Origin of the sequence: Aliivibrio fischeri, assembly GCF_009727955.1 — a bacterium.
In the GTDB taxonomy this organism is placed as follows: Bacteria; Pseudomonadota; Gammaproteobacteria; order Enterobacterales; family Vibrionaceae; genus Aliivibrio; species Aliivibrio fischeri_A.
Genome location: NZ_WOBR01000014.1, coordinates 1 through 115,343, shown reverse-complemented (window position 1 = coordinate 115,343; position 115,343 = coordinate 1). Strand labels below are relative to the sequence as shown.

Genomic DNA, 115,343 nt, shown 5'->3' with positions numbered 1-115,343 from the left:
ATTTTGCGTGTGTTCAACAGCGTGCTGACTAACAGCGATAATAAAATCACCATCATTAAGTGAAGAAAATAGTCTAGGGAGTTGAGACAGTTCATTGCCGGGATGGATAGTGATAAGAGGATGAGAAATAGCTGGATGCCCTGATTGATTCAAGGCATCACATAAAGCTTGGCTCTCTTGCTCAGGGCGAGTCACCAAAATCGTCATAGTTACGCTTCTGCGTATAGGCGTTCTAAAATTTCTTTCGCGCCATCGTTTAAAAGTTGATCGGCAAGTTGAGTGCCTAAAGCTTCTGCGTCAGAAACCGGTCCAGACACTTCACCACGGATCATCACTGAGCCATCAGGTTCGCCAACAAGAGCGCGTAACCAAATTTGGTCACCATCAATTAATGAGTAACTACCGATTGGTACTTGGCAACCACCTTCTAAGCGGTTATTCATTGCACGCTCACACAGAACTCGGTTTGCCGTTTCTGGGTGATTTAGAGGTTCAAGTAAAGCACGAAGACGATCGTCATCTAAGCGAGCTTCAATACCAACAGCACCTTGACCTACTGCAGGTAATGATTGCTCAGGTTCGATTGCACTTTTGATTCGGTCTTCTAGACCTAAACGGATTAAGCCAGCACAAGCAAGAATGATCGCATCGTAGTTACCATCATCCAGTTTTTGTAGACGAGTTCCCACATTACCGCGTAATTCTTTGATAATAAGATCAGGACGAGCTTCTTTAAGTTGGCATTGACGACGTAGGCTACAAGTACCAACAACGGCGCCTTGAGGTAACTCATCAATATTGTTGTAAGTGTTCGATACAAATGCGTCACGTGGGTCTTCACGCTCACAAATCGTAACAAGACCTAGACCTTCAGGAAATTCAACTGGCACGTCTTTCATTGAGTGAACAGCAAGGTCTGCGCGGCCTTCTAGCATCGCAACTTCAAGTTCTTTAACGAATAAGCCTTTTCCGCCAACTTTTGCTAATGGCGTATCAAGAATAATGTCGCCTTTCGTTACCATAGTAACCAATTCAACTTCCAAACCAGGGTGAGCGGCTTGCAGTGCATCTTTAACAAAGTGGGCTTGCCATAGAGCCAAAGGGCTTTTACGAGTGGCGATACGAACAGGTAATTGCTGTGACATAGTAGTATCCGATCAAAATAATTACCTTATCCTACCATTACTTGAGGGTGAGGTGAAAATACAGGATGACAACAGTGTGATTATGGGTTAAAAACATCAGCGCAAAAGGTAAGGGTATTACTTTTTGTAGTGATGCGCTAAACTTTACGTCTAAAGTTAAAAGTGTTATCTTGATCACGTTTTATAGTCGGTATTGAACGAATGCTGTTCAATATTCACCATCATCTTAGATGACAAAGATTAGCTAGGCTTTCTATTTGCAAACCTATATTGAAACATTAATTGCTCGACAGCAACGCCTCACGGAACAACGTGTAGAGCGAGCTTTAGCACTAATGAAACCACTTGGGCAAGAGATCTTCCATCAATTGCCATTGCTATTGCATTTCAATCATTCGGAGCTTCCGGGTTTTGTTGAAGGTGCTCCTAGTGGTATTAAACAATTTCAGGCGAATAAAAAGCAGCGTGAGTGGATGGCTCAACTTACGCTTCGTTATCCTCTATCTACCTCAAATCAAGGCAATATTCTTGGTTTGTATTCTATGGGTAGTACTTCTTCTATTGGCCAAACTGTTGCCAGTGATCTCGATATTTGGGTTTGTATTCCTGAAAATCTTCCTGCCGAGAAAAAAGCGCTTCTACAAAAGAAATGTGATGCACTCACTGAGTGGGCATTGCAGTTTTATATTGAAGCTAACTTCTTCTTAATGGAACAGAATCGTTTTAGAGATGCGTATTCTGAAGAGATGACCGGTGATAACTGCGGTTCTTCACAGCACCTTCTCTTGCTTGATGAGTTTTATCGTACCGCCGTATGCCTTGGTGGACAGCAATTGCTATGGCAAATCATCCCTCCAGAAATGGAAGAAAGTTATGATGATTATGTCGATCAATTGTGTGAGCAAGGGATTATTCAGCGTGACCAATGGATTGATTTTGGTCGTCTTAATCATATTCCTGCAGAAGAGTATTTTGGCTCAAGTTTATGGCAACTATATAAAAGTATCGATTCACCGTTTAAATCGGTGCTAAAAGCGATCTTATTAGAAGCGTATTCTTGGGAGTACCCACATACACAACTATTAAGCATTGATAGTAAACGCCGATTCTTTGCTGATGATCCCGATCTTTATGGGATGGATGCGTACTACCTGATGCTTGAGAAAGTGACTCGTTATCTTGAACGAACCAATGATATGTCTCGTTTAGAGTTGGTTCGTCGTAGTTTCTATTTGAAAACACATGAGAAGCTTTCAAGAAGACAAGGTCAAGGCTCAGTTGAATGGCGTCGTAAGGCGTTAAGTGAGTTAACGACACAATGGGGATGGAGCTCTGAATACATTACAGAGTTAGACTCTCGTCGTACTTGGAAAGTAGAACAGGTGAAGAAATCACACCACGATCTGCTTGAAGCCTTGATGCAAAGTTACCGAAACCTGATCCGTTTTGCGCGTAATAATGACATAACGTCGTCGATCAGCCCTGAAGATATCAGTATTCTTGCTCGTAAACTTTATGCGGCATTTGAAGAACTTCCAGGTAAGGTGACGTTACTTAATCCTCAGATCTCACCAGATTTACACGAAGCAGATTTAAGTTTTGTAGAAGTACCAGAAAACAGCGTTAATAAAGCAGGTTGGTACGTTTATAAAAAACCATTAATTGCCAAAGAATTAATGGGAGCCAAGTTCTTAGAGCATAACCGATACTTAAGTAAGTTAGTCGCATGGGCGTTCTTTAATGGCTTACTAACGGAATCAACACGTTTGGATGCCGTGGTTCGTGATGCGGATTTGAATATCGATAAGTTCTATCAAATGGTGAGTGATTTAAGAAATACATTCTCAGTGTATTTGCCACAACCAACCAAAGAAGAACTGGGTAGCCCTTGTGAAGTTCGACAGCTTTCTATTTTTATTAATTTAGAAAATGACCCAACAGAAAGATTGAAAATGAAACCTGAGCGTATGAATCAGGCAGATGCGGATATCTTCAGTTGTGGTAGTGAGCAAAACAACTTAATTGGTAGTGTTGATTTAGTGTATCGAAATTCATGGCATGAAGTGAGAACACTAAACTTTAGTGGTGAAACCGCCATTCTTGATGCGCTAAAAACCGTATTGTGCAAAATGCACCAAGACGCTGCTCGTCCAGAGTCTGTGGATGTGTTCTGTTACAGTAAACAGATGCGTGGCATCATTCGTAATAATATTTATCAACTGCTGGCTGAGTGTATTGAGCTTCGTTTAAAGCCGGTTGAAAATAACGAAAAACGTCGCCGTTTCAAAGGCATCAAAATCGGTTCAACCATGTATGGATTGTTCTTTGAGCGTCGTGGTGTATCGATCCAAAAACTGGAAGATTCTGTTCAGTTTTATTCAAGCATCTCTACGAATAAGGCGATTGGTTCAACCACCATACCTTTGGGTGATAACAGCGGTGTGGTTATCCCTGATGCGGTGGACTCATTTGCGAGTGAAGGTTTGATTCAATTCTTCTTCGATGATTCGCAAAATGATGACGATGGTTTCAATATTTATGTTTTAGATGAAGAGAATAAGATTGAAATTTATCACCAATGTTATGGCAGCAAAGATGATATGGTGAACAGCATTAATCACTATTACACTTCAAGTCGTAATAATGAAGACTTGTCTAATCCAGATAAAGTGAACTTTAACTTACCTCAGTTTTATGAGGTTGTGTATGGTGATACACAAGAGGCGTCGATTCATTCATATCGTAGTGGACAGCAACACGCGAAAGTAAAACAAGTCATCTAAAAAGCAAAAAGAGACCCGAGATTTGGGTCTCACTTCATTTCAGTATATACTCCGTCTACATGTATAAATAACCAGTGTGATGTGATGGACGTTTCTTTTCTTCTTGATGGTCTTAATGACAAACAGCGCGAAGCCGTAGCCGCTCCGTTAGAAAACATGCTTGTACTTGCGGGTGCCGGTAGTGGTAAAACTCGAGTACTTGTTCATCGTATCGCATGGTTAATGCAAATTGAGCAAGCGTCTCCTTTCTCTATCATGTCAGTGACATTTACCAACAAAGCAGCAGCTGAAATGCGTGGTCGTATTGAAGAGCTAATGCATGGTAGTGCTGGTGGTATGTGGAACGGTACTTTCCACGGTATTTGTCATCGTATTCTTCGTGCTCATTACCTTGATGCAAAATTACCAGAAGGTTTCCAAATTATTGATTCTGATGATCAACAACGTTTATTAAAACGACTGATCAAAGCGCAGAATTTAGATGATAAAAACTGGCCCGCTCGTCAAGCTGCTTGGTTTATTAATGGTAAAAAAGACGAAGGTTTACGTCCTCACCAAATTAATTCTTTCAACGATCCAATTACTCAAACGTGGTTGAAAGTTTACAGTGCTTACCAAGAGGCTTGTGATCGTGCAGGTTTAGTGGATTTTGCTGAAATCTTACTGCGTGCACATGAATTGCTTCGTGATCACAAACATATCAGAGAGCACTACCAAGCGCGTTTTAAGCATATTTTGGTGGACGAATTCCAAGATACCAACAACATCCAATACGCTTGGCTACGTATGATGGCTGGGTCAGATTGTGATGTGATGATCGTAGGTGATGATGACCAATCCATCTATGGTTGGCGTGGTGCTCAGATTGAAAATATTCAAAAATTCTTAGATGAATTTGTTGGTGCCAAAACCATTCGTCTAGAACAAAACTACCGTTCAACTGCCAATATTCTAAATGCAGCCAACGAATTGATCAGTAACAACACTGAGCGTATGGGCAAGAAATTATGGACTGAAGGTGTGGAAGGCGACTTAATATCCATTTATTCGGCGTATAACGAATTAGATGAAGCACGCTTTGCTGTCGGTAAGATTAAAGAGTGGCGTGATAATGGTGGAGCACTTGAAGACTCCGCATTTTTATATCGTAATAACGCCCAATCTCGTGTACTTGAAGAAGCGTTAATTCAAGCTGGCCTACCGTACCGAATTTATGGTGGTATGCGATTCTTCGAACGACAAGAGATCAAAGATGCCTTGTCTTATTTACGTTTAATGAATAACCGTAATGATGATGCTGCGTTTGAGCGTGTTGTTAATACACCGACTCGTGGTTTAGGTGATAAAACGTTAGAGACTGTGCGTTTTGCTGCTCGTGAACGTGGAGCAACCATGTGGCAGGCAAGTATTGCCTTAATTGAAGAACAAGTATTACCAGGACGTGCAGCAGGCGCATTAAGTCGTTTTATCGAATTAATTAACGCATTAGAAGATGATACTCGTGATTGTCGTCTACATGAACAAACAGACCAAGTGATCAAAAGCTCAGGGTTGTTTGCTATGTATGAACAAGAGAAAGGCGAAAAATCAAAAGCGCGTATTGAGAACTTGGAAGAGCTGGTAACGGCAACTCGACAGTTTGAAAAACCTGAAGAAGCAGAAGAGATGACGGATTTGACTGCTTTCTTAACTCATGCTGCATTGGAAGCGGGTGAAGGTCAGGCTGATGAGTTTGAAGATGCGGTTCAATTAATGACTTTGCACAGTGCCAAAGGGTTAGAGTTCCCACTTGTGTTTATGGTTGGTGTTGAAGAAGGCATGTTCCCAAGCCAAATGTCAGCAGAAGAAGCGGGACGTTTAGAAGAAGAACGTCGTCTTTGTTATGTTGGTATGACTCGTGCGATGGAAAAACTGTACATCACTTATGCAGAGATGCGTCGTTTGTATGGCCAAGATAAATACCATAAACCATCACGTTTTATTAAAGAGATCCCAACTGAATGCGTAGAAGAAGTACGTATGAAGGCGAAAGTCAGTCGCACAGGATCATATGGCAGTTATGGTCAAAGTGCGTCGTCAGACAGCCGTTTTGGTCAAAAAGCGGTGAATAATAACTTCAATGAAACGGGTTATGCGTTAGGTCAGCGAGTGAAACATCCAAAGTTTGGTGAAGGAACTATTATTAACTTTGAAGGTGCAGGGCCACAAGGTCGTGTACAAGTTGCTTTTAATGGTGAAGGGATCAAATGGTTGGTGACTCAGTACGCTAAGTTAGAATCAATCTAGGTTGGCCTTTAATTAATAAAATAAAAAAAGAGAGCAAATATGCTCTCTTTTTTTATCTATTATTTAGCCACATCTGAATTCATCGTAAAAGGACTTAAAAATTGTAATTCATTACAATTGTGACATTTAAATTTCTTTGTATTACGTTGAGTGATGTATCTTTCAACAAAACTTCGTTTAGATGGTAATAGCGGTAATTCCGCTTTACAGTTTTTACACCTAGCCATATATTGAACCTATTTACAATGTTATCAATAGTTTATGATATTTTTATTAAACCAGTGTCACATATTGAGAAATAAATTTCACGGATATATTGCTAATTAAGTATAAAAAAGTGCAATAAGTAGGCGTAGATCTAAATATAAAAATTAGGTATACATTTTAATGTTACAAAATTATACCTAGCTCTTTAGTGTTATTTATTCTTTTTGTTTCTAGCCATGAAAGCATCTGTGGTAAAGATAAGTAAAGCAGCCCAAATAAAACCAAAAGTAATTGCTTTATCAGCACTAAATTCTTCACCATATAATCCGACCGCTAACAAGAACATTAAGCTTGGACCTATGTATTGAAAAAAACCTAGTGTAGACAGTTTTAGTCGAGTCGCTGCTCCAGTAAAACAGAGTAATGGGACTGTCGTAATGATACCTGCAGCGACCAGTAACAGATTTAAATTTAGCGCATTTTCACTTAAATCTGATGTAGCTGAGTTGGCAATAAACAACAGATAAATGAGAGTGAGTGGTAACATCACTAAGGTTTCTATGAATAATCCAGTTTGCGCATCCATTGCGACTTTTTTACGGAGTAACCCATAAAAGCCAAAACTACAAGCAAGCGCAATGGCGACAACTGGAATTGAACCAAAGGTAATTAATTGGATCAGAACACCAGCACTAGCAAATAGAACGGCTATCCATTGAAGTCGTCTTAAGCGCTCCCCAAGAAAAATCATTCCGAGAACAACATTTAGCAATGGATTAATGTAATAACCTAAACTTGCATCCAGCATATGTCCGGCATTTACTGCCCAGATAAATATCAGCCAATTAGCACCAATTAATACACTGGTTGTAATTAGATAAGTCATCTTTTTCTTATCTTTTAGTGTATTGATAACCGTTGTCCAGCCTTTGGAAAAAGAGAGTAATGCCGCCAAAAAGAAGAAAGACCAAATAACACGATGACTTAAAATCTCTAAAGGAGAGACTTCACTGATGGTTTTAAAGTAAATAGGTGCAATACCCCATATGGTGTAAGCACCAAGAGCAAATAAGACACCCTGGCGAGTGCGTTGTTGTTCGAGAGTCGTTGTTGGCATGTGTGAGTTCTTAACAGTGCGAGTAAAATAGAAAAAGAGAATGTCTGGAGTGACACTCTAAAGATATTGTTATTTTCGCTAGTATATATGACGTTAGAAAAAGATGCTTTTTTAATCGTGTATTGAAGATAATACAGTGTCGAATATGCCGTGTTTTTTCCTATTGCTCTTTTACTCACCGATAAGCATGGGTAGAATGAGCCTCCCATATTATTGATGAGTTTTTTATGTCCAGCATGATCGCAGAACAACCAATGGAAGAGGTGTCGCCAAGTTACACGGTTTTAAAAGACGTGTTTGGCTACCAAGAATTCCGTGTTGGACAAGAAGAAGTCATCAATGCTGTCTTTGAAGGTAAGGATAGCCTTGTCATCATGCCTACTGGTGGTGGTAAGTCGCTTTGTTATCAGATCCCAGCTTTGGTTTTTGAAGGGCTAACACTGGTGATTTCACCGTTAATATCCTTAATGAAAGACCAAGTTGATCAACTTAAAGCGAATGGGGTAAAAGCCGAGTGCTTAAACTCAACCATTGAACGTGAAGAGCAAATAGCGATTTGGAATCGAGTGAATGCTGGTCAGGTGAAAATGCTTTATGTGTCGCCTGAGCGCGTGATGATGCGTGACTTTATGGATCGTTTAGAATCCCTAAACTTGTGTATGATCGCTGTTGATGAAGCGCATTGTATTTCGCAGTGGGGTCACGATTTCCGTCCTGAATACGCATCATTAGGACAGATTAAACAGCGTTTTCCTAGTGTTCCGATCATGGCTCTCACCGCGACTGCTGATGAAGCCACTCGTAAAGATATTCTACATCGTCTTTCTTTGCCTGAGCCGCATCAATACTTAGGCAGTTTTGATCGTCCAAATATTCGTTATACGGTATTAGAAAAGCACAAACCCGTAAGCCAGATTGTTCGCTATCTTGCGACGCAAAAAAATCAATGTGGCGTGATTTATTGCGGTAGTCGTAAGAAAGTTGAAATGTTGACAGAGAAGCTCTGCAACAATCATATTCGTGCGGCGTCTTATCACGCTGGTTTAGATTTGGATGAGCGTAATTACGTTCAGGAAGCCTTTCAGCGAGATGATATTCAAATCGTGGTAGCTACTGTTGCTTTTGGTATGGGGATCAATAAATCCAACGTGCGTTTTGTTGCTCACTTTGATATTCCAAAGAACATTGAATCCTATTATCAAGAGACTGGACGAGCGGGGCGTGATGGTCTCCCAGCTGAAGCGGTCATGCTTTATGATCCTGCCGATATTGTCTGGCTAAGAAAACTGGTGGAAGAGAAACCAGAAGGCCCTCAAAAGCTTGTAGAAAGCCATAAATTAAATGCGATGACAGCATTTGCTGAAGCGCAAACCTGCCGTCGCCAAGTGCTACTTAACTACTTTGGTGAATACAGCGCAAAACCCTGTGGTAATTGTGATGTTTGTTTGGATCCACCAAAGCAATTTGATGGGACAGAAGCTGCACAAAAAGCACTTTCTTGTGTTTATCGAGTTAATCAAGGCTTTGGCGTTGGTTATGTGGTAGAGGTGTTGCGAGGGCTTAAAATTGCCCGTATTCGTGAGCATGGACATGATAAGTTATCGACCTATGGTATCGGTAAAGAGCACAGTCATGAATATTGGGTGAGTATTATTCGACAATTAATTCATAAAGGATTGTTGGTACAAAATATCACTCGAAACTCTACATTGCAGTTAACAGAAGAAGCTCGCCCAATCTTAAAAGGGCAAGAACCGTTAGAACTAGCAGTACCGCGATTGGATATTGCAGCAAAAACGGCAAAATCAGAGAAATTGAATAATCGTAATTACGATAAACAGCTGTTTGCTAAATTACGTAAGCTGCGTAAATCCATTGCAGATCGAGATGACTTACCACCATATGTGGTATTCAGTGATGCAACCTTAATGGATATGGCTGATATTTTACCTACCTCTTATGGAGAGATGTTAGCGGTAAATGGTGTCGGGCAGAAGAAGCTTGAAAAATATGCTGATCCATTCTTAGATTTAATTGAAATGCACTTAACAGGACAAGGATAAGTCATGAGTTTATTTTCAGTCATTGAGTTTGATAAAGAGGTAGGGCGCATTATTTTTGCCATTCCTGAATTTGATTTTGATACCTTCAATGACGTGGGAAAACAGTTGGTTTCAGCAATGGATGCAAAGGTGATAGAGCAGCAAGTGGATGCGGATTTGCATTCATGGCTCATTGATTTTGAAGGGACGCATTTGATGCTAAGAGCAGAGCACTACTCAAATTCAGTATGGTTAGAAAGCTTATCTTCAGGAGAGGCTATTGATGAACTGAACTTTATCGTTAGTTTGTTTTAATTTGCTTAATACTTGATAAGAAAACGGCTGTATTTTTCACAGCCGTTTTTTTGGGATTAAGCTATGTGGCTTTCTTTTTCAATTTTCTCTTTATGATGCTTTTGTTCACCAATCAGTGCGTAAGTTAGGCAAACAATAGAGATCACACAAGAAGCAACTAAAATCATAAAACCACCATCCCAACCAAAGTGGTCAACGGTATAACCAAGCAGTGCGTTCGCTGCAACGGCTCCGCCAAGGTAACCAAATAACCCGGTTAATCCTGCCGCTGTACCTGCTGCTTTTTTAGGCGCTAATTCCAGCGCATATAAACCAATTAACATTACTGGACCATAGATTAAGAACCCAATAGCAACCAATGCGATCATATCAACGGTAGGGTTTCCTGCTGGGTTAAACCAGTAAACCAATACTGCAATAGTCACTAACGCCATAAATAGAATCCCTGCAGGAGCTCGTTTCCCTTTGAATAACTTATCAGAAATCCAACCACATAGAAGGGTGCCAGGAATACCAGCCCACTCATATAGGAAATATGCCCACGAAGATTTATCAACGGTAAACTCTTTGGCTTCTTTTAAGTAAACTGGTGCCCAATCTAAAACACCATAACGGATCAGGTAAACAAAGGCGTTAGCTATTGCAATTGACCACAACAATTTATTTGAAAAAACGTATTTAAAGAAGATTTCTTTTGCCGTCATTTCTGTTTCATACGCCGAATCATAGTCATCTGGGTAGTCGTTTTTAAATTCTTCAATTGGTGGAAGACCACATGATTGAGGTGTATCTCTTACTGTTAACCAAACAAAAAAAGCAACAAGAAGAGCAAAGAAGGCAGGGACGTAGAATGCAGTTCGCCAATCATCATTAAATGCCCATAAACCAAGAAGGAACAGTGGGCCAATTAACCCACCTCCGACGTTGTGTGCAACGTTCCATACCGAAACTATTTCACCACGCTCTTTTCTTGACCACCAGTGCACCATGGTTCTACCACAGGCAGGCCATCCCATCCCTTGAAACCAACCATTTAAAAACAATAAGATAAACATGGCGGTAATGCTGCCTGTTGCCCAAGGCATAAAGCCAAAACAAAACATAACGAGGGCAGACATGACCAAACCAGCACTGAGAAAATATCGAGGATTGGAACGGTCAGAAACACTCCCCATTAAAAATTTAGATAAACCATAAGCGATGGATACCGCCGCAAGAGCAACCCCTAAATCGCCTCGACTGTATCCTTGTTCTATAAGGTAAGGCATTGCTAAACTGAAGTTTTTTCGAACAAGATAGTATCCCGCATAACCAAAGAAAATGCCGAGAAAAAGTTGCCATCGCAACCGCTTATAAGTGCTACTGATCTCTCCTGTTGGGAGTTGTGCGATATGTGCTTTAGGTTTAAAAACACCAAACATAGCCGACCTCTTATTTTATTATTAATTTTCATTATCGAACCTGTTTTTAGGTTCGTTCGAAATTTTGGCTATTATTATAATGATTGGTTTAGAAAACTGTGTCAGATGGTCGATTTGTATAAATAAAGAAGAGATGTTTTGAAGTTTGTGAGTGCGCTTAGACTATCCCCTGATTTGGTTAACGCCTTGCTCATTTTGGTTGTTTTTAAATCTTGTGATCAAAATCGGTTAATGTATAATCACCGCCCTAAAAATTGGCTAGAGTCATTACGTAAATAAACGATGATTTTAGCTTTGTGTTTAATTTGGGTTCCCTCGCCCCCAATGACAAAAAGGTACTTATATGAGTACATTTACGCCCGCGCAACAGCACAACGCTTTATCTTTCCTTGTTGTATTCCATCTTGTAATTATCGCATCAAGCAACTATTTGGTTCAGTTACCCTTTACTATTTTTGGGTTTCATACCACTTGGGGTGCGTTTACCTTTCCATTCATTTTTCTAGCCACAGATTTAACGGTTCGTATTTTTGGTGCCAAAATGGCAAGAAGTATTATCTTCTTTGTTATGTTGCCAGCATTAGCGGTATCGTATTTTTTATCGGTGGTATTTTTTGAAGGTCAGTACCAAGGTTTTGCCCAACTTGGCGAGTTTAATTTATTCGTTGCGCGTATTGCAGTAGCAAGCTTTATGGCTTATTTACTGGGTCAAATATTAGATGTACATGTATTTAATCGTCTACGTCAACTAAAGCAGTGGTGGGTAGCACCAACATGCTCAACATTGTTTGGTAACGCATTAGATACACTGGCTTTCTTTAGCATTGCTTTCTACCAAAGCCCTGATGCCTTTATGGCAGAGCATTGGACAGAAATTGCATTGGTTGATTATGGTTTCAAACTGGTGATCAGTTTAGGCTTGTTTGTACCAATGTATGGTGTGTTATTGAATTATCTAACTCGTAAGTTAACTTCTGAAGGTCATCAATTAGCGACGCAACCTTCACAGGTGTAAGTGAAAATGATCCAAAGAAGAAAAGGCTAACATTATGTTAGCCTTTTTTATTAGCTATATTATTGAAATAAAAGGGAACTTAAAATTAGTTGAGATCTTTTCTCATTTAACTGTTGCATTCCAAATGAGAATGGTTATTATTAACTTGTCTTCAGGGAATACGCACACGGAGTTATCCGCACTATTTCAAGAAGGCACGACATTGCTCACATTGCTTCCAGTGTAAATCAGCTACATGAGCAGTGGTGGACGTATAAACGTATTACCATTGTTCTCTTTTTGCTGAGCGGCGCTTCATTTAAGAAGACGCCGCTTTTTTTTGTCCGTTTTTTGAACTGACAGCGAGAAATTTTATAAAAAATTCGATCAGGTTTGGTGAAAAATTTAGCAATAAAAAAGCGTGTTTAATATTATTGTCCACAAAGCATGATCAAGAAAGGATCTCTTTGTGGATCGTTTTTGTTGATCTAAGTTTTTGATTTTTTGGTTTTTAATTTCTTTTTTCTTGATTGATAAATCAGTTATTAATTAAGCAAAAAATAATTACAAACAGAGTTATCCACAGAAGTGGAGGTGGTCTGAATAACTCTTTTTTTATGTGAATTAATGAGTAAAGCAACGAAGGACAGTATTTTGTTGTTATTGAGTCATGGTATAGAATGAAATTCACTGATCATCAACCCTCTGGATATTACAGACTATGGCAAGAATTCCTGATAATCCGTTTATTTTAGTAGACGGCTCTTCTTATCTTTTCCGCGCATATCATGCAGCACCTAACTTCACTAATGGTGATGGCCAACCAACAGGTGCGGTATATGGCGTAATTAACATGCTTCGTAGTCTGTTAAAGCAATTTGAAACCGATCGTATTGCGGTTATCTTCGATGCAAAGGGTAAAACGTTCCGTAATGATATGTACCCAGAGTACAAAGCAAATCGCCCACCAATGCCTGATGATCTGCGTTGCCAGATTGAGCCATTACACAAGCTAATTAAAGCGATGGGCTTACCTTTAGTTTCTATTCCCGGTGTAGAAGCGGATGATGTAATCGGTACGTTAGCTTCTCAAGCATCAAAAGCTGGGATCCCTGTTCTTATCAGTACTGGTGATAAGGATATGGCACAGTTGGTTGATGAAAATGTCACTCTTATTAATACTATGACTAATGTGATCATGGATCCTGAAGGCGTGGTTGAGAAGTTTGGTATTGGCCCTGATCTGATTATTGATTACCTAGCATTAATGGGTGATAAGGTGGATAACATTCCAGGCGTTCCTGGTGTTGGCGATAAAACCGCTAAAGCGTTATTGCAAGGTATTGGCGGCTTAGATGCTTTGTATGAACATCTTGATGATATTGCTCCTCTTGGTTTCCGTGGCTCTAAAACCATGGCTAAAAAACTAATTGATAATAAAGAAGGTGCTTACCTTTCTTATGAATTAGCAACGATTAAGCTAGATGTTGAACTCGATAAAACACCAGAAGAGTTTGTTAAACAAGAACCAAACGTCGATGAATTGATCCAAATGTTTGGCCAAATGAACTTTAAACGTTGGTTAACTGAAATGTTAGATGGAAGTGACGGTAAGATCGTTTCACATGAAACATCGTCTAACAAAGTATCCACATCAAGTAAACAAGATGATACAGAAGAAGAACTGATTGTAGCGGCTCAAGTAGATCGTTCAAAATACGAAACGATTTTAACTAAAGAAGCGTTTAGCGTATGGCTAGATAAACTAAACAATGCTGATGTTGCTGCTTTTGATACTGAAACTGATAGCTTAGATTACATGGTTGCTAATCTTATTGGTTTATCATTTGCTGTAGAAGAAGGTGAAGCGGCTTATGTTCCTGTTGCACATGATTACCTTGATGCTCCGGAACAATTAGATCGCGATTGGGTACTTGAGCAATTAAAGCCGTATTTGGAAGATGACAATAAATCAAAAGTTGGTCAAAACTTAAAGTACGATGCGAGCGTTTTAGCGCGTTATGATATCGAAATGAAAGGCATTAAGTTCGATACAATGCTTGAGTCTTATGTGTATAACAGCGTTGCTGGTAAGCACAATATGGACAGTTTGGCATTGCGTTATCTCCAACATAACACCATTTCATTTGAAGAAATCGCAGGTAAAGGTAAAAAACAATTAACCTTTAACCAAATCGCTTTAGAGCAAGCTGCACCTTATGCCGCTGAAGATGCGGATATCACATTGCGTCTACACCATGTATTGAACGCGAAATTAGAATCCGATGAGAAACTAAAATCAGTATTTACGGATATTGAATTACCATTGGTATCTGTCCTTTCTCGTATGGAGAGAAAAGGCGTTTATATTGATGATATGTTGCTTTCGGCACAATCACTTGAAATTGGTCAGCGTTTAGATGAGTTAGAAAAAGCAGCATTTGACGTTGCTGGTGAAGAGTTCAATATGAATTCACCAAAACAACTTCAAACTATTCTATTTGAGAAAATGGAACTGCCAGTAATTAAGAAGACACCTTCTGGAGCAGCATCGACAAATGAAGAAGTGCTGCAAGAGTTGGCGCTTGACTATCCATTGCCTAAATTGATTTTAGAGTATCGTGGCTTAGCGAAACTAAAATCAACCTATACAGATAAACTTCCTAAGATGATTAATCCATCTACAGGCCGTGTACATACCTCTTATCATCAAGCGGTAACAGCGACAGGTCGATTATCATCAACCGATCCAAACTTACAGAATATTCCAATTCGTAATGAAGAAGGCCGCCGTATTCGCCAAGCGTTTGTTGCTCCTCATGGTTGGAAAATTCTAGCAGTCGATTACTCTCAAATTGAATTGCGTATCATGGCTCATTTGTCTCAAGATAAAGCGCTATTGGCGGCTTTCTCTGCAGGTAAAGATATCCACGCAGCAACAGCAGCAGAAGTGAAGGGCGTATCTATTGAAGAAGTGACTTCAGAAGATCGTCGTCGTGCTAAAGCGATTAACTTTGGTTTAATCTATGGTATGAGTGCGTTTGGTCTTGCTAAGCAAATAGGGATCCCTCGCGGTGAAGCGCAAGATTACATGAATGTGTATTTTGAACGTTACCCAGGAGTGATGCAGTACATGGAAGAGACGCGTTTATTAGCGACTGAACAAGGTTATGTTGAGACGTTATATGGTCGTCGTCTGCATTTACCAGAAATCAATGCTCGAAATGGTATGCGTCGTAAAGCCGCAGAGCGTGCTGCGATTAATGCCCCGATGCAAGGAACTGCTGCCGATATTATTAAGAAAGCGATGATCTTGGTTGATGAATGGGTTGAAACTGAAGGAAAAGATCGTGTGAATCTTTTAATGCAAGTACACGATGAATTGGTTTTTGAAGTAAAAGAAGACGCATTAGATGAAGTGACGACTAAAGTAAGAGAACTAATGGAGCAAGCTGCTCAACTTGATGTTCCACTGGTTGCTGAAGCCGGTTTTGGTAATAACTGGGATGAAGCGCACTAATCTTGTGTCACAGTAATTTGAATCAATGTGTTTATCCGTTAGTTACGTTACTGATTAAATTGTAATTCAGTTACAACTGAAATTAAAACTATGAGCCAGCGCACGCGTTGGCTTTTTTTTACCTAAAATAAAGTGAAGTTTGTCAGGTATTTGTTGTGTTTTTTGATACGAAACTGAAAAAAAATTACAAATAAAGGTTTTCAAAACTGTTCGTTTGTTGTACATTTATCTGCGTAGGGTACAGAGGTAAAGATGTTCTATCTTTCAGACCTTTTGTTTCACGTTATTGAATTTGGCTAAATTCAGCCGCCTCAGTCAACCTTTTTGACTGGGGCGTTTTTTCTTTCTGGCCTTCCAAAAAATCTTATCTGTGTTTTTTCTTTCTTGTAAGTTTCCCACAATATGTAATTTTTATTACACGTTATCGAATTGATAATTTATTTCATTAATTATCTTAACTCTTTGATTTTAATTTTATTATTTTGTTTTGATTTAATCTGAGTGTATTTTTTTGAGTGGTTTTTAATCTTATTGATTTAATTAAAAATAGATAGATGTTGATGGGTTGGATATGTAGCGGATTTGTAGCATGATGCGCGGAAGAAAAATAATAACAACCTCTTTATCTCTCCCATTTCCCCACCTTACTTAAGGTGGGGTTTTTATTTGCCTTTTGCAAACTCATTGTAAACTGAGTAGCTGAGGGGCAATGATGCTAAATAGGGTTATTCAGCATCCAGATCTTCGATGAATTCATCATCTAGCTCAAAAGCAGGTGCAAACCACTCATCTAATTTAGCGCGCAGTTTATCAACACCAATGCCTTTTAAAGATGAAAACGCATCAACTTCAACTTCGCCACCAAAATCAACCGCCGCTTCACGAACTTTAAGAACTTGTGCTTTACGAGCACCGCTTTTCAGCTTGTCTGCTTTAGTTAATAGGATTTGCACTGGGATATTTTGGTCTACAGCCCAGAAAACAAGTTGTTGGTCGATGTCTTTTAGTGGATGACGAATATCCATTAACACAACCAAACCTTGTAAACATTGGCGTTTTTGTAGGTATTCACCTAGCGATTTTTGCCATTTCTTTTTCATCTCAAGTGGTACTTGAGCGAAGCCATATCCCGGTAAATCAACGATATGACAGTTTTCTTCAACTTTAAATAAGTTAATAAGCTGAGTACGACCAGGTGTTTTAGAAGTCTTTGCTAGGCTTTTCTGGTTAGTTAAGCGATTTAATGCGCTTGATTTACCCGCATTAGAACGGCCAGCGAAGGCAACTTCGATACCTTCATCTTCAGGTAGATGGCGAATATCTGGTGCACTCGTAATGAAATGCGTCTTTTGGTAGTGAATAGTTTTGCTCACTGGTTAACTCCGTCTCGACTAAAACCAAGCTGTAGATAATGATCCAAGTTGGATTATTGTAGTCAGCTGATTACTTTTTTGTGAAAATGTGTAAAATAACCGCATCAAGTTAGTCATTATTAACTTTTTAGTGACAAACTTAGAATGAAAACGGTAAAGGCCGCTCATTGTATCATGCTGTAGCCAATTTAGAGCGGTACTGGAAGCTTAATATCCAACACAATGTAAATAAATCTTGTTAAAAAGAGTAACTCATTGTGCAGGAACGATAATAATAAATGGAATGTCATGAAAAAATTAGCGCTGATATTAACTCTCCTAGCTAGTTGCTCAACATGGGCTCAAGGAGATATCGAAGCTGGGAAGCAAAAATCTGCAACATGTGCCGCTTGTCATGGTCAAGAAGGTAATAGTACTCTGACTCAATACCCGAATATTGCGGGCCAGCACGCCGGCTATCTTGAGAAGCAACTTAAAGAATTTAAGTTAGGAATGGAAACTCAAGGTAAGCAAGGTCGTCTAGAGCCAGTTATGAGTGGTATGGCGATGCCATTAACAGAGCAAGATATTATGGATTTATCAGCCTATTTTGCTTCGTTACCAATGGCTGACAATACAACACCAGAAGAGGTGGTTCCAGAAGGTAAAGCTTTGTATTTAGCTGGTGATATGGAACGTGGTATTACTGCGTGTGTTGCATGTCATGGTCCTCGTGGTAATGGCACATCGCTATCTGGTTTCCCTAAAATTTCCGGCCAACATGCTGATTATGTGAAAGCACAACTGGAGAAATTCCGTTCAGCAGATCGAGCAAACGATATGAATGCAATGATGCGTGATATTGCGAAAAAACTCACTGATGAAGACATTGATACGTTATCGAAATATGTGGGTGGACTGCATTAATTTAATGTAATTTGCATCATCGTTACGTCTAAATTTAAAGAAGCAGCTCTCGTAGCTGTTTTTTTTATTAAAAAATCGGTTAAAACGATTATCTTTGCACCAGTATCGGGTATACTTCCCGCCCTAGAATTTTCAGGTAGTGGAGTGGGTTCACATGCAATCTTGCCCTTTGTGTCAACATTCTAAGGCTGATGATTTCCATCAAGATAAGCGTCGTCGATACTATCGGTGTCAGCAATGTCATCTTGTTTATGTGGATGAATCTGACCGTTTAGATGCAGAGAACGAAAAAGCTCACTATGACCTCCATGAAAATAATCTTGACGATGAAGGGTATAGAACCTTCTTATCACGATTTGCAGAGCCTTTGTTGTCACGTGTTGGTGAGACACCTCAACAAGGACTAGACTTTGGGTGTGGTCCTGGACCTTTACTTGCTCATATGATGAGAGAGGCCGGTCACCATGTCGAACTCTATGATATTTATTACGCCCCAGATAAGAGCGTGCTGAATAAGCAGTATGACTTCGTCAGTTGTACAGAAGCTGTTGAGCATTTTTATCAACCTCAAAACGAACTGGAATTGTTATTGAGCTTGGTAAAACCTGGAGGTTGGTTAGGTATCATGACGAAACTAGCCAGGGACGAAAGCGCGTTTGCCACTTGGCATTACAAAAATGATTTAACCCATGTCAGCTTTTTTAGCATTGAAACCTTTGAGTTTATTGCCAAGCAATATCAACTTGAACTGGAGTTTGTTGGAAAAGATGTCATTTTACTGAGGAAAACCCAGTAATGAGCCGTATTAAAAAAGCCCGTAAGCCGGGAATGTCGAGTCAACCAGTTGTTGTTACTCGTAACCGTACAGACCGTGATGTTGAAAGCCGTGAACTTAAGCGTAAAAGAAAACGTAAAGGTTTAAAAGCTGGTGCGCGTAATGCAGAAAGCAACGCAGAGCAAGCTCGTCGTAATGCACAGAAAAAAGATCCACGTATTGGTAGTAAAAAACCAATTCAATTAGTTGTTGAAGCAAAACAAAAAACAACTAAGCAAGAGCGCCGTCTAACTAACGAGCAAGAACTAGCAATGTTAGAGAATGATGCGCAATTAATGGTTCTTTTAGATCGTCTAGACAGTGGTGAGAATCTAGGTACTGGTCTACAGAAATACGTAGATGAAAAACTAGCTCGCATTGAACACCTAATGGGTCGTTTAGGTCTATTAGATGACGAAGAGCCAGAAGAAGTTGAAGAATTCCCTGAATTCGCAGAGCGAAAAGCAAAAAGCGATGATGATCTTCTAGCGGAATTTGATGACTTCAATATGGATGATTTTAAATAATTATGTCTACAGTAACCCTGTTAGCACTGCTTGGTGGTGCAATTATTCTTGCGTTAGCCGGTTATGCTGGCAGCTTACTGATGAAGTTAAAAAAGCAAAAAGAACTGCAAGAACAACATAGAAAATTGGCGATACAGAAACGTAACGCCAATATTTTTGAGAATGTGGTATTACTTTGCCAAGCCGGTCTTCAAGACCGATGTGATTTCTCAGAGCTATCTATTCGTTTGTACTGCATCATGGATTATCTACAAGAAGATGATCGTATTGATGTAGAAAAAGAATACCCAGCATTATCTGAGTTATACCATGTTGTTAAAGACATGGCGCGTGGCGATGAAAGACAAGAACTCGCGAAAAAAGATCGAATGAAAGATAACTTGGTTCGAACTAAAGCGGAAGCTCGCCTACAAGATGCGATTAAAGAAGAGATTCAACAATTACATGATCGCGTTAAACCACTGAATCAAAATATTGATATTAAAATGATCTGATCGACACTTCTATTTACTACTGCATTGAAGTCATCGGCTTTATGAAGCAGATGTTTTATGATGCAGGGTAATCGTGTCAGTGCAGATATAAAGAGATGGAAGTAAGTCATGTCAAATCAACAAATAGTATGGGACCAAGAGATCATTGAGAAGTATAACTACTCAGGTCCGCGTTACACCTCTTACCCAACAGCTTTAGAGTTCCACGAAGCGTATACTCCTGCTGAATTTGATATGGCATGTACTCAGTATCCTGAGCGTCCACTTTCTCTTTATATTCACATCCCGTTTTGTCATAAACTGTGTTACTTCTGTGGTTGTAATAAGGTAATTACTCGTCATCACCATAAAGCGGATATTTACCTTGATTCACTAGAACTTGAAATTCGCCAACGTGCGGCACTATTTACGGATCGTAAAGTAACGCAATTGCACTTTGGTGGCGGTACACCAACGTTTCTAACTAAAGTTCAATTCACTCGTTTAATGACCTTATTGCGTGGTGAATTCCAGTTTGAAGATGGCGCTGAAATCAGTATTGAAGTTGACCCTCGTGAAATCGAATTGGATATGCTGGATCACTTACGTGATGAAGGGTTCAATCGTTTAAGCATTGGTGTTCAAGATTTCAATAAAGAAGTACAGCAGTTGGTTAACCGTGACCAAGATGAAGACTTCATTATTCAGATGGTACAACGTGCTAAAGATCTTGGTTTCCGTTCAACGAACTTGGATTTAATCTACGGCTTACCAAAGCAATCTGCTGATTCACTAGCTAATACGATCAAACGTGTACTAGAGATGGAACCGGGTCGCCTATCTGTATTTAACTATGCGCACATGCCAACTCTGTTTGCTGCTCAACGTAAAATTAAAGATGCCGATCTACCTGCGCCAGCTGAAAAGCTAGTAATGCTTCAAGAGACGATTGAAACATTAACAGGTGCTGGTTATCAATTCATCGGTATGGATCACTTTGCTTTACCTGATGATGAATTGGCTGTGGCGCAGCGTGAAGGAGTTCTTCACCGTAATTTCCAAGGTTATACCACTCAAGGCGAGTGTGACTTATTAGGTATGGGTGTATCAGCGATTTCAATGATTGGTGATAGCTACGCTCAGAATAAGAAAGATTTAAAGGAATACTACGCACAAGTTGATGAGCAACGTCATGCTTTATGGCGTGGTGTGGCTTTAGATAATGATGATTTAATTCGTCGTGAAGTGATTAAACAGCTTATCTGTAACTTCACTTTAGATACGAAAGCGATTGAAGCTGAATTTAATTTAGACTTTGATAAGTACTTTGCTGAAGACATTAAATTACTGCAAACTTTCATTAATGATGAGTTAGTGACGATGCATGAAGGTCGTATTGATGTTGAGCTTCGTGGCCGTCTTCTGATCCGCAATATCTGTATGTGTTTTGATAAATACTTACGTGACCGTGCTCGTCAGCAGCAGTTTTCGAGAGTTATCTAAGTGTAGGGACGAAAAGCGAGTGTGGACTTCGTCCTTAAGGGGCGAGTAAGAGCATTGCGACTTGTTTAAAAATTTAGAACCGTAGGTGTGGAATGCATCTGCGGTTTTTTTGTTTTTAAGAGCAAGGTTTCAGAGCGCTTCGCTTGCAGGTTTCAGGTATTGCTACTTTCTGCTTTTTTTCTGTAATTACAACGATCACCCCTGAACCCTTTAAGGGAGCTTGCGACCGATCTGAATCCTGCTCTTAAGGCTTCACATTACGACTGATCGGATTCTGCAGCGAGATCAGCGTCTCTGTCGACTGCACTTCTTCAATCGCCTGAAGTTTATCAATTAACACATATTGTAGTTCTTCAATGCTTTTACACATCAGCTTTACGAAAATGTTGTAAGCACCGGTAGTGTAATAGGCTTCAACCACTTCTTCCAAGGCATCGAGTTTCGCTAAGGCTGAATGATAATCACGTGCAGCGTATAGATTAATACCAATAAAGCAGCATACATCATAGCCCAAGGTTTTCGGGTTCACGACCACCTCTGTACCTTCAATAATTTTAGCTGCTTTCATTTTCTCAATACGAACATGAATGGTTGCAGGGCTTACATCAAAGCGTTTTGCAAGTTCAGCATAAGGGGTTCGAGCATCATTCATTAACGCTTGTAAAATATCTCGGTCGAGATCATCGATTTTGCTGGTTTGGTTCATGATGCATCCTTACATAGTGGTCAATCTTTAAATTACCTTAAGATAAGAGATTCGGCGAGCACTTTATCTAGTCGTTTTTATTAATATCCATTACCATAGGCACTGATTGTTCCTAATTATTAAGCTTGTTGGAGTGCCCTGTGCAAATAGCGTTATTGTCTGAAGATCCAAATCGTCAACCTGAGTTAGAGGCCATTGCCGCTCGCTGGGGATTAGAGCACGATGAAGATAATGTATTTGCGTTAGTGTTAACTGAGCAACAGCTAGAATTACGTAAGCGTGATGAACCAAAGCTCGGTGCTATTTTTGTTGATCTAGTATCGGGAGCAGTGGCTCATCGTCGTAAATTTGGTGGTGGCAAAGGACAATCTATTGCGAAAGCGGTTGGCTTAAATAAAGGAGCGACTCCTCTTGTTTTAGATGGAACTGCGGGTTTAGGTCGAGATGCGTTTGTATTAGCTTCTCTTGGCTGTAAAGTTCAAATGGTTGAGCGTCATCCAGTTGTTGCCGCATTACTTGATGATGGTTTAGATCGAGCAAAACAAGATGCTGAGATAGGCGTGTGGGTTGCTGAGCGCATGTCGTTATTACACGCTTCAAGTCATGATGCATTAGAGCAGCTGATGGCTCAAGATGACTTTGTGCAGCCGGATGTTGTGTATTTAGATCCTATGTATCCACACCCAGTGAATAAAAAGAAAAGTGCATTAGTGAAAAAAGAAATGCGTGTCTTCCAATCTTTAGTTGGTGCAGATAATGATGCCGATGCATTATTAGCACCGGCATTATTGATGGCGACAAAACGAGTAGTCGTTAAGCGTCCTGATTATGCAGAATGGTTAGATAACCAAAAACCATCAATGGCGATTGAAACGAAAAAGAACCGTTTCGATGTCTATGTTAATGCAGCGATGGCTTAATCTTTAAATGGAACTACTAATACATCAATCGGGCAGGTATTAATAACTTGTCTGGTTGATGATAGTAATTTACTCCAGAAGTCTTGGTGGTGCCCACAGACCACTAAGTTCACATCAAGATTCTCAATGGCTTCAGTCAACTCATTGCTTAAATCACCACTACTTACCAATGTTTTGTGGATAGGATAATCCGCAAATTCCACCAGATGTTTCATGGCTTCTTTTGAGGCTTCCATTGCTTGGTGTTGTGTTTCTGCTAGGTTGATATCAATCAGACCGGTATAAAGCTCTGCATAGCTAACATCAATATGAATAAAAGAAACTTTAGCATCTAACGCTTTTGCAAGACCAACGGCTTTACTTACTAATGCCTTGCTCTCTTCTGTTAAATCAACAGCAACAAGAATGTGTTGGTAACTCATGATATATCTCCTTTAAATTCAAAATTGAATTATTTGATAACTATAGATTAGCACCAGAATTGTTCTTTTTTTGTCGTTTAGATCTCGTTCTGATTGATAGTTATTGATTAATCAAAGAACGAGGGATATATGATATAATTGTTAAAATTTCAGATGAAAATAGCTCATAAAGGAATCTAAAAATGTTAGCTCAAACTATGGTTGATCACCTAAATGCACAAATTAATCTAGAATTTTTCTCATCTAATCTATACTTACAGATGAGTGCTTGGTGTGAAGATAAAGGTTTTGATGGCGCGGCTGAGTTTTTCCGAGCTCATGCAGCGGAAGAAATGGAGCATATGCAACGTTTGTTTACTTATGTTAGCGAAACCGGTGCAATGCCAATTTTAGGTGCAATTGAAGCGCCACAATCGGAATTCTCTGGCCTTGGTGATGTATTCCGTACAACATTAGAGCATGAGCAAATGATCACTCAAGAGATCAATAAATTAGCTCATGTAGCTTTTACTTCTCAAGACTACTCAACGTTTAACTTCCTTCAGTGGTATGTTGCTGAGCAACATGAAGAAGAGAAATTATTCAAAGGAATTTTAGATAAAATTGACCTAGTAGGTGAAGATGGTAAAGCGCTGTTCTTTATTGATAAAGACCTCGCTGTTTTAGCTAAATCTGGATCTTCATCTATCATGGATAGTACTGCTGGGTAAGCTATACACCAGAAAGTCGTATGCCAACTATGATAAAAAGTAGATGAGGCAGTAAATATAGGTTGTTGCTTATCTAGCACTTTAGACAAGAATGTCGGAGGTGAGTATGATCAGTGGCGACCTAATTTTATTGGCGTTATTTACAGTGACAGGTATCAATATTATTCGATACCTAAGTACGCTAAAAACCCTTCTCTTTGTTATGAGAGAGGCACATCCATTGCTGTATCAGCAGGTTGATGGACGTGGCTTTTTCACCACGCATGGTAATTTTGGTAAGCAAACCAAATTACTTCAATATTTATGGCAAGAAGAGTATCTTGACCATCATGATACGCTCTTTGTATTCAAATGTGAGAAAGCTCGCTATCTCTTTATGCTGTCTAGCGCACTATTGGTTGTGAGTGTTGCGGTGTTTTTCTTAGTAATTAGTTTGGGCATCTAGCGCTGATAATAGTACACTCCATGCCAATTAAATTTGGGTGAGAGTGTCATGAAAAAAGTAGACGTAGTCGTTATCGGTGCCGGTGCTGCCGGATTAATGTGTGCAGCAGAAGCCGCTAAGCGTGGTCGTTCAGTATTGGTTGTTGATCATGCAAAAAAACCGGGACGTAAAATCCTTATTTCAGGTGGTGGTCGCTGTAATTTCACGAATTACGATGTAACTGCGAGTAACTATGTCTGTCAAAACCCTCACTTTGTAAAATCGGCTTTATCTCAGTACACCAACTGGGACTTTATCTCTTTGATCTCCAAATACGGAATTGAGTTTGAAGAGCGTGACCATGGGCAACTTTTCTGTGTTGATTCTGCAAAAGAGATTGTCGATATGTTGCTTAAAGAGTGTGAATTAGTTGGTGTTAATTACCGTTATCGCTGTGAAATCTCTGACATTGAAAAAACGGACACAGGCTTTACGCTCATGCTTGATTCAGATGAGTTAGCGTGTGAGTCTCTGGTGGTCGCAACGGGTGGTTTATCGATGCCAAAATTGGGTGCAACGCCATTTGGTTATCAGATTGCTGAGCAGTTTGGACTTTCTATGGTACCAACGACTGCGGGCTTAGTACCATTCACACTGCATAAAGAAGATAAAGAAGCATTTTCTGAACTGTCTGGTATTGCGATTCCTGTTGTTGTGGAATCAGAGAACGGTAGCAGCTTTAAAGAAAACTTATTATTTACTCATCGTGGTTTATCCGGCCCGTCTATTTTACAAATTTCGTCTTATTGGAAAGCGGGACAAAGGGTAACGATCGATCTTCTTCCTAATGATGATTTAAGTGAAGAATTAGATAAAATGCGAGAGAGTAACCCAAATCAAAGCATCAAGAATTCACTTGCAAAGTTATTACCTAAAAGAGTAGTTGAAACTTTGCTAAATAAGACTATTTTTAATGAGCGATCTCTAAAACAAGTCAATTCAAAAGAGCAGCAAGAGTTATGCTCTTTACTTCACAAATGGCAAGTTTTACCAAATGGAACAGAAGGCTACAGAACAGCTGAGGTGACATTAGGTGGGGTAAATACAGACGAATTGTCTTCAAAAACAATGGAGTCTAAGAAAGTACCTGGCTTGTATTTTGTCGGTGAAGTCATGGATGTGAGCGGTTGGCTTGGTGGCTATAATTTCCAATGGGCATGGTCTAGCGGATATGTAGCAGGAATTAATGTGTAGTTAGTTCCATTTTTTGCACCTTTGTTCGCCTTAATTTTATAAAACGCATACGTTTCTACCGTTTCAGTTATGGATGACATGTTGTTAATTTTATTTTTATAAGGGCTTAATAAATAATGCAAACTCTCTCATTTAGTGTTCAAAGCATTACGCATCTTAAAGAAGAGTGTGATTCACTATTAATAGAGAGGGCATCAGGATGTTTAATTCAGATATTCTCTTCTCAATCGATGGAAGAAGTCTCTACTTATCATTCCTTTTTACAGTGCTTATTTCCTCACGCTGAGATCGTTGGTCTCAGCGCGATTCATACCAGTATCAATTCTTCGGTATTTACTCAATCAACAATTGTATCTATCTCTACTTTTGATTCTTCAACCGTGACATCAGCGTCAATTGTCCATGGTGAAAATGAACCACTTGTTGGCCATCAATTATTAAGAAAATTATCCGTTAATCAGACCACGAAAAGTGTTATTGCTTTTAGTTGTTATGGTTCTGCAAGCAATTACAAACTCTTTGAAGCTTTTTCTGAGCAAGCTTACATTGTTCCTGTATCGGGCTGTGTAGCTACGGATACTGGTGAAGGTGCTTGGATCCTATTTAATGGTGAGTTTCATCAAGACCAAATCGTTGCAGTTGCGTTACATGGTGAAAAATTACAGGCTTGGTATGAAGCCTTTGTTGAATGGAATCCGATTGGTAAACATTTTCGAGTTACTGCTTCTGAAGGTCGGGTGGTTAAAGCGATTGACCATATTCCTGCGTACGATTTTTATTGTAAGTACTTAGCTGACAACAAACCACTTGCACTTAGCCAAATTCAAGCCTTTCCTTTAATGCTAGAGGAAGAGACGGCGCGCATCATTAATACGGTTGAATCAATAACCAAAGAGGGGCATTTATTGTTTTCTGCTGAGGTGCCTGTTGGTGATGAGGTGAGATTATCGTATTACCATCCGTCATTAACGCAAGAGCAAGTGAACCAAGGCGCGGCTCGTTTGGCGAATCGACGACCTGAGTCTATTTTTATTTATAACTGTGAATCACGGATTGAAAATAGTACGGAATCAACAGAATTACAGGCATTTTCTGATGTTGGTTTATGTCAGGGTGTTTATGGTATGGGAGAGTTTTTCCGCTCTCATAATCAGCAGATTTTACACCACAGCTTAACCTATCTTGCATTAAGTGAATCCGAAGACGTCGCATCAGAATATGATACTTTTTCTCGTGCGCCACGTGTTCATAATTTAACGCCGCTGTTTTCATTAATTAAAAATTCAATTCAAGATTTGGATCATATGACTTCTGAATTGGAAGATAAAATTAGAGAGCAGTCATTACGTTTAATTCAAACCTATCGCACAGATAGAAGGACTGGGTTACTTAATCGCACGGTATTGAAAGAGCGACTTTCCCATGTAGCGCTAACGGATCATTTACTCTCTTTTAAATTAACCAATTTAAGCCAAGTGAATGAAAAGTATGGTTACCATGTTGGTGACAAGTTATTGCAAGATATTAGTTATTATATGAAAGAGCATTTAGGCTTAGCGATTGAGTCTGAAATTGAGCTCTACAGTATTGGTATTGCTGAATGGGGTGTCATATTTAATAGTGATACAGCCAGTGAGGTATTACGTAAGCAGATTACTGGTTTTATTGAAAAACTAGAACATGAAAATTTTGAACCTTATGGTTTAGATGATGTGGACTATTTAAGTGTTTCTATCTCTGGAGGCCTAATCAGTCGACGTGATTTCCCAACCATTGCTTCTGAAGACTTAATTCTAAAAACCGTAGAGGCAAGGCGAATTGCTATGCGTCGTAATCGTCATTTGTGCAATGCCAGAGAACTGATGAAAGAAGAACGTTCTCGTCAAAATCAATTGGATTGGCTTACTTGTGTCAACCGAGCGATTTCTCAAAAAGGCGTACTGGTTTATGGTCAACCTATTTTTAAAGCGCATACACATGAACTAGCATCAACAGAATGTTTAATGCGAATTCAAGAAGACGATCAAATATTTGCTCCGGGACAGTTTTTACCGGCTGTTGAGGGGACGCATCTTTATACTCGCTTAAGTCGAGAAATGATTTCGAGTATCTTTGAGATCATGCAGTCGAATGATTTGACGTTCTCGATTAATTTATCTCCTCAAGATTTATTAAGTGATAGAACACTAGATTTATTAGAGTCATCCATGATCCGTTTAGATAATCCAATGCGAGTGGGATTTGAAGTGTTAGAAACGGAACAAATTCAAGATTATGGGCATATCATTGAAGTATGTAATCATTTCAGACGCTTAGGTGCGCGAATTATTATTGATGATTTTGGTTCAGGTTATTCTAATATTGATGCGATCATGAAATTAGAGCCTCAGGTTATTAAGCTTGATGGTTCAATTATCAAAAATGTGCATCAAGATAAGCGACAGCGTTTGATCTCTCAACAGATGGTACAGCTTTGTCATGTACTAGATGCCAAAGCTGTGGCCGAGTTTGTTCATAACCAAGAGGTGTGTTCAATTGTTGAAGATATGGGTGTGGATTATTTACAAGGTTACTTTTTAGGTGAGCCCAAACCACTACACATTAAGAAGTAAATTTATGTCCACTTCGTTCAGCTTGAAACACCGTTAAAAACTGATCGTAATAACACGAAAGAGCTTGAGCATTTTCAGGCTCTTTTACCATTTCTAATACTTCAATTCCGGCTTCGCACGTACATAGGTTACCTTCACTTTGATTTCTACGTAAGTGATAGCGAGATGCTTCGTCAGTTTGAATCTCCAAACAAGGTAATGCCTTTAACCAAGGACTTTTATTGACCATTTTCTTTGCTTCTTGCCATGTCGCATCGAGTAGTACAAAAAGTTGTTTTTTGGTTGAATCATGTCGATGGTAAAAATCACCACTGAGTACTGGTTCTGTACTTGGGAAGAGTAACCAGGTTTCAGTGTCTGCTTGGTTTATTTTATTAATAAGCGCTTGAGGTGGCTCTTTTCGTTGCCATGTATATTCCGTTGTATTGGATAAACTATTGAGGATCAGCTTACCTGTATTAGTGAGTTTGTGGCGTTCGTTTTCATGATAGAGCAACGCAAACTCAATATTTGAGTTTAAATTTGGTTGATGTGCGCAAATACAATTATGAGTAAATCCACAAGTAGAGCAGGTCATGAATACATCCATTATTGAGCCGTTGAGAATAGAGTTAACCCTGATTTTATTGGAAAGGTAACGCCATTCACTGTCTCCTTATCCGTATGGATTTGCTTTCCTTTTTTAGTGAATGTTCGTTCAGCAATTAAATATTGGCGTTGATGGCGGCTCATTAATACGTGTACATGATCATCACGAGTTGCCTGCCATACTCCCGTCTCAACTAATGGGTCTTCACCTGTTTGATTATCATAGGTAGTGATTGCTGAGTGATCAGGGTTTAAAACCAGATTAATGTTTAATCCTGGTGTTGTTAGCGTGCTGGTTCCTTGGTAAGTACCAACCCAATTAAGCGTAGTATCTTTGGGTGCTAATGTCCCACAACCCTTATAGGTCGTATCATTAACCGTGACTTCTGAATTCCAACCATAAATAGATTCAACCATGCTGTCGTTGCATAGACCTTTTGTCATGATTAATGAGAAATTTTCGCTTTGGTATTCTCGTCTTGTCGGAGTAAATTCCTGTTTGGTGATAGGCTGTTTTTGGGTTTGATTTCCCATTTGAGAAAAGATTAATTCTCCATCTTTTACCTGCATATTCCAAAAAGGTTCATTACCAAATGCTTTGGTTGGTTGTGGTGGTTGGGCACAACTTGGACCTTCGCCTGCAACTAAGCGATTAATATGTGACACAACAAATCGAGCAGGGTAGTCGCTAGAAAAACCGCCTTTTGGTGGCGCTTCAAAATGACCAATAAATTCACCATACATTGCTTGGTAAGGCGTTGATTGAATATCAGTTCCGGCTTTCCATTGTCTTGGAGATAGGTTTACCCAGTATTGTTGGTCACTATTACAGGGCTGAATGCTTTGAGACTCATGACCAATGATTACTGTTCCTCTCAACATAAAAGTATGAGGTGAGTTAATCTCATCTTGTTGAGCTACCATATTATTTTTAGGTGCTGATGTTTGTTGGCTGCACCCAGTCAATAATAGCAATGTGGCACTAATTAGAGCGGTTAATGATGTTTTCATTATAGGATTCTCAACATGGTTGGTTTAACTCTGAGAGTGAGTATGCCATAGGACATGATAAATGCGTGAAAATTCACCTTTGTCAGAGCTATTAGTAGGATTTTAGCGTAAAATGCCGGGGTTATTTTAAATGAGTAAAGAGAGCTAAGAAAAAATATGAGTTGGAACCTTTCGCCTTCAGACGTATTTAGTGCATCACCAGTTGTTCCTGTTATGGTTATCGAACAATTGGAAGACGCTGTACCAATGGCTCAAGCACTTGCAGCTGGTGGAATTAATGTGTTCGAAATTACGCTTCGAACAGCGGTTGCTTTAGAGGCAATTACTGCAATTCGTAAAGCGATGCCAAAAGCATTGGTAGGCGCTGGTACTGTTATTAGTACGCATCAGTATGACCAAGCTGTTGAAGCGGGTGCTCAATTTATTATTTCTCCAGGATTTACACCAAGTTTGTTAGCCCATGCAAAAACTGCGGATGTTCCACTAATCCCTGGTGTTGCAACGCCTTCTGAGGTTATTCGAGCAATTGAATTAGGTTACTCTCATCTTAAGTTTTTCCCTGCAAGTGCATTTGGTGGTCCATCAGTATTAAAAGCGATGGCTGCACCATTACCACAAGTTCAATTCTGTCCAACTGGCGGCATTAATCCACAGAACGTAAATGACTACACAGCATTAGATTGTGTGGCCACTGTGGGTGGTTCTTGGATGCTACCAAAAGATGCAGTAGCGGCAAAAGATTGGAATAAAGTAACGTTATTAGCAAAAGAAGCGGTTGAGCTAATTAAGTAATCGCACTTATTTTTGTCACGCCTGAGTATGATGCATCAGGTGTGACAGCTCTCCCCATTGTTCAATTGGTAACGGCTTACTGTATAGGTAGCCTTGTGCAATATCACAACCTAAAGAGTCCAATATTTCTGCTTGCTCTTTTGTCTCAACCCCTTCAACAACAATCGACACGTTAAATCCTTTTGCCATGTGAATGATGGCGTTAACAATTGATGTTTCTGCATTATCACGAGTTAGATTTTTTACAAACGAGCGATCTATCTTTAAGCAATCAAAAGGCAGAGTGTGCAAGTAAGACAGTGATGAGTAGCCTGTTCCAAAGTCATCAATAGCAATATGTACTCCAAGTGCTCGGACCTTATTTAATAATTCAATAATAAAAGTATCGTTATTCAATAAGCGAGACTCAATGATCTCTAAACTTAAGTTTTTAGGCTTAAGACCTGATTCAGTTAACGCAGCTTGTAAGCGTTGATAGCTGTTCCCATCATGCAGCTGTTCTGTTGAAACATTAACATGCATAACGAAATCTTCGGGCCATTCTCCAGATGCAATTTTTTGTGCGGTGTCGATACACGCTTGTCTTAATACCATACGACCAATATTGATTATCATGCCGTTATCTTCAGCAAGAGGAATAAATTCATTTGGAGATACGATTCCTCGTTGTGGTGAATTCCAGCGAATTAAAGCTTCTGCGCCATGAATTTTACCGTCTTCAAAATTTACTAATGGTTGATAGTAAGGGAGTAACTCTTCATTTTTTATCGCGTGTGATAGCTCCGCAGCCAGTTTGGTTTTTTTCAGAGATATGTCGGCCATGTAAGGTTCAAACACTGCCAATTTGCTTGATTTACTTTGCGCATGAGCAAGTGCCAAACTAGCGCTACGTAACCAATGCATTGCATCATGATCATCGAGTTGATACACCAACCCTGTTGATAGTTGAATGACTACTTCACCTGATGCGGATTGAATAGGGGTATTAAATATGGATTGTAATTGCTGCGCATAGTTAATTAATTCTTGTATATCATCAATACGATAAAAGAAAAGGGCAAATTCAGCGCCGCCAATGCGGGCCATTTCTATATTTTGATCTTGATAATGCGTTTTTAATCGCTCTGAAATATCAATAAGAAGGTGGTCGCCACTTAAATGTCCAACAGAGTCATTGATGTCTCGAAAGCCATTAATGGTAAAAGAAATGAGTCCTGAATTATCAGTAATCGCAGGAGAGATAACATTATCGAGACCTGTTCGACTGTACAGATGAGTCAGCGAATCATAAGTTACTTTATCTTGTAATTCTTGAAACGATCGTTTTAGGTTGTTTGCCATAAATTTAAACGAACGAGTTAGAACCATGACTTCTTGAGTTGTGCAATTAATTGGTAGAGGAGTATCCCAGTTACCTTGAGCTAACTCTTTTGCTGAATTAGCCGTATCAATAATCGGTTTTATTAATTTTCGAATGACATAAATCGCAAGTACGAAAGCGATAAGACAGGCGATAATGGTAATAATGATGGTGAACTGTCGTCGTTGTGGCAATGCTCCAAGTAGCGTTGACTCTGGAATTGATGCAATGATATAGCCTTCAACAGGAATGCGCTTCCGGAAAGGGCTGATCATCATAAAATGTTTTTGGCCATCAATATTTAGTGAAATTATTTTTTCTTGTAATGCATTATCAAACCCTACTTTTTCAATATATAGAATCGTCTCTTTAACCACTGGATTCTTAATTGTATCTATGCGGGAAGTATCATGATGCATTGGTGCATCAGGGTTATGATCTGAATGCAGCCAGACTGTTCCATTACTATCAACAATAGAGATATTACCGTTGATTTCATCGGCTTCTTTATCTAAAAATTTATTGAATGAGGTAAGTAAAACATCCGTTGTAATAACGCCTTCAATTTCTTTATTTTTATTATAAACAGGAGCTATAGCTGACAACAGAGAGGATGCATTTTCCTCTACGTTTGAATAAATATCACTCCAGCGAGCTTTTGGGTCTTCGAGTGATTTTTGATACCAAGGACGAGTTCTCGGGTCATAGTTTTTTATGATGTTCAGCACTGGCGATTGTAAATTATCGTTGTGATAAATATATAAGTGGTCATTCTGCTTTTTTAGAAGCAAATGAGTGGTGCCGTTATTTTTATTTTTTCTAAAGCCAATGTAATCACCTTTTTGATTACCATAGCCAATGATATCGACTTGTTTAAGTGTACTGACTTCTTTTTTTAAGTTTTGATTTAGGTAGCGCTGTAGTTTCTTGGCGTTTTCTGGCAAATAAAGCTCATTACGTTCAATCGTATTACGCATATTGATATTGGCGTTTAATGGGTCTTCTAATTGGTGGTAAAGAGCTGCATCAATACTGCGAGAAGAAGAATCTAATAATTTTTCACTGATGTGACTGATCATGTCCTTATAAATACTCGCTTGGCTATTAAGTACTACAGTCATGATCAGAGTGAAAATGATCATAAATGGGATAGCAATAGCAAACTTTAGAGATATGTTGTTTTTACATGACATAAAAATAGCGACCAGAATCACACTTAATAGAATGGAGTCGCGTATGCTATCAGCAATAGAAATGAGAGGTATGTCTCAATTATTGGATGGTGAGAAATTGTTCAGTTTGAAGTTAAAAGCAGGGACGAGAGTTGAGTACGTTTCGCTAGAGAGATAAGGAAAAGCGAGAACACTGGTGCTGGTATTACAACACCAGTTATATATTATTTTTAGTCCCTAGTCCCTAGTCCCTAGTCCCTAGTCCCTAGTCCCTATAGCTTCTAGCGCTTAGCTGCCATCTCACGCAGAGCTTGTTTCTCTGAATCAGATAAGAAAGCCAGATCTAAACCATTAATTTGAATTTGTTTAAGTTGCTCTGGCGTTAAGCCTACTTTTGGTGCGGCAACTTCATACTCATGAGGTAATTCAATCCCCTCAACAGCTGGGTCATCGGTATTAAGACAAGCTTTAACACCGTAGTCTAAGAATGTTTTAATTGGGTGAGTTTCAAATGAAGCAACCGTACTTGTTTGGATATTAGAGGTTAAGCAAGACTCAATACCAATGTTATTTTTAGCTAGGTATTCCATTAGTTTTGGATCTTCAATGGCTTTAACACCATGACCAATTCGTACTGCACCAAGCTCATTAATTGCTTGCCACATACTTGCAGCGCCTGCCGCTTCACCTGCGTGTACCGTGACACGAAGATCAGCATCTTTCACCTGTTTAAAGTGATTCACAAAAAGATCACCTGGTTGGCCTAATTCATCACCCGCAAGATCGATGGCAACTAATTTGTGTTTTTGAGTCAGTAGGCCATCTAATTCTTGTTGGCAAGCGTCTTGGCCAAAAGTACGGCTCATAATACCGATTAAATTAGCTTTAATTCCAAAATCACGACAACCGGCTTCGACACCATCAACAACTGCTTCAACAACGCCAGCAATTGGTAAATTGTGTTTCATTGCCATGTAGTATGGTGAGAAACGTAATTCAGCGTAATCAATTTGAGCATTCATAGCGTCTTGAACATTTTCATATGCCACACGACGACATGCGTCTAAATCACCAAGAACAGCAACGCCCCAATCAAGTTTAGATAAGAAAGCCACAAGACTTGGTTCGGCTTCTACAATTTGTACGTGAGGGCGAAGTGCTTCGATATCATACGCAGGTAAGTCTAAACCGAATTTTTGACCTAAATCCAAAATGGTTTCAATGCGAATATTTCCATCAAGGTGACGGTGTAGATCCGTTAAAGGAAGCTGTTTAATGATCATTATTATTTTCCTAAAAAGTGTCCCAATTCCATTGGTGCATCGGCATTGGTATAAAACTGAATATAAGTAGATATTACAGCAGAGTATAGAGACAAGTGTGGAATGTGTCAGTAGCAAAACGGTTAAAAACAACGCAATCTGAACGATTGCGTTGTGATGTTAACTTATTCTGTTGGCCAATCTTCTAAAGGAATAGGGCGACTATAGAGGAAGCCTTGAGCGTGATGATAATTGAGTGATGCCAATAATTTCGCTTGTTCTTGTGTCTCAATACCTTCAGCAACCAGAGTAATATCAAATCCTTGAGTCATATTGCATACGGCCGCCGCAATGGATGAATCGATATTTTCAGCTGTCAAATCTTTGATAAATGAACGATCGACTTTTAATACATCAAATGGCAGTTTATGAATATAAGCAAGAGATGAGTAACCCGTACCAAAATCATCAATAGCAATTTGAACACCTAAATCACGAATTTTCTGCATGGTATTAATGGTCGAATTATCATGATTTACTAGGCGTGATTCCGTAATTTCTAGGGTGAGATTTTCTGGAGCCATTCTTGTGTTATGTAATACTGATTTTAGTTCATCCAAAAAGTTATTTTGGGTTAATTGGCAAACCGATAAGTTTACGTGCATGTGGAAATCAGCAGGCCAAAGACCTTGATTAATGCGCTCAACCGTATCCAAGCAAGCTTGAGTTAATATTTGAGAGCCCATAGGAATTATCATGCCGTTTTCTTCAGCTAGCGGAATAAAGTCTAATGGTGAAACCATTCCTCTTAATGGACTTAACCAGCGAATTAATGCTTCTGCACCTATGGTTTTGCCACTTTTTATATCAATTATTGGTTGGTAAAAAGGGACAAGCTCTTTGTTTTTAATTGCCAAAGACAGTTCAGCGGTCATATTTGCTTTATGTAATGAAGCCTCTGCCATTTCAGGGGTGTACAGTGACATATTAAGGTTGTTCTTTTTCGCTTGCCCCAGAGCTATGCTGGCATTTCTTAGCCAAAGCGTCATGGAATCACAGCTTAAATCACCATAAACCAAACCTGTTGATATACTCAAAAGGGAGTTGTTTGATGCCACTCTAAATGGGGTCATAAAACAGCCTTCCATATCTCGTGCATATTGTTTTAGTTGTTCGACATCATTGAGTCTTGAGAAGAATAGAGCGAACTCATCTCCTCCAACTCGAGCAATTGCAATGTTGTCCTGAGTAAAGCTGCACTGTAAGCGGTCACTGATGTTCTTGAGTAATTGGTCACCTTCTAAAATACCAAAGCTGTCATTGATGTCTCTAAAATTATTAATACCGATAACAAGTAACCCTTGTTCATGATTCTCTTTTTTATCAAGCATGATTCGACATTGCTCTATAAGGCCTTGTCGACTGAGCACTTGAGTTAAAGAGTCAAAGGTAATTTGTTGACGCATAGCATCAAATGACGATTGGAGCTTATTGGTCATGTCATTAAATGCATTCATTAATAGTGTTGTTTCGTAAATACTTCCTTGAGCCTCAACGTTATTATTCCAATTACCACTTGCGATATTGCGTGCCGCATTTGCGGTAGTAAAAATGGGTTTAGTCACTTGAGTAACTAGATAAACACCAACAATTAAACCAATAGCAGCGAGTACGATGCCAAAAAATAAACCACGACGTTGTTCTTCTTGAAGGTGTCCAAGTAAGTCGCTTTCCGATATTGAAATAACGATGTACCAATCTAAATTATTACCATCGATATAAGGGGTGATTTGGCTGAAATAACGCTCGCCTTTGTAGTAGAAAGAGAAAACTTCAGCGTGATTATTTTTATTAATTAACTGGTTGGTTTTAATGTAAGTAGCACTTTGTTGAATGGCCTCATCGCAGCTTTCAGTCGCAAGTAAGCGAGAGCCTACAGGGCTATTTGGAGTGCCGATGGACAATACACTTCCGACACTTGAGTGAGCGATTAAACGTTGTTGTTCGTCAATTAAGTAAATAACGCCTTTGGTCTGCTTTGTTTCTTGAGATAAGAATTTGTTAAATGAATCCAGCTTTACATCTGCAGCAAAAACACCAATAAAGTCATCATCATAGAATACAGGGTGCATGGTTGAAATGGTGATTTCTTTTTTCTCATCAGCATTAGTATAGATTTTAGACCAAGAGGGTTTTAATGTTGTTGCGGTGGGTTTATACCAAGGGCGAGAACGAGGGTCGTAGTTTGCAATGACTGTGCGAATATCATCAGAGATTTTGCTTCCACGATAAATGATGAGATCGTCATCCGTTCTTTTATCTTGAAGCATAAGAGAAAGTTCTGCGTTTGGTTCACGACGAAAGCCTATGTACTCTTTTTTCTCTCCCCCAAAAGAGAGAACGTCCATTTGCTCAAGACTAGTATAGATGCCTTCAAGACTATCTTTTAAGAATTGTTGTAGCTGTTTAGTATCGTTAGGGTGATACATTTGATAGCGCTGAATTTGGTCAACCATGCTTTTTACTGCAAAGTTTGGAGCGTTCAAAAAGATGTTAAGGTCAGCATGGGTATTTTGAGTGTAAGAGGTAAGTACTTTCTCACTTACATCACCAACTAGCTTTTCGTAGCTATTATTTTGTGTGTAAAAAACAATACTTAGCGTGATCAGCAAAACGGCAATGAATGGAAGCATTACTGCCGTTCGTAAGGAAAACTGTTTTTTATTTGTGAGTTCTGTCATGGGCTTTACACTGCGCTATTCTGTGTTTTTATAGATAAATGATGTAACCGTTATTATCTATGTAACTCAATTTGCTGATTATAAATATATCGGCAGCCATGACAGAATCTTCAGTTTTATTCCAACTCTTTTAACTTTCTTGTCAGTGTATTTCGTCCCCAACCAAGCAGTTTTGCGGCTTCTTGTTTATGTCCATGCGTATGATGCAGTGCTTTATCTAATAAGATACGTTCAACATTGGGTATCACTTTATTTAGAATGTCTTCTTCACCTTGGTTTAGTTGGATTTCAACCCAAGCACTAAGTTGCTCTTGCCAATCAGTGGTTTGATGTTGTTGAGGTTCTGGTGTTGAGAATAACTCTGAGGGTAAATCCGCAGGTAACACTTCTTGACTGCTTGCCATTACTGTCAGCCAACGACAGGTATTTTCCAGTTGGCGGACATTACCTGGCCAATCGCACTGGCTTAATTTATCACTGGCACTTTGGCTTAGTGTTTTACACTCGACTGCCAGTTCTTTTGCGGCTAAGCGTAAGAAATGCTCTGCGAGTTTATTTATGTCTTCACGTCTTTCTCTTAAGGCTGGGATATGAACTCTAATTACGTTTAAGCGATGGAATAAATCTTCTCTAAATTCACCATCAGTCACTAATTTTTCAAGGTTTTGGTGAGTTGCAGCAATGATACGAACATCCACTTGAACAGGAGAGTGTCCACCGACACGATAAAATTGCCCATCAGCAAGAACACGCAGTAGTCTGGTTTGAATATCTAATGGCATATCTCCAATTTCATCCAAAAATAGCGTACCGCCATTAGCTTGCTCAAAGCGACCCTTTCGAACGGAGTTTGCACCTGTAAATGCGCCTTTCTCATGACCAAACAGTTCCGATTCAATTAAATCTTTAGGAATTGCTGCCATGTTAAGTGCGATAAATTCATTATTTGCTCTTGGGCTATGTCGGTGTAGGGCGTGGGCAACCAATTCTTTACCGGTACCAGACTCACCATTAATTAAAACGGATATTGATGAGCGAGATAAGCGTCCGATAGCTCGAAACACTTCTTGCATTGCGGGTGCTTCGCCGATGATTTCAGGAACATGATGCTCCTTTTTCGGGGTGTTGATGCTTTGCTTTTTTTGTTCTTGGCTATGTGCTAAAGCACGCTCCACTAAGGTGAGAGTTTCATCAATATCAAAAGGTTTAGGTAGGTATTCAAACGCCCCTTTTTGATAAGCACTGACAGCGGCATCTAAATCTGAGTGTGCCGTCATGATAATCACAGGTAGTTCTGGGTAATTTTCTTGAATATGATGAAGAAGCGATAAACCATCCATTCCCGGCATACGAATATCTGAGATAATCACATCAGGTACATTGCGCTCTAGTGCTTGAATGACGCTTTCGGCATCACCAAAACTTTCACACATCATATTGGTACTGGTTAAAGTCTTTTCTAATACCCAGCGAATGGAGCTGTCATCATCAACAACCCAGATAAATCCTTTACTCATAATTTTGCTTCTCCGTTATCCCTCTTGTGAGGTTATTTTTATTTTAGTGGGAGGTAAATGGTGAAAATGGTTTTTCCCGGCCAGCTAGAGACATCTATTTTTCCATTATGCTGATCGATTAAATTTTGCGAGATAGATAATCCCAATCCTGTACCACCTTCACGAGCGCTAACCATAGGATAAAAAAGCGTATCTTGGATGTGGCTGGGGATCCCTGGGCCATTATCAATAATGTCTATTTTTGCTGCGAGTTTATGACGTTGACCATAGATGTTGGTTTGGAAATCGGTTCTGGTTTTTAAAGTGATCGTACCGTCAGGTTGGTCTTTAAGAACTTCTGCTGCATTACTTACGATATTGAGAATAGCTTGTTCTATTTGCTCCGCATCTACGTCAAAATCGGGCAGGCTTGGGTCATAATCTCGAATGATTTTTACTTGATAAGATGAATTCAATTCAATGAGTTGGCGAACTTTTTCAATGATAGCATGCAAGTTTTCTGGCTGTTTTGTTCCGAGCTTTTGAGGGCCCAGTAAACGGTCCACTAAATTTCGTAGACGATCGGCTTGTTCAATAATGATCTGGGTATATTCATGAAGTTCACGTTCAGGCAGCATGCGTTCTAGTAATTGTGCTGCTCCACGTAATCCACCCAATGGATTTTTAATTTCATGCGCTAAGCTACGAACAAGAACCTTTGCAGCTTGTTGCTGTGCGTGTTGATTAATCTCTTGAGATAGGCGTCTTTGCTGCTCTATTTGACGAATTTCAACTAATAAATAGAGTGATTTATTGATAGCAACCGGGCTAGAAGTTAGCTCGATATAAAGTGGTTGTTCATCAATCATGATACGAACATCACTGTCAGTCACACTTTGTCCAGTGTTTAATGGCAGCATGAGAGTGGATAAATCAAATTGCGGAGAATGAAATAAATCATCAAAGGCGTGTTGAGCCATACGCTGAGCACTCTGAGAGAACAGTTGCTCAGCCGCAGGATTGGCATAATGAATTTGGCGTTGATCATCGAGCAATAAAATTGCTGTGACTTGGTGTTCAAGTAATTGAGTTGAGAAATCCATCGTTAATGCCATCATCCTTATAGCAAATTAATAAATGCACCATCATGGTGCATCATACCTTGCTTTTTAGAATGGAACTATATGAATTCCTCTAGTTTGCAGACGGTCGGTGTAGATACACGGTGATAATAGGTGATGATGCAATTCTCTTGCCGTCTTTGATAGCAACAACAGTAATAAGGTGAGTACCTCGATCTATGCCTGTTAGCTTCCACTCAGTTGATGCTTGAGGTAGACCGTAAGGGGAGCCATCAAGCATAAGCTGCAGTTTTTCATCGATGGATAACTTACGGTTTAAATCCGTTAGCACGGTGATGTGTCCACGAGAGCTTCGAATGGTTTCTTCTTGTTGTAAATTGCTAAATGAAATCTCAAGCTTTTTGTCTTTTTTCTCAGGTGCTTTTGATTTGGTTTTCTTTGCGACAGGTTCTACGGATGTAGCCGTATCATCATAAGATTCCTCTAAAGGCACGCTAGTAGATAACGAGAGTTGTTTCGATTTGATGTTTGTTGGTGGTGGAGAATCACTGAAATGCCTTGTTCCATCACTGTCTTCCCACGTATACACCGTACCAGCGAAGGCAGATGTAGAGAATAAGATAAGAAATATAAGCTGTTTATAAGACATATTACCACCATGGATGATGCGTTGCTGATCGAATTAACTGTCTTGGTTATTCAGTTAATTGGATTGCCATTATCTTATGACTTCATACGATACTACAGAGATGAAATCTCGAACGGCTCTGTAAAGAAAACGAACCAAAACAGAGTGTTGCCTTTAAATCCTTTTTTGCCAATATAAAAAAGGCCCGCCTGTGAGGCGAGCCTAAAAATTAATCAATTCTTTACTTTAATCAGCAATAAATTGTGAATATTAAACTGAGTAGTACATTTCAAACTCAAGTGGGTGAACTGCTGTATTGATTGCTTCCACATCTTGAGATTTAAGACCGATGTAAGAATCGATAAAGTCATCAGAGAATACGCCACCAGCGGTTAAGAACTCGCGATCCTCGTCTAGTGCTTTAAGTGCGATATCTAGAGATTCTGCAACTGTTGGGATTTCTGCTGCTTCTTCCGCTGGAAGGTCATACAGATCTTTATCCATTGCTTCACCTGGGTGGATCTTGTTCTTAATACCGTCAAGACCAGCCATTAGCATTGCTGAGTAACATAGGTATGGGTTCGCTGCTGGGTCACCAAAACGAACTTCGATACGACGAGCTTTCGGGCTTGGTACTACTGGGATACGGATAGATGCTGAACGGTTACGTGCAGAGTATGCAAGCATAACAGGTGCTTCAAAACCAGGTACAAGACGCTTGTATGAGTTAGTTGATGGGTTAGCAAATGCGTTGATTGCACGAGCGTGTTTGATGATGCCGCCAATGTAGTAGATAGCCAGTTCAGATAGGCCGCCGTACTTATCGCCAGCAAATAGATTAACGCCATCTTTTGCTAGAGATTGGTGAACGTGCATACCAGAACCGTTATCACCAACAAGTGGCTTAGGCATGAATGTCGCTGTTTTACCAAATGCGTGTGCAACGTTATGTACAACGTATTTGTAGATTTGAGTTTCATCCGCTTTTGTTGTTAGCGTATTAAAACGTGTAGCGATCTCATTTTGGCCCGCAGTAGCAACTTCGTGGTGGTGTGCTTCAACAACAAGCCCCATTTCTTCCATGATTAAACACATAGCTGAACGGATGTCTTGAGATGAATCAACAGGTGCTACTGGGAAGTAACCGCCTTTAACACCAGGACGGTGACCTTTGTTACCGCCTTCGTATTCTGTACCTGAGTTCCAAGCCGCTTCGATGTCGTCAATCTTGAAGAAAGAACCAGACATGTCTGTGTTAAAACGTACATCATCAAATAGGAAGAATTCTGGTTCAGGACCGATTAGAACCGTGTCAGCAATACCAGTAGAGCGCATGTATTCTTCAGAACGTTTAGCGATTGAACGTGGATCGCGATCGTAACCTTGAAGTGTTGCTGGCTCTAGGATGTCACAACGAATGTTTAGTGTTGAGTCTTCTGTGAATGGGTCAAGCACTGCACTTGCTGGATCTGGCATCATTACCATGTCAGATTCGTTAATGCCTTTCCAACCTGCAACTGAAGAACCATCAAACATTTTGCCTTCTTCAAAGAAGTCCGCATCAATTTGGTGAGAAGGGATTGAGATATGTTGCTCTTTACCTTTTGTATCGGTAAAGCGCAAATCGATAAATTTAACTTCGTTCTCTTGAATCAGAGCTAGTACGTTTTCTACTGACATGTAGGATAACCTCCGGTGTTATAATATAAATATTGGTCAGCTTAGCTGTTATAAACTACATTGCTAGAAGCATGCCAAAAGTAATAATCCATTAATATCAATAACTTGTTTTCTTTGGTGCATGTGTTTCAATGCAGTTTGCACCATTTTGATCTCTAGTTGCACTATATTGGTGCGAGGTGAGTTCAAGTTATTAATTACTTCTAGATGCTATTCAGCAGTTAAATCAAAAATTTGTCAATACGATTGATTTGAAAAGAGCGTAATGAAATGTATTCGTTTTACTTAATTATCTGATCTTAAAGTTCTTTTATTTTTTCATTTTAAGACGGAAGTAAAATCCTAGAAGGGAAAAATAGAACGTAAATTGGCTGTTTTTTCATCGTTTTTGTGTGCTGTATTAAATTAATTTAAAAATAATTGTGTCTTTAATCACATATTTCGTGGGTTTTGCTCTAAAATCTGTTAAATTATTGACCGTTTTTAAACCAAGTAGTGCCAATGGTGGCTCTACACGCTCTGAGTGAATTTGAATCCATGTCTACTCCACAGATTGATAAACTAAGAAATATCGCAATTATTGCGCACGTTGACCACGGTAAAACAACACTGGTTGATAAGCTATTACAACAATCAGGCACACTAGAATCTCGTGGTGAGACTGAAGAACGCGTAATGGACTCGAACGACATCGAGAAAGAGCGTGGTATTACGATCCTTGCAAAAAATACAGCGATTAACTGGAACGATCACCGTATCAACATCGTAGATACCCCTGGACACGCCGATTTCGGTGGTGAAGTTGAACGTATCATGTCAATGGTTGACTCTGTTCTTCTTATCGTTGACGCAGTTGACGGTCCAATGCCTCAAACTCGTTTCGTTACGCAAAAAGCTTTCGCACACGGTCTTAAGCCAATCGTTGTAATCAACAAGATTGACCGTCCAGGTGCTCGCCCTGATTGGGTTATGGACCAAGTATTCGACCTATTCGATAACTTAGGTGCAACTGACGAACAACTAGACTTCCAAGTAGTTTACGCTTCAGCTCTTAACGGTTGGGCTACACTAGAAGAAGGTGAAACTGGCGAAAACATGGAACCACTGTTCCAAGCTATCGTTGATAACGTAGATGCTCCAAACGTTGACGTTGACGGCGCACTACAAATGCAAGTTTCTCAACTAGATTACAACTCTTACGTAGGTGTTATCGGTGTTGCACGTGTTACTCGTGGTTCTGTTAAACCAAACCAACAAGTAACTGTTGTAGGTGCTGACGGTTCTAAACGTAACGGTAAAGTAGGTACAGTATTAGGTTACCTAGGTCTTGAGCGTCACGAAGTTGAACAAGCTAACGCTGGTGACATCATTGCAATTACAGGTCTTGGCGAGCTTAAAATCTCTGACACTATCTGTGACGTAAACAACGTTGAAGCGATGACTCCACTTTCTGTTGATGAACCAACAGTAACAATGACTTTCCAAGTAAACACATCTCCGTTTGCTGGTAAAGAAGGTAAGTTCGTTACTTCACGTAACATCCTTGAACGTCTAGAAAAAGAACTTGTTCACAACGTAGCACTACGTGTTGAGCAAACTGAAGATCCAGACAAATTCCGCGTATCAGGCCGTGGTGAACTTCACCTATCTATCCTGATCGAAAACATGCGTCGTGAAGGTTTCGAGCTAGCAGTATCTCGTCCAGAAGTTATCATCAAAAAAGATGAAAACGGCAACCTAACAGAACCATTTGAAACCGTAACTATCGATGTTCTTGAAGAGCACCAAGGCGGTATCATGGAAAACATTGGTATCCGTAAAGGTGAGCTAACTGATATGGCACCAGATGGTAAAGGCCGTGTTCGTATGGACTTTATGATGCCTTCTCGTGGTCTTATCGGCTTCCAAACTGAGTTCATGACTCTGACTTCAGGTTCTGGTCTTCTTTACCATACGTTTGATCACTACGGTCCTCACAAGGGCGGTACTATCGGTCAACGTAACAACGGTGTTCTAATTTCGAACGCAACTGGTAAAGCACTGACTTACGCACTATTTAACCTACAAGAACGTGGTCGTCTATTTACAGAGCACGCTGATGAAGTATACGAAGGTCAAGTTATCGGTATTCATAACCGTTCTAACGACCTTACAGTTAACTGTCTGAAAGGTAAGCAACTAACTAACGTTCGTGCTTCTGGTACAGATGATGCACAAGTACTTTCTCCAGCAATCAAGTACACACTTGAGCAAGCTCTAGAGTTCATCGATGACGACGAACTAGTAGAAGTAACACCTGAAAGCATTCGTATCCGTAAGCGTCACCTTACAGAGAACGATCGTAAGCGTGCAGGTCGTGCACCTAAGTAATTCTTGATTCGGATTTAGCTTTTAGTTAAATCACAAATCTAATAAAATTTAAAATCCCTTTGTAGGCAACTACGAAGGGATTTTTTTTATCTGTTATGATGTATAGAGATTGATATGTTAAAGAGTGAATTGATGGAAGATAAAATAAAACACAAGCTGAGGATTGGCTGGTCATATCTACTTTTCTTAAAGCAAAGAGTTATTCATGACAGGTTAACGGTAAGTGCTGGTTATATGGCTTACATCACTTTGCTGTCTTTGGTGCCATTAATTACGGTTCTGCTATCTGTATTGTCTCAATTTCCTGTTTTTTCTGGAGCAGGAGAGACGGTACAAGCCTTTGTGATTCAAAACTTTGTACCAGCCGCCAGTGATGCGGTTGAAGCCAGTTTAAAAGAGTTTATTTCAAATACGGGTAAGATGACGGCAGTAGGTTCTGGTTTCTTATTTGTAGCTTCTGTAATGCTGATCTCATCGATAGATCGCAGTTTGAATTACATTTGGCGAGTAAAGAAAAAACGTCGTCCAATGTATTCATTTTCATTGTATTGGATGATCTTAACTTTAGGCCCTTTATTGGTTGGCGCAAGTTTGGCGGCAACGTCATACGTCACGTCATTAAAGATCATGGATGATGAAATAGTTTCCAGTTTTTATCGGACTTTATTGGGTTGGTTACCTATCATATTGTCATTCTCTGCATTTGTTGGTTTGTATTTATTAGTGCCGAACAAAAAAGTTCGAGTGACTCATGCGCTTATTGGTGCCATGTCCGCGGGGTGTCTATTTGAGTTTAGTAAGGTGGGTTTTGCTCAATACATAACGCAATTTCCTTCATACCAAGTCATCTATGGCGCATTAGCAGCCGTTCCTATTTTGTTTGTTTGGGTATATTTGTGCTGGATTATTGTTCTAATTGGCGCTGAAATTACCGCAAGTTTAGGTGAGTTTGAAGGGTGGCTAGCGGGAAAAGTTAGCACCAATATACTTGAATCAGATATTAAAGCGTTAACAGAACAACAAGGGTTGATAGAAAGTGATAGCACTGATCCAGAGAGTAAGTGAAGCCGCTGTAAAAGTAGATGGCGAAGTGACTGGTGAAATTAATCAAGGTTTATTAATTTTATTAGGCGTTGAAAGAGAAGATGACGAAGCAAAAGCTAAGCGTTTAATGGAAAGAGTTTTAACTTACCGAGTATTTGAAGATCAAGACGGTAAGATGAACTTAAATGTGCAACAAGTAAATGGTAGCGTATTAGTTGTATCGCAATTTACGCTGCCTGCAGATACTAAGAAGGGTACTCGTCCAGGTTTTTCAAAAGGAGCGCATCCTGCGGACGCTGAGCGTTTGTATGATTATTTCTCTGACTTATGTGAAGAGAAGTTAGATACGCAACGAGGACGCTTTGCTGCGGACATGAAAGTTTCGCTAGTGAATGATGGGCCTGTGACGTTTTGGTTGCAGGTTTAAGGGCAGGGGCGAGATTCTAGGACGCTTCGCTCGAGGGGGGGAATTAGGTTTCAGGTCGCTGCGCTTGCAGGTTTCAGGAAGAGCAAGAACTGAGTTCGGTTTGCTTTTGCTCTTCCTTGAGGACGAAGTCCGTACTCGTTTCTCGAAGCGTAGCGCACTCCTCCCTAATCATAATAAAAGGATTTATATGTTTCGATTGATCACACCAACAACAGAAGCTGAATTAAAAGCTTACTACCATTTTCGTTGGAAAATCTTACGTGAACCTTGGCGTCAGCCGGAAGGTTCTGAACGAGATGCGTATGATGATATGAGCCAACATCGAATGATTTTAGATGGTCGTGATCAGCCTGTTGCCATCGGGCGTTTATATTTAACGCCTGATAATGATGGTCAAATTCGCTATATGGCTGTTGCACCACATTGCCGAGGAAAAGGTATTGGTGCATTGATTATGGTTGCTCTGGAGTCTTATGCTCGCCAAGAGAACGCGAAACGCCTGGTGTGTAATGCTCGTGAAGATGCGATTCCATTTTATGTCAGAAATGGATTTACTAGCCAAGGGGAATTGAGTGATGAAAGAGGGCCTGTTCGTCACCAACAAATGCTCAAACATTTAGATCCATTAGCTGATGTATTGCGACGTCCTGATTGGTGTTCAGAACTTCAGAAGCGTTGGGAAAATGAAATTCCAATCAGCGATAAAATGGGGATTAAAATCACCCAATACACTGGTTATCGATTTGAAGTCAGTGCCATTTTAAATGCCAACCTTAATCCACATAATAGTATGTTCGCAGGCAGCATTTTCACCATGGGCACATTGACCGCTTGGGGAATTGTTTGGCTGTTGCTAAAAGAACGAGGCTTAGATACCACCAGTATTATGTTGGTTGATAGTCATATTAGATATCGCCAACCTATTGTTGATAACCCTAAAGGTATAACTTCATTGAATTGCTTGGAAGGGGATTTTGATCGTCTGCAATCAGGTAAACGTGCAAGAGTGAAAGTAAAAGTCGATTTGTGTAATGGTGATAATCCTGCGGCTGAATTTACTGGGACGTTTATGTTGATGAGGGATTGAGAGCAGGGGCGAGGACGCTTCGCTCGAGGGACGAGGGAGAGCAAGAGACTATACGCTTCGCTAACTAGAGGCTGGAGACTATAAGAGCAACAGCAGAGTTCAGATCGCTTCGCTTGCAGAATTCAGAGGTGTTCGCTGAAATCACAGTGACAAAGAATGGTTCTCCCTCTTTATCACTATTGCTATGAGATCGATATAGTTGATATAAGGGGGAGTTAGAGGGGGGTGGTTGTGATTGCTAGGTTTCAGGACGCTGCGCTTGCAGGTTTCAGGAAGAGCAAGAGCAGAGTCTGGTTTGCTTTTGCTCTTCCTGAAACCTGAAGTCTGAACCCTCGCTTTTTTGCTTTTATAGTTTCTAGCTAGCGAAGCGTATAGTCTCTAGTCTCACAGCGATCACCCCTGAATCCTGCAAGGGAGCTTGCGACCGATCTGAACCCTAAGTTCTCGTTCTTAATCCGCTGCCTGCATCGTTTCCCACCAAGCATCATCAGCAATAATTTGTCCAGTTTCATCCAATTGTGGGAAAGGAAGACCTTTACGCTTAGCGACTTTTGCTAATACAGGGTGGCCACGTTCAAATAGCACACGGTTAATATATTCTTCTGGTAACGCACTCTCTTCACGGTTGTACATACCTGCTAAATCACGCTGACGCTGCGCTTCATATAAAATAAGCGCACTTGCAACCGATACATTTAACGATTGCACCATACCAACCATAGGGATGATGATGTCTTGATCAGCCATCGCTAATGCTTTTTTGCTGATGCCTGTTTTTTCACTGCCAAGAATGATGGCCGTTGGTTTGGTGTAGTCAATTTCACGAAAATCTACCGCAGTATCGGATAGATTTGTCGCTAGAATCTGCATGCCTTGTTCTTTAAGCGTAGCAAAAGCATCTTCAATATTTTTATGTGTTTCCACATCAACCCAATTACGAGCACCAGCAGAAGTATGTCCTAGCATCTGCATCTGCTCTGTAGGCCAAACCGCATGAATTTTGTGGATGCCTGTTGCATCAGCAGTACGAACAATCGCAGAAACGTTATTGGCTTTATGTACTTCTTCTAAACAAAGAGTGAGATCAGTTTGACGAGCTTTTAATACAGAAGTAATTCGTTGGTAGCGTTCTAAATTCATAATTTTAATTCTTGGGATGGTTAGAGGGGCTAGGGATAAGTATGGAGAAGCGAGGATTCAGGTCTCAGGTTTCAGGAAGATCAAAAGCGAGTGCACCTGAAACCTGCGAGCGAAGCGATCTGAAACCTAGATCTAACTAAAAGGACGAAGTCCGTACTCGAACCTCGTCCCTCGCATCTAGTTCTTATGTCTACGTACTTTAAGTGCGTGTGGCATAACACGGATACGACGCATAATTTCAGCTAAATGTTTACGATCTTTCACCGTAAGCTCGATGGTTACTGTATATAAGCGCCCATCTTTTTCTTCCGTTGAAATACCGCGGATATTTGATCCTGTACCTGCAATTACATTCGCCAAATCAGCTAATGCACCTTGGTGGTTTTGGATATCAATATCTAATGCTGTATCAAATTCTTGATCGAATTCATCAGCCCATTCAACGCCCATGTACTTATCAAGTTCTTTTTGATAACCACGAACATTCGCACACTCTTCCATATGAACCACAAGGCCACGGCCAGGGCTTACGTGAGCAATAATGTGATCACCTGGAATAGGGCGACAACAGTTTGCAAATGTCAGTAAGATGCCGTCAGCACCACGGATTGGTAGCTTTTTACCTGTGGTGGTTTCAATGTTTGAGGTTTGTTCTGTTAATTCATCAGCAGAGCCTAATAGGCGACGAGCAATAACAATACTCATCAGCTCACCTAAGCCGATAGCGGCCAGTAAGTCATCAAGTTCTGCTAATTTAAGATCAGATAAAACGTGTTCAATATTTTCTTGAGAAATATCGTCTAGTGATACGTTATGACCTAAAGCGTGATTCAATAGGCGACGGCCTAATACCACAGAATCTTCTTTGCGCATGGTTTTTAGCACTTGGCGGATCTTAGTTCGTGCTTTTGATGTCACGACGTAGTTCAGCCATGCTGCATTTGGACGAGCACCTGGAGCGCTGATGATTTCAACCGTTTGGCCATTTTTAAGTGGTTTACTTAACGGGTAAGGTTGACGGTTAACACGTGAACCAACACAGCTATTACCAACATCAGAGTGAACGGCGTAAGCAAAATCCACAGCCGTTGCGCCAACAGGCAGTTCAAAAATACGGCCTTTTGGAGTGAAAACGTAAATTTCGTTCGGGAAGAGATCCGATTTTACATTTTCAATAAATTCAAATGAGCTACCTGCACTTTGTTGAAGTTCAAGTAAGCTTTGCATCCAGCGCTGTGCTCGGATTTGAGCCGTCGTGCTAGAGTTATCGCCTTCTTTGTACGACCAATGTGCAGCAACACCTTTGTTCGCCATTTGCTCCATATCTTCAGTACGAATTTGTACTTCAACAGGAACACCGTGAGGGCCAACCATAGAGGTATGAAGCGATTGGTAGCCATTGGCTTTTGGTACCGCAATATAGTCTTTAATACGACCCGGACGAGGTTTGTAAATGCTGTGAACTTGACCTAATGCTCGGTAACAAGTATCGACATTATCGGTAATCACTCGAAACGCATAGATATCCATAATGGTATGGAAGCGCTGTTCTTTATTTTTCATTTTATTGTAAATAGCGAACAGGTTTTTCTCTCTACCAATCACTCGGCCGGTAATACCAGCTTCAGCAATACGGCCTTCAATTTCAGAATGAATTTTTTGGATCATCTCTTTACGGTTACCACGAGCTGACTTCACCACTTCTTTTAATACGCGATAGCGATTAGGGTAAAGAGCTTCAAAACCTAACTCTTCAAGTTCAGTTTTAATATTGTGGATACCAAGGCGATGCGCCAAAGGAGAGAAAATTTCTAAAGTTTCACGAGCAATGCGGCGACGTTTATCAGGGCGTAAAGCACCCAGTGTGCGCATATTATGAGTTCGGTCAGCAAGTTTGATCAATATAACGCGGATGTCTTGCACCATCGCCATGACCATTTTTCGGAAGTTTTCAGCCTGTGCTTCTTTTTTATCGCGGAACTTAAGTTTGTCCAGCTTAGAAACACCATCCACTAATTCGGCAACCGTGTCACCAAATTGCTCAGCGAGCTCTTCTTTGCTTACTTCTGTATCTTCAATAACATCATGAAGCAGCGCAGCCATCAGCGTTTTATGGTCGAGCTTCATTTCTGCAAGGATTCGAGCCACAGCTACTGGGTGGATGATATAAGGTTCGCCACTTGAGCGAGTTTGCCCTTCATGGGCTTCTTTTGCTACCAGATAAGATCGACGAAGAGCCTCAATGTGAGGCTCTGGCAGGTAATCTTTGGCAACATCTTTCAGGCTATCGAATAAATCCAAATTTCGCCCCGTCAGGTTTGCTGTTTTACAATCTACAAGAGATTATAAAGATTAACGATTGTGTGTGATTGAGCTTACTGCTGCTAATTCAGCTGCGTCTTGCTCTTGTTGCTCTTGGCGCTCACGAGCATCTAGTAATTCTTTAGTGATTAGGCCTTCTTCAATTTCACGAAGAGCGATAACAGTTGTTTTATCGTTCTCTTCAGGCACTAGCGCATCTTTACCACCAGTTTGCATTTGACGTGCGCGACGAGAAGAAATAAGTACTAGATCGAAACGGTTGCCGATTTTCTCAACTGCGTCTTGAACGGTTACACGTGCCATGAGGACTCCAATTTATTAACAAAAATAGTTATATGATGAGAAAGTATACAAGTAACCCGTATAAGTTTCTAGCTAGGGTTACAAGATACTCGTAGAAATATGAAGAAATTAGTCCGCTAATAGCGCTTCTAACATGCCTTTATATTTCGTTGTTTGTTTGTCTTGCTTTAAGCGTTCTGCACGGATAATTGAACGGAAGTCCATTTGTGCAGTATCAAAATCGTCATTAATGATCACATAATCGTATTCATCGTAATGTGAAATTTCAGATTTTGCTTCGCTCATGCGCTTAGCAATAACAGCGTCGCTGTCTTGGCCACGTGCATTTAGGCGTCGTTCTAGTTCTCCATTTGATGGAGGCAGAATGAATACGCTTTTTGCTAAAGGCATTTGTTCACGGATTTGACGAGCACCTTGCCAGTCAATATCTAAGAACACATCAATACCTTTATCAAGGGTCTCTTCGATCCATACTCGAGATGTTCCGTAGTAGTTACCGAACACTTCGGCATATTCTAAGAATTCACCTTTTTGAATCAGTTCTTCAAAATGCTCTTTCTGAATAAAGTGATAATGAACACCATCATTTTCTCCTGGGCGCATACCACGAGTAGTATGAGACACAGAGACTTTCATAGCATAAGTTGGGTTGCTTTCTAACAGTGCCGAGATCAAACTCGACTTACCAGCACCACTTGGGGCTGACACAATATAAAGTGTACCTTTGCTCATGATAGATTCTCTTGGGAGTTATGGCATTTCTCTTAATATACCATTTTTTTAGATATTGAGAGGAAATGCGAAGCATAGAAAATTGGGTGGCGAAGAATAGCACAATCAAGAATCAATTTGAATGAAAGAAATACGCTAATTCAAATAATAATTTTGTGTTAAATCGAGTTGGCACTATCATTAAGGCTTAATTAATCCTCAACCTTAATAATAGTGGATATTTTAGTTATGCCTTCTCATCTGCCGAAATCATTTAGTAAACCGTTTTTAAAAGTTTTCCATATTTTAGAAGCAATATTATTGGTCGCTATTACGCTAGCCACCTTATTTGCGATGGTGAACGAATTCATTCATGTTTTTGTCGAACAGCAAATTCAATTAACTGATATTTTATTGATGTTTATCTATCTTGAAGTGTTGGCCATGGTGCAGCAGTTCGTGATGAACGGTAAAATTCCAGTGCGTTACCCTATCTACATCGCCATGATGGCCATTGCTCGTTACATCACGTTAGGAATGAAAGAGATCGATGCGACCTTAGTGGTGTGGTTAGCGTTAGCCGCATTCATTCTTGCAGCTGCGACGTTATTGATCCGTATTGGACATCATTACTGGCCATATGAAATAAACGAAAACAAACATTATGATGAATAGCCTTCACGCTCTTTTTTGTTTGTAACAATAAAACGCCCCGGTAGTAATTAACTACAGGGGCGTTTTAATAACAAATAGATGAAAAGAATCGTATTTTGTTGTTGTAAGGATTGTGTAAAAAAACGTAATGCTTATTGTGAAGTGACTCGTATACCGTTATCTTCACTCTTGTATTTATGTCTAACGAGATATTGTGATGCTAACTAGAAAGATAGCCACAATTTGTATTTTAATAACGACACTATTAGTTTTAACACTATATAGTGCGACATCTCGCGCAGAAAATTTACCCACTCAGTTCTCTGATAATCATGCTGTGGTTGAAATTAGCCACATTGATTTTTGTAATCTAGAGCTTGGTGATATTCAATCATCAGAACCTGGATGTTGTGATCCCGGAGGCTCTTGTTTTGAAAAGCAATGTTGTTCTCATGGGCATGCATCAAGCAGCAGTCTGGTGAGTAATTCACTGTTTGTGAATATAACGCCTTATCATTTTGTATCAGCCCCTATGGTATCTACCACCTACTTAAGTGCTGATCTCGGTTATCTTTACCGACCTCCAATCAGTTAATTCCTATCTAGTGACGATTTTGTCACACCACAATGATATCTATGCGTGAATACACGCGTGCTTTTTTGTCATGCAGGTACATCAATTCGTTGATGGATTTACCTCGCTTTTTGATAGGGATCTGAAAATGTCTTTTAGATTTATTAATTACGTATTTTTCTATTTAACTCAATACGTTTGCTTCTCATGTAATCATTCTGTTCGCTCTGTATGTAAAGAAGGAGCGCATTATGAATAAGAAATATTTACCCACATTATTGTTTGTTTCAGTCTGTTTAATTTGGGGAACGACTTGGCTTGCAATGGAGTTTGCCGTTCAGACGATACCTCCAATCTTTGCGACTGGTTTGCGTTTTTTAATCGCTTCACCATTATTAATTATGTTAGCTAAGTTGTTTAAGCAATCCCTCTTTTTCCCGAAAGGAAAGAGAGTTTGGATGCTGATAGTAGCGATGTTTTATTTCGCTATTCCGTTCACCTTGATGATTTTTGGAGAGCAGTATATTTCGTCAGGGTTAGCTTCGATTATTTTTGCAAATATGCCAATCGCCGTGATGTTTACATCCAGTCTATTCTTAGGTTTAAAGCTGAGAAAAATTCAAATCGGCGGTTTATTCGTTGCTGTTTTAAGCTTAATTTTGATCTTAACAAAGGAGATGAGTTTAGGTGGAGAGGACTATCTGCTTGGGTTTTTAGCTCTAGGAGGTGCTGTTCTTATGCATGCCATCATGTATGTGTTGGTTGAGAAGTTCTGTGAACGAGTTCCTGTACTTACATATAATGCGCTTCCTAGTTTGATCGCTTCTTTATGTTTACTTGTCACGTCTATGTTTATCGAGCAACCAGATGTGAGTACATTCTCTGTAGATTCGATAATGGCTGTTGTTTATTTGGGTATATTTGCAAGTGTTGGTGGCATTGTCGCTTACTTTAAACTTGGTCAAGTATCTTCACCATTTACAGCATCTATCTGCTTCTTATTTTTCCCTCTTATCGCTTTAAGTCTTTCTGTTTGGTTTGCGGGAAATAGCATATCTACCACCTCTGTTTTATTGTTGTTACCTCTACTTTGTGGAATTTTAGTCACTAAGCTCGATGCTTCTTTTTGGACTAAGCTTTTTTCGCTAGGAATGGGAGAGAGAAGAAAACAAAAGATAAGTTAAAGAGCATCGTTATTGATAGCCATAAAAAAGCCCTGATAAATTCAGGGCTTTTTATTAATCTATATTTAGTAGAATCGAATTATTCAATATTCTGAATTTGCTCACGCATTTGTTCGATAAGTACTTTTAGTTCAACACCAGATGCAGTGATATCTGTGCTGATCGATTTAGATGCTAACGTGTTTGCTTCACGGTTAAACTCTTGCATCATGAAGTCCAGTTTACGACCACATGCGCCGCCTTTTTTCATAATACTGTTTGCTTCTTTAACGTGAGAATCTAAACGATCGATCTCTTCAGCTACATCCGATTTTTGAGCTAAAAGAATCAGCTCTTGCTCAACACGAGAAGAATCCAATTCAATTTTCGCATCTTCAAATTTAGTCAGAAGACGGTTACGTTGCCATTCTAGGATCTCTGGCATACGAGCACGAACTTTTGCTGCTTCTTCAGTAATAGCATCTAAGCGTTGTACGATAAGTGCTTGCATGTTTGCACCTTCACTTGCACGAGCTTCAATGAAGTCATTTACTGCTAGTTCAAAGTGCTCAAGAAGCTCTTTATTAATCGCATCGAAATCTTGCTCAGGGGCTTCCATTACGCCTTGCCATTGCAGAACTTGGAAAGGGTTAATGCTGCCTTCGCCTGATTCTGTTTTTACCCATTGTGCCGCTTTAATCACTTGGCGAGCTAAATCTTCATTAATTTTTAGTTCGCTGTTTGCTGCATTGTTTGCTTCAAAGCGTAGGTGACATTCTACTTTACCGCGAGCAAGACGCTTACGGAAACGCTCACGAAGAACAGGTTCTAAGCCACGGAACTGTTCTGGCATACGGAAATAAGTTTCTAAATAACGTTGGTTCACTGAGCGGATTTCCCACACAGCGTTACCCCAATCTGCTTTTACTTCGCGGCGTGCATAAGCCGTCATACTGTAGATCATGTAAGCGTCCTCAAATCATCAATAGGAAGGATGATGAATAAAATATCGCGATACTATAACAGATAAGCGCAATAGTGAGTAACTAGAGAAACAGGAGCTATGCTTTATTCTTGGACTTGGGTATAATCGGCGACAATTTGTCATAATCAAGGTATCTGCCATGCGTCCTAGCGGAAGAACAGCTCAGCAAGTCCGTCCAATTACACTTACTCGTAACTTTACTGCACACGCAGAAGGGTCAGTATTAGTTGAATTTGGTAATACAAAAGTAATTTGTACTGCAAGTGTTGAAGAAAACGTTCCTCGCTGGTTAAAAGGCAAAGGGAAAGGTTGGGTAACCGCTGAGTACGGTATGCTACCTCGCGCAACACACACTCGTAACCGCCGTGAAGCAGCAAGCGGTAAACAAGGTGGTCGTACGATGGAAATCCAACGTTTGATCGCTCGTAGTTTACGTGCAGCAGTTGACCTTGAAGCTCTAGGTGAACAAATGATCACTGTTGACTGTGACGTTATTCAAGCTGACGGTGGTACTCGTACAGCATCTATTACTGGTGCAAGTGTGGCGTTAGCTGACGCAATTAATCACATGATTGCTACGGGTAAACTAAAGTCGAACCCAATGAAAGGTCATGTAGCGGCTGTTTCTGTTGGTATCTACAACGGCGAAGCAATTTGCGACCTTGAGTATCTAGAAGACTCAGCAGCAGATACAGACATGAACGTTGTCATGATGGAAGATGGCAAAATGATTGAAGTGCAGGGCACGGCAGAAGAAGCGCCGTTCTCTCACCAAGAATTGTTAGATATGTTGGCTCTGGCGCAACAGGGCATCAATGACATTATTGAGAAGCAGAAAGCGGCGTTGGCCGAATAATTGATTTTAATAGCTCCTAATTTAGGGGCTATTTTTTTATGTGTTTAAGAGCAGGGGCGAGAACGCTACGCTCCGAGAATTGAGGACGGACTTCGTCCTAGAGTAAGAGAAATAGTCGGATTTAGGACGCTACGCTTGCAGGTTTCAGGTGTACTCGCTTTTGACCTTCCTGAAACCTGAGACCTGAACCCTTTGCTCTTATAGGAGCGAAGCGGTCTAGTTTCTAGTTAGCGTAGCGTATAGTTTTTTATTTTAAATATCACAATACCAAAAAGAGAGAATGAAAATGAAAGCATACCAGCGTGAGTTTATTGAATTTGCCCTTGAGAAAGAAGTACTAAAGTTTGGTGAGTTTACTTTAAAGTCTGGTCGTAAAAGCCCATATTTCTTTAACGCTGGCTTATTTAATACCGGTCGTGATTTAGCTCGTTTAGGTCGCTTTTATGCAGCGGCATTGGCGGATTCAGGTATTGAATATGACGTATTATTTGGCCCTGCGTACAAAGGCATTCCAATCGCAACAACGACAGCAGTAGCATTAGCTGATCATCATGATACAGATAAGCCATACTGTTTTAACCGTAAAGAGGCAAAAGATCACGGTGAAGGTGGCAACCTAGTTGGTAGCGCACTTGAAGGCCGCATTATGCTAGTTGATGACGTGATCACAGCCGGTACAGCGATTCGTGAATCAATGGAAATCATTCAAGCAAATGGTGCTGATTTAGCGGGTGTTCTTGTGGCTATTGACCGTCAAGAAAAAGGCAAAGGTGAGTTATCGGCGATTCAAGAAGTTGAACGTGATTTCAATTGCTCAATCATTTCGATTGTAAGTCTGACTGACTTAATCTCTTTCTTAGAAGAGAAAGGCGATAATGCTGAGCAACTAGAAGCCGTAAAAGCGTACCGCGCTGAGTTTGGTATCTAATTGATGCTAAAACCCTTTAAGTAGGGTTAATAATGCTTTTTCAAAATAGAAGAGTAAGTGGTTGATGTCGTATCAGCCACTTTTTTTTGCGCTTCATCTTCAACATTTGTTGTTTGCGTCATATCGACATTTAACCACTCTTTCATGTTCTTCCAGAGAGGCTTATCAAGTTCAGGATAGCGAGCTAAGAAACAGTTTTTTTCTGAAAACATCTCTTGATAAGCTTGATGCTCAGACATGGTGCCTAAAAGTGGGTACTTCATATGTTGCAGCACTTTATGAACAAACTCAGTACCTTGGTTGTTTTCTTTGCAGCGAGTGATCACAAAAGCCAACTCAACGTTATTATGTTTAAACGCAGGGGAATTAATTAAATCTTTAATGAACCCAAGCATTGAGTGCACATCAATCGGTGATGGTTGGACAGGAAAGATGATCTTATCAACCATAGAAATATACTTCTCCATCTCAAAACGACTAAAGTTAGAGGGAGAATCAATCACTGTGATTTTGGTGTCCGCTTCCAAGCGCAAAGCGAGAGAAAAGGGCACATTTGATGATGGTAAAAAACGAGTTGTTCTTACCCCTTCGGTTTTACTGCCCCAAAAGTGACTTGTACCTTGAGGGTCAAGATCAATGATTTCCGTTTTTACTTTTTGATGAGCGTAGAAAGACGCCATTGCTATTGCGAACGTGGATTTTCCTGCGCCACCTTTACGGTTGATGACAAGAACTTTTTTACATTGTGCTCGTTTATATCCAACTAACATGATGAACTCATCTATAATCATTGACAATATTATAACTAAGCAATCAATATGCCATGTAATTAACGTTTGGTACGGTAATCTGTCTTAAAATTTGAACTTGTTACATAAAAAGTAACAATTTCACCTCTCATTTTTTATGAAATACCGCTTCAATTGCTTCAAGTTACGAGTAAACTGAAATAAGACATATATTGAGGTTAAGCCCATGCAAGAAAACCATAAGATTTTAGTAGTTGATGATGATGCTCGTCTTCGTTCTTTATTAGAGCGTTACTTGTCAGAACAAGGCTTTCAAGTGCGTAGCGTAGCTAACAGTGAACAAATGGACCGTTTATTGGCTCGTGAAACTTTCCACCTAATGGTATTGGACTTAATGTTGCCGGGTGAAGATGGCCTATCTATTTGCCGCCGCTTACGCAGTGCAAATAATATGTTGCCGATTCTAATGCTAACGGCAAAAGGCGATGAGATTGATCGCATTGTTGGTTTGGAAGTCGGTGCTGATGATTACTTACCAAAGCCATTTAATCCACGTGAACTATTAGCGCGTATTCGTGCGGTATTACGTCGTCAAGTTATTGAAGCGCCAGGAGCTCCAAGCGCAGAAGATAAAATGATTGAGTTTGGTGAATTCCGCTTAAATCTAGGCACTCGTGAAATGTTCCGCAATGATGAGCCAATGCCACTGACATCCGGTGAATTTGCTGTTCTAAAATCATTAGTGACGAACATGCGTGAACCAATGTCGCGCGATAAATTAATGAATATGGCCCGTGGCCGTGAATATTCAGCAATGGAACGTTCAATTGATGTTCAAATTTCTCGTCTTCGTCGTATGATTGAAGAAGATCCAAGTCGTCCACGTTATATTCAAACAGTGTGGGGATTAGGTTATGTGTTCGTTCCTGATGGAGCAGAAGCGTAAGAGCAGGGACGAAAATCTAGTACGCTTCGCTTAAGGGGCGAGGAAGAGCAAAAGCAGAGTTCAGATCGGTCGCAGACTCCCTTGTAGGATTCAGGCTTCAGGGAAGATCGTTGTCATTACAGCGTGTAAAATACAGTTCCCTCTCCTTGATAAGGGGAGGGCTAGGGAGGGGTTATTGCGGTGAAGTTGGAATTGAGTTCATAGTTAACTTGATTATGCGCTGTTAGTTCTTGACCCCCTCCCAGCCTCCCCCTTAGTAAGGGGGAGGAGCTAAAAGCCAATTCCTCTGAAACCTGCAAGCGAAGCGTCCTGAAACCTAGGTTATTTCAACACCAACCATATTCGCTGTTGTCGTTTCTAGTTAGCGCAGCGTATAGTCTCTAGCTCTCTTCAAATTTATCACCAAACAGAGAACCTCTATGAAAAGTACCTTCGCCAGAACCCTTTTACTCCTCGCATCCCTTCTTATCGCCAGTCAGGTATTCTCTTATCTCGCGGTTTTCAATTACGCTTTATTACCTAGTTTGCAGCAGTTTAATCGCATTTTGGCTTATGAAGTACGCTTAATGTTAGCGGAAGATGTCACACTAGCGAGTGGTAAAAATGTTCACCTAGGGCAACCTCTACGACGCCAATTATTAGAGCAGCTTGGTGTTAGCCTTCATGACGAAAACGATCCTGATATGAAAGAGTATTATCAGGCCAGTCCGGTTGAATTTTTAAGTGAAGAGATGACGCAGGAATTAGGTGCACCAACAGAGGTTCGTTTGATTCTAGGCGCAGACAGTTACGTGTTGTGGATGAAGAGTGAAGCAATGCCTAAATTTTATATGCGAATACCATTATCAGCATTGCAAGAAGATGATTTCGCACCGCTCTTTAGAAACAGTTTGTTTATCGCTCTACTCGTAATTCTTGGCGGTTGGACATTTATTAAAATTCAAAACCGGCCACTAATGGCACTGCAAACTGCTGCTCGTAAAGTCGGTAAAGGAGAAATACCAGAACCATTACCTGAGAAAGGGGCATCAGAGATTCAAGCGGTAACTCGTGCGTTTAACCAAATGTCGAAAGGCATTCAGAAATTAGAACAAGACCGGGCTTTATTAATGGCTGGGGTCAGTCATGATATCCGAACACCATTAACTCGTATTCGTTTAGCCACAGAAATGATGTCTCCAGAAGATAGCTACCTTGCTGAAAGTATGATTAAAGACACGGAAGAGTGTAATGAGATCATTGGTCAATTCATGGATTATTTAAAGCCAGTAGCAAAACAAGATTTTACTCAGGTTGATGTTAATACCATCGTTAATGAAGTGATATTGGCTGAGGGTGGTTATGAGCGTGAAATTCAAACCAAGCTCGCTATGATCCCAAAAGCGATTAATGGTAATGCGGTAGCAATTAAGCGAGTGATCACCAATTTGGTCGTTAATGCGATTCGATATGGCGGTGATTGGATTCAAGTATCAACCAGTGTTTCTGCTGATCATAAAACCGTATGGATTATTATTGAAGATAATGGCCCTGGAGTTGATAACGCACAGCTAGAAACCGTTTTTGAACCTTTTACTCGGGGGGATACGGCTCGTGGTAGTGAAGGTACAGGGTTAGGATTAGCCATTGTTAAGCGTATTGTTACTCAGCATCAAGGTGAAGTGAGTTTATCAAACCGAAGTGAAGGTGGTTTGAAGGTTCAAGTTGAGTTTCCGTTGGGGTAAGAGCAAAAAGCTAGGATTCAGGTCTCAGGTTTCAGGAAGAGCAAAAGCGAGTACACCTGAAACCTGCAAGCGTAGCGCCCTGAAACCTAAAAACTCACCACATTAATCATGCCCATTCTTATAGTCTCTAGTCAGCGCAGCGTATAGTTCCTAGTAAAAAACAAAAAGACCGCAGATGATAATCACCTGCGGTCTTTTTCGTTTTTATTTGTCCCTAGAGCGAAGCGAACTTGCTCCTAGTTCCTTTATTTAAACAACCACATCTTGTTTTGCTTCTTCTTTCACTTCTGCATACGGTAATACGATATTTAAGATAATCGCGGTTACACCGCCTGCGGTTACGCCTGATGAGAAAATGTTTTTAATCATCTCAGGCATGAACTGAAGAATTTCAGGTTTTTGAGCTAGCCCAAGACCCATAGAGAAAGACATTGCCATGATTAGGATCGCGCGACGGTCTAGTTCAACACGAGAGATAATACGCACACCAGCAGCCGCAATTGTACCGAACATCACAATAGTCGCCCCACCAAGCACAGGTTCAGGAATGATCTGAACCATGCTTGCCACGCCAGGGAATAAACCAAGAAGAACTAGCATACCTGCGATGAAATAACCCACATAACGACTTGCTACACCCGTTAATAAAATCACGCCATTGTTTTGGCTGAATGTTGAGTTAGGGAAGCTGTTAAATGCTGCAGCGATTGCTGAGTTAATACCATCAGCCAATACGCCGCCTTTAATGCGCTTCATATAAACAGGACCTTTCACTGGTTGGCCTGATACTTCTGATGTTGCTGTAATATCACCAATAGCTTCTAGTGCCGTGATTAAGAAGATAAGCACCAAAGGAATAAACAGAGACCAATCAAAACCTAAGCCATATTGCATAGGAATAGGTAGGGCAATGAGAGCCGCATCATGAGACATTTCTGTATTAAGCATCCCCATAGCCCACGCCACTACTGTTCCTACTGTCATTGCGATAACGATAGACGCCATACGAAGGTAAGGGTTAGTTGCGCGGTTTAATACCACAATAATTAGCAATACCGTGCCAGCAAGAGCTAGTTTATCAAGGCTGCCAAATGTGCCTTCGCCCATAGCTGAATATCCGCCCCCCATAGAGACTAAACCAACCTGAATAAGAGTAAGGCCGATGAGAGTAACAACAATGCCAGAGACTAATGGAGTAATGATTTTTTGAGCGTATTCAAGAACACGAGATAAGAAAATTTCAGCGGTTGAAGCAACAAGAATGGTACCGAAAATGGCTGCCATCATAGTAGGAACGTCAGCACCACCTGCTTTTAGTGCAAGACCAGCACCAATGATTGGGCCTAAGAAGTTAAAACTGGTGCCTTGAACTGAAAGTAAGCCAGAACCGATAGGGCCAAAGGTTTTAATTTGAATAAAAGAAGAAATGCCCGAAGCAAATAAAGACATGCTGATAATGGTATTGGTTTCAGCTGCTGGAACACCAAGTGTCTGACAGATGATCAGAGACGGCGTAATAATCGCAACAAACATTGCCAATAAGTGCTGAAAAGCAGCAAATAAAGTGTGCGGTAGCGGTGGACGATCATCTAATTGATAGATCAATTCAGATGGTTTTGTGGTGCTGTTTTTAACGGTCATGGCCGATATTCCTAGTAGTGTAACGTTGTCTTCAAATCTCGCTGAATGGGAGTTTGAAGTGAGAAGGCGTCAATCTGTGATTGCTGTTAATCAGAACCTTTCTCGATAGGGTTGCATTGCTAAGTTCAATACTTAGTCAATTGGAGCGGTATTTTATAGATAATTTAATGAAAAGCAATCGTTTGCTAAGGTTTTTAAAGGAAGGAACGAGAGACGAGTACGCTTCGCTCTAGGGGGGAGGAAGAGCAAAGGCGAAGAGCGAGGATTCAGGTCGCTTCGCTTACAGGCTTCAGGTGTACTTGCTTTTGATTTTCCTGAAACCTGAAACCTCGCCTTTGCTCTTATAGTTTCTAATTCCGCCCCGTCCTACAAACCGTATACACATCAATACGCTCAACTCCCACTTTTCTTAATTCCATACACAACAGATTAATCGTTGCACCCGTTGTCACCACATCATCAACAAGAGCAACGTGTTTTTCTTTGATTGGTTGAGTGATTTTAAATGCGCCGAGTAAATTAGTTTGTCGAAACGAGCGAGATAAACCCTGTTGAGGTCTTGTTGCTTTAACGCGTTTCAATATCTTGTTATTACAGTGAGTGGTGGACGACTTAAGATTGAATTCCCTTTCTAATGTCCAACCTAAATGATCACTTTGATTATAAGAACGCCACCAAAATCGTTTCCAATGCAGAGGAACAGGAAGAATGAGAGGCGCTGGTTCTGGGATGTGTTTACTGAGTAATACGCCTAAATCTTGGGCGAGCCAGAACTGTTGAGCGTATTTAAGTTTATTAATGTATTCGCGTAATGGGTCAGAATAGTCACTCACACAATATAAGCGGTCCCATTGTGGTGGGTGCAAAAGACACTCTCCGCAGACATCGGTCTCATGTTCGGTTTGCAAACCACATCGCTGACAGCGAGGCACTATTTTGATTAAATCTAAGCAAGCTTGGCACCAAATTGTTTCAGATGGTGGCATTGCTTGTGAGCAAAAGTCACAATGACTTACGCCTAATTTTTGTATTGATCTTCTTATCCACCTGATGAACACTAAACCACCCATACTAATTAATCATTAACAGGCAGTGTAGATGACAACACCTCTTTATTGGCAAACGGAAGGCGAAGGTTCCGATCTGGTTCTCATTCATGGATGGGGAATGAATGGAGCAGTGTGGCAGACCACATCTGAAAAGCTTAGCCAGCATTATCGTGTGCATACTGTCGATTTATCTGGCTATGGCCACAGTGCAGAATTAGGCAGTGCTGATTTTGATGAAATGGTGAAACAAGTTCTTGCTCAAGCACCTAAAAAGGCAGCATGGTTAGGTTGGTCATTAGGGGGATTAATTGCGACAAAAGCGGCGTTAACTTCTCCCGAGCGAGTATCACAACTTATTACCGTTGCGAGCTCACCACGTTTTTCAGCAGAGAAAGGCTGGCGAGGCATAAAACCTCTCGTGTTATCACAATTTACTGAGCAGTTAAAAACCGATTTTACATTAACCGTTGAGCGCTTTATGGCACTACAAGCGATGGGCAGTCCTAATGCTAAGCAAGACATTAAGTTGGTAAAAAAGGCAGTATTTTCAAGGCCTATGCCCGATCAACAAGCATTAGCTACAGGTTTAATGATTCTGGCCGATATAGATCTACGAGAAGCTGTATCTCAATTGTCGATGCCAGTATGTCGTATGTATGGACGGCTGGATGGATTAGTGCCAATTAAAGTTGCTCATGATATGGATGAACTTATGCCGAATTCGGCTAAAATCGTTTTTGAGCAAGCATCACACGCACCTTTTATTTCGCATAATGACGAATTTATTTCTGAGCTACGCACTTTTTTAAATCAACACGCTTAGTTTTTATTTAGTTAAGGAAACGCTTTATGATCTTTTCACCTAACAGTGTCAGTGTGCCGCTTATCGCACCTTCTGTTAATCTGCCAACAGAACAAGTAGCACGTGAAAATCGTGTTAAGAAGCCTGTTGCGCCGACGACAAAGATGAGCGAAACCACATCTGAAAAAGCAATCAAAGGTGATGATAAGCAACATAAGCGGGATGCTTGGGAGCCATCAGATCACCCTGGTTATGATGTGATGGAAGAGAAAGAGGAGCCAAAACCTCATTTCGCCACTCTGTATGATATTGATGATGATTTAGCTAAATTAGCTCGATTGCTGTCGTTGGATACTTACGCTCAAGGTGAAGGAACGGGTTATACCATCCGTTTTAATTTGCCAAAAAATTTATTAGATAAACTTGAAGAGATGGGACGAATGGTTCGTCGTCGTAGTGTGATAAGTTTTCACTATGATAAGGCAGTGGTTCCGAATAATCCGTCGGATATATTGGCGGTGCTTTGAGGGTTTAAGAGCAGGGACGAGAGGCGAGTACGCTTCGCTCGAGGAGCGAGGGAGAGCGTAGGATTCAGGTCTCAGGTTTCAGGTGGAGCAAGAGCATAGCTTAGTCGCAAGCTCCTTTGCAGATTACAGAGATGATCGTTGTGATTACAGCGTTCATAATACTGTTCCTCCCTTTTTTACGAAGGTTACAAACCAACCCCCTCTAACTCCCCCTTGTATTAACTATATCGATCTCATAGTAATAACGATAAAAGGGGGAGAACCATTCTCTTTCGCTGTGATTGCAGTATGCGAGCAAAGCGGAGTATTCAGATCTCAGGTTTCTGGAAGTTCAAAAGCGAGTACACCTGAAACCTGCAAGCGTAGCGCCCTGAACCCTGAACCCTGAACCCTGAACCCTAAACCCTAAACCCTAAACCCTTTCTCTTAGCTCTTCCTCGCCCCTAGAAGCGCAGCGTTCTCGTCCCTCGAAACTTACTTCTTCGCCTTCGCAAAAGCCGCCGCAAACGCACCACCCATTGCACCACCGCCAACATCGTTATTACGTTGCTGTCTTGGCGCTTGAGAACGCTCATTGCGCTGTTGTGGTTTACTTGACTGGCGTTGAGGACGATTGTCTTCACCCGGCTTATCGTTTAAACGCATAGAAAGAGCGATACGCTTACGTTGCACATCCACTTCCATAACCTTCACTTTTACAATATCACCGGCTTTAACGACTTCTCGAGGGTCAGAAACAAACGTATCACTTAATGCAGAAATATGAACTAAGCCATCTTGGTGAACACCGATATCAACGAATGCACCGAAGTTCGCTACGTTTGATACAACACCTTCCAATACCATGCCTAATTCAAGATCAGATACCGTATTTACGCCATCAGCAAAGGTTGCTGTTTTAAACTCAGGACGAGGATCTCGACCCGGCTTATCTAGCTCTTTAATGATGTCAGTTACTGTTGGTAAACCAAAATCTGCACTGATGTAATCGTTAGCCGCAACCGAGCGTAAAAACTCAGTATTACCAATAATGGCATCAATAGCTTTGCCATTTTTCTCAGCAATGGTTTTTACTACTGGGTAAGCTTCTGGGTGAACTGCAGAGGCATCCAATGGGTTTTTACCGTTCATTACACGTAAGAAACCAGCACATTGTTCGAAAGCTTTAGACCCTAAACGAGCAACTTTTTTCAGCGTTGTACGGTTTTCAAAGCGACCGTTTTCATCACGGTAATCCACAATATTTTGTGCAATCGTTGCTGATAAACCTGCAACACGAGTTAATAGAGCAGGAGAGGCTGTATTTACGTCAACACCAACGGCGTTTACACAGTCTTCGATGACGGCATCTAACTTTTTCGCTAGTTGGCTTTGACTCACATCGTGTTGATATTGACCAACACCAATAGCTTTTGGATCGATTTTTACTAACTCAGCCAGAGGATCTTGCAGACGGCGAGCGATAGATACCGCACCACGGATTGATACGTCTAAATCAGGGAACTCTTTCGCTGCTAATTCAGAAGCAGAATATACCGATGCACCCGCTTCACTTACGATGATTTTTGCCGTAGATAAGCCTGCATCTTTCAGTAGATTACCCACAAAAGCGTCTGTCTCACGTGAAGCAGTACCGTTACCAATTGCGATTAAATCCACATTATGTTGTCTGATTAATGCTTCGATAATCTGTGCTGATTTTGCAATTTGATTATGGGGTTGGTTAGGGTAAATCGTATCTGTTGCTAGTACTTTACCCGTCGCATCAACCACGGCGACTTTCGTACCTGTACGTAGGCCAGGATCAAGACCTAGTGTCGTTTTAAGACCTGCTGGCGCTGCCATTAATAGGTCTTTTAGGTTGGTAGCAAATACATCAATCGCCTCGTTTTCTGAGCGTTCTTTTAGACCACCCATTAATTCTGTTTCCATGTGCATTAAAATCTTAATACGCCATGTCCAGCTGATCACTTGTTTACGCCATAAATCAGCAGGTTGAGAACCTAGCGTAATACCATAATGATTTGCGATGATGATTTCACAGTACGAGCCGCGAGCACCTTCTTCTTGAGTTGGGTCAGCATTAATAGAAAGCTGTAAGAAGCCTTCATTACGACCACGTAGCATAGCAAGTGCACGGTGAGAAGGGACTTTGGTTAATGCTTCATGGTGATCAAAGTAATCTTTGAACTTTTCACCCGCTTGTTCTTGGCCGTCCACCATTTTAGAAACAAGCTCAGCATTGGCTGTTAGGTAAGTACGAACCTTTTCAAGTAAGTTTGCGTCTTCTGCCATACGTTCCATAAGAATGGCACGAGCACCGTCTAAAACTGCTTTGGTATCAGTAAAGCCTTTTTCTTCATCAATGTAAGATTGAGCAGCATCTTCAGGCGTATTCTCAGGCTGTGTCCACAGTAAATCAGCCAATGGTTCAAGACCCGCTTCAATAGCGATTTGGCCTTTAGTACGACGTTTACGTTTAAATGGTAGATACAGATCTTCAAGACGCGTTTTGCTGTCTGCATCTAAAATCTCACGCTCTAATTCAGGCGTTAGTTTTTCTTGTTCTTTAATCGATTTTAAGATCGACTGACGACGGTCATCCAACTCACGTAGGTAAGTTAAACGAGTATCAAGGGTACGAAGTTGTGTATCGTCTAGGCCATCTGTTACTTCTTTACGGTAACGAGCAATAAATGGGATGGTGCTACCTTCGTCAATCAGTTGAACGGCAGCAGAAACTTGTTGAGGGCGAACGTTAAGTTCTTTAGCAATTATGTTTATTATCATTTTGATTCTTTTTATTTAAAAATTTTTAAAGGCAGACAATTTCGTCTGGAGAGCGCTGTTCTTAGCTCCTCCCCCTTACTAAGGGGGAGGCTGGGAGGGGGTTAAGAGCTAACAGCGTATGATCTAGTTAGTTATGTAACCGAGTTTACCTTCATCGCAATAACCCCTCCCTAACCCTCCCCTTATTAAGGGGAGGGGACTGTAGGCCGCTCGCTGTTATTACAATATCCACTATACAGCTCTTCCTGAATCCTTAAGGACGAAGTCCGCCCTTAAGCGAAGCGCCCTTCAGCAACTTGTTGCGTCCTGCTCCTAGTACCTAATCGAATTCACAAACCACTCTTTATCCCCATCAGGTGTTTTTACAATTACATCTTCATCCACTTCTTTTTTGATCAGTGCTCGAGCCATAGGGGAATCGATAGAGATATAGTCGTTGCGGCCAAATATTTCATCAGGACCAACGATGCGAAAAGAGAGGACATCGCCTTGTTCGTTTTCAATTTCAACGAATGCACCGAAAAAGATTTTTCCGTCTTGCTGTGGGGAATAGTCGACCACTTTTACTTGGTCTAAACGTTTACGAAGATAGCGAACACGACGGTCTATTTCACGAAGGCGTTTTTTGTTGTACTGATAATCGGCGTTTTCACTGCGATCACCAAGGCTAGCCGCCCAAGTCACTTTCTTAGTAACTTCTGGGCGTTCTTCTTTCCATAGAAACGTGAGTTCATCTTGCAGCTTATTAAAGCCTTCACGTGTAATTAAATTGGTTTTCATTATTTATCCTGACACGCCCTAATCGTAGCGGATGCCTTTTTTAACGTTTGGATCTTCCATTGTTTTAAAACGTTTATGTAGCCACATCCATTGAGGAATACAGCGTAAAATGACACGTTCTACCGCTTTATTCATTACCGTAGCAACACCAACGGGATCTTTCTTCGGAAATTGGTCACTGATGTCATTATCTATTTGTAAGTGGTAATTATTGTAAGTTCTAAAACCTGATGCAGTAACAACAGCACATTTACTTGCACTGATTAAGATATCTGAACCTATTGTGGTACAAGCATCTGGAACCGCAAAGAAAGGAACAAAAACCGATTTATTACGGTTGTAATCGTGGTCCGGCATATACCAAAGACGCTCGCCTTTACGTAATACACGCAGCATACCTTTGACGTCTTTTCTGTCGATCATCTGGTTGCCGTTATTGGTGCGGCCCCAATATTGAATGAAATCGTAAGCAGGGTTGTTGTGTGGACGGTAAACACCATAACCCGGAGCAAAAGAAGTAAATGCACGAGCGGTAAGTTCAAGGTTTAATGCGTGAACGCAAACAACCAAAACCCCACGACCTTCTTCAGCAAGGTCAAGAATGTGTTGCTTGTTTTCATAACTAAAATGTTTTTCGACACGCCAATCAGGCCATACCCAAGCCATTGCGGTTTCAAAAATCGCAAGACCTGAGTTTTTGAAATTCTCAACAATAATGGCTTCACGCTCAGATGATTCCATTTCAGGAAAAGCGAGTTCTAAATTACGACGAGCAACATGAGCTCTTGATTTTCCAAGTTTTAATCCAAGTAAACCAAGAGAGCGACCAAGTTTGTAAGTCACTTTATAAGGTAATAGGGTGACGATGGCAAAAAGGAATCCGAATCCAAACCATACCCCCCAATATTTAGGGTGCAGAAGAGCGCTAGAGAATTTAGGAGCTGGATACTTTGACATCGTGAGCCTATTTTATCTAATTAGTTATTGGATCTGAGCACTGAGTAGCGCCCAATACTCGTTAAAGTTTTCTGTTGGTTGATATTTAAAATCAGAACGGACAAAACGACAGAAACTGCCCTCGACTTGACCCACAAGCTGAGCGGCTAAAATACTTTCATCAATCGGAAATGCTTTTCCTTCACGTAATTTGCGTTCACGTAAGATTTGTTTGAATTGAAGTTCAATACGCTCAAATATTTGATTAATGCGGCTTCTTAAGCGTTCATTTTCAAACATCAGCGCATGGCCTGTCATAATTCGAGTTAATCCAGGGTTACGTTCAGCAAAGGCGAGCAAGAGTTTTAATAATAGCTCAATACGTTTTAAAGTATCTTTTTCATCTTCAAGAATGCGGTTAACACGCGAAAAAATAGATTCTTCAATAAACTCAATTAAGCCTTCAAACATTTTGGCTTTGCTTGGGAAATGGCGATATAACGCCGCTTCAGAGACTCCAACCTGTTTTGCTAATTTGGCTGTAGTAATGCGAGCAGCACCTTCATTGGACTCTAGCATTTCAGCTAAAGCTTGTAGTATTTCATCACGACGATTTGGTTTTCTTGGGGTCGCCATTACGGTTCCTTTGTCATTTTTTTATTATTTTTTGTGGAGCTAGGTTGTTCGTTACTAGAGGCTATATGCTTCGCTAACTAGACCGCTTCGCTCCTATTAAAGAGCAGGTTTCAGGATTCAGGTTTCAGGAAAAGCGCATCGAGTTCAGTTCTAGCTCCTCCTAAAATCGAATGACTTACGATATCTGCCATTCACGATCTTATAGTTTCTAGTTAGCGCAGCGTATAGTCTCTAGCTCTTCCTAAAGCCTCTGCGCGAAGCGTCCTGAATCCTGCTTCTACAGTCTTTCAACGATCTCAAGCATAATCGCCTTACCCAGCTCCGACTTCGTCGTTAACGGTAGCGCTTTATCACCTTCTTTCCAATATAGGTGAAGCGCATTGTTATCACTATTAAAGCCTTGTCCCTGAACTGATACATCGTTTGCACAGATCATATCTAAATTTTTGCGCTCTAATTTACCGCGAGCGTATTTTTCCACATCTTGAGTTTCAGCTGCAAAACCGACCGTAAATGGACGTTGATTCGTTAATGCCGCAACTGAAGCGACAATATCTGGATTCTTAACCATATGAAGTGTCATACCATCTTCATCGGCGGTTTTCTTTAATTTTTGAGTCGCCACTTGGCTTAGTTTGAAATCAGCAACGGCAGCACATGCAATAAAGATAGAATGAGATTGTGCATTTTTCATTACCGCTTCGTGCATTTGTTCTGCGCTTTCAATATCAATGCGTTTCACGTTCTCTGGTGTAGCAAGGTTAACAGGGCCACTGACTAAAGTGACATTAGCACCTAATTGAGCTGCGGCATCTGCAATAGCAAACCCCATTTTCCCTGAGCTATGGTTAGAGATATAACGAACTGGATCGATGGCTTCACGAGTTGGGCCTGCAGTAATAAGTAGAGATTGACCTTGAAGTGGTTTTTTATCCGCTTCTGTGTGTTCACCAGAATTAGCTTGGAAGAAATCTTCACATAAATGAACCAGCTCCATTGGCTCAAGCATTCTTCCCATGCCTACATCGCCACAAGCTTGTTGGCCCGCTGCTGGGCCCCAAATGTGCATGCCACGACGAGCGAGTGTTGCGATGTTTTCTTGCGTCGCGATATTGCTATACATTTGTTGATTCATCGCAGGAGAGACCGCGACAGGAGAATCTGTAGCAAGAACTAAGGTAGATAATAAATCGTTACCCATGCCAGCAGCCATTCGAGCAATCAGATCAGCCGTTGCTGGAGCAAGTAAAACAATGTCAGCCCACTTAGCTAATTCAATGTGACCCATTGATGCTTCAGCAGCAGGATCAAGTAAGCTATCTGCAACAGGGTGGCCAGAAACCGCCTGCATCGTTAATGGGGTAATGAACTCTTTTGCTGCTTTTGTCATTACTACGCGAACTTCAGCGCCGCGTTCAATTAATCGACGAGTCAGTTCTGCACATTTATAAGCTGCAATGCCGCCGCTAATACCAAGAAGAATTCGTTTCCCTGCAAGAGATGCCATGACACTAATTACCCTGTTAAGTGGTTCACCATAAAGTAGCGCTAACCATATCATAATTTTTTTTCAGAGTGATGTACTTCCAATCTCTTCCATCAAGTAAATGACCAAAAACATAATTGCAATCAAGGTTTGAAGCTTGCCGAAGGCTAAACGATCAAGAAAGCGAATAAGATTTAGACATCGTAGGCTGTGTAGATAGTAAGTCATCAATTGAGAAAACTATGTCGTTAATGAATCTACCTGAAGAATCTCGACCAAGAGAGAAGTTACTCGCCCTTGGTCCAAAGTCACTGACTGATGCTGAATTACTCGCGATCTTTTTAAGAACGGGGATCCAAGGAATGAATGCCATTGAACTGGCAGATAAACTATTAAAGGAGTTTGGCTCATTAAGAAAATTACTTAGCTCTGATGAACATGAATTTTGTAGCCATAAAGGGTTGGGCACTGCAAAATTTGCACAACTGCAAGCCGTTGTAGAAATGACTGAGCGGTATTTATTTGAAAAGATTGAAAAAGAAGATGCACTAACGAGCCCCGAACATACAAAACGTTATTTAACCCGAATGTTAAGAGATAGGCATAGGGAAGCGTTTTATGTTTTGTTTCTTGATAACCAACATCGAGTACTAAAAGGGGAGATATTATTTGAAGGAACAATCGATGCTGCTGCCGTTTATCCGAGAGAAGTTGTAAAAAGATCGATAGATTATAATGCAGCCGCCATCATTTTAGCGCATAATCACCCTTCCGGCGTAGCCGAGCCAAGTCAAGCTGACAGAAGAATTACAAAACGTATTTCTGATGCCGTAGAATTGGTAGATATCCGAGTCCTTGATCATTTTGTGATCGGTGATGGAGAAATAGTCTCTTTTGCCGAAAGAGGATGGATTTGAGTGTTTTTTTTACCGATTGAATAAAAAAAATACAAAAAACCGTAAAAAGGATCCCTTAGGGTCTTGAGCAATGCGCAATCACTTAGTATAATGCGCGACCTTTGATAGCCTTGAATTAGATATTTCAGATGGAATTTCTAGTGGTTTTTTGCCACCAAGGTGATATCGAGCTGAAACGATTTGGAGAAGACAGCAATGTCCCGAGTATGCCAAGTAACTGGTAAGCGTCCTGCAGTTGGTAACAACCGCTCACACGCAAAAAATGCCACCAAGCGTCGTTTTCTGCCGAACCTACAAACTCATCGTTTCTGGGTAGAAAGCGAAAAACGCTTCGTTAAACTTCGTCTTACCGCTAAAGGTATGCGTATCATTGATAAGAAAGGTATCGAAACCGTTCTTGCAGATATGCGTGCTCGTGGCGAGAACGTTTAAGAGGAATCTGAACAATGGCTAAAGGCGCACGTGAGAAAATCAAGTTAGTATCAACTGCTAACACTGGTCACTTCTACACAACCGACAAAAACAAACGTAACATGCCAGGCAAAATGGAGATCAAAAAATACGATCCTGTTGTACGCCAGCACGTTCTTTACAAAGAAGCAAAAATCAAGTAATTCGATTACTGATTGCAACTTTGATAAAATTGAAAACCCAGCCTTGTTGCTGGGTTTTTTTTTAAATTTTTTAGGCATAAACATGAATAGGATTTCGGTAAATAAATTTAATGTATTTGGCTTTTTTGCCTTAATTTTAACGTCGGTATTGATGGCGTTAAGTTTAGGGTATGAATTGAAGGCTGATAGTATTATTTTAGTCGCTATATCATTTGTATTACTAAATCAGACGATGGTTGGGCGAATTACATATAGAAGTATGGTGTTTATCGCTGCTTGTTATGTCCCTATCTCATGGAATTATGGCCACCCTAACTTAACGATAATGTCTGCATTGTTGGAGACAAACCCTTCAGAATCGTTTGAATATTTTAAAGATCTTAATATTGTCAGTGTGCTTGTTGGGATCCTATTTTTAATGTTTGCGTTATTTGCTGAACGAGTATTTCCAAAATTTAAAAGTTCACGTCTAGCCTTCATTTTCTTGATTGTATTTATCTTGCTTGCTTGTAGTAAACCAGTACGAACTATTATTAAGAAAGATTCGACAACGGATTATGCGGCTACTTTTTTCTCAAACTTCCGTTATTCACCTATTTCATTTATCTATGACTGGTATGACTCATATAATAAATATTACATCTACAGTAATGAGATAATGGAGCAAAGAAATAACAAACCGACGTGGACATTGCTAAATACACCATCTGAGAAGAAAAACTATATTTTAGTTGTTGGCGAGAGTGTACGAAAAGACTATATGAATGCGTATGGTTTCCCACTAGAAAATACACCATTTATGTCATCTGCAAATGGTATGCAATGGGATCATTTTATCTCTCCAGGCCCAAATACATTTACTTCTGTAATTCGCTTTTTAACACTGAATGATGGGAAAAATGTTCAGCTAAATAATAATATTATTACTCTTGCTAATATGGCTGGCATTGAAACTTACTGGTTATCAAATCAAGGAAAAATGGGAGTGTTTGATACTGGCATTAGTGCTCTTGCGCATTATTCTGATAAAACTATTTTTACCAAAACAGGCAGTTTTAATGACTCTAATGTGTACGATTCAGCCTTACTGCCACATGTAAAAGAAGCATTAAGCTCAGATGCAAATTCAAAATTAATTATTGTACATTTAATTGGTTCTCATCCGTTGTTTTGTGATCGTGTTGAAGGGAACGTTGAGTTTGATTTCTCTGGAGACAAGATATCTTGTTATGTTCAGTCAATTAAACAAACAGATAATCTATTGTCGTCAATTAATGATATGGCTATAGATGCAGGTCTACCATATAGCTTAATTTACTTATCAGATCATGGATTGGGACATAGAGATAATGGAAGAAACCTAAGACATGCTCCATCAACAAAAGAATCTTATGAGGTTCCATTATTTATTACAGGAAGTGATTACACAGAAAAAACCGTAATAGAAAATCATAGAAGTGGATTTCATTTTATTTATGCATTATCTAGCATTATGGGTATTGAAGCAAAAGAATTAAATACAGGATACGACTTTTTTGGATCACAAAATGATCCTCAAAAAGTGAATAATGGTGAAGGGCTTATGGTTGATTTGCAATCATTAGCGGATGATCCGATTAAATAATTATAGAAATGATACACAGTGCTAACTAGACCGCTTCGCTGCTATAAGAGCAAAAGCGGAAGAGTTAGAGTGTAGGTCGCTTCGCTTGCAGAGTTCAGCGGTACTTGTTTTTAATCTTCCTGAAACCTGAAACCTGAAACCTGAAACCTGAAACCTAGCTCTTATCGTTTCTAGTTAGCGAAGCGTTCTCGCTCCTAGTCCCTGCTCTTAAAAAGGATTTAAAATGAAAAAACCATCACGTCGTAAATACAACAACATGCTGATCATCTTCGTGTTGCTTTTCATTGCAGTGCTTCAAGCTCCTCAGCTAATAAAAACATACTTAATAGAACCAAAAGAAAATATTGAAGTTGTTGAAGGTATTAAGCCGTTATTCGAAGGTGAAAATGCGATTCAAAAAATGCACTTTTCAGAATATGATCTAAGTGCTAATACTTCAGATCAAGAGAGCCAACTCATTGATCGCTGGTTTACCCTCGAAGGAACACTTCTTAATGATGATTCAGTAAAAGCATTAAAAGAAAAGTTACCCGCTCCAAGCTCTGTTGAAGTTTGGCTTGAAGATCAAGAAGAACCACAACGAATTACTATTTACCAAGCGCCAAGTTTTTGGATGATGCAAAACTGGCAAGGTGAGTGGATTGCAGTAAGTGCGGAAGAAGGGTATTTGTTTAGATAAGAGCAGGGACGAGAGGCGAGGACGCTTTGCTTAAGGGTCGAGTAAGAGCTAAGTTCTGTGAATTTTTTGAAACCGTAGGTGTGGAAGCATCTACGGTTTTTTTAACTAGAAACTAGAGACGATAAGAGCGGGTATCGCTGCTGTAGTGATAACTAGGTTTCAGATCGCTTCGCTTGCAGGCTTCAGGGGTCTCGCTTTTGATTTTCCTGAAACCTGAAACCTGAAACCTGAAACCTGAAACCTGAAACCTGAAACCTCGATCTTGCTCTTATCGTCTCTAGTGTTAATTTTTATTACTCAGTAAATCCTTTGATTTGAGCATTTAAAAACAATGTTTGTAGGTGACTGTAATCTTTTTGGATGGATTTATCAGGGTTAACCATTGTTGTTGGCTTGATTGTTAGTGAAGCACTATCAGCCCAAGGGTAAATCACATCAGGAGTAGAGTTATTAAACACACCGTTTTGGGTATAAGTAACATTACCATTAAACGCAACTGGATTTTCAATATCGTTTACTTGCAGTAAGTTACGTCCACCTAAACTGTAGTAGTTTTGATTTGATAAACTAAAAGCATACAGTGTAGGGAAAATATCTCTGTGAGAACCAATACGTTCTTTTTCAAACTTATAGCTCGTATGTTCTAAAATAGCTTCAGGAACATAAAGATAAAAAGGAACTGCGCGAGCGAAGCCCAAGTCTTTAGGAAATTCAATCGAGTAGTTACGTAATCTGTGATCACCAGAGGCCGAAATAATCGTTTTGCTTTTAAGCGAAGAAGCTTTTATTGAATCAACAAATTCACCTAAGGCATTCGACGAATATTGGTAAGTACCGTAAATTTTCTCCGATTCCGTTTTATCAAGCCCCATTTTATCCATCGCATATTGACTGACCTGGATAGGTTTCACCTCATAATTTTCAGGTACTTTATAAGGAGGGTGATTCGTTTCTGTTTGGATCATCAACATCATAGGCTTTTCACTTTCAGCTAGAATTTTCTCCGCAAACTTAAAAGCGAATTCATCTGGTACACCCCAAGTACTCGATAGTTTTTCTGCTTCAGGAAAGGCTTTTTTAATATCAACTTCATCATAAAAAGCATCAACACCTTGGTATGGCATGTAATATTTTAAATTACGCCAGTTAGGACTGCCCCCAGTGATGTATACCACATCGTAACCTGCATTTTTATAAGGTAAAAATGCAGAACCAAATAATGGTGTCTTTTGAGCGCTACTGTGGCTAATAGAGTTAACATTGCTGTGAAATAACATCATTACAATGCTATTTATTGTTCCGCCAGTACCTGAAATAAAACGATTAAAATGAAAATCGCTTTGCATATGAGGACGAAGAGCACCTAATAAATCAGTACCATTACCATCTTCTAGTAATAAATTTGTCCCCATGCTTTCCATTAATGCAAATACCACGTTAGGTGGATTTTTTTCTAAATATGGATTTGTAGGTGTTGTGTATTTTGCATCTGATTGATGAAGTACTTTTTCTACCTGAGATGTATATTCGTTAAAAGAGACTTTGTGGAATTTTGCGTCTTTTTTATGGTCACTATTAGCCCAATTAAGAGCAAGGATAGCGTTAGGGGTTGCTTGGTTTAATACCTCATAGTTTGAAACGTTTGCATGGTATTTTTTTAATGGGAAAGTACCAATAGAACCACGAGCAATCACAAAATAAATAAGAATATTAGCAATAACAACAAGAGTGCATTTAAGTGTAGGTTGCGTGGAATAAGCTTTATTTACAAAGTGATGAACGTATTTCTTACAAAGAAGAGTAGAAGCGATAGCGACGAATAAAGAAAAAATAGCGGAAGATAAGATTGGATAGTCTTTCCATAAAATATCAATTACAGCTGCAGTATCATCCTCCATTAAACCGAAAACAAAAATATCAAAGGAATTTCCATAAGTTTGATAATAAAAAAAGTTTGCTGTTGTTACTGAAATAGCGATAAAGCTAACGATGAACGTATAAGGAACAAAAGCGTTAAGCACTTTAGAGAAAAAACGAGTATTAGCCGTCAATAAACCAATTAAAAAGATAGGAGCATAAGCAATAGCTGCAACTTTTAAGTCAAATCTAAATCCAATAAACAGAGAGTTGAATAGATCGTTTGGAATGGCTTCAAGTATGTCAAAATTAGCGTACTGAAGAATGAAATTCAAACGACCAACCATTAGAATAGCCGTAAAGGATAAAAGGCTGAGCCATACGACAGGATACAAAGCCTTACTGTTTTTTTGGAACATCACAAGTCTCTTTTTTGATTATCAAGTTCATTTATAAGATTTGCGATCATGTTAACAATAGTAGCTCCATTTTTAAAGGAAGCCCCAATGCCAGAATTGCCAGAAGTAGAAACCAGCCGCCTAGGAATCACACCACATCTGCAAGGTCAGACAATTAAAGCCATTGTGGTTAGAACGGATAAGCTTCGTTGGCCAATTCCTCAAGAACTGCAAAAATTAGTTGGACAAAGAGTTCAGTCAATTCGTCGCCGTGCAAAATATTTAATGATAGATACCCCAGAAGGCAGTGCGATTATTCATTTAGGAATGTCGGGCAGTTTACGAGTTTTAGATGAAGAAGTGCCGTCAGCAAAACACGATCATGTTGATCTAGTCTTAGAAAATGGCAAAGTTCTTCGTTATAACGATCCACGAAAGTTTGGTGCTTGGTTATATTCTGAGGTAGGTGTAGCGCATCAAGTGCTTTCTAAGCTAGGACCAGAACCACTAACAAATGAATTTAATAGCGAGTATTTTGCAGAGAAAGCAAAGAACAAAAAAACCGTAGTTAAGCAATTTATAATGAACAATGCTGTCGTGGTTGGTGTTGGTAATATTTATGCCAGTGAATCCTTATTTATGGCTCAAATTCATCCTAAAACGCCGGTAGGTTCATTAAAAGCATCTCAGATTACTGTTCTTGTGGCTGAAATAAAAAAAGTGCTAGAAACCGCAATAAAGCAAGGTGGCACAACATTAAAAGATTTTAATCAAGTTGATGGCAAGCCTGGATATTTTGCACAGGAATTGAAAGTATATGGGAGAGCAGGGAAAGAGTGCCCAGTTTGCTCTAGTAAAATAGAAGAAGAGAAAATTGGGCAACGGAATAGTTTTTGGTGCGGAAAGTGTCAGTTTTTAGCTGAAGATTGACCTGATAAGTCAAAATATTTTTGAGTAACCAAAAGGGAGATTAATTTCTCTCTTTTGCTGTCTTTAAATTGCTCAACCCATTGGTTGGCATTTTTAATGATCTCTAGAGCTTCATCTTCATGCTTTGTGTAATAATCCATTTTTTCAATTAAGTCTGAAAAATCATCTTTCACTTCAACAAAATGAACCCCTGCTTGTAGTTTTCCTTCCATGAACCAGGTTTCATAGCGTAATTTTGGAGTGAAACACAGCGAGTTTGAAGACATAATCCATTTCAGGTTAGTTGCAACGTCCATACCCTCTAAGCTTAAGATAAACTTATATTCCAACTGTTCTTCAATCGACATTGAAGGTAGAACGTAGCCAAGTTGCTCTTCTGAATCGTCTTTCGTATCAACACGACCAATATTGCATTTTGGGTTGTTGAAATGAGTTGAAAGTAATAATCGACGGTTTGGACGAAAACCTGTTCCTCGCCATACCACAGCATCTTTTTTTTCTTGAAAGCTTTTATTGTCATTAATGAAGTTATAGTGACGGATTGCATTTAGCTTTAATAATATTGATGCCGCATTATCCCCATCAATAGGTCTGCTTTTTAAAAAGCTAGGCTCAGTAGGAACATCAATAACATCCCCATTAATGTAGTTAAAAAAGTAAGAAGGGCTAAATGCTTTAATGACTTTAAACAGATCTAAGTAATAAGCACTACCACCTGTTTTTTTAAATTGGCTAACTTGTGTTGCTTCTTGGTTATCTACAGAAAATGGAGCATCCAATTTATTGTAATAATTAACTCGTTGCTCAATATAGTCTTGATCAAATGAGGTTTTGCTTTGCAGCGTTTTTTTGCCAAGAGCTTGGAGAATAAAAGCAGGTATTATCGTAATGCTGCCGTTAGCAACATAATAACGAAATTTCTTTAAGCTCATTGTTTCACCTTTTGATAGATAGCCGAAGCTACGTATGGATGAACAAATTGATCAATCTTACCGCCGTGGATAGCCGTTTCTCTTACAATGGTAGAAGATAAAAATCCGTGCTCTTCAGGTGGAGTAAGGAAAATGGTTTCTAGCTCAGGCATTAGCTTTTTGTACATGGTGGTTAAGCCAAGCTCATATTCAAAATCCATCGTAGTGCGTAAACCACGAACTAAGATATTAGCTTGCTGATCTTTTGCTAAATCAACCAATAGTCCAGAAAAGCCAACAACAGAGACATTATCTAAATGTGCTGTTGCTTGAACTAACATATCCACACGCTCCTCAAGGGAGAACATGGTTTTTTTACTTGGACTAAAGGCAACGCCCACAACAACATGATCAAACATATTAGCCGCACGACTAATAATGTCTGAATGTCCGTGAGTTACCGGATCAAAGGTTCCAGGGTAAATAACACGCTTAGTCATGTTGCTCCTCAAGAAATTGATTAATACCTTGTTCACAACGAGTAAGTTTCTCTGTGATTGTTTTTTCCAAAATAGCGTCATTTTCAGCTAAAGAGGCACGAGAGTTTTCATTATGGAAAAGGTGATAGCCCACGCCTGAAAATTTCAGGTATAAACGACGTTTTTTCGCATTTAGCATACGAAGAACAAACTCACTGTCTTCACGTCCCCAACCAACAAATTCTTGGTTGAAACCGTTTACTTCAATGACATCTTCGCGCCAAAAAGCCATGTTACAACCACGAGTTGCTTTGTCATTGTTTCTTTCATAAGAGAACATGCGAGAAAGAAAAGCGCTTGTGATGCAGTTTTTACGGTTACGAATACCGGATGAAAAAATAGTTGGGACGGCACCGTCATTCATGATTTTTTTACTGAATGCTTCTTCGGTTAATACTCGTCCACCTTGAACAAACCAACCTTTTTTAGCGACATGCTTATGAGATTGAACAAAAGAAGGAGATAACACCATATCACCATCAATCATCATAATATAATCACCAGATGCTTTTGCTATTGCTCTATTACGGCTCATTGAAAGCTGAAAACCATTGTCTTCATGCCAGCTGTGAATTAATGGAATAGGGAAAGTCTTTTGAATAGAAGCAACCATATCGATAGTATCTTGACGAGAACCATCATCGGCAACGATAACCTCATCTGGAAGTTCGGTTTGTCTAAGCACGCTATCAAGGACTGATTTCAATGCTTCTTTCCAGTTATAAGTAGTGATGATTAATGTCGTTTTCATTTCTTTTTTGCCTCTTCACGAAGGTAAAGATCGATATATTTAATAAAAGTAGAATGCGTAGCTAACCAAGCTAAAATGAAGCCATGTTTACCGTCTAAAAAACCACGCTTGATGATATACATCTTAATAAAACAACCTAGTGCATGAATTAATGCCGTGCTTAGTCCCGCTTTTTTCTTTCCTTCACGTTCATCCGTCCATGCTTTTAAGTAGCCGGTTGTTTTGTTGATGTAATGGTGCAAATTATCGTAAGTAAAATGCAGTAAACGACCTTTTAACTTTTCAACACGAACAGAGTCAGAAGTTACTACTTTCTCATGGACTAAAGCATCGTTATATTGAGCTTCATTAGTGCGATATAAGCGAAGAACCCAGTCAGGTGACCAACCCGAGTAATGAATTTCTTTACCAAATGCGTCACTTAATCGATTCACTTTATAAGCGACATTAGGCTTGTTATCACTGATTGCTTTTTGAATGTCCGCTTTTAATTCAGGTGTCACTCGTTCATCAGCATCAAGCCATAAAACATAGTTAGAAGTGATGTGTTGCTGTGCAAGTTGACGCTGTTTACCAAACCCAGGCCATTCAGGGTTTACAAAAAACTTATCAGTAAACTGACGAGCAATGGCTTCGGTAGAGTCAGTACTACCAGAATCAAGAATAACAATTTCATCCACCCAACCTTGTACGGTTTCAAGGCAAGATTGTAGGTGGTTCGCTTCATTCTTAACGATAAGAGCGACGGTAAGTGTAGGTGTTGTCATTTATATGATTCTCATTAACGTTAGAGTGAAAAGTCGATAACTGCTTTATCAAACATGGCAATAACTTGCTCAGAGCTAATACGATTCATTGCCTGTTTATCTTGAACACGAGTTCGCCATGATAACTCTGATTTATCTTTCCCTGTTTCAGCTTTAATCGCTTCATCATAAACCGTAACGACATAGTCACGATATTGATAAGGGCAGGTGCGATCAGGGTTATGGTGCGCATACAAACCAATAATAGGGGTATTAACGGCATTTGCCATATGTGCAGGACCAGTATCTGGAGCAATCACTAAATTGGCTTGCTTTAATAGCGCTAACATCTCTTTAAGTGAGCTTTTTCCTACTAAATTTTTAACAGGTGCATTTAAAAGAGATTCAATGTTTGCCGCTAAATCAATTTCAACTTGAGCCGGACTGCCAGCAAGTGTAACCATCCAACCTTTAGATTGGGCATGATGGATGACATCAGCATAACCTTGAGCATTCCAATTTTTATAGGCTTTACTTGCTGCAGGAACAATGACGAGGTTCTTGTTATTAACGTCAGAAAGTTGAGAAGATGCCCATGCATTATCTTCATCACTGGTCGGAATATTCCAAGTAGGTTTATCTACATTAACTCCAAGCTCTTTTACAAAAGCGATTAATCCATCAAGTACATGTGGTTTTTGTGGAGAGGGAACTTTGTAATTAGTAAATAGGGTTTGAAAGTCATTACTGCGTTCTTTATCAAAGCCTAATTTGTACTTTGCTTTAATCCCTAATGTTGCAACGCTTGCTCTCAATGCGTATTGCATATGAAGCAGCGCATCAAAACGTTCATTTTTAAGTGTTTTCCACAATTGGGTATAGCCTTTCCAACCCAGTTTTTTATCAAAAACAACCACATTAATATTAGGTAGATCGCCAATTAAATGCGCTTCAAGTTTACCTGTAATCCAAGTTATTTTAGTTTCAGGCCATTGCTTTTGAATCATTTGAACAGCAGCAATGGTATTGCAAACATCACCAATAGCTGAGAGGCGTAAAATACACAAAGAATTAGGAGCTGAAGTGAATAAAGGCATAGAGATGTTAACCTAATAAGAATGAGTTAGAATTATGCTATTAACGGTCATAAATGTAAAATGGCATAGAGCATAGGATTCAGATCGGTCGCAAGCTCCCTTAAAGGGCTCAGGGGGAGTAGTTGTTATTTTTGTCATAAGCGCAAATACCCCTGAATCCTGCAAGCGAAGCGACCTGGTCCCTTGGTTTTTATATGAAAACAATTAGAAATAAAAAACAGATCATTTGGTACGACGACTCTCTTCTTAGTGACTCTCCAGAACAATGCTGTGATCCTGATTATTGGCAACAACAAAACAAAGTGATTGGTTCAGCGCAAGGGCGTGGTACAACTTGGTTTGTTGCTTTAGATAAAATGGATGCAGCGTTACGCCATTATCGTCGTGGTGGGTTATTTGGAAAAATCATTAAAGATCATTACATTTTTATTGGTTGGGAAAAGAGCCGTAGCTACCAAGAATTTCAGTTACTAAAGACGTTAAAAGAAGCGGGTGTTAACGTTCCAAAGCCTATAGCGGCAAGAACAATAAAACGAACGTTTTGCTATCAAGCTGACTTATTAAGTGAAAAGATCCCGAATGCACAAGATCTTGTTTCTATCTTGCAAGAAAAACCATTATCAAAAGAGATGTACCAAAAGATTGGTAATGAAATCCGAAAAATGCATGCGGCTCAAGTTAATCACACCGATTTAAACATTCATAACATTTTGATTGATGATAACGACAAAGTTTGGATTATTGATTTTGATAAATGCTATCAGCAGAAAGGCGATGATTGGAAGCAAGGTAACTGGGATAGATTAAAGCGTTCGTTTGTAAAAGAAATAACTAAACGAAATATTTATTGGAGTGAAGAAGAATGGGCTAGTTTAGAGAGCTAACCCATAGGTAAATTAAGACTTTTTGGATTTGGTATTAAAGCAGATTTAAGGTTTTTATTACGGCACCAGAATTTTTTGAAATAAAGTCTTGTGCATTTTTCCCCATTCTCTCGGCATACTCTGGTTGAGTCATTAATTGTTCTAATAGGCTCGCCAGCTCTTCAGCAGAAGTGACAACTTTCGTTGCGTCTTCTTTGATTAGCGTTTCAGCTATCTCTAAGAAATTATAATAACTTGGGCCAGTAATGGACGGTTTAGCTAGTGCAGCAGGCTCAAGTAAATTATGACCACCCACTTTATCACCAAGTAAACTTCCGCCCATAAAGCAGATGTCAGAAGCACCAATGAGCGTAAGCATTTCTCCCATCGTATCACCAAGATATATTTGACAATCTGGTGTTAATGTCTGATTTGACGTGCGTTTAACAGTTTTAAAATCAGCACCTTGGCAAAGCTCAAATACTGAATTAAAGCGCTCAGGGTGACGCGGAACTAAAATTAATAACGCATTAGGTATCTTATGCAATAAAGAGCGATGGGCCGCTAGAACTTGCTCATCTTCACCTTTATGTGTACTGGTCGCAATCCAAATAGGGCGATCTTCTCCAAGTTGCTTACGAAGAATAACCCCTGATTCTTGTATTTGCTCTGTAATTTCGATATCAAATTTTACCGAGCCAGTCACATGTACTTTCTCAGGTTGAATACCAAGAGCAACGAAACGATCTGCATCATCTTTATATTGGCAACAAACATGAGTTAGGTGTTTACCAAGTAGATTAAATATAGGCTGTACTTTTTTGTAGCCTAAAAAGGATTTTTCAGAAAGACGAGCATTTAATACTGAAATAGGAATACCAAATTTGGCAACGGTATGCAGCGTATTTGGCCACAGTTCCGTTTCCATAATTAGCATCTTTTCAGGTTTAGTCGCTTTTAAAAAACCACGAACCGCAAAGCAAAAATCAATCGGCATGTATCTGTGTTCAACCAAATCACCTAACTTTTCAATTTGCTCAGCGCCAGTACTTGTCGTCGTCGTGACAAGAATGGGTTGTTCAGGGTTTTGTTTCTTTAATGCTTTAATAATAGGAGCAGCAGCAATGGCTTCACCAACCGATACCGCATGAATCCATATTGGAGACTGCGTTGTATTGAGTGATGGGGTACAACCAAAGTGCTCTTTCCATCGACGACTAAAAGCAGGCTTTCCTTCTTTTTTCTTATAAAGAGAATAGAGAAGCAAAGGAGAGATAAAGGTTAAAAGTAAGCTATACAAAAAGCGCATTATTTTCTCTTTTTGAAAATATATTTTTGCCAAGTATATATTTTACCAACTAATCCCATATGCTTAGATTTTAAATAAATCGCTTTTCTTGGATCTTTCCAGCTATGCTGAAACCAATGCACTAAGTATGAATTATCAGGAGTAGTAAACTCTTGTCCATTACCAAGATAGCAATAGAAGTATTCAACTGGGAAAATTAACGATTTCTCAATATCTTTCATCTTATTGTCAATTAAGACATGAGTCATTATTCCCGGTCCCATATACAATGGAGAACTTAGAATTTTATGCTCGTAAAAATCGATAAGATTAGCCAAAATTTTTGATTCTTTTTGCGCATAGATACACGCTGTTCCAATCATAGACTCTGATTCATATCCAACAGCAAACTGGCACTCGTCAAACAATAGGAATGGATTTTTTTGCACAGTGACATCTGTGTCTAAATACAATCCACCTTCATGTTGTAATATCTTCAGACGTAAATAATCCGTAACAAAAGCGAACAATCCACGCTTATAGCACTCTTTTGCAAACTCACATCCATCAATCCACTCAGTGATTAATGAGTCTTCTTCCGTCCATACTTTGTATTCATAACCTTGTTTTTTCCAGTCTTCAATACAAACTAAAGCAAGAGGGGTTAGCTTATTACCTAACCATATTGCATGGATTTTATTATTACTCATTGTTATCCTTCATCGATAAATTATGTGTTAAATAAAAAGTGTATATTCCACCGAAAATTATATTAATCATATATTCTCCCGTTTTGAAGAAAAAGAATGATTCAAAACAATTAATGATGACGAAAAATAAAATGAACATTGTACTTATAATTAAGACTTCATTGTTTTCCTTATAAAATTTCGAGCTATACATAATTAAAGAATAAATATAAAGAAATAAAGAAAAACCAAGTAGACCATAAGAAGCAATTAGCTCGATATGTCCATTATGAAGATGAGAAAATTCCATTTTTATCTCTTTAGGGATGTGAGTTGACTCTTTAATTACTAAATTACGAGTATCTTCTCCTGTTCCAAGTAAAGGGTATTTTTTAATCCATGACATAGCTTCAGACCAAAAATGTATTCTAATACCCATGCTACTATATGGTATGCTATTCATATCGCCAGATAATATAATTGGTATTATCTCATTTTCATTGTGTAATCTATTTTCTATTATTTTTGTGTTTGAAGCTAAATAAGTTGCCATGATTAAGGTTGAAAGAATTATTATTAATGATTTTATATTTATTTTTTTCGATATTATAGAGGTTAAAATTGGCGTTGATATACTTGTTATTAGTATAGCAAGCCATATTTGACGCCCTTGAGTAACAGTTACAATAAATAACGATGGAACTAGAATAAATAAAGTTAAAAGTATTTTATGCTTTATTGGTTTTAATTTAAATGCGTAATAAGTACTAACTAATAAGATTATTCCTGATAATGCACCCAAATGATTTGCATTTACATAGTTGAAATCAATTCGTTGCCCTGCAATCCCGTTCATGATGTCAGCTAAAATATCATTTGAATGGGTTAACGCAGTTAAAAATACACCAATAGCATAGACAATCCAGAGAACTCTTACTTTTTTAATGTTTCCTTTCAACCAGTAGGCAATAAAAATGAAAAAGAATAGATTTGTCAAAATACCTATATTAGGACTATCTTTTGCTAGATGTGGTATTTGATAGATAGAGTTTATCCAACTTAAGCAAGTTAATAATATAGATAAAAATAAACAGATAACTGCTTTGTCTTTGATTGCTTTTTTAAAATCGCAGAATAAGAATAGTAAAAAACCAAGTACAATAAATGACTGAAAAATATCACCAAGAGGTCGATATGATATTTTAAATAAAGCATATCCTAATATATTGATAAACATAAATGTTTCAAACATTTTATGTTCAATTAGATGGGTGATTTTACTTTTTATATTACTCATTTTATACATGCTATAACAGATGATGCCTCTAACTCTTTCAAGCACTTCAAATGACCTAAAGGACATTCACGCTTAAAACAAGGACGACACTCAATATCAGTGCTTACAATATCGACTTTTTCCGCTAACGGTGGCGTGTATTTTGGTGATGTAGAACCATAAACACCAACCACATGACAACCAACCGCAGCAGCAACGTGCATTAAGCCAGAATCGTTACTTACAACGGTTTTACAAGCAGCAAGTAGGTCAACCGCTTCAATTAAGCTCGTATCTCCCGCTAGGTTAAATACCGCTGCTTGGTTATCGGCATCGACTAAAGCTTTAATACTTTCAGTTGTTTCTTTATCTTTGGCAGAGCCAAATAACCATACTTGATGGCCACGGTTAATCATTTCGTTAGCTACGGCGGCATAATGCTCAACAGGCCACTGTTTTGCAGGACCAAATTCAGCGCCCGGGCACAAACCAAGAACCGGTTTATCAAGGGATAAAGAAAACTTCTCTAGAGTATTTTTTTGAACTTCCGCATCAATTGATAGAGTTGGGCGAGGTAAATTCTCTAACCCACCTAGTGAGCTTGAATCAATCATTTCAGATTTAGGATGAGCTAATGCTACATAGCGCTCAACCATGTATTGAAATGCTTTTTTATTTGGACGTAAGTCGTTTAATAACCCATAACGCATTTCACCTTTCCAACCCGTACGAACCGGGATCCCTGCAAACCAAGGAATAAGTGCTGATTTTGCAGAGTTCGGGCAAATGTAAGCGTGTGTATAGTTATTATTTTTTAACTCTTTACCAAGAGCGCGGCGACCTAATAAATTGAAATCACCATGACCAAGAGGCATTTCAATCGCTTGATTAACCTCAGGCATTCTTTCAAGAATGGGTTTACACCAAGCCGGTGCCATTACATCGATAATCGCTTTAGGGTGCTGTTGTTTTAATGTGATATATAGTGATTGAGACATCACCATATCACCTACCCATGATGGGCCAATGATCAGGATTTTCATTACTTATTTTTCCAATGCAAACTTTTCATTAGGGATTCATAGGTACGAAACAGTTCAATATATATTTTATTGAATGGAGAAATACCGCTTTTGTCTTTACGTGTTGAACCTATCGTGGAAGTAATATCGGCACGCGTAAATAGGTCCGGTGAGACACTATAAGTTTGTACCTGATGTCGCCAAGGCTTTTCCATATAATCATCGACAGGTTCCAAAAATGCTTGAGCATTATCAATAAAGCGTTGGGCTGCTTTAGGGCTAATGATATATGCTGTTGTACCGCAGGTTTTTTTCTTATAACCGCCAAGTTGAAACTCAGGAGTTAAATCTAGAATACGATGGAATGGAGACTTATGAGTTGCTGATAATTTGATGTAATCATAAGTTTGGATATGTTTAAAACTTAATTCAATTATCTGTTTGGCGTTTGCGATAGGGTCAACATTGTCTTCCATAATGACGATAGATTCATTTAAGGAAATGCATTTGTGCCACATCGCATAGTGGCTTGCAAAACAGGCAATTTCACTGGTTTTGAGTGAGTAGCCTTTACGTTTTTTTGTGGTAACAGGGCGAGCATGATCAGAATATTGAAAGTTTTCAATTGATCCATCAATCGCATCAAAAAACTCAAAAGAGATATCAAGAGCGTCTAAATGCTTTTGAATGCGCTCACGGCGATCAACCGAACGTTTTAAACTGACAACAAATACTTTCATATATCCCATATACCAGAAAAATTAAATTGGATGATTTTTAAGAAACTAGAAACGATAAGTTCAAGAGTCGTTGTAGTACTCTTGAACTGATTTACGCTCTTACTCGCTCCTCGAGCGAAGCGTCCTCGTCTCTCGTCACTTAAATTTACTTATTAATCATCGCCATATATTCAGCAACACCATCAGCTACTGACTTAAACTCAACATCACAACCAGCAGCACGAAGCTTAGTTAGATCAGCTTGAGTAAACTCTTGGTATGCGCCTTTTAGGTGCTCAGGGAATGGGATAGTTTCCACTTCACCTTTACCGTGGTGTTTAATTACTGCTTCAGCAACAGCGCGGAATGGTTCAGCACGGCCTGTACCACAGTTATAGATACCAGATACGCCATTTTCTAAGAACCAAAGATTAACCGCAGCTACATCACCAACGTAAACGAAATCACGTTTAAACTCGTCACTGCCTTCAAACAGTTTAGGGTTATCGCCCGCATTCATTTGGTTATTTAAATGGAAAGCAACCGAAGCCATAGAACCTTTATGTTGTTCACGAGGACCATACACATTGAAGTAACGGAAACCTGTAATTTGAGATAGTGTTTCGTTGTGCTCTTCAGCATCAGCCCATAGGCGACGAACGTAGTTATCAAACTGCTGTTTAGAATAACCGTAAACGTTTAGAGCACCTTCGTATTCACGCTCTTCGATAAACGTATCTGTTTCACCGTAAGTAGCTGCTGATGATGCATAAAGGAATGGAATTTCACGCTCAATACAGAAATGAAGCAACTCTTTAGAGTACTCATAGTTGTTCATCATAATGTATTTGCCATCCCACTCAGTTGTAGCAGAGCAAGCACCTTCATGGAAAATAGCTTCGATAGGACCAAAGTCATCACCCGCCATAATTTGCGTAATGAAGTCTTCTTTATCCATGTAATCAGTGATATCAAGATCCACTAGGTTCTTGAATTTTTTACCATCTTTTAGGTTATCAACCACTAAAATGTCGTTAAAACCTTTGTCATTTAAAGACTTAACAATGTTGCTGCCAATCATGCCAGCGCCGCCAGTTACAATGATCATTTTGATACCACCGAAAAATAATATAATTGATTGAATTGTAGCAAAGAAGAAGAGGTGGCGCTACGCTTGAAAAGCAGGGACGAGAGTTGATAACACTTAGCTTGAGGGAGAGCAAAAAGTGAGGATTCAGGTTTCAGGAGAGCGAAAGAACAGAATTCAGATCGCTTCGCTTGCAGAGTTCAGAGGTGAACGCTGAAATCACGGTGACAAAGAATGGTTCTCCCCCTTTAATCGCAATAATTATGAGATCGATATAGTGAATAATAAGGGGGAGTTAGAGGGGGTTGGTTGTGCTTTTTTTAGATTATCTAGATAAACTAAACTTCATTATTTACAACCCCTCCTAGCCTCCCCTTATATTGGCAGTTTCTACCAAATTACATTTGTGAAGAAGGGGAGGAACAGTATTTTAACGCTGAAATAATAACGTTCCCCTTGAACTCTACGACCGATCTGAATCCTAAATTCCCGAGTGATAAATCATTGGGATTGGTGATGTTAGTAGAAAAGGGAGAGTGTGGCGTGTTTTTAGGAAGATCGAAAGAGCAGAATTCAGATCGCTTCGCTTGCAGATTTCAGAGGTGATCGCTGAAGCTACAACGACAAAAAATAGTTCCTCCCCTTGAGTGATAAATTATTGGGATTAGTGATGTTAATAGAAGGGGAGGTTAGGAGGGGTTGTGAATGAATAACTTTGAATATACTCGCAATAGCTTTACCTCTTTAATTGAATTTTTTCTTTTTCTTCTACTGGTTATGGGATATTTAGAAATAAAGGTTACAACCCCCTCTAACTCCCCCTTGTATTGATTTTATTACTCTCATACATACAGTGGTAAAAGGGGGAGAACAGTCTTTGACGCTGTAATAACAACGATCACCCCTGAATCCTGCAAGGGAGCCTGCGACCGATCTGAACCCTGAATTCTAAAAAGGAGCTCTCATGCCTACACCCTTAAAAAAATCAACCCAAACCACCAACCTCGAAATAAACCTCAAACACCATGGTGGAAAATTCGGCGTCACAGGCTCTTGCCATGAGCTCAGTATTAAGCACAACGGCAACAATCACGGTATCTTAATAGATTGCGGTTTGTTTCAGGGGAGAGACGCCAAAGATAAAAATGGAAACGAGAGAAAGCTCGATATTGAATTTCCCATCGCACATCTAAAAGCGCTCATTCTTACTCATACACATATCGATCACATTGGGCGACTGCCTTGGTTATTAGCAAAAGGTTTCAAGCAACCCATTTACTGTACACCAGCAACAGCAGAGCTCGTACCGCTCATGTTAGATGATGGATTAAAACTGCAACTAGGCCTAAACAAAGGCCAAAGAGAAAGAGTATTAGCATTAATAAAAAAACAGATAAAACCCATCCCATACAACCAATGGCACCGAATTAAGCTCACCTCTACAGCTAAATCTTCTAGCTCTCGCTCTTCCCGCTCTTCCTCGCTCCTCGAAGCGAAGCGTTCTTGTCCCTCGTCCCTTTACCTCCGTTTCCAACCCGCAGGCCATATCCTCGGTTCTGCTTATGTCGAAATTAAACTTCCCAACAATGAAATTATCGTATTTTCAGGTGATTTAGGGGCATCAAAAACGCCACTATTGCCTGACCCAATCCCACCGAAAAGAGCCGATCTATTAGTCATCGAGAGCACTTACGGCAATAAAATTCATGACAGCGTAGAAACCAGAGCCACTCGTTTACAACAAATCATCGAGCGTTCATTAGAAGATGGTGGAGCCATTATTATTCCTGCATTTTCAGTGGGCAGAACCCAAGAGTTACTGTTTGATATAGAGCATCTAATTCATCATAAAAAAATAGACTCAAAAATCCCCATTATTCTTGATTCACCATTAGCCAATAAAGTCACCAAACAATATCGACGCTTTAAAAAATTATGGAGTAAAGAAGCCACAACCAAGTTAAACAACCATCGTCATCCACTTAACTTTGAGCAATGCATCGTTATCGAAAGTCACAAAGAGCACATGAAAATAGTCAATCGACTCAAAAGCACCGCAGAGCCATGCATTATTGTCGCCGCAAGTGGCATGTGTGCCGGGGGGCGAGTCATGAATTACCTTGAAGCATTATTACCAGATAAACGAACCGATATTATTCTTGCAGGTTATCAAGCTCATGGAACGTTAGGACGAGATCTTCAAAACCAAGAACATCAAGTATGGATAGATAACCAACCAATTGATGTTAATGCGCAAATCCACACCATGTCTGGATATTCAGCCCACGCCGATCAATCTGATTTAATTAAGTTTGTCGAGGGGATAGAAGAGGGAAGAAAAGAGATAGTAGTGGTGCATGGGGAGGATGATGTGCGTAGGGAGTTTGAGAGGGTTTTAGCGACTAGAAACTATACGCTGCGCTAGCTAGATGGAATAGAGTTCAGATTGCTTCGCTTACAGGAGATAAGGATGAAATGTGAAAGTTTAGCTGTTTGGAAAAGAGCTTGTCGTTTATCGTGTAGTATTTATGAGTTAACTTCAGATATTAAAGATTATGGCTTTAGAGACCAGATTACTCGGTCAGGATTATCGATACCTTCCAATATAGCAGAGGGAGAAGAACGTGAAAGCGGTAAAGAAAAAGCTCGATTTTTAAATTATTCTCAAGGCTCTGCGGCAGAATTGATTACTCAGATTTTTATCGGTATTGAAATTGGCTATATTAGAAAAGAGGAAGGCTTGTTACTTATTCAGGAGGCAAGAGAGATCCTCGCAATTATATCCAAACTAGTAAAACTGAAAAGCAAATAAAATAAATGTTGTATGCTGCACTACTTTGGTTTTTGATCTTCCTGAAACCTGAAACCTGAAACCTGAAACCTGAAACCTGAAACCTGAAACCTGAAACCTGAAACCTCTGAATTCTTAAGAGTCTCTAGCTAGCGCTGCGTATAGTTTCTAGTCTCATATGTTTTTTTCAGTTACAATTTTAAATCATTTGAATTTATTTGGCGCGGGAAAGAGCAATGAAAACAAAAGATAGAATCATTCACGGTGCCTTAACCCTTTTTAATGAAAACGGTGAGCGCAGCGTAACAACCAACCATATTGCAGCGCATCTTGAGATAAGCCCGGGCAACCTGTATTACCACTTCCGTAATAAAGAAGAGATCATCAGCGGAATCTTTGATAACTACGCAAAAGAGCTGAAAACTCGATTCCAACCAATGGCAGAAGATCAACAATCAAACATGCCAAGCGTTCAGGTTATGCTGAGTTACTTAGATTCAATCTTTGAATTGATGTGGAACTACCGTTTTTTCTACGCCAACCTACCTGATATTTTAAGCCGTGATGATGCATTAAAGCTGAAATACACCAAAGCTCAGCAAGCGTTAAATGAAAACTTAATCGCGATAATGCACAGCTTTCGTGATTCAGGATTAATCGACCTTGAAGATGATGAACTGCAAGCATTAACGAAAACTCTGCACCTAGTTGCATCATGTTGGATAAATTATCAAACCGCTTTACTGTCAGATAATGAAATTACCGAAGCGGTAATCTATCAAGGCATGTTACAGATGCTGAATGTTGTAAGACCAATGGCAACAGAGCAGGGCAGAAAGCAGATATTAGAGTTAGAAGAGCATTATAAGGGCAGGTTATAGGGTCAAATGTGATGCTCTGGGCTCCTCCTCTTTATTGATATAAGGGGAGATTGGGAGGGGGTGGTTATACATAGCTAGAAACTATACGCAGTGCTAACTAGACCGCTTCGCTCCTATAAAAGAAAGAACAAAAGCGGAGTATTATGATCGTTCTTGTTCTTATAGAAGCGCAGCGTTCTAGTCTCTAGTTAGCGAAGCGTATAGTTTCTAGTTCTTATCTAACTTTTGATTCCCTCGAAAACCACGGTGAACGCTCGTCCGTCAACTCATACAACTCATGCTGCTTATTCAACATTTGACCGCCGTCGCGAGTTAGAGGTTGCCAGTTAAAGTTTGCACGGTTCTTACTTGGTTTCACCGTCATGATGTCGAAAGGAATCGAGATATAGAATCCTTTGGTGTAGCTGCCTTCACCAAACTCTTCAGCAGATAAATCCGTCAAGCTTGCGTAAGCACCAGCAATCACACCTGAATCGAATTGTTTCGAGAAATCAATGCGAGTTCCTTTATCGCCAGCTAAGAACTGACCAACACCCACTTTAAGTAAGGTGTTCTTCAAGAAAGACCATTGAGGCGCATAATAAGCGGTCGCAAACCCAGTCACTCCGCTAGAAACTACGGTATAGTCACGTCCATAATCACCGCCTTCTTGATGATCTTGTTCGTAGAACCCAAACCAATCACCAGGTGTACGTTGTTTAATATACGTCGCATCAACACCAAATGCCCAATTCGAGTTTAATGGGCGGTACATCACTTCTGAACCAATACCACCAAACATACTTTCTAGATAGCCAGCGTACATTTGGCTATAAAAACCAGCGCCATATTCTTCAAACCAGGTTAATTGCAGATTATTCATACGAACTGGGTTTTCATGAACATAAGCACGGAACATAGTACGAACACGAGGAACCGACGTACCATCAGGAGGCGTGATGTAATTAAACTTATCGTAGTTATCAAACAGATTAAAATACAAACTGCCCGAAGCCTGAACCTTGTCAGTTAACCACACCGAACCTGCGGTATTAATACCAACCGCATAAAGATAAAAGCTTTCAGCACTACCAATAGATTGAGATAAAGTAGGAGAAACAGAGTAATCCCAGCGCTCTAAATTATCACTTTTAAGCGAATGTTCTGATGGTGAATAAGTCACTTCATCAGTTTGGCTTGCATCAGCTACCTTGGCATCAAAATATTCATTATTAGCCACCTTTTTATATTGAGCCGCATCAATCAGCGTTTCAGAAACAGGCATAGACTGATTGGTTTCAATAATTCGGTACGTAGAAATTGTCTCAGGTACATGATTTGCAAAAATACGTGAAGCACGATCGTGCGCCTCATCGCTATCACGATATTTCGTTTGGGTCGCAACAAGAGTGACAGAATCATCGTCGGCATAAATTCGGTTATCTTCATAACCGGCGTTGCCATTCAGTTGTTGGTTCACTCGTTGCCAATCCACTTCATCAATTGATTGATTGCTTGATTCGTCATAAGCCGTAATAGGTTCATCACGCCAAATCGCTTTCATATCATTAAAATTAGTAGTTAGGTTCACACCAAGGGTTAAGGTATCACCACGTTGGTAACTGACTTTAATATCGCCCCAGTCCCCTAGGCCATACAGCACACCAAAGTTCCAAGGGGTGTGTTGTGTCATATCCACTTTGCCACGAGTTACAGGGAAGTCTTGGCTATAATCGTTACTGTCGTATTCCACTTTTAAACGCAGTGGCTGATAAGGCGTTTGGTACTCAATACCACCATAAATGGCTGCTGGGCCTTTAAACCAACGTTCAAAATCAACACTGCCGCCTTTGCCTTTGTAATCGCTTTGGCGAGAGCAGAATTTATCAGAGGCTTTGCAAAAAGGGTTGGTAATATTGCCACTTTGTCCTAAGTAGCCCCAACCCATACCAAGGGTAACATCAAGATTACCAAAGCGTTTGGTTGCCGCCACAAATTCGCCATCAAACAGCCCAGTACCACCAAAATCACGAACCCCAACAGAGGTTTCCGGCAACCATTTACTCTCTTCAAGTAGACGAATTTTAAAATCGATGCCTTTATCCGTGTATTTGGTTCGGCCACTAAAACTTTCATCACCGCTATAAAGTAAATCTTGAACCAAGGTATAGCGGATAGTGGTTTCTAACCACGGCATGACTTGCAAAGAAACGTTGTAGTGGTGGTATTCATTATTAATGCTTGCACCAATATTAAATTCCCCTTCAGGAGCCATACGACCAGAAGGCATTTGCATTAGGCCAACACCACCAAAATCCGTTTGAGATGGGGTTAAAACTACTGGGTCAAAAACTGTATTACTGACTTTATTTACAGCCGACTGATCTTCAATAGATTGGTTTGCAACAGAATGATCTGCAGCAAAGGTTGAATAAGGCAAAGCAGAAGCAATAACCCCCGCAATAAGAGATAAAGAAAACTTAGGAGTCATCATAAATTACAGCGCCTTATTACGAAGCAGTTGAACAATAGAGGTGTTTAGAGATGAAAAATCACTTGGTAATCCGCCAAGAGGGATATACACCGATGCCCCCGGAGCTAAATAAGCGGGTTTGTTTTGCCATACTGAAAACTCAGTGGTTTGAACCACACCATCAGGCTGAATGACATAAACCGTAGAGGTATCAGCAGTAGAGGAAAGAGAGAGTGAATCTAAATAGTCATTAATGCTTGCGTGCTCAATAAAAGGAATTGAAATGCTAGTTTCAGAATCAATCGCACCAAAAAAAGAAACAGAGGTAGGGCGAGGGTGCACAAAAAGCTGATAATCAGCATTAAGTATAGGATTCAGTTTTTCATTAATTCGGATTAAATCGAGATCAAGTGGCGAAAAAATACGACCCACAAAAGTGTGATGCTCTAACTGTGAAATGATCTGCGTCGCAGAACGCTTAAATTCATTGTTTGCAGAAAAAAGTGATGTCTCTCGAGAAAGTGAAGATAGCTGCTCAATTGAGTTATTTCGAAGATTATCGATATCTTTTTGTAACTGTTTATCACTTAATACTGCCCAAAGAGAATAAAAATTCACTTGAGCATTTGTATCTAAAATGACTTGTTCAAGTCTTACTGGTTGCGAGTAATTCAGCACCAAATTTTGATTAGGTAGCGTGACCGATACTGCTTGTGTCGAGCTCGCATAAGTGACTGTTGATGTAGACAAAAGCAAAGAAAAAACGAATGAAGAAAGAAAATGCATGACGGTTCCTTTAAATACTAATTAATTGGATTTAACGAGCTTACAAAGCAAAAGGCTTCAGTATCGTCATTTCAATATCACCAATATCAGGACCTAAATATTGGTGGGTTTTTACCACATTAAATTGCTCATCTAACCAGTATTGGTTTGTAAAAGAATAATCAAGAGAAGGGATAGATATTACCTCAACAACTTCTGTTACATCTTTGTTCCAAACTGTTGTTTCTATAGTGGATTTTCCTCTTAATACCGGGGTGATATTTGCTTGATAGTTAAATAAATAATGATCATTTAACATCCAATCATAGTGTGCAGACCAAGTGGTTTGATTTTTTGAAATAGACGCTAGAGAAGGCAAAGAGGAAGAAGAAATGGGAGTGATATTGGATAGGTTCGCTTCAGCCAACCCCAATGTTTTAACAATGCGTCCTCCCTCAGTCACTATCATCGCTTTATCTGAAGAAAGCCATTTCAATTGCATCGCCCCGGTCTCAGGGTTCTTCTCTGCAAAAGCCAACACCATAAACAGGTTAGCGCCACCATTAATGCGAGCAAAGCTGCTGGCATAAGGCAATTCGATAATCTGCTGCTTTGATAAAACCACATCATCGGCACCAAAAAACGCTTCATCTAACGTTGCGTTTACGTCATTAAATTTTTGAGTACAGGCAGAAAGCAGAAAGAGAGAAGAAAAAACAACAAGGGATTTAAACACAATAAACTCTTTATTTATAAATAGTTAGGTTTGTTTAGAGGGTGAGGTGTAAGTAAAAAGGGACGAAAGTGAGAGCCTAGAATCTAGTTCCTCATCCCTCGTCCCTTGTATCTGAAACTAAAATTACTTAGTAGTTACAGACGTTGTTGTTGCGTCTGAGCCTGAATCAGCAACAGCTACAACAGCAACAGCTGCAGCAACACCTACAGCGATAGCCGTAGTTGAAGCAGCACCAGCTGCAGCTGCAGAAGCACCAGCAGTACCAGCAGCAGAGCCAGAAGTTGAAGCAGCAGCAGTTGTTGTTGCTTCAGCAGCAGCAAATGCAGATCCAGCCGTCATCGCTAACATAAGAGCAATAGCAGTCTTTTTCATAAGTTACCTTACAATTTTTACATATATTGGTGAATATTTACTCACTTATTGAGCAAACATCGTGCACGGTATCATATGAAGTTCTATATGGTAAACATAAAAATCATTCTATAGATGATTAATGAATGATCATAAATTTAATAAATCTCACAAATGAAGCATCTTTTGTTGCTATTGATAGAATTATCTATTGCATTTTTTTGTAGCGTATGGTTATCGAGTGTGTATAATGCCGCCACAATAAATGAATATTAATTCAATAAAGAAATTAGTGAACAGATTGGTGTTTTTGTTGTGGGTTTAATGACTCATTCATCAGTGTTTTGCTTCTCTATTAATATCATTATCAATAACTGGTTAATCGTTCAATTTTGATGGTTTTCCATTAACAAATAATATTGCGCAGAGTGGGAACGTGCTTAACAACCTCTGGGCGGTAGCATGCCTGAATTTTGTCATCTTAAGTTGAAATTATGTTTATGAGTAAAACACATCGTTCTTTGGCTTCTGCTCTACTTTTGGTTATGTTGAGTGGTTGTACTGTTTTCCCTGGTTCGCACATCTCGACATCAGATAAAAACAAAGTGGAAGAAGAACAGAGTGAAGACAATCAAAATACTTACTCTTCAGACATTAATGTGTATGAGCTAACACCACAAAAAGTAGCGGATTACCAAGTTAAGCAAGCATCAGCTCAAGCAAATTTAGAACTTGAAGAGCAAGTGGCAAGTTACGAATACCGTGTTGGTCCTGGTGATATTTTAAACGTCACCATTTGGGATCACCCTGAGTTAACCATTCCTGCTGGTTCATACCGTAGTTCAAGTGAATCGGGTAACTGGGTTCATGCCGATGGCACCATCTTTTATCCTTACATCGGTACGGTAGAAGTGGAAGGCAAAACCGTTCGTGAAATCAGAACGGAAATTGCTCAAAAATTAAGAAAGTTTATTGAAAGCCCACAAGTGGACGTTAACGTAGCGGCGTTTCGTTCTAAAAAAGCTTACGTAACCGGTGAAGTAGATAAACCAGGTCAACAAGCCATTACTAATATTCCATTAACGTTACTGGATGCGGTTAACCGCTCGGGTGGATTAGGCGAAGATGCGGATTGGCGAAATGTAACGTTAACTCGCAACGGCAAAGAAGAAACCTTATCTCTTTATGCACTAATGCAGCGTGGTGATTTAACTCAAAACCGTTTATTGCAATCTGGCGATATTATTCATGTTCCTCGTAACGACACTCAAAAAGTATTTGTCATGGGTGAAGTGAAAGACCCGAAACTACTTAAGATGGACCGTTCAGGCATGAGCCTAACCGAAGCGCTAAGTAGTGTTGGTGGCATTAATGAATTATCAGCCGATGCCACAGGGGTTTTTGTTATTCGCTCATCAAGCCCAGATAAAAAACAAGAAAGCATGGCGGATATTTATCAGTTAAATATTAAAGATGCTTCTGCACTTATCATTGGTACTGAGTTTGATTTAAAACCTTACGATATCGTTTATGTTACTGCTGCGCCAATTACTCGTTGGAACCGTTTGATCATGCAACTTATGCCAACCATTTCAGGCTTTAATGAGTTGACGGAAGGGGCGTTACGAGTGAAGAACTGGCCTTAAGTAGTTAAAGGGACTAGGAAGAGCAGGGACTAGGGGCTAGTAAAAGCAAAATAGATTTAAATAATTAAGGCTTAAAAAACAGACCTTAATTAACAATAAAATAATAAGAAACAAAAAAAGCACAATAATCACGGATGATTAGATATGCGATTTAAAGAACTGGATGTATGGAAGAGAAGTTTTAAAGTATCGATTTATATTTGTAAATCAATGAGATCTTGTAAAGATCTTGGCTTTAAAGACCAAATCTGTCGCTCATCAGTTTCTGTACCATCGAATATCGCAGAAGGATCAGAAAGAGGCTCAAATAAAGATAATATTCGCTTTCTATTCTATGCAAAAGGCTCGTGCGCAGAGTTACTAACTCAAGTTTTACTCGCAACAGAAATTGGCTATTTAAAAAAAGATGAAGTCAGTAATCTGATTATTGAATTAGAAGAAATCAATAAAATGATTGCAGGCTACATTAGATACTTACAGAGAACTAGGGGCTAGTAAACGCTAGCTTAAAGGGACGAGTATAAGCATTTTAAGCTCTTACCCGTCCCTTAAATCTAGTCCCTCGACTCTAATCAAAACGGATAGATTGGCTACTATCACGTAAATTGCACTTCAGCACTTACTCGCCTCTAAAGTCTATCCTTTAAGATTAATATTTAAACAAGACGGATAGATTGACTCTCCATAGCGCAAATTGCTTCTACGCTTTTGCTCTGTCTAGTCCTTAAAATCTAGTCCCTCATTTCTAATTTCAAAATTCAAATCAAGACGGATAGGTTTAAACCAGATGTAAGACATTTTAAGCTCTTACTCGTCCCTAATACCTAGTCCCTCGAAACTATCAATCCATGTTCAATAAAATTTTAGTTGTCTGTGTCGGTAATATTTGCCGTTCTCCAACAGGCGAGCATATCTTAAAACAACTTCTTCCTAACAAAACTGTGGATTCTGCTGGTGTTGCGGTTGAAAAAAGTCGCTTAACCGGTAAAGCGGCGGATGCCATGGCTACCGAAGTGGCGGCAGAACATGGCATTAGCCTTGAGTCACACCAAGCACGACAACTAAATAGTGACGTTTGCCGAGAATATGACTTAATTCTTGTGATGGAATCTGGCCATAAAGAAGCCGTGACCAATTTAGCGCCAGAAGCACGAAGTAAAACCATGTTATTTGGTCAATGGATAGGCCAACAAGATATTCCAGATCCATACCGCCAAAGCCGTGAAGCCTTTGACCATGCCTATGGATTAATAGAAAAAGCAGCTCAAGAGTGGGCGAAAAAGTTATAGATGTGGTTTTGAGGAACTAGGAACGAGAATTTAGGAGCGAGTAGTGCTTTATTACTCTTACTCGTCCCTTGACTCTAGTCCCTTGACTCTAGTCCCTTGCTCTTACTACTCTTTTACTAGCTCCTAGTCCCTAAGCACTAGTCCCTAGCTCTTATAAATCTTTTACTGCTCTTACTCGTCCCTTAAACCTAGTCCCTTGCTCTTACTAATCTTTTACTAGCTTCTAGTCCCTAAAAACTAGTCCCTAACTAAAGCAACATATTGGAACGTCCATGTCACAAGCAATCAACTCTACCCGTGATACCTCTACCTCTGATGAAATCGATTTAGCAAAACTGTTTGGTCAGCTAATTGATGGTCGTTGGCTTATTCTTTCTATTACCACTTTATTTGCCATTGCGGGTATTGCGTTCGCACTTTTATCGACACCAATTTATAAAGCCGATGCCCTTGTTCAAGTTGAGCAAAAAAGCAATGGGGGTATGTCAGCCCTTGTGGGGGATATGGGGGAAATGTTCGCCTCTGAATCATCATCAACCACTGAAATTGAGATCATCAAATCACGTATGATCTTAGGTGATACTGTTGATGCCTTGAACCTAACGACCATCGCCTCTCCACAATACATGCCTATTATTGGCAAAGGGGCATCTCGTTTAATGGGTGAAGAGAAAGCGATTAAAGTAAGTCGCTTTGATATTCCAAGATACGTAGATAAGCCTAACTTTACTCTAGTTTTAGATAACGCCGAACAAGGCACTTATACCTTATTTGATGGACAAGAGCGAAAAATCTTAACAGGTAAAGTGGGTGTACTTGCAGATAAAAATGATTACCGCGTATTTGTTATGCAATTAGAAGGTAACACGGGCGATGTATTTGATGTGTCTAAAATCTCTCGTTTTGATGCAATTTTAGCACTGCAACAATCTTTATCTATTAGTGAAAAAGGTAAGCAATCCGGCGTATTACAGTTTTCTCTAGAAGGTGAAAATAAAGCACAAATAGAAGCGATTATTAACGACGTAAGTCAAAATTACTTCTTACAAAACATTGCTCGCAACAGCGCAGAAGCAGAGCAGAGCCTTGAGTTTTTGCAAGCTCAACTTCCTGCCATTAAAGATAAACTGACCGTCTCTGAAAATGTGTTAAACGATTTTAGATTAGAGCGTAAATCCGTTGATTTAAGCTTAGAAGCACGTTCAGCATTGGATGTATTAGTAAAACTAGAAGCGCAATTAAATGAACTGACTTTTAAAGAGAGTGAAATTAGCCAACGCTTTACTAAAGATCACCCAGCTTACAAATCATTAATTGATAAACGTAAAGTACTCTTGGCTGAGAAAGATCGTTTAAATGGGCAAGTACAAAAACTGCCAAAAACTCAACGTGAAGTACTGCGCATGCAGCGTGATGTAGAGCTAAACCAAGAGATCTACATTCAGCTACTGAACAAAACTCAAGAATTAAACATAGTGAAAGCTGGTACCGTAGGTAATGTGCGTATTTTAGATACCGCACAGGCTTACACGCGTGCTGTAAAACCGAAAAAACCGTTAATTGTGGTATTAGCAACTTTATTAGGTGGCATGCTAAGTGTGGCAATCGTGCTACTTAAAGCTGCATTCCACCGTGGGGTAGAAAACCCAGATGAGATTGAAGCGTTAGGGATTCCTGTTTATGCCAGCATTCCAAAATCAAACTGGCAAGAAAAGCTGGATATCCGCTACAACAAGAAGAAAGTGAAACATTTAGAGACGTTATTAGCAGAATCAAACCCTGCCGATTTGTCCATTGAAGCACTGCGTGGCCTACGTACTAGTATGCACTTTGCCATGATGGAAGCCAAAAACAACGTAGTGATGATAACCGGTCCTGCACCAAATATTGGTAAATCGTTTGTTGCTGTGAACTTTGCGGCGGTTATTGCTAAAACAGGTCAAAAAGTATTGGTAGTGGATGCTGACATGCGCAAAGGCTATATGCAGCGTTACTTTGGCATGAAGTGGGATAACGGCTTATCAGACTACTTATCAGGCAAATTAAGTTTAGAACAATCCATTCAAAAATCAGAAGTACCAAACTTAGATGTACTAACCCGAGGGCAAGTACCACCAAATCCATCTGAACTATTAATGACGAAACGCTTTAGTGACTTTATTGATTGGGCATCAGCAAATTACGATTTAGTGTTGATTGATACACCACCAGTACTGGCGGTAACTGACCCAAGCATTGTAGGGGCATTAGCTGGCACAACATTAATGGTTGGGCGTTTTGACCAAACATCAGTTAAAGAAATTGATGTGGCAAGACACAGATTTGAGCAAGCAGGGATAGAAGTGAAAGGCTTTATCTTGAATGCGGTAGAGAAGAAAGCAAGCAGTACGTATGGTTATGGCTACTATAACTACAGTTATGATAGTGACAAATAAGATATATAAAATATATGCGAGCAGAAATTGAGTAAGATAAATAAAGGTTTTAAGTGGAGTGCTATTGAAAGGATTTGTACACAAGTAGCTCAATTTGTAATCATGCTTATATTAGCTCGATTATTAGGTCCGCATGCTTATGGCTTAATTGGAATGATTACTGTTGTGATTGCAGTATCACAAACCTTAGTGGATTCTGGTTTTTCATTAGCATTAATAAGAAAAAAAGAAATTAAAGATGAATGTTTTGATACAGCATTTATTGTTAATTTATGTATGTCATTATTTATTTACACATGCATTTTTTTTCTTTCGGATTATGTGTCACTTTATTTCAATGAACCAGAATTAACAAATATATTAAAGGTTATGGGGTTAGTTATAATTATTAACTCTTTAACTTTAATACATAAAACAAAGCTGACAATAGAACTTAACTTTAAAACACAATCAAAAATAACTATATTATCAGTATTGTTATCAGGTTTTTTTAGTATATTACTCGCAAATATAAATCCAAGTGTATGGGTTTTGGTTTTTTATACTATTTGTAATTCGGTAATATCTTGTTTTTTATATTATAAGTATGTTAGATGGATCCCGAATTTTATCTTTTCTAAAAAAGAATACGTGTCACTAATATCATTTAGTTATAAATTAGTTATTGCATCAGTGTTAAATGTGGTTTTTGATAATATATATAATTTTATTATAGGAAGGTATTATTCTACAATAGAATTAGGTTTTTTTTCTCAGGCAAAAACTTTATCAGTAGTACCAACAAATACATTTTCTTCTATTGTTCAGCGAGTAACATATAGACATTTTTCTGAAATAAAAGATAATAAAGAAAACTTAAAAAATTTTTTTATTAGTGTAATAAAAAACACATCACTTGTATTTTTACCTCTAATGATATTGCTTTCTGCTTATAGTTCATTGGTAATAGAAATAACACTAGGTTCAGAGTGGGAAAGAACTAGTGATATATTAAAAGTACTTGCTCTGGCTTATTCATTATATCCATTACATGCAATAAATCTTAATATATTAAATGTGTTTGGTAGGTCAGATCTTTTTTTAAAGTTAGAAATAGTAAAGAAAATTTTAATGATTTTAATCCTTTTCTTCACTATAAATCATGGTATCTTGGGGATAACAATAGGGATGCTTGTTTTTTCATTTATATCTACATATATAAATGCAATATATACTTATCAATATATTAATCTAACAATGATAGAGCAAGCTTTAATTGTATGCCCAATATATGTGGTTATTTTATTTTCTGCTTATACACCAGTCATATTTTTATCTCGCGATATTGGTATGGAAGCTTCATTAATATTATCAATATTATCAATATTATCAATATATACAATCTTCTTTAGGGAGAATATTTTAAATATGTTTCACGGAATAAAAAATGAATAAAGATAATATAGTTAGTGTGCTATTACCAACATACAATGCATCTTCAACGATTAAAGCTACAATCGATTCGATTATTAATCAAACACATAGTAATTTTGAATTAATAATTATTGATGATGGTTCAACTGATAATACAAGAAAAATTGTTTCTGATATTAATGATGATAGAATTACATACATATATAAAGTTAATGGTGGTATTAGTTCTGCTTTAAATCTAGGTATAGAAAATTGTAGTTCTGAATATATTGCGAGAATTGATTCTGATGATATAGCCTATAGTACTAGATTAGAAAAACAATATAAGTATTTGAAAGAAAATAAAGATACTTTACTCGTGGGTAGTGCTGTTGATTATATTGATGGAAATGGAAAAGTTATTGGGAGAACATTTCCGATTATATTTGATTTTTTATCTGATTTGATTTTCAAAAAAAGAAATATATATGCCCATCCTTCCGTAATGTTTAAAAAGAATGCTGTAATAAAGTGTGGTGGGTATGATGAAAACTTATCTGGTTTAATGGAAGATTATTATCTATGGGCTAAATTAAGGAATCTAGGTAAATGCAGGAATATGTATGAAGCATTGACCCAATATAGAATATCAGAAAACCAAATAACTTCATGTAAACCATCATTAAAATATAAAGAATTAGAGAGAATAATAATAAACAATTTAAAATACGAAATGTTAGATATAGTTAACCTTAGAAAAGAAAGAGAAAGAATAAAAAATGAATCAAATGGTTTTTCAAAAACTAGGATAAATGGTATAGGGTTAAATAATTTTTATTTGATTTATAAATACTTGTCATTTTTTAATAAAAAAAATAGTAGTAAAATAACCACTCTATTAAAAAATATGCAAGTATATATATGGTACTTATATGGTAAATAATGCATTTTTTAGCATAGCAGTTTTTTTAATAAATCCATTCCTTGGATTTGTTAGTGCTTTATTTGATGTTAGAAAAAATCCATATTTATATAAAGTAATAGCATCTTTATTTTTTGCTTTATTGTCTTATAGTTTTGTCCCATATTCAACTATGGATCTTGCTACATATTATAATAATATTGATTTTTATAGTCAGTTAACATACAAGCAATTAATAAATGAATCCACAAATGTTTTGATTAGAGTGTATGTTAAATTCATTAATTCTATGGGTTTGAATAAAGAGTTTATTCCTTTCTTTATTACATTGATTTCGTATTTATTTTACTTTAGCGCATATGAAAATTTTATTAAGAATAAAGATGTAAGACTTGTATTTATTTTAAACTTATTGCTATTGTTTACTATTTCATTTTTAGCTTCAGCAAATGGGTTGAGAAATGGATTTTCTACATCATTAATTATTTATGCTATTTCATTGTTATACTTAGGGCGTAAATATAAGTTTATTTTATTATCTACAATCGCTATGTTTGTGCATAGTTACGCAATATTAATATTTTTAATCGTGATAATCTCATTTTATTTTCAGAATAAAAATTTAAAGCTATTTAAATTAATTTTGCTTTCTAGCATTGCTTTTTCCTTTTTTTCAGCTTCATTTATTAATGAGTTATCACTAATAGTTTCTGGAATTAATCCTATCGTAGATAATTTGGTTAAAATATATATTAATGGTTCTCAATGGGGAGGTGCAGCAGAGTTAAGTCAAAAATCAAAAACTGTACAGTTGATTCAATTGCTACCTTTCTATTGCAGTGTGTTTTTTTTACTAAGAGCAAGAAACATTAACGTATTATATATAATATCAATTTTTACTTGCGCTTTAACTTTAATTACAAATGATTTTTGGGTAATAAGTGAAAGATATGCATATGCTTCAACTTTAATATCTCTACTGTATTTTTTATCTATAAATAGTAATAAAAAAGTATATTTTTCACTATTATTATTTCAATTAGTGGCTTTATTATGGTCATTGTTCCGTTATAGATATTCTTATTTTTACAGTCTTGATTTTTATATATATCCAAGTTTGATTAATATGTATTTTTCAACAGGGCAGGAATATATTAAGGTGTTGAATTAAAATGATTAAAATTTTACAGGTAGTAGGTACTTTGGATGTTGGAGGTATTGAAAAATGGGTCGCAAATTTCATTAATTATTGTAATAAGAAAGTTGATAATGAACTAGATCTATATATTCTTTCTTTAGATAAAGATAAAAAGGCAATTTTAGAACAAATAAATATTAGAAGAGATAAAGTCTACTTTGTTAAATCAAATAATTCAACATCTCGATTATTTTCTTTATATAAAACAATAAAAGAAATAAACCCTGATTTCATTCATTTACATCCTGGATACTCTACAGGAATTTACTCTTGCTTTATCAAGTTAACCTCAAAATCCAAAGTGATGATCCATTCCCATTCAGATAGAAGGATAGTTGAAAAGGGCTGTGGATATAAACGAAAAATTTATATATATATTACAAAATATCTTATCAGTAAATTTTCTGACTATAGGCTTGCTGTGTCAGAAAAAGCTGGTCAATCATTATTTATCAATGGATTTACTATAAAAAATTGTGGTGTCCCTAGTTTGGATTTTAATCCTGATTATATTAACCCTAAGTTAGAAGGGCTTAAAGAAAAAAAGAAAATATTTCACATAGGAAGGTATTCAGAGGCAAAAAATTATCCATTTCTTATTGAATTATGCTTGAAATTTAAAAATCATCCTGATTATCAATTTATTTTCATTGGAGCAAATTTAGATAAATATAAACTTGAATTAATGAAAGAGGGAGTGACCAATGCAGTTTTTCTTGGTTTTCAAAAAAATCCTGAACAAATAGTGAGAAAATATGCTTCTCTTTTTATTATGCCTTCATTATGGGAAGGACTCCCTCTTAGTGCTGTTGAAGCTCAAAAATCAGGTGTATTCTGTTTGCTTTCAGATAATATTACTAAAGAATGTAACATTGGTGGGGCAAAGTATATTCCTTTAAATGTATCTTTATGGGAAGAAAATATAAGAAAACTTTCTAATAAAAATAAAATTGATTTTTCTTGTCGAGATGATTTTACTTTATTTAATGATTATTTTTTTTACGTAAGGTTACTTTCTAATGATAGTTAAGATGCTTTTTTTATTTAGAACTTTAAAGAAAATATTAAAATGTTATTTTTATAAAATAATATATTTCAATTCTTTTAATATACCAATTTATAAGTCGTACTTATCTTTAAAGTTAACGATAATAAATGGCAATGTTAAATTTGGTGTTAATGTAAAAAATAAGAATGAGTTAAAGGTTTCTGTTAATGGTGGATCTTTAGAAGTAGGAGATAATGTTTTTTTTAATAATGATGTATCTATAAATTGTAGGGCAAATATTCGAATAGGTAATAATTGCTTATTTGGTGAAAATATTTGTATATATGACCATGATCATTGTTATAAAAATAGAAGCAAAAAATTAATACGTGGACAAGGTTTTCAATTGTCTGATGTTTGTATTGGTAATAATGTATGGATTGGCTCTAATTCGGTTATTTTATCGGGTGTAGTGATCGGTGATAACGTTGTAATTGCTGCTGGTTCAATTGTAAAGAAGAATATTAATTCTAATTCTTTATTTATACAAAAAAGAAAATCTGAGATTATTTACTAATGAAAATTTGTTTTATTGATAGCTACTCTTTCGGTCTAAATGGAGCTCCTAAGAGTATGATCTCGTTAGCTGATGGTATATCGAAAAATAAGCTTGTAAATGTAACTGTTGCTAGTTCCATTCGTGATGGGGTTTTAAATAAATCTGAAGAATTAGGATTGAAAACAGTTGAACTAGGCGTTCCTCCATTCTTACTTCAATCACGAAAAAATATTAGAACCATTAAATTAAAGTTATATTATATACTTTCTTTAATATATTACTGGTTTATCCAAATTTTTTCAGTAAATCTCAGACCATATGATGTTCTATGTATTAATGATGTCAGGGCTTTTTTGTTTTTTATGCCTCAACTAATTTGGAATAGAAAAAAAATTGTTTGGTATATAAGAATAAACGATAAAGTTAAATATGTTGACTCACTAGCATTATATTTATCTAGAAAAATAGTTTTAATTTCCAATGATTGTTTAGATGTTTTTTCTGAAAAAAATAGAAATAAATATGCTAACAAATTTACTGTTGTACATACGGGTTTTAAATTTAATGATATTGACCGTAATATTTTAACAAAAATAAAAGATGATATAGGAAATAATGAGATTTACATATCAATAGGGACTATTTGTGAAAGGAAAAATCAACTAGATATAGTCAAAGTCTTTGATAAACTTAATATAAAAAACACTAAGTTACTTTTAATTGGTGATTGTACAATAGAGAATCATTCTTATAAGGACGAACTATTAAACCTAATATCAAAGTGCTCTAACCCAAACAATATTTTAGTTTTACCTTATACTGATTATGTTCATGAATATTTATCATTAGCAGATGTGTTTTTATTTGCAAGTAGAAAAGAAGGACTTCCAAGAGTTGTAATTGAAGCTATAAATGCTGGTTGTTTTGTTTGTTCTTCAAATGTTGATGGTATAAGTGATATTGTTGTTGATGAACGCTTAGGATTATATACAAAGTCAAAATCTAATGATCTTTTATTTGAAAATGAATTTTACGAAATATTATCTAACGTTGATAGGAATGAAATAATTAAAAATAAAAAATTCAGAACTACTTTTGTTAATGATCATTTTTCTTATGAATCCTTTATATCAAATTTTTATGAAGTTATAAAAAAAATCTAACTTGTTCCCATAGAGGATAATATAATGAAAATTGCATTTTTAGGTGATATTGCTTTATTTGGTAAGTTCTCATCTAAATCAGAAAGGTACAATGTAAATTACTTCAATGAAATATTACCATATCTAAAGAACTGTGACTATGTTGTTGGTAATTTAGAGACGCCTTTTATTCAAAAAGGCATAAAGTCAGGTTCGAAATCAGCATATATATCATCAGAACCATCTAATGTTAGTATTTTGAATTCACTAGGTATTAATATTGTGAATATATCTAATAATCATATTTTTGATTTTGGTTCAGAAGAGCTTGAGTCAACAATTAGAATATTAGAGAAAAATGAAATTGATTGGTTTGGCTGTAATAATAAGAATTTTTTTATAAATGGCGCTGAAAAAATAGCTTTTCATGGCTATTGTTCATTTAATACAAACCCTTTAGGTATCGATATAAAGGGGAATGAAACGCACTCATTGAATTATTTAGATTATAAATCAACAATCGAAAATATCAGAAAGATAAATGATATGGGATATTTTAATGTTTTAAGTGTTCATTCTGGTATTGAAAATGTTAATTTACCTAGTCGAGATGATATGTTTTTTGCTCGTAAAATTGCTAGTGAATATCCATTATTTTATTTTGGGCATCATCCTCATGTTCTTCAAGGATATGAAGAAGTAAATAATAGTTTAATTGCTTATAGCCTGGGGAATTTTTGTTTTGATGATATTTATGATGGAAGAACTAAATATCCACTAGTAAAACAAACAGAAAATAATAAAGAATCAGCTGTTTTTATTCTCGATATTGTTGATGCTAGAATAGCAAACTATGATATTGTTGAGTTTTATCTTGATGAAGAAAAATTATGTATTAGAGAAAATGGGAAGCTATCATCGTATTGCGATTTTCTCAAATTAGATAAAAAAGATTATGAAAATGAAAGAATAAGACAGATTAATCAAGTAAACAAAAAAAGAAACTCGAAAAGAGATTTTATGTGGTTACTAAACAGATTAAATTTTTCCACTATTTATAGAAGGTATGATGTTTATAAGAACAAAAAGTTATACATGAAATACTTTTCTAATATGCTTGGTGATAGTGATCTTTAGATATTAATATAAACATACTTCATGCGTGTAAATTTAATATTAAACCATCTGTTAATTTATATATTGTAGATAATACTAATGAAAAATACAGTTAAATATTTTATTCGAGATTTTCTAAGGTTTATTTTTCGTCCGTTTGGTTATTCATGGTTAAGGTTTATTATAACCCATAAATATATTCCAAATCTAAATAAACCTCTTAGTTTTTCCGAAAAAATAATATATCGGAAGTTTAATGTAGAACCAAGCTTATTTTCCAAGTTAGTCGATAAGTACGCGGTTCGTGATTATGTAAAAAAGAAGATAGGTGAACAGTATTTGATACCTTTGTTATTAGTTAAAGACCATATTTCTAGTGAAGATTTTCATAACCTTCCATCTGAGTTTGTAATAAAAACAAGTAATGGTGGCGGTGGTGAAAATGTTAAACTAATAAAAAGTAAAGAAAATACTGATTTAATTTCTTTATCTAATCAGTTTAATCAATATTTAAAAATAAATGTTGGAAAAGCCGTCGATGAGCATTTTTATGACATTGAAACTCCTCAAGTTATTATTGAGAAATTAATGCGACATAAAGATGGAAGTTTCCCCTCAGATTACAAATTACACATATTTAATCAGTCTGATGATAGTAAGGTGATCATTCAAGTTGATGAAGACCGTTTTGGTAACCATAAACGATCTCTTTTCGATCTTAACAAGAATAAATTAGAATTTGATATACAGCCAAAATATGATTCGGTTAGATCAGATTATAATTGGCCTGATAGCTTTGATGAAATGATTGAAGTTGCAAAAAAACTTTCTGAGGACTTTAAATATGTGAGAGTTGATTTATATAACATTGATGGACGTATTTATTTTGGAGAGTTGACATTTTGTCACGGAAGCGGTTGGGAGCCATTAAGCTCTAAAGATGCTGATTTTTTACTTGGTAGTTATTGGGAGGAATTTAATTAATTATGAAATATTTAGTAACTGGCGCTGCGGGTTTCATCGGTGCAAAGGTAAGTGAAGAGCTATTAAAAAAAGGGCACGTTGTTGTCGGCCTTGATGTTATCAATGACTATTATGATGTATCTTTAAAGGAGTCTCGATTAGAAGCATTATTAGGACATCCTAACTTTTCTTTAAAAAAAATTGATTTAGCTAGTTCTTTGGATATTTCAGAATTATTTAAAGAAGAGCAATTTAATCGAGTTATTCACTTAGCTGCCCAAGCTGGTGTTCGTTATTCGATTGAAAATCCAATGGCTTATGCCGACAGTAACTTAGTTGGACATTTAAATATTCTTGAAGGCTGTCGTCATAATAAGGTTGAACATTTAATTTATGCTTCTTCAAGCTCTGTTTACGGATTAAATGCAAAAACACCGTTTGCAACCTCTGATTCAGTTGATCATCCTGTCTCTTTATATGCAGCTACAAAGAAATCAAATGAGCTAATGGCTCATAGTTATTCTCATTTATATAATATGCCGACAACAGGTCTACGTTTCTTTACTGTTTACGGTCCTTGGGGTCGTCCAGATATGGCTCCTTATATCTTCACTAAGAAAATATTAGATGGCGAAACTATCGATATCAATAATAACGGTGATATGTGGCGTGATTTTACATACATTGATGACATCGTTGAAGGTGTAATTCGTATTGCAGATGTAGTACCAAATCATACGCCTGATTGGACGGTAGAATCAGGTACTCCAGCATCAAGCTCAGCTCCTTATCAAATCTATAATATTGGCCATGGAAGTCCAATTAATTTGATGGATTTTGTTAAAGCTATTGAATCTGAATTAGGTATAGAAGCCAAGAAAAACTTCCGAGGTATGCAACCAGGTGATGTTTATCAAACGTATGCTGATACACAAGATTTATTTGAAGCTACAGGTTATAAGCCAAAGGTTGGCGTACAAGAAGGTGTTGCTAACTTAGTTCGTTGGTATAAAGAGTATTATAAAGTATAAATATGGCTAATATTCTTATTTCAGCTAATACGAGTTGGTATTTATACAATTTTCGGAAAAATACAATTAACGCTCTGATAAAAAGGGGGCATGCAGTTACAGCAATTGCTCCTAAAGATGACTACTCAGAAAAATTAGAGTCACTTGGGGCAGAATTTATACATATTGATATTGATCAAGGTGGAACAAACCCAATTAATGATTTAAAAACATTTATGGGGTTTAATAAAGTATTTTCTAAATCTAATTATGATGTGGTTTTAAATTTCACCCCTAAAAATAATATCTATAGTACTTTAGCTGCGAAAACAAATAATATTAAAGTTATAAATAATATTGCAGGCCTTGGAATCTTATTTATAAATGAAAGCCTAACGTCCAAAATAGCGAGAACGCTATATAAATATAGTCAGCGGTATGCTGATAAAATTTTCTTTCAAAATGAAGAAGATAAAGAATTATTTATACAGCACAAATTAGCTACAGTAGAAAAAACAGATCGTCTGCCTGGTTCTGGTGCTGATTTGACCCGTTTTTCTTTTTCTCCCTCTGAAGATGATGGTGTTATTCGTTTCTTACTTATAGCTCGTATGTTATATGACAAGGGGATTAGCCATTACATTGAAGCTGCAAGGCACTTAAAAGATAAACATGGCGATAAAGTCGAATTTAATTTATTAGGCTTTTTAGCTGTTAATAATCCATCGGCAGTTTCTGAAGATGAAATGCAATCTTGGGTTGATGAAGGGATCGTAAATTACCTAGGTGTTTCTGATTCTGTTGAGCAAGAGATTGCAAAAGTTGATTGTATGGTTTTACCTTCTTTTTATCGTGAAGGGGTACCGAAATCATTACTTGAAGCTGGTGCGATGGGAAAACCTATAGTAACAACCGATAATGTAGGTTGTCGTGAAACGGTTGATGATGGTAAGAATGGCTTCTTGTGCATGCCTCGAAGTACAGAAAGTTTGGTTGATAAGTTAGAACTTATTATAAATATGACTCATGCTGAACGTATTCATATGGGGAGATTGAGTCGAGATAAAATAGAAAAGGAATTCGATGAATCAATCGTATTGACAAAATACTTAAATGCTATTGATGAAGTTCTAAGATAAACATATTTATTAATATTACTAATTGGTTAGGTAAAAATGAAAATTGCAATTGCTGGCACAGGCTATGTTGGCTTGTCTAACGCTATGTTATTAGCACAACACAATGATGTTATTGCGGTTGATATTATTGAAGAAAAGGTAAACCTTTTAAACGATAAAATATCACCTATTGTTGATGCAGAGATTACCGGTTTTTTAAATAATAAAGAATTGTCATTCAGTGCAACTTTGGATAAAGAGTTAGCCTATAAAAATGCTGATTTTGTTATTATCGCAACACCGACAGATTACGATGTAGCAACTAACTACTTTAATACCTCGTCGGTAGAATCAGTAATTAAAGAGGTGATGGCTATTAACCCACAAGCGGTAATGGTGATTAAATCAACGGTTCCTGTTGGTTATACTGCTCGTATTAAAGAAGAGTTAGGTTGTGACAATCTAATTTTCTCTCCTGAGTTCTTACGTGAAGGTAAAGCGCTGTACGATAACTTATATCCATCCCGCATTATTGTTGGTGAGCGTTCTGAACGCGCACAAGCTTTTGCAAATTTGTTAGTTGAAGGTGCAGTCAAACAAGATATTGATGTGTTGTTTACTGATTCAACTGAGGCTGAGGCGGTTAAGTTATTCTCAAATACTTATTTAGCGCTGCGTGTATCTTATTTTAATGAACTTGATACTTACGCTGAATCACACGGCTTAAATGCTCGCCAAATTATTGAAGGGGTAGGTTTAGACCCTCGTATTGGTAGTCACTACAACAACCCATCATTTGGTTACGGTGGTTACTGTTTACCAAAAGACACAAAGCAATTACGAGCTAACTATGCAGAAGTGCCAAATAATATTATTGGTGCAATTGTAGAGGCAAATACTACTCGTAAAGATTTTATTGCAGATAGCATCTTAAAACGTAGCCCAAAACGTGTTGGCATCTATCGTTTGGTGATGAAATCAGGCTCTGATAACTTCCGCGCATCAAGCATTCAAGGTGTGATGAAGCGCTTAAAAGCGAAGGGCATTGAGGTTGTGGTTTATGAGCCTGTTTTACAAGAGAAAGAGTTCTTTCACTCTTTGGTGATAACAGATCTAAACGAATTTAAATCAACCTGTGATGTGATTGTGTCTAACCGTATGGATCAAGAATTATCAGATGTAGAGACAAAAGTATATACTCGCGATTTATTTGGTTCTGATTAATTATTCATTTTATTAATAATTAATATCGGATAACTATTGATAATTTGCTCTATTTTTGTACAATACCGCACGTTGTTTTTCATTGGCTAAAAAACAAACGTGGCTCGTGTTTTATTTGTATCGTTACATTGATAACTGAATAAAATGCGAGCAAATAGACCACGTAGCAACTGCGTGGTTTTATGCAATACCCATCTATATATAATTAAAAGATAACTACATTCCTAAAAGGAAGTTTATTCATGATAAACGCATATCTGTTTGTGTTTCTCGTCTCATTTATCAGTTTATTTATTATGCGCAAAGTGGCTAAGCGCATTGGCTTGGTAGATAAACCTAATGAGCGAAAACATCATAAAGGAGTCATTCCATTAATTGGTGGTATTTCTATATTCACTACATTATGTATTGGTTTGCTTCTTTTCCTCCCTGTTACTGAAACTTTGCTTATGTATTTAGCATGTGCTGCGGTATTAGTCGTGCTAGGGGCCTTTGATGATTACTTTGATGTGTCATTTAAAATTAGGTTAATTGTTCAAACTGGCATTTCTCTGGTTATCATTTTTGCCGGTGGACACAGCTTACATAATTTAGGCTTCTTAATGGGCAGCGAGACCATCATGTTGTCTTCTGCGGTAAGTGGTTTTATTACCATTTTAGGTGTAATAGGGGCAATTAATGCCTTTAATATGGTAGATGGTATTGATGGCTTATTAGGTGGGTTAGCATCGGTTACTTTTGCTGCGCTAGCTACCGTGTTCTATTACAGTGGTAATGATTATCTTGCTCATGTATGCGGGTTAATCGTTATTGCTATGGTGCCATACATTATGCTTAACCTTGGTTTTCCTTTGGGGCGTCGCTTTAAAGTTTTTATGGGTGATGCCGGCAGTATGTTTATTGGCTTTACAGTGGTTTGGATGCTTATTCGTGGTTCACAAGAGCCAGCCGTTATTGCATTTAAACCGGTAACCGCATTATGGTTAATTGCAATTCCTCTTATGGATATGGCAACCATTATGATCCGTCGTGTTCGTAAGGGCCAATCTCCATTTAAACCAGACCGAGAGCATTTACATCATATTTGCCAGCGTTTGGGTTTATCTTCTTATATGACGCTTTTCTTAATTTGTACTGTTGCTTTAATTTGCGCTTTCTTCGGCATTTGGGCTGATTTAAACGGCGTGAGTGAGTCGGTCATGTTCTTTAGTTTCTTAGCTCTATTTGGCGTGTACTTTATGACTATCAGTTATATCTGGCGTATCACAACGTTTGTGCATAAGCTGTTTGGTAAGCGTATGTCGGTACAGCTTCAAGCTGAGATAAGCAAATAATGGCGTTTTGCTAAATATATAGATAGTAAACACACAAAGCGGATATAACTTAAGGTTGTATCCGCTTTTTTTGTTTTTATAGTCTATAAGTACTAGGTACTAGGTACT

The 115,343-nt window shown here is 38.6% G+C and carries 103 protein-coding genes (1 of these 103 running past the window's edge); 58 read left to right on the top strand and 45 right to left on the bottom strand.

The features are described 5' to 3' along the window. Positions 1-207: the beginning of a uroporphyrinogen-III synthase gene (locus GNP81_RS18085; protein ID WP_155673725.1), read on the bottom strand. 555 nt of this gene lie to the left of the window's left edge; 207 of the gene's 762 nt are visible here — the first part of the coding sequence; the start codon lies at positions 205-207; the stop codon falls past the left edge of the window. Positions 208-209: 2 nt separating this feature from the next. Then, positions 210-1,145 carry a hydroxymethylbilane synthase gene (hemC, locus tag GNP81_RS18080; protein ID WP_011260939.1) on the bottom strand — a complete coding sequence of 312 codons (936 nt, stop codon included), beginning with the start codon at positions 1,143-1,145 and terminating at the stop codon, positions 210-212. Between the two features lie 257 nt (positions 1,146-1,402). Between hemC and GNP81_RS18075 the strand changes: the two genes are divergently transcribed. Both GNP81_RS18075 and uvrD read left to right on the top strand, forming a co-directional pair. Beyond that, entirely contained in the window at positions 1,403-3,928 is a 2,526-nt protein-coding gene (locus GNP81_RS18075) for a class I adenylate cyclase (protein ID WP_155673724.1), read from the top strand. Between the two features lie 84 nt (positions 3,929-4,012). After that, a complete protein-coding gene (uvrD, locus tag GNP81_RS18070) occupies positions 4,013-6,214 on the top strand; it encodes a DNA helicase II (RefSeq protein ID WP_155673723.1) in 2,202 nt (733 codons plus the stop codon). A 418-nt stretch (positions 6,215-6,632) separates the two neighbouring features. On the opposite strand, the gene rarD is transcribed toward uvrD, so the two are convergent. After that, positions 6,633-7,538, bottom strand: coding sequence for an EamA family transporter RarD (gene rarD / locus GNP81_RS18065; protein ID WP_155673722.1), 906 nt, complete (start codon positions 7,536-7,538; stop codon positions 6,633-6,635). Positions 7,539-7,765: 227 nt separating this feature from the next. On the opposite strand from rarD, the gene recQ reads away from it, so the two are divergent. After that, the gene (gene recQ / locus GNP81_RS18060) at positions 7,766-9,601 is read left to right on the top strand and encodes an ATP-dependent DNA helicase RecQ (protein WP_155673721.1); all 1,836 of its coding nucleotides are present in this window, start codon (positions 7,766-7,768) and stop codon (positions 9,599-9,601) included. Between the two features lie 3 nt (positions 9,602-9,604). Beyond that, positions 9,605-9,895 carry a DUF3630 family protein gene (locus GNP81_RS18055; RefSeq protein ID WP_155671856.1) on the top strand — a complete coding sequence of 97 codons (291 nt, stop codon included), beginning with the start codon at positions 9,605-9,607 and terminating at the stop codon, positions 9,893-9,895. Positions 9,896-9,951: 56 nt separating this feature from the next. Here GNP81_RS18055 and glpT read toward each other — a convergent pair whose 3' ends face one another. Then, a complete protein-coding gene (glpT, locus tag GNP81_RS18050; protein WP_155673720.1) occupies positions 9,952-11,316 on the bottom strand; it encodes a glycerol-3-phosphate transporter in 1,365 nt (454 codons plus the stop codon). Positions 11,317-11,659: 343 nt separating this feature from the next. Here glpT and GNP81_RS18045 point away from each other — a divergent pair, with 343 nt between their 5' ends. The 4 genes from GNP81_RS18045 (at position 11,660) to spfP (ending at position 16,130) form a co-directional block, all read left to right on the top strand. Further along, entirely contained in the window at positions 11,660-12,331 is a 672-nt protein-coding gene (locus GNP81_RS18045) for a 7-cyano-7-deazaguanine/7-aminomethyl-7-deazaguanine transporter (protein ID WP_155673719.1), read from the top strand. Between the two features lie 34 nt (positions 12,332-12,365). Beyond that, on the top strand, positions 12,366-12,557 hold the full coding sequence (locus tag GNP81_RS18040) for a hypothetical protein (RefSeq protein ID WP_155673718.1): 192 nt from the start codon (positions 12,366-12,368) through the stop codon (positions 12,555-12,557). A gap of 474 nt (positions 12,558-13,031) precedes the next feature. Next, complete coding sequence (polA, locus tag GNP81_RS18035) at positions 13,032-15,830, top strand: DNA polymerase I (protein ID WP_155673717.1); 2,799 nt, start codon at positions 13,032-13,034, stop codon at positions 15,828-15,830. A gap of 252 nt (positions 15,831-16,082) precedes the next feature. After that, positions 16,083-16,130, top strand: coding sequence for a small protein SpfP (gene spfP, locus GNP81_RS19560; RefSeq protein WP_439903470.1), 48 nt, complete (start codon positions 16,083-16,085; stop codon positions 16,128-16,130). 425 nt (positions 16,131-16,555) lie between these two features. On the opposite strand, the gene yihA is transcribed toward spfP, so the two are convergent. Then, entirely contained in the window at positions 16,556-17,203 is a 648-nt protein-coding gene (yihA, locus tag GNP81_RS18030) for a ribosome biogenesis GTP-binding protein YihA/YsxC (RefSeq protein ID WP_005416925.1), read from the bottom strand. A 288-nt stretch (positions 17,204-17,491) separates the two neighbouring features. Between yihA and GNP81_RS18025 the strand changes: the two genes are divergently transcribed. From GNP81_RS18025 to hemN, 5 genes are all read left to right on the top strand, one after another. Then, entirely contained in the window at positions 17,492-18,109 is a 618-nt protein-coding gene (locus GNP81_RS18025) for a c-type cytochrome (RefSeq protein WP_005416928.1), read from the top strand. Between the two features lie 154 nt (positions 18,110-18,263). Next, entirely contained in the window at positions 18,264-18,905 is a 642-nt protein-coding gene (locus GNP81_RS18020) for a class I SAM-dependent methyltransferase (RefSeq protein ID WP_011260949.1), read from the top strand. After that, complete coding sequence (yihI, locus tag GNP81_RS18015; RefSeq protein WP_155673716.1) at positions 18,905-19,450, top strand: Der GTPase-activating protein YihI; 546 nt, start codon at positions 18,905-18,907, stop codon at positions 19,448-19,450. Before GNP81_RS18020 ends, yihI begins: the two co-directional genes overlap by 1 nt. 2 nt (positions 19,451-19,452) lie before the next feature. Further along, complete coding sequence (locus GNP81_RS18010; RefSeq protein ID WP_155671846.1) at positions 19,453-19,944, top strand: DUF2489 domain-containing protein; 492 nt, start codon at positions 19,453-19,455, stop codon at positions 19,942-19,944. Between the two features lie 108 nt (positions 19,945-20,052). After that, positions 20,053-21,426 (top strand): oxygen-independent coproporphyrinogen III oxidase, encoded by a 1,374-nt coding sequence (gene hemN / locus GNP81_RS18005; protein ID WP_005416935.1) that lies wholly within the window; start codon positions 20,053-20,055, stop codon positions 21,424-21,426. A 244-nt stretch (positions 21,427-21,670) separates the two neighbouring features. Here hemN and asnC read toward each other — a convergent pair whose 3' ends face one another. Further along, positions 21,671-22,132 carry a transcriptional regulator AsnC gene (gene asnC, locus GNP81_RS18000; protein WP_155671844.1) on the bottom strand — a complete coding sequence of 154 codons (462 nt, stop codon included), beginning with the start codon at positions 22,130-22,132 and terminating at the stop codon, positions 21,671-21,673. 140 nt (positions 22,133-22,272) lie between these two features. Here asnC and GNP81_RS17995 point away from each other — a divergent pair, with 140 nt between their 5' ends. Next, entirely contained in the window at positions 22,273-23,052 is a 780-nt protein-coding gene (locus GNP81_RS17995) for a class I SAM-dependent methyltransferase (RefSeq protein WP_336495379.1), read from the top strand. Here the strand turns inward: GNP81_RS17995 and GNP81_RS17990 are convergent. Next, the gene (locus tag GNP81_RS17990) at positions 23,049-23,474 is read right to left on the bottom strand and encodes a universal stress protein (protein WP_005416940.1); all 426 of its coding nucleotides are present in this window, start codon (positions 23,472-23,474) and stop codon (positions 23,049-23,051) included. The genes GNP81_RS17995 and GNP81_RS17990 overlap by 4 nt on opposite strands. 182 nt (positions 23,475-23,656) lie before the next feature. Between GNP81_RS17990 and ftnA the strand changes: the two genes are divergently transcribed. The 4 genes from ftnA (at position 23,657) to GNP81_RS17970 (ending at position 28,474) form a co-directional block, all read left to right on the top strand. Further along, the gene (gene ftnA / locus GNP81_RS17985) at positions 23,657-24,184 is read left to right on the top strand and encodes a non-heme ferritin (protein WP_012532788.1); all 528 of its coding nucleotides are present in this window, start codon (positions 23,657-23,659) and stop codon (positions 24,182-24,184) included. A 106-nt stretch (positions 24,185-24,290) separates the two neighbouring features. Next, the gene (gene uspB, locus GNP81_RS17980; RefSeq protein ID WP_005416943.1) at positions 24,291-24,629 is read left to right on the top strand and encodes a universal stress protein UspB; all 339 of its coding nucleotides are present in this window, start codon (positions 24,291-24,293) and stop codon (positions 24,627-24,629) included. A gap of 48 nt (positions 24,630-24,677) precedes the next feature. Beyond that, a complete protein-coding gene (locus GNP81_RS17975; protein ID WP_155671842.1) occupies positions 24,678-25,862 on the top strand; it encodes a BaiN/RdsA family NAD(P)/FAD-dependent oxidoreductase in 1,185 nt (394 codons plus the stop codon). 116 nt (positions 25,863-25,978) lie between these two features. Beyond that, positions 25,979-28,474 (top strand): bifunctional diguanylate cyclase/phosphodiesterase, encoded by a 2,496-nt coding sequence (locus tag GNP81_RS17970; RefSeq protein ID WP_155671840.1) that lies wholly within the window; start codon positions 25,979-25,981, stop codon positions 28,472-28,474. Here GNP81_RS17970 and GNP81_RS17965 read toward each other — a convergent pair. Next, positions 28,464-29,051: a tRNA-uridine aminocarboxypropyltransferase gene (locus GNP81_RS17965; protein WP_017019544.1), complete on the bottom strand. Its 588-nt coding sequence runs from the start codon at positions 29,049-29,051 to the stop codon at positions 28,464-28,466. The genes GNP81_RS17970 and GNP81_RS17965 overlap by 11 nt on opposite strands. 11 nt (positions 29,052-29,062) lie before the next feature. After that, entirely contained in the window at positions 29,063-30,073 is a 1,011-nt protein-coding gene (locus tag GNP81_RS17960) for a hypothetical protein (protein ID WP_155673715.1), read from the bottom strand. Positions 30,074-30,229: 156 nt separating this feature from the next. On the opposite strand from GNP81_RS17960, the gene GNP81_RS17955 reads away from it, so the two are divergent. Then, entirely contained in the window at positions 30,230-30,865 is a 636-nt protein-coding gene (locus GNP81_RS17955) for a bifunctional 4-hydroxy-2-oxoglutarate aldolase/2-dehydro-3-deoxy-phosphogluconate aldolase (protein ID WP_005416953.1), read from the top strand. A gap of 15 nt (positions 30,866-30,880) precedes the next feature. On the opposite strand, the gene GNP81_RS17950 is transcribed toward GNP81_RS17955, so the two are convergent. The 7 genes from GNP81_RS17950 to glnA form a co-directional block, all read right to left on the bottom strand. Then, positions 30,881-33,418 carry a bifunctional diguanylate cyclase/phosphodiesterase gene (locus GNP81_RS17950; protein ID WP_196587349.1) on the bottom strand — a complete coding sequence of 846 codons (2,538 nt, stop codon included), beginning with the start codon at positions 33,416-33,418 and terminating at the stop codon, positions 30,881-30,883. Positions 33,419-33,678: 260 nt separating this feature from the next. Continuing rightward, entirely contained in the window at positions 33,679-34,680 is a 1,002-nt protein-coding gene (add, locus tag GNP81_RS17940; protein WP_155671830.1) for an adenosine deaminase, read from the bottom strand. A 164-nt stretch (positions 34,681-34,844) separates the two neighbouring features. Beyond that, positions 34,845-37,400 carry a phosphodiesterase GepA gene (gepA, locus tag GNP81_RS17935; RefSeq protein ID WP_155673712.1) on the bottom strand — a complete coding sequence of 852 codons (2,556 nt, stop codon included), beginning with the start codon at positions 37,398-37,400 and terminating at the stop codon, positions 34,845-34,847. Between the two features lie 116 nt (positions 37,401-37,516). Continuing rightward, positions 37,517-38,917, bottom strand: a complete 1,401-nt coding sequence (glnG, locus tag GNP81_RS17930) for a nitrogen regulation protein NR(I) (RefSeq protein WP_155673711.1) — start codon at positions 38,915-38,917, stop codon at positions 37,517-37,519. Between the two features lie 38 nt (positions 38,918-38,955). Next, positions 38,956-40,011, bottom strand: coding sequence for a nitrogen regulation protein NR(II) (gene glnL / locus GNP81_RS17925; RefSeq protein WP_041941289.1), 1,056 nt, complete (start codon positions 40,009-40,011; stop codon positions 38,956-38,958). A 79-nt stretch (positions 40,012-40,090) separates the two neighbouring features. Beyond that, positions 40,091-40,627: a DUF4124 domain-containing protein gene (locus tag GNP81_RS17920; RefSeq protein ID WP_017019537.1), complete on the bottom strand. Its 537-nt coding sequence runs from the start codon at positions 40,625-40,627 to the stop codon at positions 40,091-40,093. A 249-nt stretch (positions 40,628-40,876) separates the two neighbouring features. Then, on the bottom strand, positions 40,877-42,286 hold the full coding sequence (gene glnA, locus GNP81_RS17915; protein ID WP_011260968.1) for a glutamate--ammonia ligase: 1,410 nt from the start codon (positions 42,284-42,286) through the stop codon (positions 40,877-40,879). Between the two features lie 537 nt (positions 42,287-42,823). Between glnA and typA the strand changes: the two genes are divergently transcribed. From typA to GNP81_RS17895, 4 genes are all read left to right on the top strand, one after another. Next, a complete protein-coding gene (gene typA / locus GNP81_RS17910; RefSeq protein WP_054775395.1) occupies positions 42,824-44,656 on the top strand; it encodes a translational GTPase TypA in 1,833 nt (610 codons plus the stop codon). 132 nt (positions 44,657-44,788) lie between these two features. Continuing rightward, the gene (locus GNP81_RS17905; protein ID WP_005416973.1) at positions 44,789-45,721 is read left to right on the top strand and encodes a virulence factor BrkB family protein; all 933 of its coding nucleotides are present in this window, start codon (positions 44,789-44,791) and stop codon (positions 45,719-45,721) included. Beyond that, positions 45,693-46,127, top strand: coding sequence for a D-aminoacyl-tRNA deacylase (dtd, locus tag GNP81_RS17900; protein ID WP_336495380.1), 435 nt, complete (start codon positions 45,693-45,695; stop codon positions 46,125-46,127). Before GNP81_RS17905 ends, dtd begins: the two co-directional genes overlap by 29 nt. A gap of 187 nt (positions 46,128-46,314) precedes the next feature. Beyond that, a complete protein-coding gene (locus GNP81_RS17895) occupies positions 46,315-47,214 on the top strand; it encodes a bifunctional GNAT family N-acetyltransferase/hotdog fold thioesterase (protein WP_155671824.1) in 900 nt (299 codons plus the stop codon). 450 nt (positions 47,215-47,664) lie between these two features. Here the strand turns inward: GNP81_RS17895 and trmH are convergent, their stop codons facing one another. The 4 genes from trmH to gmk form a co-directional block, all read right to left on the bottom strand. Next, on the bottom strand, positions 47,665-48,354 hold the full coding sequence (gene trmH, locus GNP81_RS17890; protein ID WP_005416984.1) for a tRNA (guanosine(18)-2'-O)-methyltransferase TrmH: 690 nt from the start codon (positions 48,352-48,354) through the stop codon (positions 47,665-47,667). A gap of 177 nt (positions 48,355-48,531) precedes the next feature. After that, a complete protein-coding gene (spoT, locus tag GNP81_RS17885; protein ID WP_065624634.1) occupies positions 48,532-50,655 on the bottom strand; it encodes a bifunctional GTP diphosphokinase/guanosine-3',5'-bis pyrophosphate 3'-pyrophosphohydrolase in 2,124 nt (707 codons plus the stop codon). A 51-nt stretch (positions 50,656-50,706) separates the two neighbouring features. After that, the gene (gene rpoZ, locus GNP81_RS17880) at positions 50,707-50,979 is read right to left on the bottom strand and encodes a DNA-directed RNA polymerase subunit omega (RefSeq protein ID WP_005416998.1); all 273 of its coding nucleotides are present in this window, start codon (positions 50,977-50,979) and stop codon (positions 50,707-50,709) included. Between the two features lie 108 nt (positions 50,980-51,087). Further along, positions 51,088-51,711 (bottom strand): guanylate kinase, encoded by a 624-nt coding sequence (gene gmk / locus GNP81_RS17875; RefSeq protein ID WP_105056694.1) that lies wholly within the window; start codon positions 51,709-51,711, stop codon positions 51,088-51,090. Positions 51,712-51,939: 228 nt separating this feature from the next. Here gmk and GNP81_RS17870 point away from each other — a divergent pair, with 228 nt between their 5' ends. The 3 genes from GNP81_RS17870 (at position 51,940) to GNP81_RS17860 (ending at position 54,102) form a co-directional block, all read left to right on the top strand. Beyond that, positions 51,940-52,365 (top strand): phosphate-starvation-inducible PsiE family protein, encoded by a 426-nt coding sequence (locus GNP81_RS17870; protein WP_155671822.1) that lies wholly within the window; start codon positions 51,940-51,942, stop codon positions 52,363-52,365. 196 nt (positions 52,366-52,561) lie between these two features. After that, positions 52,562-52,939, top strand: coding sequence for a hypothetical protein (locus GNP81_RS17865; protein ID WP_155673710.1), 378 nt, complete (start codon positions 52,562-52,564; stop codon positions 52,937-52,939). Between the two features lie 230 nt (positions 52,940-53,169). Next, positions 53,170-54,102, top strand: coding sequence for a DMT family transporter (locus GNP81_RS17860; protein ID WP_155673709.1), 933 nt, complete (start codon positions 53,170-53,172; stop codon positions 54,100-54,102). Between the two features lie 79 nt (positions 54,103-54,181). Here the strand turns inward: GNP81_RS17860 and GNP81_RS17855 are convergent, their stop codons facing one another. Then, positions 54,182-55,045 carry a YicC/YloC family endoribonuclease gene (locus GNP81_RS17855; protein WP_005417008.1) on the bottom strand — a complete coding sequence of 288 codons (864 nt, stop codon included), beginning with the start codon at positions 55,043-55,045 and terminating at the stop codon, positions 54,182-54,184. Between the two features lie 160 nt (positions 55,046-55,205). Between GNP81_RS17855 and rph the strand changes: the two genes are divergently transcribed. After that, positions 55,206-55,922, top strand: coding sequence for a ribonuclease PH (rph, locus tag GNP81_RS17850; protein WP_005417011.1), 717 nt, complete (start codon positions 55,206-55,208; stop codon positions 55,920-55,922). A gap of 286 nt (positions 55,923-56,208) precedes the next feature. Further along, positions 56,209-56,850, top strand: a complete 642-nt coding sequence (gene pyrE, locus GNP81_RS17845) for an orotate phosphoribosyltransferase (RefSeq protein ID WP_005417014.1) — start codon at positions 56,209-56,211, stop codon at positions 56,848-56,850. Between the two features lie 26 nt (positions 56,851-56,876). Here pyrE and GNP81_RS17840 read toward each other — a convergent pair whose 3' ends face one another. Beyond that, the gene (locus GNP81_RS17840; protein WP_005417016.1) at positions 56,877-57,620 is read right to left on the bottom strand and encodes a ParA family protein; all 744 of its coding nucleotides are present in this window, start codon (positions 57,618-57,620) and stop codon (positions 56,877-56,879) included. Positions 57,621-57,825: 205 nt separating this feature from the next. Here GNP81_RS17840 and ompR point away from each other — a divergent pair, with 205 nt between their 5' ends. Both ompR and envZ read left to right on the top strand, forming a co-directional pair. Next, on the top strand, positions 57,826-58,545 hold the full coding sequence (gene ompR / locus GNP81_RS17835) for an osmolarity response regulator transcription factor OmpR (RefSeq protein ID WP_012532766.1): 720 nt from the start codon (positions 57,826-57,828) through the stop codon (positions 58,543-58,545). A gap of 398 nt (positions 58,546-58,943) precedes the next feature. Next, positions 58,944-60,269: a two-component system sensor histidine kinase EnvZ gene (gene envZ, locus GNP81_RS17830; RefSeq protein ID WP_336495386.1), complete on the top strand. Its 1,326-nt coding sequence runs from the start codon at positions 58,944-58,946 to the stop codon at positions 60,267-60,269. Positions 60,270-60,518: 249 nt separating this feature from the next. Here the strand turns inward: envZ and GNP81_RS17825 are convergent, their stop codons facing one another. Then, positions 60,519-61,910 carry a uracil-xanthine permease family protein gene (locus tag GNP81_RS17825; RefSeq protein ID WP_155673708.1) on the bottom strand — a complete coding sequence of 464 codons (1,392 nt, stop codon included), beginning with the start codon at positions 61,908-61,910 and terminating at the stop codon, positions 60,519-60,521. A 350-nt stretch (positions 61,911-62,260) separates the two neighbouring features. Further along, a complete protein-coding gene (locus GNP81_RS17820) occupies positions 62,261-62,896 on the bottom strand; it encodes a ComF family protein (protein ID WP_236803974.1) in 636 nt (211 codons plus the stop codon). A gap of 112 nt (positions 62,897-63,008) precedes the next feature. Here GNP81_RS17820 and bioH point away from each other — a divergent pair, with 112 nt between their 5' ends. Continuing rightward, positions 63,009-63,782 (top strand): pimeloyl-ACP methyl ester esterase BioH, encoded by a 774-nt coding sequence (gene bioH / locus GNP81_RS17815; RefSeq protein WP_065604242.1) that lies wholly within the window; start codon positions 63,009-63,011, stop codon positions 63,780-63,782. A gap of 26 nt (positions 63,783-63,808) precedes the next feature. Next, positions 63,809-64,288: a hypothetical protein gene (locus GNP81_RS17810; protein WP_005417025.1), complete on the top strand. Its 480-nt coding sequence runs from the start codon at positions 63,809-63,811 to the stop codon at positions 64,286-64,288. A 474-nt stretch (positions 64,289-64,762) separates the two neighbouring features. Here GNP81_RS17810 and GNP81_RS17805 read toward each other — a convergent pair whose 3' ends face one another. The 5 genes from GNP81_RS17805 to coaBC form a co-directional block, all read right to left on the bottom strand. After that, positions 64,763-67,078, bottom strand: coding sequence for a Tex family protein (locus tag GNP81_RS17805; protein WP_155673706.1), 2,316 nt, complete (start codon positions 67,076-67,078; stop codon positions 64,763-64,765). A gap of 312 nt (positions 67,079-67,390) precedes the next feature. Beyond that, on the bottom strand, positions 67,391-67,858 hold the full coding sequence (gene greB, locus GNP81_RS17800) for a transcription elongation factor GreB (protein WP_063647126.1): 468 nt from the start codon (positions 67,856-67,858) through the stop codon (positions 67,391-67,393). 18 nt (positions 67,859-67,876) lie between these two features. Further along, positions 67,877-68,815 (bottom strand): Kdo(2)-lipid IV(A) acyltransferase, encoded by a 939-nt coding sequence (locus GNP81_RS17795; RefSeq protein WP_155673705.1) that lies wholly within the window; start codon positions 68,813-68,815, stop codon positions 67,877-67,879. Positions 68,816-68,839: 24 nt separating this feature from the next. Beyond that, positions 68,840-69,430, bottom strand: coding sequence for a nucleoid occlusion factor SlmA (gene slmA / locus GNP81_RS17790; RefSeq protein WP_005417043.1), 591 nt, complete (start codon positions 69,428-69,430; stop codon positions 68,840-68,842). Between the two features lie 277 nt (positions 69,431-69,707). Further along, positions 69,708-70,937, bottom strand: a complete 1,230-nt coding sequence (gene coaBC / locus GNP81_RS17785; protein ID WP_155673704.1) for a bifunctional phosphopantothenoylcysteine decarboxylase/phosphopantothenate--cysteine ligase CoaBC — start codon at positions 70,935-70,937, stop codon at positions 69,708-69,710. 221 nt (positions 70,938-71,158) lie between these two features. Between coaBC and radC the strand changes: the two genes are divergently transcribed. The 5 genes from radC to GNP81_RS17760 all read left to right on the top strand — a co-directional run bounded on the left by radC (position 71,159) and on the right by GNP81_RS17760 (position 74,750). Further along, positions 71,159-71,833 carry a RadC family protein gene (gene radC / locus GNP81_RS17780; RefSeq protein ID WP_005417048.1) on the top strand — a complete coding sequence of 225 codons (675 nt, stop codon included), beginning with the start codon at positions 71,159-71,161 and terminating at the stop codon, positions 71,831-71,833. Between the two features lie 195 nt (positions 71,834-72,028). Further along, positions 72,029-72,265, top strand: a complete 237-nt coding sequence (gene rpmB / locus GNP81_RS17775; RefSeq protein WP_005417050.1) for a 50S ribosomal protein L28 — start codon at positions 72,029-72,031, stop codon at positions 72,263-72,265. 14 nt (positions 72,266-72,279) lie between these two features. After that, on the top strand, positions 72,280-72,447 hold the full coding sequence (rpmG, locus tag GNP81_RS17770; RefSeq protein ID WP_005417052.1) for a 50S ribosomal protein L33: 168 nt from the start codon (positions 72,280-72,282) through the stop codon (positions 72,445-72,447). 82 nt (positions 72,448-72,529) lie between these two features. After that, entirely contained in the window at positions 72,530-74,071 is a 1,542-nt protein-coding gene (locus GNP81_RS17765) for a phosphoethanolamine transferase (protein ID WP_155673703.1), read from the top strand. A gap of 223 nt (positions 74,072-74,294) precedes the next feature. Beyond that, on the top strand, positions 74,295-74,750 hold the full coding sequence (locus GNP81_RS17760) for a hypothetical protein (protein WP_155673702.1): 456 nt from the start codon (positions 74,295-74,297) through the stop codon (positions 74,748-74,750). A 293-nt stretch (positions 74,751-75,043) separates the two neighbouring features. Here GNP81_RS17760 and GNP81_RS17755 read toward each other — a convergent pair whose 3' ends face one another. Continuing rightward, positions 75,044-77,026 carry an LTA synthase family protein gene (locus GNP81_RS17755; RefSeq protein WP_155673701.1) on the bottom strand — a complete coding sequence of 661 codons (1,983 nt, stop codon included), beginning with the start codon at positions 77,024-77,026 and terminating at the stop codon, positions 75,044-75,046. 87 nt (positions 77,027-77,113) lie between these two features. Between GNP81_RS17755 and mutM the strand changes: the two genes are divergently transcribed. Next, positions 77,114-77,935 (top strand): bifunctional DNA-formamidopyrimidine glycosylase/DNA-(apurinic or apyrimidinic site) lyase, encoded by an 822-nt coding sequence (gene mutM, locus GNP81_RS17750; RefSeq protein ID WP_012532671.1) that lies wholly within the window; start codon positions 77,114-77,116, stop codon positions 77,933-77,935. Here the strand turns inward: mutM and GNP81_RS17745 are convergent. The 5 genes from GNP81_RS17745 to GNP81_RS17725 are packed head-to-tail and all read right to left on the bottom strand — an operon-like array spanning position 77,914 to position 81,979. Next, entirely contained in the window at positions 77,914-78,867 is a 954-nt protein-coding gene (locus GNP81_RS17745) for a glycosyl transferase family 90 (RefSeq protein ID WP_155671802.1), read from the bottom strand. The genes mutM and GNP81_RS17745 overlap by 22 nt on opposite strands. Continuing rightward, a complete protein-coding gene (gene coaD, locus GNP81_RS17740; RefSeq protein WP_063663733.1) occupies positions 78,864-79,346 on the bottom strand; it encodes a pantetheine-phosphate adenylyltransferase in 483 nt (160 codons plus the stop codon). Before coaD ends, GNP81_RS17745 begins: the two co-directional genes overlap by 4 nt. Next, positions 79,339-80,136, bottom strand: a complete 798-nt coding sequence (locus tag GNP81_RS17735; RefSeq protein ID WP_012532761.1) for a glycosyltransferase family 2 protein — start codon at positions 80,134-80,136, stop codon at positions 79,339-79,341. Before GNP81_RS17735 ends, coaD begins: the two co-directional genes overlap by 8 nt. After that, positions 80,133-80,903 (bottom strand): glycosyltransferase family 2 protein, encoded by a 771-nt coding sequence (locus GNP81_RS17730; RefSeq protein ID WP_155671800.1) that lies wholly within the window; start codon positions 80,901-80,903, stop codon positions 80,133-80,135. Before GNP81_RS17730 ends, GNP81_RS17735 begins: the two co-directional genes overlap by 4 nt. Before the next feature lie 20 nt (positions 80,904-80,923). Next, positions 80,924-81,979, bottom strand: coding sequence for a glycosyltransferase family 9 protein (locus GNP81_RS17725; protein WP_155673700.1), 1,056 nt, complete (start codon positions 81,977-81,979; stop codon positions 80,924-80,926). Between the two features lie 194 nt (positions 81,980-82,173). Here GNP81_RS17725 and GNP81_RS17720 point away from each other — a divergent pair, with 194 nt between their 5' ends. Further along, the gene (locus GNP81_RS17720; protein ID WP_155673699.1) at positions 82,174-82,863 is read left to right on the top strand and encodes a 3-deoxy-D-manno-octulosonic acid kinase; all 690 of its coding nucleotides are present in this window, start codon (positions 82,174-82,176) and stop codon (positions 82,861-82,863) included. Positions 82,864-82,897: 34 nt separating this feature from the next. Here GNP81_RS17720 and waaA read toward each other — a convergent pair whose 3' ends face one another. The 6 genes from waaA to rfaD form a co-directional block, all read right to left on the bottom strand. Further along, positions 82,898-84,151 carry a lipid IV(A) 3-deoxy-D-manno-octulosonic acid transferase gene (waaA, locus tag GNP81_RS17715; RefSeq protein WP_155673698.1) on the bottom strand — a complete coding sequence of 418 codons (1,254 nt, stop codon included), beginning with the start codon at positions 84,149-84,151 and terminating at the stop codon, positions 82,898-82,900. Then, positions 84,151-84,840, bottom strand: coding sequence for a glycosyltransferase family 32 protein (locus GNP81_RS17710; protein WP_155673697.1), 690 nt, complete (start codon positions 84,838-84,840; stop codon positions 84,151-84,153). Before GNP81_RS17710 ends, waaA begins: the two co-directional genes overlap by 1 nt. Then, positions 84,833-86,071 (bottom strand): O-antigen ligase family protein, encoded by a 1,239-nt coding sequence (locus GNP81_RS17705; protein ID WP_196587348.1) that lies wholly within the window; start codon positions 86,069-86,071, stop codon positions 84,833-84,835. The genes GNP81_RS17710 and GNP81_RS17705 overlap by 8 nt, the downstream gene beginning before the upstream one ends. Before the next feature lie 41 nt (positions 86,072-86,112). Next, entirely contained in the window at positions 86,113-87,138 is a 1,026-nt protein-coding gene (waaF, locus tag GNP81_RS17700; protein ID WP_155673695.1) for a lipopolysaccharide heptosyltransferase II, read from the bottom strand. After that, entirely contained in the window at positions 87,138-87,857 is a 720-nt protein-coding gene (locus GNP81_RS17695) for a glycosyltransferase family 25 protein (RefSeq protein ID WP_155673694.1), read from the bottom strand. Before GNP81_RS17695 ends, waaF begins: the two co-directional genes overlap by 1 nt. Before the next feature lie 145 nt (positions 87,858-88,002). Then, on the bottom strand, positions 88,003-88,944 hold the full coding sequence (gene rfaD, locus GNP81_RS17690; RefSeq protein WP_005417078.1) for an ADP-glyceromanno-heptose 6-epimerase: 942 nt from the start codon (positions 88,942-88,944) through the stop codon (positions 88,003-88,005). Between the two features lie 943 nt (positions 88,945-89,887). On the opposite strand from rfaD, the gene GNP81_RS17685 reads away from it, so the two are divergent. The 3 genes from GNP81_RS17685 (at position 89,888) to GNP81_RS17675 (ending at position 92,595) form a co-directional block, all read left to right on the top strand. Then, a complete protein-coding gene (locus GNP81_RS17685; RefSeq protein ID WP_155673693.1) occupies positions 89,888-91,348 on the top strand; it encodes an MBL fold metallo-hydrolase RNA specificity domain-containing protein in 1,461 nt (486 codons plus the stop codon). 45 nt (positions 91,349-91,393) lie between these two features. Next, positions 91,394-91,735 carry a four helix bundle protein gene (locus GNP81_RS17680; protein WP_063669618.1) on the top strand — a complete coding sequence of 114 codons (342 nt, stop codon included), beginning with the start codon at positions 91,394-91,396 and terminating at the stop codon, positions 91,733-91,735. A gap of 215 nt (positions 91,736-91,950) precedes the next feature. Next, the gene (locus GNP81_RS17675; RefSeq protein WP_005417082.1) at positions 91,951-92,595 is read left to right on the top strand and encodes a TetR/AcrR family transcriptional regulator; all 645 of its coding nucleotides are present in this window, start codon (positions 91,951-91,953) and stop codon (positions 92,593-92,595) included. A gap of 214 nt (positions 92,596-92,809) precedes the next feature. Here GNP81_RS17675 and GNP81_RS17670 read toward each other — a convergent pair whose 3' ends face one another. The 4 genes from GNP81_RS17670 to GNP81_RS17655 all read right to left on the bottom strand — a co-directional run bounded on the left by GNP81_RS17670 (position 92,810) and on the right by GNP81_RS17655 (position 96,920). Continuing rightward, complete coding sequence (locus GNP81_RS17670) at positions 92,810-95,068, bottom strand: YjbH domain-containing protein (protein ID WP_155673692.1); 2,259 nt, start codon at positions 95,066-95,068, stop codon at positions 92,810-92,812. Positions 95,069-95,071: 3 nt separating this feature from the next. Next, entirely contained in the window at positions 95,072-95,833 is a 762-nt protein-coding gene (locus GNP81_RS17665) for a capsule biosynthesis GfcC D2 domain-containing protein (RefSeq protein ID WP_155673691.1), read from the bottom strand. A 40-nt stretch (positions 95,834-95,873) separates the two neighbouring features. Next, a complete protein-coding gene (locus GNP81_RS17660; RefSeq protein ID WP_336495381.1) occupies positions 95,874-96,548 on the bottom strand; it encodes a YjbF family lipoprotein in 675 nt (224 codons plus the stop codon). 123 nt (positions 96,549-96,671) lie between these two features. Next, entirely contained in the window at positions 96,672-96,920 is a 249-nt protein-coding gene (locus GNP81_RS17655; RefSeq protein ID WP_063669844.1) for a hypothetical protein, read from the bottom strand. Between the two features lie 479 nt (positions 96,921-97,399). On the opposite strand from GNP81_RS17655, the gene GNP81_RS17650 reads away from it, so the two are divergent. The 16 genes from GNP81_RS17650 to wecA all read left to right on the top strand — a co-directional run bounded on the left by GNP81_RS17650 (position 97,400) and on the right by wecA (position 115,235). Beyond that, entirely contained in the window at positions 97,400-98,545 is a 1,146-nt protein-coding gene (locus tag GNP81_RS17650) for a polysaccharide export protein (RefSeq protein ID WP_473246813.1), read from the top strand. 144 nt (positions 98,546-98,689) lie between these two features. Further along, on the top strand, positions 98,690-99,040 hold the full coding sequence (locus GNP81_RS17645) for a four helix bundle protein (protein ID WP_155673690.1): 351 nt from the start codon (positions 98,690-98,692) through the stop codon (positions 99,038-99,040). A 353-nt stretch (positions 99,041-99,393) separates the two neighbouring features. Beyond that, positions 99,394-99,834, top strand: coding sequence for an arsenate reductase/protein-tyrosine-phosphatase family protein (locus GNP81_RS17640; protein WP_155673689.1), 441 nt, complete (start codon positions 99,394-99,396; stop codon positions 99,832-99,834). Between the two features lie 272 nt (positions 99,835-100,106). Then, the gene (locus GNP81_RS17635; protein WP_155673688.1) at positions 100,107-102,269 is read left to right on the top strand and encodes a polysaccharide biosynthesis tyrosine autokinase; all 2,163 of its coding nucleotides are present in this window, start codon (positions 100,107-100,109) and stop codon (positions 102,267-102,269) included. 27 nt (positions 102,270-102,296) lie between these two features. After that, positions 102,297-103,703, top strand: a complete 1,407-nt coding sequence (locus GNP81_RS17630; protein WP_155673687.1) for a lipopolysaccharide biosynthesis protein — start codon at positions 102,297-102,299, stop codon at positions 103,701-103,703. Further along, positions 103,696-104,604 carry a glycosyltransferase gene (locus tag GNP81_RS17625; RefSeq protein ID WP_155673686.1) on the top strand — a complete coding sequence of 303 codons (909 nt, stop codon included), beginning with the start codon at positions 103,696-103,698 and terminating at the stop codon, positions 104,602-104,604. Before GNP81_RS17630 ends, GNP81_RS17625 begins: the two co-directional genes overlap by 8 nt. Next, on the top strand, positions 104,594-105,754 hold the full coding sequence (locus GNP81_RS17620) for an EpsG family protein (protein WP_155673685.1): 1,161 nt from the start codon (positions 104,594-104,596) through the stop codon (positions 105,752-105,754). Before GNP81_RS17625 ends, GNP81_RS17620 begins: the two co-directional genes overlap by 11 nt. Before the next feature lies 1 nt (position 105,755). Beyond that, on the top strand, positions 105,756-106,811 hold the full coding sequence (locus GNP81_RS17615) for a glycosyltransferase (protein WP_155673684.1): 1,056 nt from the start codon (positions 105,756-105,758) through the stop codon (positions 106,809-106,811). Then, positions 106,801-107,346, top strand: a complete 546-nt coding sequence (locus GNP81_RS17610) for an acyltransferase (RefSeq protein WP_065596677.1) — start codon at positions 106,801-106,803, stop codon at positions 107,344-107,346. Before GNP81_RS17615 ends, GNP81_RS17610 begins: the two co-directional genes overlap by 11 nt. A 56-nt stretch (positions 107,347-107,402) precedes the next feature. Next, positions 107,403-108,491 carry a glycosyltransferase family 4 protein gene (locus tag GNP81_RS17605; protein WP_196587347.1) on the top strand — a complete coding sequence of 363 codons (1,089 nt, stop codon included), beginning with the start codon at positions 107,403-107,405 and terminating at the stop codon, positions 108,489-108,491. A 24-nt stretch (positions 108,492-108,515) separates the two neighbouring features. After that, complete coding sequence (locus GNP81_RS17600; RefSeq protein WP_065596675.1) at positions 108,516-109,607, top strand: CapA family protein; 1,092 nt, start codon at positions 108,516-108,518, stop codon at positions 109,605-109,607. A 78-nt stretch (positions 109,608-109,685) separates the two neighbouring features. Next, entirely contained in the window at positions 109,686-110,570 is an 885-nt protein-coding gene (locus GNP81_RS17595; RefSeq protein ID WP_155673682.1) for an ATP-grasp fold amidoligase family protein, read from the top strand. 2 nt (positions 110,571-110,572) lie between these two features. Next, positions 110,573-111,580 carry an NAD-dependent epimerase gene (locus GNP81_RS17590; protein ID WP_155673681.1) on the top strand — a complete coding sequence of 336 codons (1,008 nt, stop codon included), beginning with the start codon at positions 110,573-110,575 and terminating at the stop codon, positions 111,578-111,580. Between the two features lie 2 nt (positions 111,581-111,582). Next, complete coding sequence (locus GNP81_RS17585) at positions 111,583-112,698, top strand: glycosyltransferase family 4 protein (RefSeq protein ID WP_155673680.1); 1,116 nt, start codon at positions 111,583-111,585, stop codon at positions 112,696-112,698. Positions 112,699-112,734: 36 nt separating this feature from the next. Beyond that, entirely contained in the window at positions 112,735-113,901 is a 1,167-nt protein-coding gene (locus tag GNP81_RS17580) for a nucleotide sugar dehydrogenase (protein ID WP_155673679.1), read from the top strand. Positions 113,902-114,143: 242 nt separating this feature from the next. Next, the gene (gene wecA / locus GNP81_RS17575; protein WP_005417117.1) at positions 114,144-115,235 is read left to right on the top strand and encodes a UDP-N-acetylglucosamine--undecaprenyl-phosphate N-acetylglucosaminephosphotransferase; all 1,092 of its coding nucleotides are present in this window, start codon (positions 114,144-114,146) and stop codon (positions 115,233-115,235) included. Positions 115,236-115,343 lie beyond the last annotated feature (108 nt).

Coding starts and splice junctions, on each gene's coding strand:
- hemC (WP_011260939.1), bottom strand. CDS start 1,145: ATGTCACAGCAATTACCTGTTCGTATCGCCACTCGTAAAAGCCCTTTG.
- uvrD (WP_155673723.1), top strand. CDS start 4,013: ATGGACGTTTCTTTTCTTCTTGATGGTCTTAATGACAAACAGCGCGAA.
- rarD (WP_155673722.1), bottom strand. CDS start 7,538: ATGCCAACAACGACTCTCGAACAACAACGCACTCGCCAGGGTGTCTTA.
- recQ (WP_155673721.1), top strand. CDS start 7,766: ATGTCCAGCATGATCGCAGAACAACCAATGGAAGAGGTGTCGCCAAGT.
- GNP81_RS18055 (WP_155671856.1), top strand. CDS start 9,605: ATGAGTTTATTTTCAGTCATTGAGTTTGATAAAGAGGTAGGGCGCATT.
- glpT (WP_155673720.1), bottom strand. CDS start 11,316: ATGTTTGGTGTTTTTAAACCTAAAGCACATATCGCACAACTCCCAACA.
- GNP81_RS18045 (WP_155673719.1), top strand. CDS start 11,660: ATGAGTACATTTACGCCCGCGCAACAGCACAACGCTTTATCTTTCCTT.
- GNP81_RS18040 (WP_155673718.1), top strand. CDS start 12,366: ATGTTAGCCTTTTTTATTAGCTATATTATTGAAATAAAAGGGAACTTA.
- polA (WP_155673717.1), top strand. CDS start 13,032: ATGGCAAGAATTCCTGATAATCCGTTTATTTTAGTAGACGGCTCTTCT.
- GNP81_RS18025 (WP_005416928.1), top strand. CDS start 17,492: ATGAAAAAATTAGCGCTGATATTAACTCTCCTAGCTAGTTGCTCAACA.
- GNP81_RS18020 (WP_011260949.1), top strand. CDS start 18,264: ATGCAATCTTGCCCTTTGTGTCAACATTCTAAGGCTGATGATTTCCAT.
- yihI (WP_155673716.1), top strand. CDS start 18,905: ATGAGCCGTATTAAAAAAGCCCGTAAGCCGGGAATGTCGAGTCAACCA.
- GNP81_RS18010 (WP_155671846.1), top strand. CDS start 19,453: ATGTCTACAGTAACCCTGTTAGCACTGCTTGGTGGTGCAATTATTCTT.
- hemN (WP_005416935.1), top strand. CDS start 20,053: ATGTCAAATCAACAAATAGTATGGGACCAAGAGATCATTGAGAAGTAT.
- asnC (WP_155671844.1), bottom strand. CDS start 22,132: ATGAACCAAACCAGCAAAATCGATGATCTCGACCGAGATATTTTACAA.
- GNP81_RS17990 (WP_005416940.1), bottom strand. CDS start 23,474: ATGAGTTACCAACACATTCTTGTTGCTGTTGATTTAACAGAAGAGAGC.
- ftnA (WP_012532788.1), top strand. CDS start 23,657: ATGTTAGCTCAAACTATGGTTGATCACCTAAATGCACAAATTAATCTA.
- uspB (WP_005416943.1), top strand. CDS start 24,291: ATGATCAGTGGCGACCTAATTTTATTGGCGTTATTTACAGTGACAGGT.
- GNP81_RS17975 (WP_155671842.1), top strand. CDS start 24,678: ATGAAAAAAGTAGACGTAGTCGTTATCGGTGCCGGTGCTGCCGGATTA.
- GNP81_RS17970 (WP_155671840.1), top strand. CDS start 25,979: ATGCAAACTCTCTCATTTAGTGTTCAAAGCATTACGCATCTTAAAGAA.
- GNP81_RS17965 (WP_017019544.1), bottom strand. CDS start 29,051: ATGACCTGCTCTACTTGTGGATTTACTCATAATTGTATTTGCGCACAT.
- GNP81_RS17960 (WP_155673715.1), bottom strand. CDS start 30,073: ATGAAAACATCATTAACCGCTCTAATTAGTGCCACATTGCTATTATTG.
- GNP81_RS17955 (WP_005416953.1), top strand. CDS start 30,230: ATGAGTTGGAACCTTTCGCCTTCAGACGTATTTAGTGCATCACCAGTT.
- GNP81_RS17950 (WP_196587349.1), bottom strand. CDS start 33,418: ATGTCATGTAAAAACAACATATCTCTAAAGTTTGCTATTGCTATCCCA.
- add (WP_155671830.1), bottom strand. CDS start 34,680: ATGATCATTAAACAGCTTCCTTTAACGGATCTACACCGTCACCTTGAT.
- gepA (WP_155673712.1), bottom strand. CDS start 37,400: ATGACAGAACTCACAAATAAAAAACAGTTTTCCTTACGAACGGCAGTA.
- glnG (WP_155673711.1), bottom strand. CDS start 38,917: ATGAGTAAAGGATTTATCTGGGTTGTTGATGATGACAGCTCCATTCGC.
- glnL (WP_041941289.1), bottom strand. CDS start 40,011: ATGGCATTAACGATGGATTTCTCAACTCAATTACTTGAACACCAAGTC.
- GNP81_RS17920 (WP_017019537.1), bottom strand. CDS start 40,627: ATGTCTTATAAACAGCTTATATTTCTTATCTTATTCTCTACATCTGCC.
- glnA (WP_011260968.1), bottom strand. CDS start 42,286: ATGTCAGTAGAAAACGTACTAGCTCTGATTCAAGAGAACGAAGTTAAA.
- typA (WP_054775395.1), top strand. CDS start 42,824: ATGTCTACTCCACAGATTGATAAACTAAGAAATATCGCAATTATTGCG.
- GNP81_RS17905 (WP_005416973.1), top strand. CDS start 44,789: ATGGAAGATAAAATAAAACACAAGCTGAGGATTGGCTGGTCATATCTA.
- GNP81_RS17895 (WP_155671824.1), top strand. CDS start 46,315: ATGTTTCGATTGATCACACCAACAACAGAAGCTGAATTAAAAGCTTAC.
- trmH (WP_005416984.1), bottom strand. CDS start 48,354: ATGAATTTAGAACGCTACCAACGAATTACTTCTGTATTAAAAGCTCGT.
- rpoZ (WP_005416998.1), bottom strand. CDS start 50,979: ATGGCACGTGTAACCGTTCAAGACGCAGTTGAGAAAATCGGCAACCGT.
- gmk (WP_105056694.1), bottom strand. CDS start 51,711: ATGAGCAAAGGTACACTTTATATTGTGTCAGCCCCAAGTGGTGCTGGT.
- GNP81_RS17870 (WP_155671822.1), top strand. CDS start 51,940: ATGCCTTCTCATCTGCCGAAATCATTTAGTAAACCGTTTTTAAAAGTT.
- GNP81_RS17865 (WP_155673710.1), top strand. CDS start 52,562: ATGCTAACTAGAAAGATAGCCACAATTTGTATTTTAATAACGACACTA.
- GNP81_RS17860 (WP_155673709.1), top strand. CDS start 53,170: ATGAATAAGAAATATTTACCCACATTATTGTTTGTTTCAGTCTGTTTA.
- GNP81_RS17855 (WP_005417008.1), bottom strand. CDS start 55,045: ATGATCTACAGTATGACGGCTTATGCACGCCGCGAAGTAAAAGCAGAT.
- rph (WP_005417011.1), top strand. CDS start 55,206: ATGCGTCCTAGCGGAAGAACAGCTCAGCAAGTCCGTCCAATTACACTT.
- pyrE (WP_005417014.1), top strand. CDS start 56,209: ATGAAAGCATACCAGCGTGAGTTTATTGAATTTGCCCTTGAGAAAGAA.
- GNP81_RS17840 (WP_005417016.1), bottom strand. CDS start 57,620: ATGTTAGTTGGATATAAACGAGCACAATGTAAAAAAGTTCTTGTCATC.
- ompR (WP_012532766.1), top strand. CDS start 57,826: ATGCAAGAAAACCATAAGATTTTAGTAGTTGATGATGATGCTCGTCTT.
- GNP81_RS17825 (WP_155673708.1), bottom strand. CDS start 61,910: ATGACCGTTAAAAACAGCACCACAAAACCATCTGAATTGATCTATCAA.
- GNP81_RS17820 (WP_236803974.1), bottom strand. CDS start 62,896: ATGCCACCATCTGAAACAATTTGGTGCCAAGCTTGCTTAGATTTAATC.
- bioH (WP_065604242.1), top strand. CDS start 63,009: ATGACAACACCTCTTTATTGGCAAACGGAAGGCGAAGGTTCCGATCTG.
- GNP81_RS17810 (WP_005417025.1), top strand. CDS start 63,809: ATGATCTTTTCACCTAACAGTGTCAGTGTGCCGCTTATCGCACCTTCT.
- GNP81_RS17805 (WP_155673706.1), bottom strand. CDS start 67,078: ATGATAATAAACATAATTGCTAAAGAACTTAACGTTCGCCCTCAACAA.
- greB (WP_063647126.1), bottom strand. CDS start 67,858: ATGAAAACCAATTTAATTACACGTGAAGGCTTTAATAAGCTGCAAGAT.
- GNP81_RS17795 (WP_155673705.1), bottom strand. CDS start 68,815: ATGTCAAAGTATCCAGCTCCTAAATTCTCTAGCGCTCTTCTGCACCCT.
- slmA (WP_005417043.1), bottom strand. CDS start 69,430: ATGGCGACCCCAAGAAAACCAAATCGTCGTGATGAAATACTACAAGCT.
- coaBC (WP_155673704.1), bottom strand. CDS start 70,937: ATGGCATCTCTTGCAGGGAAACGAATTCTTCTTGGTATTAGCGGCGGC.
- radC (WP_005417048.1), top strand. CDS start 71,159: ATGTCGTTAATGAATCTACCTGAAGAATCTCGACCAAGAGAGAAGTTA.
- rpmB (WP_005417050.1), top strand. CDS start 72,029: ATGTCCCGAGTATGCCAAGTAACTGGTAAGCGTCCTGCAGTTGGTAAC.
- rpmG (WP_005417052.1), top strand. CDS start 72,280: ATGGCTAAAGGCGCACGTGAGAAAATCAAGTTAGTATCAACTGCTAAC.
- GNP81_RS17765 (WP_155673703.1), top strand. CDS start 72,530: ATGAATAGGATTTCGGTAAATAAATTTAATGTATTTGGCTTTTTTGCC.
- GNP81_RS17760 (WP_155673702.1), top strand. CDS start 74,295: ATGAAAAAACCATCACGTCGTAAATACAACAACATGCTGATCATCTTC.
- GNP81_RS17755 (WP_155673701.1), bottom strand. CDS start 77,026: ATGTTCCAAAAAAACAGTAAGGCTTTGTATCCTGTCGTATGGCTCAGC.
- mutM (WP_012532671.1), top strand. CDS start 77,114: ATGCCAGAATTGCCAGAAGTAGAAACCAGCCGCCTAGGAATCACACCA.
- GNP81_RS17745 (WP_155671802.1), bottom strand. CDS start 78,867: ATGAGCTTAAAGAAATTTCGTTATTATGTTGCTAACGGCAGCATTACG.
- coaD (WP_063663733.1), bottom strand. CDS start 79,346: ATGACTAAGCGTGTTATTTACCCTGGAACCTTTGATCCGGTAACTCAC.
- GNP81_RS17735 (WP_012532761.1), bottom strand. CDS start 80,136: ATGAAAACGACATTAATCATCACTACTTATAACTGGAAAGAAGCATTG.
- GNP81_RS17730 (WP_155671800.1), bottom strand. CDS start 80,903: ATGACAACACCTACACTTACCGTCGCTCTTATCGTTAAGAATGAAGCG.
- GNP81_RS17725 (WP_155673700.1), bottom strand. CDS start 81,979: ATGCCTTTATTCACTTCAGCTCCTAATTCTTTGTGTATTTTACGCCTC.
- GNP81_RS17720 (WP_155673699.1), top strand. CDS start 82,174: ATGAAAACAATTAGAAATAAAAAACAGATCATTTGGTACGACGACTCT.
- waaA (WP_155673698.1), bottom strand. CDS start 84,151: ATGCGCTTTTTGTATAGCTTACTTTTAACCTTTATCTCTCCTTTGCTT.
- GNP81_RS17710 (WP_155673697.1), bottom strand. CDS start 84,840: ATGAGTAATAATAAAATCCATGCAATATGGTTAGGTAATAAGCTAACC.
- GNP81_RS17705 (WP_196587348.1), bottom strand. CDS start 86,071: ATGTTTGAAACATTTATGTTTATCAATATATTAGGATATGCTTTATTT.
- waaF (WP_155673695.1), bottom strand. CDS start 87,138: ATGAAAATCCTGATCATTGGCCCATCATGGGTAGGTGATATGGTGATG.
- GNP81_RS17695 (WP_155673694.1), bottom strand. CDS start 87,857: ATGAAAGTATTTGTTGTCAGTTTAAAACGTTCGGTTGATCGCCGTGAG.
- rfaD (WP_005417078.1), bottom strand. CDS start 88,944: ATGATCATTGTAACTGGCGGCGCTGGCATGATTGGCAGCAACATTGTT.
- GNP81_RS17685 (WP_155673693.1), top strand. CDS start 89,888: ATGCCTACACCCTTAAAAAAATCAACCCAAACCACCAACCTCGAAATA.
- GNP81_RS17680 (WP_063669618.1), top strand. CDS start 91,394: ATGAAATGTGAAAGTTTAGCTGTTTGGAAAAGAGCTTGTCGTTTATCG.
- GNP81_RS17675 (WP_005417082.1), top strand. CDS start 91,951: ATGAAAACAAAAGATAGAATCATTCACGGTGCCTTAACCCTTTTTAAT.
- GNP81_RS17670 (WP_155673692.1), bottom strand. CDS start 95,068: ATGATGACTCCTAAGTTTTCTTTATCTCTTATTGCGGGGGTTATTGCT.
- GNP81_RS17665 (WP_155673691.1), bottom strand. CDS start 95,833: ATGCATTTTCTTTCTTCATTCGTTTTTTCTTTGCTTTTGTCTACATCA.
- GNP81_RS17655 (WP_063669844.1), bottom strand. CDS start 96,920: ATGAAAAAGACTGCTATTGCTCTTATGTTAGCGATGACGGCTGGATCT.
- GNP81_RS17650 (WP_473246813.1), top strand. CDS start 97,400: ATGAGTAAAACACATCGTTCTTTGGCTTCTGCTCTACTTTTGGTTATG.
- GNP81_RS17645 (WP_155673690.1), top strand. CDS start 98,690: ATGCGATTTAAAGAACTGGATGTATGGAAGAGAAGTTTTAAAGTATCG.
- GNP81_RS17640 (WP_155673689.1), top strand. CDS start 99,394: ATGTTCAATAAAATTTTAGTTGTCTGTGTCGGTAATATTTGCCGTTCT.
- GNP81_RS17635 (WP_155673688.1), top strand. CDS start 100,107: ATGTCACAAGCAATCAACTCTACCCGTGATACCTCTACCTCTGATGAA.
- GNP81_RS17625 (WP_155673686.1), top strand. CDS start 103,696: ATGAATAAAGATAATATAGTTAGTGTGCTATTACCAACATACAATGCA.
- GNP81_RS17620 (WP_155673685.1), top strand. CDS start 104,594: ATGGTAAATAATGCATTTTTTAGCATAGCAGTTTTTTTAATAAATCCA.
- GNP81_RS17615 (WP_155673684.1), top strand. CDS start 105,756: ATGATTAAAATTTTACAGGTAGTAGGTACTTTGGATGTTGGAGGTATT.
- GNP81_RS17610 (WP_065596677.1), top strand. CDS start 106,801: ATGATAGTTAAGATGCTTTTTTTATTTAGAACTTTAAAGAAAATATTA.
- GNP81_RS17605 (WP_196587347.1), top strand. CDS start 107,403: ATGATCTCGTTAGCTGATGGTATATCGAAAAATAAGCTTGTAAATGTA.
- GNP81_RS17600 (WP_065596675.1), top strand. CDS start 108,516: ATGAAAATTGCATTTTTAGGTGATATTGCTTTATTTGGTAAGTTCTCA.
- GNP81_RS17595 (WP_155673682.1), top strand. CDS start 109,686: ATGAAAAATACAGTTAAATATTTTATTCGAGATTTTCTAAGGTTTATT.
- GNP81_RS17590 (WP_155673681.1), top strand. CDS start 110,573: ATGAAATATTTAGTAACTGGCGCTGCGGGTTTCATCGGTGCAAAGGTA.
- GNP81_RS17585 (WP_155673680.1), top strand. CDS start 111,583: ATGGCTAATATTCTTATTTCAGCTAATACGAGTTGGTATTTATACAAT.
- GNP81_RS17580 (WP_155673679.1), top strand. CDS start 112,735: ATGAAAATTGCAATTGCTGGCACAGGCTATGTTGGCTTGTCTAACGCT.
- wecA (WP_005417117.1), top strand. CDS start 114,144: ATGATAAACGCATATCTGTTTGTGTTTCTCGTCTCATTTATCAGTTTA.